Genomic DNA, 115,343 nt, shown 5'->3' on the forward strand with positions numbered 1-115,343 from the left:
TAGGCGGCGAGCGCGTCCTGTCGCGTGCCCAGCTCGGGGTTGACGAACGTGTCGTAGTACCGGCGGAGCCCGTCGACGCCTTCGACCGCCGTGTCACCGTTGACGACGAAGACGTCCGAGTCGGGCTCGTCGTGAGCCGCCGCCTTGAAGTCCTCGAAGGACATCCCCTGCCGCGACGCCTCGGAGGGATGCTCGGGCCCGGCTTCGGGCCTTCCGCACGCCGAGCCCAGCAGGGACACACCAACCAGCAACGCCATGGAGCGGATGTTGCGCATGGGCTTCCTTTATCACGGAACCCATGCCCAACCGGAAAGAATAGCCTAATCAGAAGAACTGGTCATGGTGTCACGGCGGCGGCGAACTTCCTCTTGCCGTCGTGGATGGTCAGGATGACCGCCGGCTTCACGGGGTTGCGGTTGGCGTCCATCGTCAGAGTGCCCGTGGCACCGGGGAAGTCCTTCGTCGCGGCGAGCGCGTCGCGGATGGCGGGCCCGGAGAGGGAGCCGGCCCGGGCAATGGCGGCGAGGGCCACGCGGGCGGCGTCATAGCCGAGCGCGGACGCGGCCTCGGGGGAGCGGCCGTAGCGGGCGCGGAACGCGGTGATGAAGCGCTGCAGCTCCGGCGCGGGGTTGTCCTCCGCGTAGTGCGACGAGTAGTACGCGCCCTCAAGCGCGCCGCCCGCCAGCTCGAAGATGCGGTCGGACTCCCAGCCGTCGCCGCCGAGCAGCGGCTGCGTCATGCCCAATTCGCGCGCCTGGCGGGCGATGACGCCCACCTCGCTGTAGAAGCCCGGCAGATAGAGCGCCTGGGGCTTCACCTTCTTCACGGACAGGAGCGGCGCGCGGTAGTCGGTGTCGCCCTTGGAGTAGGTCTCCACCGCGACCACCGTCCCGCCGAGCTTCTTGAAGGCCGCCTGGAAGGCCTCGCTGAGGCCGAGCGACGACGCATTCCTCGCGTCATGCAGCACGGCCACGCGGTCGAGCTTGAGGTTCTCCCGGGCGAAGCGCGCCATGGCGCCACCCTGGAACGGGTCGGTGAAGCAGGTGCGGAAGATGTAGTCGCCCTTCTTCGTCACGTCCGGATGGGTGGCGGAGGGCGTCACCATGGGCACCCGCGCGGCCTGCACCGCGTTCGCGATGGCGAGCGAGCCCGAGGACGTCACGTCTCCGAGGATGAGCACCACGCGGTCCTGCGTGAGGAGTCGCTGCGCGGCGGCCACGGACTCCTCGATGCGACCCTGGGTGTCATAGGAGCGCAGCTCCACCTTCCGGCCCATCACCCCGCCCGCGGCATTGGCCTCCTCCACCGCGAACTGGATGCCGTCGCGCACCACGGTGCCGAACGACGCCTCCGAGCCCGTGAGACTGCCCAGGGTGCCGATGACGATGGGCCCTGTCTCCGAGGCGGCCTGGGGCTTCGGCGCGGCCTCCGGAGCGGATGGCGCGGGTGGGGCCTTCCGCTCGCAGGCGAGGGTTCCCAGGACGAGGACTGCGAGGAGGGGGACGAGACGGGGCATGGGCTCTCCGGGCGCGCACTCTCGCACGAGCGGGGGCGGAGGTCAGAACACCTTGCCCGGGTTGAGGATGCCGAGCGGGTCCAGCGCGCTCTTGATGGCGTGGTGCAGGTGGAGCCCTCCCGCGCCGAGCTGTTCCCCGAGGAAGGGGCGCTTGAGCGCGCCGACGCCGTGCTCGCCGGTGATGGTGCCGCCCAGCTCCAGCGCCGCGCGGAGGATGTCATCGAACGCGGCGCGGGCCCGCGCCAGGGCTGCGGGGTCGTTCCGGTCGAAGACGACGGTGGGATGCATGTTGCCATCGCCGGCATGGCCGAAGGTGCCGATGAGCACGTCCCTCCGCGAGGCAATCCCCTCCACCGCCGCGAGCAGGTCCGTGATGCGCGACAGTGGAACGCCCACGTCGTCGAGCAGCGTGGCGCCCTGCTTCTCCAGCGCGGGATAGGCAAGCCGGCGGGCCTGCATCAGCAACTCGCCCTCGGCCTCATCGGCGGACTGCGCGACGAAGGTGGCCCCGGCGGCCTCGCAGGCCGCGGCCATGTGAGCGACTTCCGCGACGCCCTGCTCTCCTCCCGCGTCGGAGCGGGCCAGCAGGAGGGCCGCCGCGTTGACGTCCAGCCCCATGGGTCCGTGGGCCTCCACGGCGCGGACGGTGGCGCGGTCCATGAGCTCCAGGAGCGAGGGACGCGTGGACGCCATGATTTCCGTCACGGCCACGCCCGCTCCGACGAGCGTGGGGAACGAAGCCACGAGCGTGGTCGCCTTCGGCGGACGGGGCCGGAGCTTCAACGTGGCCTCGGTGATGACGCCGAGCGTGCCCTCGGAGCCGACGAACAGGCGGGTGAGGCCATAGCCCGCGGCGTTCTTCATCGTGCGCCCGCCGGTGCGGACGACGGAGCCATCCGCGAGGACGGCCTCCAGCCCGAGCACGGCATCCCCCGTCACTCCGTACTTCACGCAGCACAGGCCGCCCGCGTTGGTGGCGAGGTTGCCGCCAATGGAGGAGAACTCCCAGCTCGCGGGGTCGGGCGCATACCAGAGCCCCTGCTCCGCCGCGGCGGCCTTCACCGCGGCGTTGAGCGCTCCGGGTTGCACGACGGCGAACATGCCGCGCCGGTCGACCTCCAACACACGGTTCATGCGCGAGAGCGAGAGGACGATGCAGCCGTCCACCGCGTTCGCCCCACCCGACAGCCCAGAGCCTGCCCCCCGAGGCACCACGGGAACCCGGAGGGCGGAGGCCACTCGGAGCACGGCCTGCACCTCAGTGGTGGACGCGGGGCGGACGAGGACGCGAGGAGTCCCGGCGGGAGCCCACTCGGCCTGGTCGCGCCGGTGGGCTTCGAGCACGTCGGCGTCGGTGACGAGCGACTCCGGAGGCAGTACCGCCGCCAGCTCCCGCAACAGGTCCGCTGTCCCCTGGGTCGTCACCGTGCACCTCCGAGGCCGCACTGTGCTTCAACCCGGAGGCGCATCCCAGCCTTCCCGCTCAGAGTCGGTCGAGGAACCTGAGCAGGTCCTGCTTCTGCGCGGGGCTGAGTGACTCGGGGAGCCCGCCTGGATTCTCCGGCGGGTGGATGGCCGGCAGGTTCAGCGAAGTCGTAACGGGCAGGATGAACCGGCTGTAGGTATCCACGGCGTCCTTCAACGTCTGGTGGCTGTTGTCGTGGAAGTACGGTGCCGTCCCCGCGACGCCTCGAAGCGTAGGGATGTCGAAGAGCTCGAAGTCCAGCGGGTCGCCGGTGATGAGCGCGCGGCCCGCATCCGTGGTGAACCACTGCGGGGCGAAATTGGGGCCGACAATCGGGGCGCCGTTCTCGTCCAGCTTCGGATTGCCATCGTACGGGTCCCCGCTGGCCGTCACGGGAATGGGCGGGAGGTCCGTCACCTGCTGCTGGCGCGTGCCATCCGTGTAGAAGCGGAAACGATACCGGGGCAGCTCGACGGAGGCGTTGTAGGAGGGGAACTGTCCGAGCTGTCCCAGATAGGAGAAGAACCCGAACCCCACGTTGAGGAACGTGTCATCCGCGCGCGGCACCGCCACGGGAACGGGGCCCACCTCCGGGACGAGGGTGAACACGACATTGCCCTCGGGCTTCAGGAGAAATCCCTGTCGCGCGAGCTGATTCAGCTCCGGGTGCACGACGTCCGTCAGCGTGGCACCGCCGTGGCATCCCTCGCAGGCGGCCTGGAAGACCTTCCGGCCGCGCTTCTCCTGAGAGCTGAGCAGCATGAAGTCCTCGGGAATGGGGACCTGGGCGCGAGGAACTCCGGCGGCGAGCCACTGCGCGACGAGCCACGCGCGAGGTGACGAGAACACGCTCCGCTCGAAGTCCGCGAGCTTCCGCAGCTGCGCCAGCGGCACCGTGCCGCCCTGGCTGTGGCTGGTGATGGCGGACTGGGCCTGCGGCTCCAGGTGGGCCTCGCGGCCGTCGTACTGGAACGCACCGGTGATGGCGGTGTCCTGGATGCTCGGCACCGCGCGCCACACGGCGACCTTCCGGTCGGCGGGGGTGATGACCTGGCCGTCGACGTCGATGACATCCATGTTGGAGGGAAGCGGCAGCACCACGCGCACGAGCCCCTTCCGGAGGTGCTCGTACGTGGGGACGGCCGCGTCCGGGTCGTCCGCGTCGATTCGGTTGAAGAGCGGATCGTTCGGGTTGGCGGCCAGACGCGCCTCGACGTTCGAGGGAGGCAGGGCCGTGCTCTCATCGAGGACGTGACACGTGGCGCATGAGCGCCCGTTGGTATTCGCGAACGCCTCGGTGAAGAGCTTCTTGCCCGCGGACGTGCTGCCCAATTCGGAAGTGGCCTGGGCCTCCACCGTGGGCGCTGGAGCCCGCGCTTCGTCCTGAACTGAATCCGTGCAGCCGGAAGGTCCGCCGAGTGCGAGCGCACCGGTCAGACACGCGATGAAGCGCCTGCGAACCATGGGTTTGTCTCCGCGGTGAGTGGCGGGACGAAAACACCGGGGTCCGGAAGAACTGTCACCCCGCGGAGGTCCGTTGCCTCCGCATCTCTTCCAGGAAGGCGAGGTCCTCGGGGCCGGCCTTGAAAGGCTTCCCGACATCGAGCGCCGCGTGCGTTCGCACCATCAGTCGTAGGAAGTCGAGAACCGGCTGGACGTTTGGCGCCGCATCCATTGGCAGTGCAGGCAGCGACCGAACCATCTTCACGATCCGCTCCACCCACGGCTCCGCTTCCGAGTGGCGCCCCTCCTTGAGCAGCTTCTGCCCCTCCTCCATGCAACCCAGGATGAACATTGCCACGCAAGACCACCTGAGACCTTCAATCAACGGCTTCAACTCATCATCCGCGACACCCGCCACGACGGCGCCGCACTCGGCGAGCACTCCATATTCGCGGAGCGATTCCGGACGATGCCGCTCCGCATTCAACTCATTGAATCGCTGCCACGCGGCGAGCGCCCACAGTCGCTGCGCCTCCCAGGATGGCAAGGCCGCCAGCTCCGACCACGGCTTTGGCAACTCTTCGTCGGGGAGCAGCACCAGTTGCTGGAATTGCCATGCATCCTGCTCGGTCCATGGGAAGCCCTGCTCCTCGCAGAATCGCTGGAGGCGAGAGAGGTTCATCTGCGACGTGAACACCGGCCCGAGGAAACCTCCCCACTGTGAGGGAGGAGTTGCGATTGCGCCCCGCCAGGACTCATCCGGGGCCTGTGCCAGCATGGCCTGGCGAAGCAGGGGCGCCAGGGGGAACTCTCCGCCTGCCAGCATCAGCAGCGAGAGGGGCAGCTTTCGCGCCTCCTCGTCGATTCCCTCGAGATGTGTCTCCAGCGCGCCGCGACATACCGCCGTCAATCGGATGAGCCCGAGGACGAGCTGGCTGAGCGCCTCGGTACCCACGGCATCGACGAGGGGCAGGAGCGCCCGCGTCACCTCCCGCATGGCGCGAAGGCCCGTGCCGATTGCGTTCGGATTCAGGCTTTGCTTTTCAGAGACCACCTCCGCGATGTCATCGAGCAGCTCTGGCCGGATGAGGGCATCCGACTTCAGCCACTGATCCACCGCCTCCTTGGAAACGTCCAGCGCGTCCGCGAGGGCCTCGCGCGTGACACCGGCCTCCTTGAGAATCTTCCGCAAGACATGTGGCAGCAGGAGCTCACCGATATCCCTCTTCGGCGTTGTTACCGCTGGCAAGTCCAACGGAACCCCCTTCAGGAGCAGGAGGCTCCCGAGGCGCATGGCCATTTCCACGCTGACCAGCCGCAGGGCGGCCATGGTGGTGAAGACCGTCGGCTCCATGGGCAGTGCGGCCTTGAGCCGGGCGCAGATGTCGTCCCACCAGGTGACATGATCCATGACGAGCTGACTCAAGCCCTCAATCAACTGCGTGTAGTCCTGAATCTCACCAGCGGGATGCGTGCCGCCCGCCCCCTTATGGATGACCGCCGCGACCATCTCCTCGATGATTTCGCGGCGTGTCTGCTCATGGATGTGCTCGCCGCCGCAGAACTTGCGCCAGGTGCGCTCCTTGGCGCTTCGCTTCGGCTTCCAGTCGATGAGCCGCGCGATTCCTCCGAGGACCTCACCGCTCGTCGGAAGGAGCCCTGCCCATTTCCGCTGCCGGAGTTTGCGCTTCATGCCTTCTCTCCTCCGGGCCTCGAAAGCCGGCGCCCGGTGCTGATTGTCGCTCAGGACATGCTGGTGTGTCCCGAAGCCAGAGGCAGCGGAGTGACTTCGGCAAGCGCCAGCCCCCGGGTCAGAACGCACCGAAGTCGAGGAAGCGGTGCTCCCGACGGAGGACGCGCCGCACAGAGGTGAGCACGGTCCTGGACACTTCGGCGCCCGGGCAGGAGATGACCACCGTCAGCGCCGCCCCGGCGGGAGTGGTCCACTTCTGGTGGGAACCTCCGCGAGGAGCGGAGGGTTGGCACCCCAAGCGCCGGAGCGCCTGCAGGAGTTCACGAACCTTCGGACGATAGGACATGGAGCCTCCCGCAGCCGAGACAGGCGGCTGCAAGAAGCCTTCTGCTTGTTTCATGTCTGTGTTTCGACGGAGCGACTTCGGCACGCAGAGCCCCGCGCTTGCCGTTCCTACTCCGCTGACATGGAATGTCTGCCATTGTCTTTGCACGTCGCGGGCCCGGTTCCTGGCATCATCCGGAACCGAGGAGGACGCATGCACCCGGGCGTTACATTCACCGTCGATGACACCGAGGACTGGCACGTGCCCGTCGCGGGCCCGGGCCTGTTGCTGGACGTGCCTGCGCGGGGGCGCTGGCTGCAGCGCCCCGCCCTGCACCTGGAGGCCGCGCCGGGCTACCACCTACGACTGGTGAGCGGAGGCCAGCCGCTGCTCTGGGTGCGCATCGCGGATTACTGGGACCAGTGCATCCTGGTCCGCGGGACGGCGCACACGCCATGGCGCCTGCCGCCACTCTCGGCGCCCGAGCTGCGCACCGTGACGCACGCGCCCGGAACACCCGCGTGGTGGGAAGCCTGGGCGCGGAAGCTGGGACGCGCGCTCGTGGAGACGCCCGAGTCGGTGCTCCACACGGGCCGGTGGTGCCTGCGGCCCGTGCGGCCCCGCCCGGCGGAAAGCTCCTCACGCCATGCCGTCAGCACGATGGAATGGTCGTTTGGCCAACCGCCCGCACCGCCGCATTCACTGGACGCCGTGCTGCGCTTCCAGCCCGCCTGGGCGGAGCACTGGTGGGAGGACCTGCCCCGGCACAACCCCGGCGTCTTGCTGCCGTTGCGAGCACCGTCAGACGCGGAAGACGGCCGCATCAAGAGCTGGCGCAAGCACGCGAGGGACGGGACGCTGCCCCCGGCGCTGCTGCTCTACGTGGATATCCTCTCGAAGTGGCTGGTGCTGGACGGGCATGACCGCATCCACGCGGCGCTGCTCGAAGGCCAGGAGCCGCCGCTGCTGGGGCTCTGGCCCTACATCGAGACGCGGCGCCCCGAGAGCAGGGTCCGCGAGGAAGGCGCCCTGATTGGCGCCGAGCTTCAACTGCGCGCCGGGGCGACGCCGGAGGTCATCGACCGCGTCAATCGCCAGTTGCTGCGGAGCTTCAACTGGCCTGAGCGAGGCACCATCACCCGCGCGTGGCCCCTCGCGGGAGGCTTCGAGGCCTGGCGGGCCGAGGTGCTCGCGTGGCGGGGGCGGAACACGGTTCCCCTGGCGGAGAATGACTGGGATTGGTTCGTCTCCGCCAGGGACTGATGCCCGGCGGGGCTCAGCGAGGCGCGGGCGTCACCTCGACGGCCCCTTCCGCTCCGCCCTTGCTCACCGCCACGGACTGCGCGGGCGCTCGCGGAGTGCCATCGGCCTTCAGGATGTTCACCAGGGCCATCATCTGCGCCACCAGCGTGGTCACCCCCTGCCCGTCCTGCGCCCCTCCGCTCCCGCCGATGGACACCGAGCGCAGCTCTTGGGGCTTCGGCAGCTTCTGCGCGATGTCCGGCAGCAGCTCCACCAGCCGTGCCTGCACGTTGGCCGGGGTGAGCTCATTGAGAATCCGCTGCCGCGTCTCCAGCAGCTCCAGCTCGGTCTTCGCCTGACGGTTTCCCGCCGCGCGCTGCACGTCGGCGACCTCCGTCTGGGCGAGCACCTCGCGCTTGAGCTTCACGGCCTCGGCCTCCTGCTTCAGCCGCGTCAGCTCCGCCTCCACTGCCAGCCGCGCCTTCTCCAGGTCCGCGGACTGGAGCGCGGACTGCTGCCGCTCCAGCGCGAGCTTCCGCGCGTCCTCTTCCTCTCGCTGCTGCCGGCGCAGCCGCTCGGCCTGGGCCGTGTCATACGCCTGCGCGTCCTTGTGCGCCCGGAGCATCGCCAGCTCGCCGTCGCTCTCCAGCCGCGTGCGCTCCCGGGCCTGCTTCACCTCCAGCTCCCGGTGCGACAGCGCCTCTTCCGTCCCAAGGGAGGCCAGTCGGGCCACCCGCTCGCGCTCGGAGCGAAACGGCGTCTGGAGGCTCTCCCACAGGCGCGCGGAGCTGACCACGGCCTCCTTGATCTGCACCGTGACGATGCGCAGCCCCAGGCCCTTGTCGCCCCCGCCGCCGCCCTCGGCCACGTGCCGCAGGCGCGCCGTCAGCTCCTCGATGATGGGCTGCTTGTCGGACAGCACCGCGTCGATGCTCATCGTAGCGACCTTGTCCTTGATGGCCGCCTCCGCCTGCTCTCGCAGCTGCACATTCACGACGCGCATCGGGTCCTCCACGTCCGTGAAGTCCAGCTTCCGGTACGCGGTACCGAAGTCCTCGATGATCCACTGCACGTAGCCCTGCACGAGCAGCCCCTGCAGCTCGCGGCAGATGCAGTGCGCGTTGATGATGATGGTCTGCATCGCGCCGGGCGCGACGATGAACGAGTCCCGTGCCGGGTCGAACCGGAACGACACCCCGAGCCCGATGTGCAGCGGCTGTGGATGGCCCCGGCGCGTGTGCACGACGTAGGCATTCGGCGGGACGATGACGGTCTTCCACCGCCAGAAGCCGGTGACGCGCACGTCCACCGCGTTGCCCGTCCGCTCCACCACCGCTGGCCCCGCGGCGCGTCGCATGGGCAGGGCGTTCTGCTGCATCTGCGCGGGGGCCATCACCTTGCGCGCCTTCAGGTCCACCTCCAGGCGCTGCTGCTGCTCCCGCACCTGGTCCAGGTACTCGTTCCGCACCGGCTCTTTCGACGACATGGTCATGGCCCCCGTCTTCCAGAGCGGCGCCGCGCATTCGGCGCACGACCTCCGGACTCAATGGAACGGGAGTCTACCGGAACGCGTCGACGATGCCGACGGACGCAGACGGGTACTCGAGAATGGGGTCCCTGGCCTGGACTCGGTCGTGAGCCCCGTACCACCCACGTGAAGCCGCCGCCCTACTTCGAGCGCAGCAGCACGAACTCCACGCGGCGGTTCAGCTCACGCCCGCGCGGAATCAGGTTCGGCGCCTTGGGGCGCGTATCCCCCAGGCCCGCGGTTTCAATCCGCGACGCATCCAGCCCCGCCGCCACGAGCAATTCCGCCACGGCCTTCGCCCGGGACTCGGAGAGCCCCTGCCGCGACGGGCCCGGGCCCTCCTGGTTGTCCGTGTGGCCTTCCAGGCGCAGGCGCAGCGACTCGTCGCGCACCATCATGTCCACCAGCAGCGCCAGCCCGTTGGTGGAGCCCTTCTTCGGAGCCGACTGCTTCTCGACGAAGCGCGGCGCAGCCGGCAACTCCACGCGTTCGTTCTTCACGCTGGGCTGCTGCGTCTTCTTCGCCGGAGCCTTCGCCAGGGTGAAGGCCACCGTGGGCTCCGTCTCGCGCGACAGCTTCACCCTGCGCGTCTGCGCCAGGTAGCCCCGGGACAACACATCCACCGTGTACTCACCCGGCGGCAACATCACCTGCGTGGGCTTGCGCGCCTTCGCGTCCAGCAGCACCTGCTGCGGCGCACCCCTCCCGCGCACGTACACAGTGGCCGCCACCGGCTTCTTTCCCACCAGCACCTTCAGGAACAGCTTCGCGGGCGCCACCGGCCCTGCCTCGGGACGCTGCGACACGGGGATGACGGCAGGCACCGTGGCCGGCTGCGTCCCCGACACGGGCTGCACGGGCGTCGTGACGGGCGGCGCCACCGGCGTCTGCGCCACCTTCACGGGCGGGCCCGCGTCCGGCGCATCCGGAATCGCCACGTCGGCAAGCTGCGCCGTCATCTCCACCGAGACGTCATGCGACAGCTTCAGCTTCAGCCGAGGGTCCGGCGCGGTGGGGTTGATGCCCGGCATCACCTTCACCCGCACCCGCAGGCCCTTCTGCACCTGGAACGTGACGGATGCCGTCAACTTCCAGAGGAAGCCGCTCTCCTCGCTGAAGAGGTTCCACGCGTCGCTGGCGTACGTGACGCGCGAGACGAGCGTGAAGGTGCCCTCGTCCACCTTCACCACCGCCAGCCGGTGCTGTCCCGGGGCGTTGAGCTGCTCGGGCGCGGGAACCGCCAGCGGCTGGTTGTTCAGGGTGAAGTCCGCCTCCACCAGCTTGTAGCCGCGCGAGGTGCCGGCGCCGGGAAGGCCCTCGAAGGAGATGACCACCTCGGGCGGAGGTGTCTTCACCAGCGCCTGGAGCTGCCGGTCCAGGTCCTCGCGCGCCCGCTGCTCCACGGACGAAGGCTCGGCCGCGCGCGCGGTGGCGGCGAGCAGTCCCATGATGACAAGTAGCGGTGCCTGAATGGTGGAGGAAGCCACGGGGGGCTACAGCATCTCACAACCGGGCCACATCGCGAGTTGTCCGCCACCCCTGCTGACGACCAGCCGACCCTCCGGCCGCCTCCCCACCCTGCCCCCGCGTTATCATGGCGACATGCCCCGGCGTTTCGGCTGCCTCCCGTGTGGACACCTCTACGACCCGGCGGAGGGCGCCCCCACCTCCCACATCCCACCCGGCACCGCCTTCCAGCCCCTGTCCGACTGACCTCCCCCACCCTCGCTTTTGGCTCCCATCGGGAGAGATTCTCGGCCCCTCCCTCCGGGCCCTCCGGACGGCGCCTTCCGGCTACCCATCCCCGCGCCAACAGCGCTACGCCTATGACCATGAACGACTTCCAGTTCCAGGAAATGTTGCCGCTGGGCAAGGACGAGACGCCCTTCAAGCTCCTCACCAAGGACCACGTCTCCACGTTCGAGGCCGCCGGCCGCACCTTCGTCCAGGTCGAGCCCGAGGGACTCACCCTCCTCACCCGCGAGGCCATGCGCGACATCGCGCACCTGCTGCGCCCCGGCCACCTGGGCCAGCTCGCCCACATCCTCAAGGACCCGGAGGCGTCCGCGAATGACCGCTTCGTGGCGCTGGAGCTGCTGAAGAACGCCAACATCGCCGCCGGCGGCGTGCTGCCCTCCTGCCAGGACACGGGCACCGCCATCGTCATGGGCAAGAAGGGCCAGTACGTCCTCACCACTGGCAACGACGAGGAGGCGATTTCGCGCGGCGTGTTCGACACGTACCGCGCGTCCAACCTGCGCTACTCGCAGATGGCGGCGCTCGACATGTACAAGGAGGTCAACACCAACAACAACCTCCCCGCGCAGATCGAGCTCTACGCCACCGAGGGCGACGCCTACAAATTCCTCTTCATGGCCAAGGGCGGTGGCTCCGCGAACAAGAGCTACCTCTTCCAGGAGACCAAGGCGCTGCTCAACCCGCAGAGCCTGCTCGCGTTCCTCGACGCGAAGATCCGCTCGCTGGGCACCGCCGCGTGCCCGCCGTACCACCTGGCCATCGTCGTGGGCGGAACCTCGGCCGAGTACGCACTGAAGACCGCGAAGTACGCCTCCGCGCGCTATCTGGACACGCTGCCCCACGAGGGCAACGCGCAGGGCCGCGGCTTCCGCGACGTGGCGCTGGAGCAGGAGGTGCTCAAGCTCACCCAGCGCACCGGCATCGGCGCGCAGTTCGGCGGCAAGTACTTCTGCCACGACGTGCGCGTCATCCGCCTGCCCCGCCACGGCGCGTCCTGCCCGGTGGCCATCGCCGTGTCGTGCTCGGCGGACCGGCAGGTGCTGGGGAAGATTACGCGCGACGGCATCTTCCTGGAGCAGCTGGAGGCGGACCCGGCGAAGTACCTCCCCGAGACGACGGAGACGGACCTCGGGGGCGAGGTGGTGAAGATCGACCTCAACCGCCCCATGAGCGAGATTCGCGCCGAGCTGTCCCGCTACCCCATCAAGACGCGCCTGTCGCTCTCCGGTCCCATGGTGGTGGCGCGAGACATCGCCCACGCGAAGCTCAAGGAGCGCCTGGACGCCGGCCAGGGCATGCCGCAGTACCTGAAGGACTACATGGTTTACTACGCCGGCCCGGCGAAGACGCCGGAAGGCATGGCGTCCGGCTCGTTCGGCCCGACGACGGCGGGCCGCATGGACGCCTACGTGGACCAGTTCCAGGCCGAGGGCGGCAGCTTCGTGATGCTGGCCAAGGGCAACCGCTCGCCCGCCGTCACCGAGGCGTGCAAGAAGCACGGTGGCTTCTACCTCGGCTCCATCGGCGGCCCGGCGGCGCGGCTGGCCCAGGACTGCATCAAGAAGGTGGAGGTCCTCGAGTACCAGGAGCTGGGCATGGAGGCCGTGTGGAAGATCGACGTGGTCGACTTCCCCGCCTTCATCGTCGTGGACGACAAGGGCAACGACTTCTTCGCCAACATCAACAAGCCGACGGCGAAGAAGGCCTGAGCTCCGGCATGCATCCCGGGGTCGTCCCCCGGGATGCGCGCTTCAGCTCCCCAGTTGCGTCACGGGCACCGGGACGTGCCCGGACGCCTCCCCGTCCCGCCCCTCGCTCTCGGAGGACGCCACGCGCTGCCGGGCGATGAGCAGGTAGAGCGCCGGGACGAAATACAGGGTGAAGACCGTGCCAATGGCCATGCCCGTCACCAGCACGAGCCCGATGCTGTTGCGCGCCGCCGCGCCCGGACCTTCGACGAGACCAGCGGGAAGTGGCCCGCCACCGTCGCCACGGACGTCATCAGAATCGGACGCAGTCGCTCGGACGCGGCCTCCCTCACCGCCTCCAGTTTCGTCCTGCCCGCTTCCTGCAACCGGTTGGCGAAGTCCACGATGAGAATCCCGTTCTTCGCAATCAGCCCCACCAGTGTCACCAGCCCCACCTGGGAGTAGATGTTCAGGGTGGTGGTGAAGCCGTCGGTGAAGAAGGGCATCATCGGGTTGGGCATCTTCAGGAACGTGGTCAGCAGCGCGCCGAAGAGCGCCAGCGGCACCGAGCCGGCCAGGATGATGAGTGGGTCCCTGAAGCTGTTGAACTGCGCCGCGAGCACCAGGAAGATGAGCACCACCGCGAGCAGGAACGCGGGGAGGAACTTGTTCCCCTCCATCCGGAGCTGCCGGGACTCGCCCGTGTAGCCGACGCTGTAGCCCTTGGGGAGGAGCTTCGCCGCTTCCGTCTCGAGGTACGTGAGGGCCTCGTCCAGCGGCCGGATGGCCACGCCACTGAGCTTCACGGAATTCAACTGCTGGAAGCGGTTGAGCGAGCGCGGAGCCACCGTGTCGCGGAGGGTCGCGATGGAGGAGAGCGTCACGAGCTTGCCGTCGGGGCCCGTGACGTACACGTCGCTCAGCTGGTCGGGGTTGAGCCGTGACACGCGCTGCACCTGCGGGACGACCTTGTAGCTGCGCCCGGAGATGCTGAACCGGTTGACGAAGTTGCCGCCCATCGCCGCGCCCAGGTCCTGCCCCACCGTCCCGAGGTTCAGCCCCAGCTGAGCCACCTTCTCGCGGTCGACCACGACCTCCGACTGGGGTTGGTCGATCTTCACGTCGATGAGCGGCGGGAAGGCGAACAGCCCACTCTGCGCGGCCTTCGCCTGGAGCTGCTCGGCGAACGCCAGCAGCTCGCTCGCCTCCGCCGTGGAGGCGATGACGAACTCCACCGGGAAGTTGCCGCCACCGGGCAGCGCGGGCGGCAGGATGGGGAACGTCTGGATGCCGGGGATGACACCGACCCGCTGCTGGACCTCGGCGAGCACCTCCGCGGCGGAGCGGTCGCGCTGCTCCCACGGCTTCAAGCCCAGGCCCCAGAAGCCTCCGCCCGGGTTGGTGATCTGGAAGCTCAACTGCGACTCCGGCATCTCCATCAGCGTCTGGTTCACCTCACGGACGAACGGCGTGAGCTGCTCTATCGTGGAGTTGGACGGGGTGTTGACGATGCCGAAGATGAAGCCCTGGTCCTCGGTGGGGGCCAGCTCCTGCGGCGACTGCGAGAACATCAGGAACGCGAGCAGGCTCAGCACGACCCACATCGTGTAGACCACCGGCCGCGCGCCCAGGGCCCCGTCCAGCGAGCGCGAGTACGCGGCCCGCAGGCGCGCGAAGCTGCGGTTGATGAAGCCCGACAGCCCCTGGTCCTCGTGGCCGGCCCGCAGGAGGAAGGCGGACATCATCGGCGAGAGCGTCAGGGCCACCACGCCCGAGAGCGTGACGGCCCCCGCGAGCGTGAGCGCGAACTCGCGGAACAGCGAACCCGTCAGCCCGCCCTGGAAGGCGATGGGGGCGTAGACCGCGGCGAGGGTAATCGTCATCGCGATGATGGGCCCGACCAGCTCGCGGGCGCCCTTGAGGGCCGCGTCCAAGGGGCTCAGGCCCTCGCGCAGATGACGCTCCACGTTCTCCACGACGACGATGGCGTCGTCCACCACCAGTCCCACGGAGAGCACCACCGCGAGCAGGGTGAGCAGGTTCACCGTGAAGCCGAAGACCTGCATCAGGAACACCGTGCCGATGAGTGACACCGGGATGGCCACCACCGGAATCAGGATGGAGCGCACGGAGCCCAGGAAGAGGAAGATGACCACCACGACGATGAGGAGCGTCTCGAGGAGCGTGCCGACCACCTCGTCGATCGCGGTCTGGATGTACTCCGTGTCGTCGAAGGCCACCTCCGCCTTGAGCTGCTCGGGAACCTCGCGCTTCAGCGCCTCCATCTCCACCCGGACGCGCTTGATGACGTCCAGCGAGTTGGCGTTGGGGAGCGCCCAGACGCCGATGAACACCGCCGTCTGCCCCATGACGTTGACCTCGGTGTCGGAGTCCTCTGCGCCCAGCACCACGTCCGCGACGTCCGACAGCCGCACCACGGCCCCGCCGTCCTGCCGCACGATGAGCTGCCTGAACTCCTGCACCGAGCGCAGGTCCGTGTTCGCCGTGAGGTTCACCTGGACGAGCGAGCCCTTCGTCTGCCCCACCGCCGCCAGGTAGTTGTTGGCGGCGAGCGCCTGGCGTATTTGCGCCGGGCTGATGTTGAGCGCGGCCATCCGGTCCGGCTTGAGCCACACCCGCATGGCGAACGTCCGCGCGCCGAGGAGGTCCGCGCGCTGCACGCCCTCCACGGCCGTCAACCGCGGCTGCACCACCCGCACCAGGTAGTCGGTAATCTCGTTCTGCTTCAGGAACTCGGAGGAGAAGCTGAGGTAGGCGGACGCGAGCTGGCTGTCCGCCGACTCGATGTTGATGACCGGGACCTGGGCCTCGGGCGGCAGGTCGCCGCGCACCTGGTCGACCTTGGCGCTGATCTCGCTGAGGGCCCGGTTGGAGTCGTGGTTGAGCTTGAGCCGGGCACGGATGGTGGAGACGCCCTGCAGGCTCTGGGACTCGACGTAGTCGATGCCGTCCGCGGAGGCGATGGCCCGCTCCAGGGGCGTGGTGATGAAGCCGCGAACGAGCTCCGCGTTGGCGCCGACGTAGGCCGTCGTCACGGTGATGTCGGCGTTCTCGCTGCGCGGGTACTGCCGCACGTTCAGGGACTGGAGGGCCTGCAACCCCGCGATGACGATGAGGAGGTTGACGACCAGCGCCGCCACGGGCCGGCGGATGAAGAGCGAAGTGAAGTTCATGGGCGCGCCTTCCAGGCCTCTACCGGTCCACCGGCTGGGGAGCCACTTCGGGCTTCGGCGCCAGCGCGTCGTTGACGAGGACGGTCGCGCCGTTGCGCAGCTTGAAGGCGCCGTTGTTGGCGACGAGCTCGCCCGGCGTCAGGCCGGAGGTCACCTCGACGAAATCCCCTCGCCGCTCACCCAGCCGTACGAAGCGCTGCTGCGCCACGGGGCTCGGCTTGCCGGCCGCGTCCTTCCCGTCCACGATGACGAACACCGAGTCACCGTAGGGAGCGAAGAGCACGGCCGTCGTCGGCATGGCCACGACGCTCTTCTTGCCCTCCGCGAGCACCTCGACGTTGGCGAACATCCCCGGCAGCAGCCGCCCATCCGGATTCGGCACGGTGGCGCGCATGCGCACGTTCCGCGTGGAGACCTCCACCTCGGGGTTGATGGTCGTGAGCCCGCCCTCCCACGTGTCCTGGGGGAACACGTCCACGCGAACGCGGACCTTCTGCCCGGGCCGTGCATCCGACAGCGCCTGCTGCGGCAGGAGGAACTCCACGTAGACGGGGTCGACGGAGTGAAGCGAGGCAATGGGGTTGCCCGGGGAGACGACCTGGCCCAGCTCCACCTGCCGGATTCCGATGCGCCCGTCGAAGGGCGCACGGATGACCTTCTTCGCGATGATGGCGCGCAGGTTGGCCGCCGCGGCCTCCGCCTGGAGCGACCGTGCCCGGGCGGACTCGAGCTCCGACTGCGTGTTGGCGCCCTGGGCGTGGAGTCCCTGGACCCGGGCCAGCGTCAGCCGGGCCAGCTCCGCGTCCGCCTCGGCCCCGGTCAACTGTGCCGACTCGCTCGTGGTGTCGAGCCGGAGGAGCACCTGGCCCTTCTTCACCGTCGAGCCGTTCTCGAAGCCGATTTCACGCACGATGCCGGACAGCTCGGCCCCGAGCGTCACGCCCTGGATGGCAAGGACCGAGCCCACGGCATTCCGGGCCGCCTGCCACTCGACGGCCTCGACCTTCGCCGAGGTCACCGCCTCGGGAGGTGGGACGAAGGTGGCGCCCGCGTCAATCATCGCGCCAATCTGTGCGGCCTTGATGCCGACGAGCACCGCGACGACACCGAGCAGGAGCAGGACACCGACCACCCACCGCTTGCGGCTGCTGGTGGGGCGGGTGGAGGTGGGTGGAGCTACGTCGGAATGGGATGTGGCAGGCGCACGCATCTGGGGCACTCGACTGGGAGGAATTGCGCAGCCGTGTAGCCGATTCGTCGAGCACTTGCGCTCTTGAAATTCGACTTCATTTCCCTGCAAGAACGCTCATGGACTGAGCTCCACGCCGATGCCCGGCGCGACGGCCCACAGCCCCGGGTGTCCGGCCGTGGGCGGGTACCACTCCCCCACGACCTGCAGACGGAAGCGCTCGAGGAGCGTCATTCCGAGCAGCCCCTGCACCACGGGGCGAGAGCACGCGCTCACCCCATCGGAGTCACAGTCCCGGTCGCTCGCGCTCCCCCTCGTGCTGAACTGCCATCCGGCCCGCAGCGCGATGCGCCCCTGGGCGAGCGGCGCCTGCAGCGCGGGCGGGCGGAACTCGGGGCCTGCAACCACGGCGAGGGCGAAGGGCTCCCCGCCGCCCGAGGAGAACACCCGCTGCAGCCCGCGCAGGCCGAGCGCGCCGGCGAGCCGCAGCCCTCGGGGAATCGCTGGCGCGTCCGTGCCGAGGCTCACGCCCACCTCGGTGAGGGTGGGCCCTATCGCCAGGTGCACCGAGGTGCCCGGGGACTCGTACGACACGCTGTCGGCGACGAGCTTGCCCGCGAACTCCACGGCCCCGGCGCCGGACCCCGGCTGCGCCTTGGCGAGCCGATGCACCGCGCGTCCGAGCGCCTGCCGGATGTGCACGAGGGCGATGTCGTCACGCCCCGCGGGCGCCCCGAGGTCACGGAATTGGAAGCCGTAGGCCCCCAGCAGCCGCAGGGTGTGCGTGAGGTCCGTCTCGTGCCCTTCCTTCCGCCAGTCCGGCCAGCGCCTCGGCGAGAGGCCCGGCACCCGAGGGGGCGCCTCGCCCGCGGCCGCACGCTCGCACTGCGCGTTGCGCCAGTCGCGCGGGCCTGGCACGGCCCTGGCGGCGCTACACACCGCGTACAGCCGGTCGAGCGACACCTGCAGCAGCGCGCGGAAGTCCGCCAGCGCCTCCCCGCGGCAGGCCTCCTCGGCCCCCGGCAGCCCGTCGTACACCGCGCGCATGCACGCCAGGGGCGCCCACCCTGCACCTTCTTCCACAGGCAGTTCGAAGTACCCGGCTCCCGTAGCGTCCGCCTCCCGCAGCATGGCTCGTGCGTCGTACATGCCCAGGTAGAAGTCGAAGCTGCGGAAGGCCGTCTCGAAGAAGCCGAGAAACGCGACCAGGGGCGAGCTCGCCGCCGGAAAGTGCCGGCGCGGCAGGGCCAGACGCTCGGCAATCTCCGGCTCCTCTTCGAGCAGGAGTGCGAGCTCCTTGGACCGCGCGGTGTCCACGAAGGCCGACACCACGCCGCCGAGCATCCGTGTCAGTTGCGGAGTCTCGCGGGGGCCTTGCGGCGGGGGCGCGGACGGGTACTCGGTGGCGTCCGGGTCCACGAAGGTGAAGACGACGTCCTTGGGGGAGCGGCGTGCGCCGGGCTCGGGCGTGTCGCGCCAGCGCGAAGGTCCTCCATCCGGCGCGGGCTTGAGCCCGTCGCGCGCCAGGCCCACCGCCAACCGCAGGGGTGTGTTGTCGAAGATGCCGCCGTCGACGTAGTCGGCCTCGTGCGCCTCCGTGGCCAGGCACACACCGGGCCGCGCTGTCGCGCCCGCCGCGCAGGTGGCGAGCGCCTTGGGCGGGAAGGCCACCGGGAAGGCCATCGACGCAAGGACGAGGTCACGCACCTGTGCGAATGCCACCTCCCCTTGCGCGTCGGTGACGAGCAGAGGCTCGCGGCGAGCGCTGCCCGGGGCGGTGTAGTTGGTCACGCGCGGTGGCTGCCCCCATCCGCGGCCCTGGATGCGCAGGGCGAACTTCTCCTCCATGCGAGGCAGCGCCAGGCGCCCGCCAGCCACGTGCACGATGCGCGGCTCCACGCGCGTCGCCGACACGCCCAGCACCACGTCGCAGGAGGGAGCGAGGCCGCGGTTCCACGCCGCCTCGATGCTGCGCGCCTGAGCCTCCAGCCAGCCACGGGACAGGGCGCCCAGGGGCGTCACATCCTCGGGGACGAAGAGGCGGTCATAGCCGACGGGAATCCACGTCTCCCAGAAGAGGGACTCGGTGGGCCCGGGCGTCTGCTCGCCGCACGCGGCGAGGACCGTCAGCAGCACGTTGAGGCTGCCGGCCGAGGCGCCCGTCAGGAGCCGCACGCGCTCCATGCCGTGTGCACGGGAGGCGGTGGCTGCGTACGCGAGGAAGCCCCCCTCGTAGGCGCCCAGCGAAACCCCGCCGCTGACGGTGAGCGAGTGGGTGGCCGCGCGGGGGGCGTCCGCTCTCGCCACGCCCGCGACGAGCAGGAGCGCGGCGAGCGCGGCACGGCCGGGCCCCTCCCTCCCTGCCCCGCTCCTCCATGTGCCAGGACTCTTCACAGGCTGACTCCAGCGGCGACGCTGAGCGTCGCCTCGTACAGTCTAGAAGCCGAAGCCCACCGCGACGACGGGAACGAGGTCTCCCGATGGTAGGTGGACGCGCTCCTCACCTTGGAGCCAGGGAGTTGCCGGTGGGGTCGAAGAGGCCCGTCGCCCTCGCCAGGGCGAGGCGCGAGAGCTGCACGTTGAGCGCTTCGGCCACGGCGGACAGTTGGGCGCTCGCGAGCGTCGCATTGACATCCGTCACCTGGAGGTACGTCGTGGCCCCGGCGTCGAAGCTCTGCTTCGCCAGCCGCGCGCTTTCCCAGGCGAGCTTCACACGTTCCTCGGCGGTGCTGAGATTGGCCTCCGCGGTCTCCAGCTCGCCGCGGGCCTTGCGCACCTCGTCGCGAATCTTCTCCTCGGCGCCGCGCAGGTTGGCGTTCGCCTCGGCAATCTTCCCGGAGGACTCTCGCAGGTTGGCCTCGCGCAGCCCGCCGTCGAACAGCGTCCACGACAGGGCCAGTCCCACCGTCCAGGAGGACGACACCCCGGTGAGGCCGGCGGTGTTCGTCGTCGAGTAGTTGCCGGTGGCGTACAGGCTGGGAAGGTACTGGAAGAGGACCTGTCGGCGGCCGCCTTGCGCGAGGTCCACGTCGAGGCGCGCGGCCGCGGCGTCCGGACGCTTGTCGAGCGCCGTCTTCTCCGCGGTGGCCGCGTCACCGGCCTCGGCAGGCACCGCCACCGTCGCCTCCCGGGGAGGCGCCACCTCGAAGTCCACCGGCCGCCCGAGCAGCGCTGCGAGGGCGCTCTTCGCGGTGGCGTAGGCGTTGCGGCTTCGCACCACCTCCTGCTCGGCCTGCTTGCGGTCCAGCGTCGCGCGCAGGACGGCCAGCCGCTCCACGTCGCCGACGTCGAAGCGATTCTGGGCGTCGCGCTCGAAGCCGCGGCGGACCTCGAGGAGCTGCGCCTGCACCGCCATGGACTCCCGCAGGCTCGCGGCGCCCAGATAGGCCTGGGCCACCGCGAAGAGAATCTCCCGACGGGTGTTCTCCGCCGTCAGCGCCGCCGCCCGCTCACCCAGGTAGGCATTCTTGATGGCGGGCCACAACGTGGGCACGAGGACGGCCTGACGCGCGGAGAGCTGGCCGGAGAGCTGATCCTGCTTCTGCAGCGTGATGGGGGCCGGGTCACCGGGCAGGGAGAACGTCAGCTCCTCCGGGTTCCGGATGTACGAGCCGCTCGCGGTGATGCTGGGGAGGTAGCCGGACCAGGCCTTGTTGCCGAGCTCCCGGGACTGCTGGAGCCGGGCTCGGGCGGCGTCGAGGCCGGGGCTCTGCTTCTCCGCGAGGGCAATGGCCTCCTCGAAGGTGAGCAGCGGAAACGCAGTCGCGCTGGGAGCCGGCGCCTCGGTCCCAGAGGCGCTGGCTGCCGACCGGGGAGCGGACTCCCGCACCGGCGCGTCGGCGGAGGCGGGAGCCGCCTGGGATGTGGGAGCGCGTCCTGGAGTGCCAGGGACGCTGGGGGCCTGCGTCAGCAGGACGCTGGAGAGAAGAGCACGGATGAACATGGTGGAGACCGAGGTGGAAGCGTCAGGGAGAGAGAGGACACACGAGGAGCGTTCCGGTCCCCTGGGGGACCGGGGCGTTGACCCCGGGGTGGGTGGAAGGACGAGGCGGCGCGGGCTACTTCTTCAGCGGGAACCCTCTTCCAGGAGGTGGCCGCTCACCGCGCTGGGCGCCACCGCGACCTCCGCTGCATGCGGAGCGCGAGCGTCACTCTTGCGGCGCGTGAGGCGCGCGGAGAGCCCGTCCAGCAGCGAGTAGACGACGGGCACTACCACCAGCGTCAGCACCGTGGAGCTGATGAGGCCGCCGATGATGACGAGCGCCATGGGCACGCGCGTCTCGGCACCATCCCCCTTGGCGAGCGCCACCGGCACCATGCCAGCCACCATGGCGATGGTCGTCATGAGGATGGGGCGCAGGCGCACCGGGGCGGCCTCCAGCAGCGCCTCGCGTGCGCTCCTGCCCGCGTCGCGAAGCTGCTGGGTGAAGTCCACGAGGAGGATGCCGTTCTTCACCACCAGGCCCATCAGCATGATGATTCCGATGAGGGCAATCATCGACATGGCGTTGCCCGACAGCAGCAGCGCTCCAATGGCACCGATGAGCGCGAAGGGCAGCGAGACCATGATGGTGAACGGGTGGATGTAGCTCCCGAACTGCGCCGCCAGAATCATGTACAGCAGGATGATGCCCAGCCCCAGCGCGGTGGCGAAGGCCGCGGCCGTCCTGCCCATCTCCTTCGCGTTGCCGGCGAAGCTCCCCACCACTCCCTGGGGTAGCTCCTTCTGGGCTTGCGCCGTGAGGAAGCTCATGCCCTCGCCCAGGGTGTAGCCGGGCGCGAGGTTCGCGAGCAGGGTGATCTGCCGCTTCTGGTTCTGCCGGTCAATCTGCACCGGGCCCTCGGAAGGGATGATGCTCGCCACGTTGCGCAGCTCCACGAGCTGCCCGCCCGAGTTGCGCACGGTGAGCTGCCCCAGCGCCTCCTCGGAGGCGAGCGTGGAATCGGGCAGGCGAAGCTTCACGTCGTACGTCTCGCCGCCCTCGCGGTACGTCATGAACTCGTCGCGGCCCAGGTACGCGCGCAGGGCAACGCCCACCTGTGCGGCCGGCACGCCCAGCTTCGCGGCGCGCTCGCGGTCGATGCGCACGTCGTACTGCGGCTTGCCGCTGCGGAACGTCGTGTCGACGTCGGTGAGGCCCGGGTTGGACTTCATCGCGGCGAGCAGCTTCTCGCTGGAGGCGACGACCTGGGACCAGTCCGTGCCGCGCAGCACGTACTGGACCTGCTGATTGCGGCCGCCACCGCCGACGCCGGAGGCGTCCTGCACGGAGAGCATCACCCCAGGACGCTGCGGCAGCGCGTCGCGCAGGCGCACCTTGAAGGTCTCCTGGTCGAAGTCGCGCTCCTTGCGCGGCACCAGGTTCACCAGCACCTCGCCCTTGTGCACCTCCTCGAGCGCGCCGCCGCCGGCCGTGCTGAACGTCTCCTTCACGCCCTCCAGGGTGCGCACCTGCGCGGCCACGAGCCCGAGCTCACGCTCGGTGTCCTCCAGGGTGGAGCCCACCGGCAGCTCGAGCGTCACGCGCGCCACACCGTTGTCGGAGACCGGAATGAAGGTGAACTTGAGGAAGCGGGCCATCCCCAGCGTCAGCGCCAGCACGCCAACGGCCACGGCGATGGCAAGGCCCCGCCGCTCCAGCACGCGACCGAGGACGCGGCGGTACCAGCCCTCCACCCCCACGAGCGCGCGCTCGATGGCCGCGCTCACGCGGTTGGTGGGGCCACCATGGCCGTGGCTCTTGAGCAGGCGGCTGGAGAGCATGGGCGTGAGCGTCATCGACACCGCATAGGAGATGAGCACCGCCACGGCCACCGTGACGCCGAACTGGTAGAAGAACCGGCCAATCATTCCCTCCATGAAGGCCACGGGGATGAACACGGCCACGACGGCAAGCGTCACCGCGAGCACCGCGATGACAATCTGCTGGGTGCCCTCGAGCGCCGCCTGCATGGGCGTCTTCCCCTCTTCCAGGTGGCGGACGATGTTCTCGATGACCACGATGGCGTCGTCGATGAGCAGGCCGATGGAGAGCGTCAGCGCCAGCATGGTGATGATGTTGAACGTGAAGCCCAGGAGCGCCATCACCGCGAAGGTGCCGATGACGCTCACCGGCAGCGCGATGGCGGCCACGAGCGTGGAGCGCAGGTTGCGCAGGAAGACGAGCACGATGATGACGGAGAGGGCGCCGCCGAGCAGCATGTCCTCCTGCACCCCGTGGATGGAGGCGCGGATGCTCGTGGAGTTGTCGCTGATGGTGCTGACCGTCACGCCCTGGGGCAGCTCGGCGTTGAGCTCCGCGAGCGACTCCTTGACGCTCTCGGCGACCTGCACCGTGTTGGCGCCCGACTGCTTGCGCACCACGAGGGCGAGGGCGGCGCCCGTGTCCGAGCGGGCCAGGCCACGCGCCTCCTGCGCGCCGTCCACCACCGCCGCCACGTCACGCACACGCACCGGCGTGCCGTTGGGGCTGGCGAGGATGATGTTGCCAATCTCCCCCACACTGCGCGCCTCGGCCGTCAGGCGCACGATGCGCTCGCGGCCGCCCTGCGTGGCGCGTCCGCCGGGCAGGTCCACGCTCTGCGCCTTGAGGGCCTGGCTGACGTCGCCGATGGCCAGCCCGTAGCCGCGCAGCCGCTGCGGGTCGACCACCAGCTGAATCTCCCGCTTGCGGCCGCCCACGACGCTGATGCTGCCCACGCCGGCCTGACTCTGCAGCGAGGGCTTCACCACGTCCTCCGCCACGCGCGTCAGCTCCTCGATGGGCAGCGAGCCGGTGAGGGACAGCGTCAGGATGGGCGCCGCGCCGATGTCGAACTTCTCGACGACGGGGGTCTCGATGTCATCCGGCAGCGAGCGCAGCGTGGCCTGCACGCGGTCTCTCACGTCCTGGGCCGCCACGTCCACGTCGGTGCCCAGCTTGAAGCTGATGGTCACCTGACTGACGTTCTCCAGGTTGATGGAGTTGAGCTCGTCCACGCCGTTGACGGTGTTGAGCGCCTCTTCGAGCGGGGTGGAGACGTTCTTCTCGATGGACTCGGGGTCCGCGCCCGGCATCAGGGTGGTGACGGTGACGACGGGGATGTCGACGTTGGGGTACTGGTCCACGCCGATGCGCGGGAAGGCATAGAGGCCGAAGACGACGACCGCCGCCATCAGCATGACGGTGAAGACGGAGTGCTTGATGAAGGTCTGGAGCATGTGGGTGGCGTGTGGCGGCGAGAGGTTGGGAAAAGAGGAGGAGCCGGGCTACTGGACGACCTGGAGCGCGGTGCCGTCCTGGAGCGGCAGGCTCGCGTCGGCCACGACGCGCTCCTCGGGGCCGAGGCCCCGCGTCACGCGCACGAAGCCGGGCAGCACGCGCTCCACCTTGACGTCACGGCGCTGCGCCTTGCCGTCCCGCACCACCCAGACGAAGCCCTGCTGGCCCCTGGCATTGACGGCCTGCGCGGGAAGGAAGAGCCCCGCCTGTCCCGGCGCACCGTCGGAGGCCACCGCGGACGAGAAGTCGAGCTCCACGAGGGCGCCCGCGCGCAGCCGCACCCCTTCGTCCTTCACCGGCAGCACTTCCGCGAGCACCTCGACGGTGCGCGTCTGCTCGTCGATGGTCTCCCCGAGACTCGTCACCCGCGCCTCGAAGGGAGCGCCAGAGGGGTTGAGGGAGCCCTTGACGACGGTGCCCACCTTGACGCGGTCCACGAATGCCTCGGGCACCGGGGCGCGCACCTCGAGCGCCTGCGTGTTGACGAGGCCGAAGATGGCCGTGCCCGGCGACACGTAGTCACCCTCGTTGCGGGCGCGGCTGGTGATGACACCGTCGAAGGGCGCCGTGAGGGTGGCGTCGCGGAGGACCTCCTGCGCGTTGGCGAGGGCCGCGGCCGCCTGTGCGGCCTGGGCCTGCGCCTGGCGGTAGCCCACCTCTGCCTTGTCGAGAGTGGCGCGCGCGAGGCTGCCCGCCTGCGCGAGGGTCCGCGCCCGCTCCACCTCCGTCTTCGCGCCGTCGGAGGCCGCGTCGGCCGCCGCCCTGGCGGCGCGCGCCTGGTCAGCGGCAATGCGAGCGTTGGAGGTGTCCAACTGCGCCAGCGCCTGACCGCGCTTCACCCTGTCGCCCACATTCACGGTGACGCGCGTGAGGGTGCCGGACGCCTGTGCGCTCAGCGTCGCCGCCTGCTTGGAGCGCACGCTCCCGGTGGCCTGCAGGACGCTCGACTCGAGCTGTGTGGCCGGCGCGACAGCCCGCACGCCCACCGGCTTCTGGACGACCTGCGCGGCAGAGGGCGAAGGGACGTCGGGCTTGCCGCCGCCACCACACCCAGCCGCAACCACCGCCACTGCCACCGCTGCTGCTTTCAAGGACTTCTTCATCGCTGCGTTCCTCGTTGTGTGGGCCGGGCGCTTCCGCTGGAGTCCGGCACCGGATGACTGAAATGGTTTTCTGGTCAGTCCTGGGCATGCAAAACCCCACCGCGGGTGCGGAGGGGGCAGTGGCGTTTCAGCTCTTGGAATGCGGCCGCGGCCGTGGGGCAGCGAGGCCGCGGACAAAGACCTCGAAGAAGGAGTCCAACGCTGCCTTCAATGGGCGCTCAGGGCTGTGCGTCAGCAGCTTGACCGTGAGCCCCGAGAGCGTCTCGACAAGTCCGGTGGCCACATGGTCCGGGGAGGCGACGGCAAACGCCCCTTGCGTGGTGCCCTCGGCAAGGATGCGCGCGAGCAACGCAGCCTCCTTCTCCTGGAGCTCGGGCATGAGTCGCAGCGCCTCCTCGCCCAGCTCGAAGAGCGTCTCCACCTTCATGCGATGCTTTTCCCCGATGCGGGCGATCTGCTCCAGCTTGCAGTGGATGAAGGCCCGGACCTGGAGCTCCGGGGTCGTGGCGCGACGTACGGCCGCCTCGAGCTCGGCAACCGCCTGCGCATTCCCGAGCCGGACGCAGGCCTCGAACAGCGCCTCCTTGCTCTCGAAGTAGAGGTAGATGGTGCCCTTGCCGACGCCTGCGCGGCGGGCAATCTCCTCGACGGAGGCCTTCTTGAAGCCGAACCGGACGAAGATTTCGCCGGCAGCGTCGAGGATGGCGGTACGAGGGTCCGAACTCATGACCGGAATACTAATCTGGTCATCCAGTCAGCGCAAGCCCTCCTCACCTCAGGCCTGACTCCCGGTCCTCCGGACAGCCCTCGGCTCGTTCGGGCGTCTGCTCGGTTCCAGAGTGGAGTTTGAAGGGCTTGGGCCAGGACCGCGCGATTGCGCCGCGCGCTCGCACTGGAACGGCGAAACGGGTCTTCAGACCCGGGGTGACTCACCGCTCACGACAGTCGGAGCAGGCGCGGGCTTCTTCTTCGGGATGATGGAGCGGCGCGGCCCCTTGAGAGCCACACTCAGCAGCATGGCGCCGGGGAGCATCATGCCGATGCCCTGCGAGATGTTGTCGGGCGGGTGCACCACAGCCCCCAGCACCAGCGCGGAGAACAGCAGCCCACAGACCAGCCGGATGATGAGGGAGCTCACACGGGACCTCTATCAGGAGTGTCGCCCAGCCTAAGCAGCCGCGCGGCACTGTCCACCCGCCCCCTCGCTTTGCGGGCGGGCCCTACACAGGACGACCCGGTCTCACTCCGTGCCGGGTCGTCCGCTCGTCACGTCACCGCACGAGCATGCCGAGCTTCGGCGCCGGAGGCCCCGGCGGCGTCGCGGGCGGCTGCACCGGCACCGGCGCCGGCTGCGCCGGAGTCACCGTCACGTCCTGCGACAGCGACTCCACGTCATGGAAGCCCTTCGCGCTCACGTCGGTGCCAGAGAAGCGCGCCCACCCCTGCAGATTGCGCTGCCACGCGTGCGTCATCTGCCAGAGCTGGAGGCCGCTGTTGGCCACGTACAGGTACATGGCCCGCTTCGGGTTCCACGGGTTGGGCAGCGCCAGCGCCAGGCCGTCATCCGGGCTCCCGTACGTCTTCCCCTGCCAGCGGAAGTAGCGCCGGCCCAGCTCCACCGGGAGCTTCTTCTCCTCGGCCAGCCGCGCCAGCACCGCGTTGTCCTCCGCGCCGCCGAAGAGGACCAGGTCGCGCTCCGCCAGCTCCTTGTCCGACACCTCGCCGTCCGGCTTCACCGGCGGCAGCACCTCCGTGAAGAGGTCCGCCAGCACATCGCGGTAGCCCAACGCCAGCGTGCGCATGGACTCCGTCTGCCGTGCCGTGCCGTGCACCAGCAGCAGCTTGTCGAAGGCGTCCGTCTGGTTGCCCATCACCTGGAAGCGCTCGCGCGGCACGGGGATGTCGTTGGACGCGTTGAACACCACGCGCACCGGCGCCTCGGCCGTGCGGAAGGTGAACGTCTCGTTCGCGCTCTTCACCTCCACGCGCTCCAGCGTGGAGCCCTTCGCCGTCTTCACCTCCACCAGCGTGACGAAGTGCCACGGGCGCGAGCCCGGCTGCTCCACCTTCAGCGTCGTCTCGTAGCCGTCCTTCACCTGCGCGGCCGTGGCGCGGATGCGCGGCTGGGGCAGGCCCGTGCGGTCCAGCCACTGCGCGACGAAGGCGCCCACGTCCTTGTTGGTGGCCTCCAGCACGGTGCGCTTGAAGTCCGCCGTGGTGATGTCCTTGTTCGCGTAGCGCGCGTGCACCGCGCCCATCGCCTTGCTGAAGTCCTTGTTGCCCAGCAGCAGCCGGAGCTGGTGCAGCGCGAAGGTGCCCTTGATGCGCGGCACCAGGTACGTGCCATAGCGGCCGTAGTCCGTCTTCGCCGTCACCGGCACCACGTCCTGCTCACGCGACGTGACGAAGAGGTAGCGCGCGTTCAGCTCCGACAGCGCGTCCCGCTGCTGCTCGAAGGCCTTGTCCGAGCCCTCGGGCAGGTCCTTCAGCAGCTTCCAGTAGGCCGCCGTGCCGCTGGACAGCCAGTTGTCGCCGTCCGTGGACGGGAACACCGTGTTCGCCCACAGGAGCGACTTGTCGAAGCCGACGGCGTCCTTCACCTTGGCCAGGTCCCGCTTCGGCGCGGCGGGCTCCTCGGGCGCCTTCCAGGTCTTGTGCGCTTCCTTCAGCTTGTCCGCGACGAAGATGGGGCTGAACGTCGTGTAGCCCAGCGACAGGTGCGGGATGGCGCCCGGCAGGTCCGGCATGAAGCGGCTGCCAATCATCTTCTCGCGCAGCGTCGTCTTCCCGTAGTGGGCGAGGAACATCAGCTTCTCGGCCATCTCGGACGTGGTCACCTTGCCGTCACACGCGTGCGGCCGGTTGATGGGCGTGGAGGCCATCATCCGGGTGGCGCTGTCCAGGTCGAAGCCCTTGTTGCCGTACTTCGCGTAGTACTCCTGGAAGGCGATGTCCCGGTTCCACGTGTTGAAGGCCAGGTCCACCGGGGCGTTGTCCGGGTTGGGCACGTACTCCTTGCGCACCTCCGGGTCGCGCGTGTTGTTGTTCGCCCAGATGAAGTCCTTCAGGTTGCCCGGCGTGTCCGAGGCGTTGCCCTTGCTGCCCGTGCGCCACAGCCGCGTCTTCTTCGTGCCGAGCAGGAAGCAGGCGCCCTCGTCCGTCTTAGCGTCCGCCATCGTCCAGTCGTTGCTGTAGAGGCCGTTGTTCCCGTCCTTCAGGATGCGCGCCACGTCGTCGATGCTGGACGCGTACTGCGCCGCCTTGCGGATGCGGTTGCTCTGCGGCGAGCCATTCATGTCGAACGGCGTCTGCCCCACCGTCGTCTCGCCGATGACGATGCCCGCGGCGTTGACGTACCAGTCCGAGCCGCTGTGGATGCCGCCCGGGAAGGTCTGCATCACGAAGCGGTGACCCTTCGTCGGCTGCACGTCCAGCATCACGTCCCAGTGGACGCCGGTGTAGCCGCTCCACATGAAGATCTGCCCGATGATGGCGCGCCCGTCCTTCGTCGCGGACTTCGTGGCCACGAACGAGGAGCAGTGGTCGCCCTTGCCGGCGCGCTCGGCCTCGTCCTCCGCCTTCAGGTAGGTGCGGCCGGACAGCGGCGTCGCCGTGGCGCGGTTCGCCTCTTCCAACTGGCCCGCGTCCACCGCCGAGTTGAGGGTGACGATGTCCACCAGGTCCAGCTCGCGGTCCTTGAACTTCGCGCCGGCCTTGTTGGCACCGTCGGCGATGCCCTTCATCTCCTCCAGGTACTCAGCGTCGTACTTGCGCAGGAAGAGCGCGTCCGCGAGCAGCCGCGCGTGGTTCCACCCCTTCACCGCGTCCGTCTTGTCCTTCTGGATGCCGAGCTTCTCGATGTAGCTGACGATTTCCGCGCCCGTGAGCTCGCCGAGCTGCTGGCCGCGCTCATACGGCTCGCCCTCGATGTGGACGTAGATCCACCCACCTTCGTCGTAGCGGAAGCCCTTGCCGGCCCAGCGCACGGACTCCATGGGCACATAGGCGGTGATGTCGTCCACCTTCTCCAGGCGCACGTCGTCGAACCACGCGGTGCCGGTGGCCTTGCCGTTGCGGCCCAGGTGCAGCTGCACGCGGTCCGAGGACTGGGTGGCGAAGAAGAGCGCCGACACGCGGGTGCCGCCCTCCGTGGCCGGGGCGGGCGTACAGTTGGTGAAGGGGAAGCTCTTCATCGACACGCAGGCGCCGTGCGCCGTGGGATAGCGGGCCTGCGGGTCCGCCTGCACGCCGCGTGTGCGCACCCAGGCGCTGAGCCGGTAGAGCTGGCCCACCTGGAGCTTCATCGCCTCGGACTCGACGGTGGTCTCCGCGCCACCCTGTGGGCTTTCGATGGCCAGGCCCTTCGCGCCCTCCGCCTTCGTCTCGGACGAGGCGGACACCTTGCCCTGCCCCTTCGACGTCCAGAAGGCGGGCACCGCCGAGGCGCCTCCCGCCATCTCGAAGCCTCCGTTGGGCACGGGGATGGGAGTCGGAGGGGACGCGGGCGCCGCCAGGGCGGGTGCCGCTTGGAGCGTGCCCACGGAGAGCAGGAGCGCGCCGAGGAGCTTCGACGTCATGCGGTGGTCGGTCATGAGGAGGTCCCGCCGGGCATCGGCGTGGAAGGGCGTAGGGGGCGCATGACACTTCCCCCTCCCCCATGCGTCAACCCAGACCATCCAACCTGGCGCATGACGCGGAGCGGCTTGGCTTCCTGGCCGCCTGCCAGGGAGTCAGCGGAGCACGCGGGCACTCACGCGGAGTACGCCGCGCGCCGCCCGGCGGAGCACGTCCACCCGCCTCGCGGGGATGGCGGGTGGGTCCACCGGCGCGTCCCAGTCGAAGGTGCGCAGGCGGGACAGGAAGCCCTGTCGCACACAGCCCTCCAGGCTGAAGACATGAAGGTCGTGCGTCCACCGCACCGCGAGCCGCAAATCCCGGGACAGCTCGGCCCAGTCCAGCGGCTTCGAGAGGTGAGCGCCCGGCAGCTCCACCCCGCCCCCGGTGATGCCCACCGCGATGGAGGGCGCGCCCGGGCCGTAGCTCCACAGCATGGCCGCGCCGTGCGGACGCACGAAGCTGGTGTAGAGCATCAGCACCTCCCGGTCCGAGGGCAGGTCCAGCACGCCCGACACGCGCTGCAGCAGCGTGGAGCGGGACTGCCGCTCGTCCACGATGAAGGGGAACTGGTACGTGTCCACCCGGTGCCCACCCGCGCGGATGCGCTCCACCAGCGCGGTGTACGCGGCCCGCGCTTCCCGCACGCGCTCGCCCCGCCCCAGCCTGGGGAGCAATTCCGGCAGCCGCCGCCAACCGCCCTCCAGGACGCGCCGCAGCTCGCGGAGGTCCGGCTCGATGTCCAGGCCCACGCCGTCCCACTCCAGCCCGTGCTCGGCCGTCCACGCGCGGAAGGCGTCGTAGCGCGCCGTGGCCCGCGCGACATTTCCCGCGTGGAACCAGTAGCCCTGGTCCTCCGGCAGCAGCAGCCACGCCGTGACGGGGATGCCCTCGCGAGTCAGGCGGCGCACCACCTCCGCGCGCTCGGGGCCCAAATCCAGCAGGCCCAGGCTCACACCGGCGCGCAGCGCCACCAGGTCCTCGAGGACGCCCGGAGTGGCAACCAGTTCACGCAGCGGGCCGGCTTCCAGCTCACAGAAGAAGGTCAGCAGGCGGGGTTTCATGGCAGCTTCGCCATACCACCGAGGAGCAACCGCATGATGGAATTCCACACGGGCCGCCTGTTCGACCACGTCCACTTCCGCGTGAAGGACTTCGAGGCGAGCAAGCGCTTCTACCGCGCGGTGATGGCCGTGCTCGGCATCCCCGTTTCCGACGACAACGAGCGCGTCTTCTCTGTCGACGAGCTCTACATCTCCCCCCTGGAGGCGGGCACCCCGCCCTCAGGGCACGGCATCCACCTGGCCTTCCAGGCGAAGGACCGCGAGACGGTGCACCGCTTCCACGCGGCGGCGCTCGCGGCGGGCGGCCGCGACCACGGCGCCCCCGGCCTGCGCCACTACCACGCGAACTACTACGCCGCCTTCGTGCTGGACCCGGACGGCAACAACGTCGAGGCCGTGTTCCAGGGCCCGACGCGTCGCTCCGCGGACTCCGTGCTCATTTCCCCCGCTGACTGACGGCCCTGTTTCCCGCTGGCACTTCCACCCGTGAAGAGGTCGACGCTTCGGCGCGCCCGGCGTCCAGACCTGGACGTGTCGGGTGCGCGCTGACGCAGCGGTGACATGCAGTGACTACCCACAGGCCATGGCTGCGTCTCCGCGAGGCATCGAAGTGCTGGTGATGGAAGAGTCCGTGAAGCCCCGGCTGCGGGGCCTCTCGCACCTGCTCGCGGCAGGGGTGGCGCTCTACGGCTGCATCCGGCTGGCGCTGGCACCGGCGCAGGGGGCCCAGTACGCCGCCGCCCTGGTGTTCGGTATCAGCCTGGTCCTGATGTTCGGCGTCAGCGGCACGTACCACTGGCCCACCTGGAGCCCCGCCGCCTACGCGCGCCTGCGGCGGTGCGACCACGCATCCATCTACTTCCTCATCGCGGGCAGCTTCACCCCCATGGCCGCGCTGGAGACCCGGAGCGGCTGGAGCACGCCGCTGCTCTTCCTGATGTGGGGCTGCGCGCTCACCGGCGCGACGCTCGCGCTGCTGGGCATCTCCGCGTCACGGGGCCTGCGCTCCGCGCTCTACGTCGCGCTGGGCCTGCTGGCCGCCCCGGTGGTGGCGCAACTGCCGGCCGTCATCGGCCCGACACGCGTCGCGGGGCTCGTCCTCGGGGGCGTGCTCTATGCGCTGGGCGCGGTGGTCTACGCGAAGCGCTGGCCGGACCCGAAGCCCACCGTCTTCGGCTACCACGAGGTGTTCCACCTCATGGTCATCGCCGCGGCCGCCGTGCACTACGGCGTCCTCACCAGCTTCCTCTGGAGCCGCTGAGGCGAAGCCTACAGCGCGCGCACCATCACCGCGGGCAGGCCCGGCACCTTGAGGTACTCCACGCGCACGGAGCGCACGGCCACCTGCGGCCAGCCCGGCTGCGCGAGCGCCGCCAGCACCTCCGTCACCGGATACTGGAAGGACTCGACGTGGGTGGGGCCGGCCATGGGCTCCAGGCCCCACGCGAGGGAAATCCGCAGCCGCTCGCAGCGGGCCAAGTCCGCCAGGTACGGAGGCAGCGTCCCGCGCGGGGCCGCCTCCAGGTAGCGGCAGAAGGCGATGGCCTCCTCGCGGTTGAGCAATTCCGGGAGCGCCTCCTGGAGGAAGTCCCGCAGCACCGGCAGCAGGCCGGGCCGCACCGCGGGGTCCGCCCACGGCAGGTGCTCGTGCACGCGCGACAGGCGGTGGCCGTCCAACATCCGCCCCGCCCGCTCCACCACGATGGCGTCCGCGCCCGCCAGGGCCTCGCGCTCGCGCGGCGTCAGCGCGTACGGCGCCATGGCCGCCTGCGCGTCCTGCAACCAGGCCTGGCGGAAGCGCGCGTCCACATGCAGCCGCGCCAGCACCTCCAGCGTCTCGGGGTAGCCCATGATGTCGTCTCTTTCAGGCCGCGCTCGCCCCGCAGCGCTTCAGGATGGCGCGCGCGCGAGCGAGCTCCTCCACCAGCCGCGGGAAGGGCGGAAAGCCGCTGTCCATCTCGAAGTTCACCCCGCGCACCGGGCAGCGCGGCGCCACGTACTCCAACAGCCGCCACACCTCGTCCGGTGACACGTTGGAGTGGCTGTCCACGTAGACGCCCTCCATCGTCACCCCACCCGCCAGGTGAATCTGGACCACCCTGTCCAGCGGGAGCCGGTCCACGAAGGCGTACGGGTCGAACTTGTGATTCACCGCGTTGGCGTGGACGTTGTGCAGGTCCAGCAGCAGGCCGCAGTCCGACTCCTTCACCACGCGCGTGAGGAAGTCCGCCTCGTCCAGCGTGCTGAGCGGCGTGTCGAACAGCCAGGCGATGTTCTCGATGATGAAGGGCAGGCCCAGCTCCGCCTGGACGCGGCGGATGTTGCGCGTGCACGTCTCCAGCGCCTCCTCCGTGAAGGGCACCGGCGTGAGCGAGCGCACCGGCAGCTCGCCCGCGCGCGTGAAGCACAGATGGTCCCCGTGCCAGACGGAGCGCGTGGTACCGAGGAAGCGCTTCAGGCTTTCGCGGTAGCCCGGGCCGTCCACGCCATCCGAGCCCACGGACAGCTCCAGCCCATGGCCCGCCAGCGGGAAGCGCTTCGCCAGCACCTCCAGCCGCCGCACCGTGTCCTCCGTCAGCGGGAAGAAGTGCTCGGGCATCACCTCCAGCCAGTCCACACCCGGGTTGCCCCGGGCCAGGTGCGGCTGGAAGTCCCAGCGGTAGCTGAGCCCCACTCCGAGGAACGGAATCGACGACACGGCCCGCCTCCCTACTTCTTCCTGCGCGCCATCACCTGGAAGTGCTGGCCCTGGAGCGCGAAGCCCTCGTGCGCGAGCTTCTCCTGCATGGCGATGATTTCCTCGCGCGCCGCCCAGACGTCGAAGTCCGGCCCGCGCTCGGCCTGCATCGCCTCCAGCATCTCGAAGTACATGACGGGCTTGCCGAAGATTTCCTCCACGTCCGCGCCCGCGGCCTTCACGCCGTCCTGCAGTTCCTTGATGGTGAACAGGTGCACGGGCAGGCCATAGGGGCACTTGCCGCGCCCGGTGAGCAGCATCTTCAGCGCCTCGGCCTTCTTGCCGTGCTTCAGCTCGAACATGAAGTGCTCGTGCCGGTTGTCCACGCCCATGATGACGGGGCCGCCCGGCTTCACCACGCGCACCAGCTCGCTCATCGCCTTGGGGTACTGGTCCAGGCAGTAGGACACCGGGTCGCCCTCGCTGAAGACGAGGTCGAACTCCGCGTCCTTGAAGGGCAGGTCCGCCACCGTGCCCTCGATGAAGGAGCAGCGCTCCAGCAGCCCCTTCGATGCGAGGTACTCCTTCGCCTTGACCAGCATGCCCGCGGAGATGTCCAGCACGGTGACCTGGTGGCCGGCCTCCGCGAAGCGCGCGCTGAACTTTCCGCCGCCGCCGCCCGCGTCCAGCACCCGCCAGGACGTGCCGGCCGGGGGCAGCACCTTCGCCACGGCCGTCCAGGTGAGCTCGTCGTAGACCACCCAGAACAGCTTGTGCGCCGCCTTGGTGTACTTGCTGTCGTTGTACGTCGAAGACACCTGGTCGTAGCGGCTGGAGATGTCCTGCGGCTGGGGCTGCGAGGCGTTGGCGGTGCTCATGACGGGTTCACTCCGGCTCTTCAGTACGTGAAGGAGATCTTCGAGAGGATACGGCGCTCCTGCGAGCCGTTGAAGGGCTGGTCCGAGTAGACCAGGAACAAGTCGCTCCACTCGCGGTAGTGCCAGCCGAAGACGGCGTCCAGCAGCGTGCCCTTCACGTTGCTGTAGTCCGCCAGCTCGGACACCGCGCCCTGCTGGAACGTCACGCGGGTGTAGAGGTTCGGGTTGAACTGGTAGCGCAGCTGCGCGTAGCCGCTCCACGAGTGGCCGGTGCCGGAGGTGCCGAACAGCTCGCTGTTCTCCGGCACGTCCTTGCTCTCCGTGTAGAAGCCGCTGAACTTCGCCTGGAGCCGGTGCCCCATCTTCAGGTTGATCGCGGCGTTGATGCCACGCGTGGGGCCGCCCAGGAAGTTACCCGTGAAGGCCGTCAGCGTCAGGCTCTGCCAGTCGTTGGGGAAGAGGATGAAGCCGCCGGTGGCGATGCGGTCCTTGAAGCCCTCGTTGTCGTCGTAGACGTAGTCCGCGTAGAGGGCGAAGTTGTGGTTCAGGTACGGCGTCACGTTGACGCGGTTGCGCAGGCGGGTGCGCACGTGCTCGTGGTTGCGCCGCCAGAGGCTGTCCCAGGTGAGGTTGATCTGCGGCAGGAAGCGCAGCTTGGGGAACGGCGTCAGGTACAGGTGCGTGTTGTAGCCCTGCTTGTCGAGCACCGGCGTGTAGCCCAGCGGGTTGGCGTAGCGCGCGCCGATGTCCTCCAGGTGGATCCAGAACTCGGAGTTGGTGTCGAAGCGGTGGATGGCGAGCTTGTACGCCTCCGAGTTCTTGTGGCCCGCCACGTCGCTCCAGCTCTTGAGCACCTGGGCCTGGATGAAGAGCTCCTCCCAGATGTGGATGTTGGCGTCGAGGCCCGCGGTGCGGAACCAGCCGTACTTGTCGCCGTTGCGGCTCACCGCCACCAGGTTGATGGCGGAGCGCTTGCCGATGTCCTGCTGGAGGCGGAGCACGCCGGAGTTGAGGTTCTCCTTCTCGTTGCTGCCGTCACCCGGGTCGTCGCGGTGCTGCACGTCGAGCAGCGAGAAGCCCAGGCCGCCCACCTTGCCGGTGAACTGCGCGCCGCCGATCACCTGGTCATGCGGCTTCATGGCGATGCGGCGCGAGGTGAATATCTTGATGGGCGCCAGGAAGAGGTGCTCGCTCTCCACGAAGAAGGGACGGCGCTCGGGGAGCAGCGGCTCCTCGGTGTCCAGCAGCAGCCGGTCCTGGTCGGCCTCCACGTCGGAGAAGTCCGGGTTGACGGTCAGCTTCAGGGCCAGGTTCGACGTCGGGTCGATGCGCGCGTCGAAGCCGGCGTTGGGCTTGAACATCTTCCGGTCCGCGGTGGTCTTCAGCGCGAAGTCCGTGGCCACGTACGGGGTGATGCCCCAACTGCGGCGGCCCTCGATGCCCTTGAGGCCCTCCAGGTGCGGGAAGCGACTCACCTTGGCGCTGTTGACGCCGTCCGGCGTCCAGTTGCTCCACTCCTGGGTGCGGGCCTGCTCGCGGTCCAGCATCAGGCCGAACGTCACCTCCTCGCCCTCCGGGACGTCCGGGAACTGGAAGTTGGCGAAGGGGATGCGGACCTCGGAGTACCACCCGTCCTTGGTGACGGAGCCCATGGTCTCCCACTCGCCCGCCCAGGACGTGGTGAAGGCCTCGCCGTCCGCGACAATGCGGCCGTCGGTGCGCACACCCAGCGGGTTGGTCCAGAAGTAGTACGCGTTGCGGTGGTCCTTGTACGTGTCCAGCATCACCGTGACGTTGTCCTCCTGGTGCAGGAAGGACTCGTTCTGGACGCTGTAGGCGGTGATCTTCGAGGGGTCCTTGTCCAGGCAGTAGAACAGCACGTACAGGTTGTGCTTGTCGTAGAGGATGCGGACCTTGGTGTCGTCACGCGCGGGGTTGCCGTAGTCGATGCGCGTGAGGTGCCAGCCGGAGACCTCCGGGGCCGTGAGCCACACGGCCTCGTCCGGCTTTCCGTCAATGGTGATGGGCTCGCTGGTGAAGGTGGCCTTGTAATTGTAGTGCTGCTGGTCAGCGGGCGAATCGGCAAAGGCCAGAGCGGGCAGACACGCGACGAACAGCGCGGCGCCCCAGGCACAGGTAGACGGTTTCATCCGGGCTCCTGGGATGGGGTGAGGACGGGGGTGTGGGCGACAGCAGCCGGTGCGGAGCGCTCGGGAGCCCAGGCCATGCCGGCCAGGGACAAGAGCAGCGCACCGGAGGACAACAGGAAGGCACTGGACAGCCCGGCGTGCCGGGCGACGAAGCCGTAGGTGAGCGGGGCGAGGACCTGCGCGAGCGCCGCGCAGCCGCCGAGCGCTCCCATGAAGCGGCCGCGCTCCGAGGACGGGGCCACCTCCACCACCACCGCCTGCGCGGAGGGGCGGTGCAGGCCATCCGGCACCGCCAGCAGCGCCCAGGCCACCACCATGACAATCAGCCCGTACGGCGCCGGAATCCAGCCGGCGAGGCCGAGCACGGCGCTCATCAGCACCATGCCCGCCAGCCCCGCGAGGATGAGGCCGTTGCGCTTCGGCAGCGCGTCCGACAGCCGCCCGCCGAAGGGCTGGGCGAAGGCGTAGACGAGCCAGGAGACGGCGACCAGCGGCCCCACGGCCTCGGACGGCGCTCCCAGCTTCATGGCGTAGAGCGGGATGTAGATGGGGAACAGGTTGAGTGCGAAGGCGAAGAAGAACTGCCAGGCGAACAGGCCCGCCAGCCGCGGCGAGCCGCGCACGTAGTCCAGCGGGGCGCGCACGGCGTCCAGCGCCAGCTTCCACTCACCCCCGGAGGCGCGCGCCTTGGACGGCTCGCGCGCGGGCTCCTCCAGCCGCAGGAGCAGCAGGCTGCTGATGAGGAAGAGCCCGCCGGCCAGGAAGAAGGTGTACTGCGTGGACAGCCAGCGGACGACGAAGGCGGAGGCGCCCAGCGCCAGCACGAACATGAGGCTGGTGCTCGCGTCGAGGAGGGCGAAGATGGTGGCGCGCTTCTTCGCCGGCGCGAAGTCCGCCACCAGCGCGCCATTCACCGGCTGCGCGCTGCGCGCCAGCAGGAGCTTGAGCGACAGCGCGGCGGCCAGCGGCAGCGGGTGCGCGAAGAGCGCCATCACCGGCACCAGCAGCGACGTCACCAGCGACAGGCCCACCACGAAGCCCTTGCGGCTGTAGCGGTCCGACAGCGAGCCCATCACCGGCTGCAGGAAGATGGGCACCAGCGAGCCCACCGAGTACACGAGGCCGATGCCCTGCAGGTCCAGCCCGCGCGACTGGAGGTAGAGCGGCATCACCGGGTTGAGCAGCCCTCCGGCCACCGTCCCCACCAGCCCGGACACGAGCAGCACCCGCAGGTTGCCCAGTCCGCGCGTCAGCTCGTACATCTCGCGCACCGCGCGAATGCCCCGGGTCAACATGCCGCCACCCCTCCGGACTCCGAAGTGGCCGCTGAAGCGGCCACCGTGGTTGCCGCGGGCGCGGCCTGACGCAGCGGCAGCGCGCCGAGCACGGACTCGGCGGCCGCGGTGAGGCTCGCGACGGGGCGCACGTCCAGCGCCGTCAGGGGCGCGGCGTCCCACTGACTGCCGGCGGGGACCCACACCGGCACGCGCCCGGCGGCCGCGTGGACCTGGCGCACGTAGCCGTCCGCCACGGCCAGCTTGCCCTGGAGCTTCTCGAGCGGCGCGGACACCAGCGCCTCGCCAGCGTCGAGCGCCACCCCGGTGGCGAGGAAGGGCGCGGGCAGTTCACGCCCGGCGAGCAGCGCCACCCATGCGACGAACAGCGGCAGGGACGCACTGCGTCCGTCCAGCAGGACCTTGCGGCCGCGAACGGAGAAGAAGAGGTCCATCTCGTCCCAGGGCAGCGCGTAGCGCCCGCGGCCCACGGCCGCCAGGTGGCGCAGGTGCTGCTGCCAGGCCGGCGCGTAGCCGGTGTCACGCGACAGGTCCACCCAGAGCCGGCCTTCGCCCGGGCGCACCGCCACGTCGACGGACACGACGCGGAACAGCGGCGCGCCATGGAGGTCCGCCTGGGTGAGCAGCAGCAGTGACGTGGACGAGGAGGGCACGGTGGGGTGTGGAGCGAAAAAAGGGTTGTGGAAAAGACGGGCGGGACGCGGCCTCCGAAGAGGCCGCTGCCCGCCCGCGTGTTTCAACTACTCCGCGATGCGCACGGTCGCGGTCATGGTGCCGCCGCAGGAGCACTTGTCGGACGAAGCGGCAACGCGGACGATCTGGGCCTTGACGTACATGGTGAACCTCTTTCGGGTTATGGGGTGAAACCAGCCGCGGCCCGGAGAACCGGACCACGGCCGGGTGCTATCGGGGAGGACTACTCCGCGACCTGGGTGAGGACGGTCATCGTGCCGCCGCAGGAGCACTTGTCGGACGAAGCGGCAACGCGGACGATCTGGGCCTTGACGTACATGGTGAACCTCTTTCGGGTTGTTGGGTCAGGTGCTGCAAGACGGCGGGAGCGGGAAGGTCACCCTCCCCGCTCCCACCGGTGAGGACTACTCCGCGACGGTGGCCTGGCTGAGCACCTGCATGGTGCCGCCGCAGGAGCACTTGTCGGACGAAGCGGCAACGCGAACGATCTGGGCCTTGACGTACATGGTGACCTCTTGAGGTGTTGCGGGTGGACGGGCTTGCGCCCGACTACTGGATGACCGCGCTGCTGGTCTCGAGCGTCATGGTGCCGCCGCACGAGCACTTGTCAGACGACGCGGAAACGCGAACGATCTCGGACTTCACGTACATGGTCAGTCTCCTTCGAGTTGTGATGGAAACCGCGCCGGTACTACTCGGCGACGGTGGCCTGGCTCAGCACCTGCATGGTGCCGCCGCAGGAGCACTTGTCGGACGACGCGGAAACGCGGACGATCTCGGCCTTCACGTACATGGTGACCTCAGGGGTGTTGCGGGTTGAACCCGTCCCCGCTCCGGTGCAGCTGGCGCGCGGCCGGGGCACTGCGAACGACACGGGCGGGAAGGAAGCCCTCCCGTCCGCATCGTCACTACTACTCGAGCACCCTGACAGTGGTCATGGTGCCGCCGCAGGAGCACTTGTCGGACGACGCGGCAACGCGGACGATCTCAGCCTTGACGTACATGGTGGACCTCGTGGGGTGGTGGGGTGGTGCTTCCCGCCCACGCTCCGGCGAGCCGGTCGCGCGGACGGCACGGCAGAAACGAAAACGGGCGGGGAGGAACCCTCCCCGCCCGAGCCATCGAATTACTCGATGGACGTGCGCACGGTCATCGTGCCGCCACAGGAACACTTGTCGCTGACGGCGGTAACGCGGACGATCTCGGCCTTGACGTACATGGTGGACCTCTTTCGATGCGTTGATGAACCGTGGTGGAACTACTCGGCGACGGTGGCGTTGCTCAGCGTCATGGTGCCGCCGCAGGAGCACTTGTCGGAGGAAGCGGCGACGCGAACGATCTGGGCCTTGACGTACATGGTGAACCTCTTCGTGTTGGGGTTGGGCCTGTGCTGTGAAACACCGCGTTCCGCGTCACAGGCATCGTGTGCATTTTATTAAAAACCAAACACACACAGCTGGCGGCTCTTCATGCGCAAGGCGCGGCCATGGCCAGACAGACCAGGGAAGAACCTGATGAGTCATCTCAGAGGGGGTGAGACGTGTTTCGTCTCTCAGGAAGCCGAAGCGGGCTCGCAGAGCCCCAGCTCCTGGAACTGCGTTACAGTACTCCGCACGTCCTCAGCGATTTCATTCCGCGGCGCCGAAGCGCCCGTCCGCCAGCGAGGGCCTGCACCGCGTCGTCGAGCGTGCTTCCACTGCGGCACAGCTCGAAGATGCGGGCGGCGGTCTCATTCACCCGGAAGACCTCTCCGCCCTCGGTATCCATGAGGAAGAACGCATCCTGCTGCTGCTGGACGATGACACCGGCCGCTGCTCGTGGAAGGACCAAGGTGCGCTCTCCTGGTGACCACAGCTTTCTCAGAACCTGTTAAAAACCCCCTGAGATCCTGACAAGCTGTGCTTCGCTATTTCCGTGTTTCTAAATCCTTCCATTCACATAGTCAATACCTGACGGACCCAGAGGTGAAAAATGACCTCAACCGTGTGAAATCACAGGATGAAACACGAAGGCCCCCCGAGATGACTTGTCGCATGCATGCGACGCGTCACCTCGGAGGGCCTTATGCTGCGAGCCGCCAGTATCAGTAAGACCAGGGGAAGCGCTTGAAGTCGCGCTTGCGCTTCTGGACGAAGGCGTCGCGGCCCTCCTGGGCTTCGTCGGTTCCGTAGGCCAGGCGCGTGGCCTCACCGGCGAAGAGCTGCTGCCCCACCATGCCGTCATCGGGGAGGTTGAAGGCGTACTTCAGCATCTTGATGGCGGTAGGGCTCTTGGTGTTGATCTCCGCGGCCCAGTCGAGCGCGAAGTCCTCGAGCTGCGCGTGCGGCACCACCGCGTTCACCATGCCCATCTTGTGCGCCTCCTCCGCGGAGTAGTTGGCGCCGACGAAGAAGATTTCCCGCGCGCGCTTCTGCCCCACCTGCCGCGCCAGCAGCGCGGAGCCGTAGCCGCCGTCGAAGCTGGCCACGTCCGCGTCGGTCTGCTTGAAGACGGCGTGCTCCTTGCTCGCGATGGTCATGTCGCAGACCACGTGGAGGCTGTGCCCGCCGCCCACCGCCCAGCCCGGCACCACGGCGACGACGGCCTTCGGCAGGAAGCGGATCTGCCGCTGCACCTCGAGGATGTGCAGACGGCCCAGACGTGCCGGGTCGGACTCGCCCTCCTCGCCCTCGTACTTGTAGCCGTCCTTGCCGCGGATGCGCTGGTCTCCCCCGGAGCAGAACGCCCAGCCGCCGTCCTTGGGCGACGGGCCGTTGCCGGTGATGAGCACGCAGCCCACGTCCGTCATGAAGCGCGTGGCCTCCAGCGCGCGGGACAGTTCATCCACGGTGCGGGGGCGGAAGGCATTGCGCACCTCGGGCCGGTTGAAGGCGATGCGGACGGTGCCCTGGTCCACCGCGCGGTGGAAGGTGATGTCCTTGAACTTGAAGCCCTCGACGGGCTTCCAACGCGCCGGGTTGAAGATGGCCGAAACCATGGATTCGTCTCTTGGGGAGAGGGGTTGAACGGCCGCGGACGCTAGGCCCCGTGGCAGCATCCGTCCAGGGAAGCGAGTGCTGCCCCCGGGGCGGGAGATGCACACGCTGCACGGTGGCGAGACGACTCGCCGCGCAGGGGAGGCAGCGGATGAAGCGGACGACCCTGGGGTTGCTCGCCGGGCTCATGTTGGGCGCCCCGGCGCTGGCGCAGGCTCCCACTCCGGCCCGGGCGCCCGAGCCGGCGGAGACGGAGAGCGTGCAGGGCGAAGAGCGCGTGCTCTCCGGCCGGGTGGTCGGCGCGGGCACGGGCCTCCTTTATATAGAGAGCACCCAGGGCCCCGTCGTGCCCCTGCGCGTGACGCACCAGACGCGCGTCCAGGGCCAGCGCATCCCCCGGGAGCAAGCGGTCCAGGCGCACCTCCAGAAGACGCTCCCACCCGGCACATCGGTGCGCGTCACGTTCGACGTGCGCACCCACGAGGATGGGACGCCGGAGAACGTCGTGAGGACGGTGGACGTGCCGTAGCCGCCGTCGCGCGAGCGGAAAGCACGCGCACGGAATCCGACAACAGGGAGTGAGGCATCTGTCCTGCGCTCGCGCCCGGGCTCCGTCCCGGGGGCCTGTGGGCGTCGGTTGCCGTCCAAAGGCACGAAAGGCCGTCTTGGCTCGGGTTACCGGAGCCGCCGAGAGTCGCTGGATGGCGCGCGGGGGAAGGGAGGCCGGAGCCTCCCGGAGCGCGCCGCAAGCGAGGACGGAACATGGCTGTCGAATCCCGGTTCCTGTTGCACCGGCGCACCGTGCTGGCCGCGATGCTGGGGGGCGCGACGGCGTCCCTCCTGGGCTGCGGAAAGGACTCCGTCACCCACCCTCCTCCGGGCCCGCCGCCCGAGGGCGTCTACATTCCCGAGGTCCGCGCCGGAGAGGACGTGTTCGCCTACGTCCAGCGCCTCAAGGGCGGCTTCGACGAGACGCTCTACAAACAGGTGCTGGGCGCCGCCAACGCCTTCAAGGAAGGCGACGCGCTGGTGGGCGTGGCCGCCGCGGATGACTCGTCCCGGAAGAATGCGCGCCAGCTCCTGGAGAACACGCGCCTGGTGGACCTGGGGGCCCACCCGCTGCGCGAGGACCAGTTGCACGCGCTGCTCGTGGAGTCGGAGGACCGGGTGGCCGCGTCCGCCTCGCAGGACTGGACGCTGGGCCGGCTGAAGCAGTTCCTGCTGGAGAGCGGCGAGGCGGACATCCACGCCCTCGTCCCCGGCCTGGGCAGCGACGTCATCGCCTGCGTCGTCAAGCTGATGAGTGACGAGGAGCTCATCTCCATCGGGCGCAAGGTGTTCAACCCGCTGCCGGGCAGCCAGCTCGGCGCGCGGGGCTACCTGGGCGCGCGCATCCAACCCAACTCACCCACCGACAACGTGGACGACATCCGCTGGCAGGTATTCGACGGCTGGGCCTACGCGGTGGGCGACGTGGTGCTCGGCTGCAACCCGGTGTCGTCCTCGCCGGAGTCGGTGGCCGCCATCGAGTCCGCGCTGCACGAGCTGCTCGTGACGTTCGGCCTGGAGGCGGTGCTGCCCCACTGCGTGCTGGCCCACATCGACGTGCAGGCGGAGGTGGAGCGCCAGCACCCCGGCACCACCGGCATCTGGTTCCAGAGCATCGCCGGCAGCGACACGGCCAATGCGACGTTCGACATCTCGGTGGAGAAGATGCTCGGGTACGCGGCCGGACGCACCGGCCAGTACGGCCTCTACTTCGAGACGGGCCAGGGCGCGGACTTCACCAACGGCTCCGGCCACGGCTACGACATGGTCGTCCACGAGTCGCGCAAGTACGGCTTCGCGCGCGCGCTGACGCAGCAGGTGGCGAAGGCCCAGGAGGGCGCGGGACGCGCCGCCGCCCCGTGGGTCCACCTCAACGACGTGGCGGGCTTCATCGGCCCGGAGGTGTTCCGCACCCGGGAGCAGCTCGTGCGCTGCTGCCTGGAGGACATCGTCATGGGCAAGCTGCACGGGCTGACCATTGGCCTGGACGTCTGCTCCACGCTCCACATGGACGTGTCGCTGGACGACCTGGACTGGTGCCTGGAGCGCATCATGCCGGCGAACCCGGCGTACCTGATGGGCCTGCCCACCAAGAACGACCCGATGCTGGGCTACCTCACCACCGGCTTCCAGGACCACGTCCGCCTGCGCGAGAAGTTCGGTTACAAGGTAGAGGACCGGATGTGGGCCTTCTTCCAGCGCCTGGGCGTCATCGACGCGCAGGGCCGGCCCACCGAGCACTTCGGCGACCCCGTCTGGGTCTACCTCCAGTACCTGCGCGCGAAGGGAGACACGCGGCCCGAGCCTGAAATCCGCGCGGAGGCCGCGCAGCGCCTGGACGAGATTCGCGCCCGCGGCGTGCCCATGGCCGTGGGCCACGGGGCGAACGCGTGGGATTTGGAGCCCGCGCTGGAGCGGGAGATGCGCCGCGTCTACGCCGACGCCAAGACGAGCCTGTGGACCGAGCTGTCCGAGCCCTTCATCGCCGCCCTGCCGGACGCCGTGCGGCTGGTGACGAAGTCGAAGGACCGCAAGGAATACATCCTCCATCCGGAGACGGGCGAGCAGCTCGACCCCGCGTCCCTGGACGCGCTGCGCTCGCTGCGCGTTCGCCATGCGGGCCGGTACGACGTGCAGGTCCTCGTGTCCGACGGGCTCAACGCGCTGTCCATCATGGATGACGGCCAGCTTCGGCCGTACCTCGTCGCACTGAGAGATCTGCTCACCCAGGCCGGCTACACACCCGCGCCGGAGCACCTGCTGCTCACCTCGGGCCGCGTGCGTGCGGGCTACCGCGTGGGCGAGGCGCTCTTCGGAGGACTGGGCGACGCGACGAAGCACCGCGCCCTCATCCACCTCATCGGCGAGCGCCCCGGCACCGGCCACCACACCTTCTCCGCCTACATCACCGCGCCCCCGGCGGCGGTCTGGACTCAAGCCGGCCGCGTGGACCACAACATCACCCGCGTGGTCTCCGGCATCGCCCTCACGGCCCTGACACCGTCCCTGGCCGCCCCGGAGACGGTGCGCCTGCTCCAGCAGCTCACGACATAGGAGAGCGTGATGCGTCCGAGGACGTGACTCACGTCAGACTCGCCGGGTAGGTTTCATGGCAAGCCCACGCCATGACACCTGCCCAGAAAGTCTCCGTCGTCCTCGAGCGCCTCCATGAAACCCACCCGGATGCGCGCTACGAGCTCAACTGGTCCACGCCCTTCGAGCTGCTCGTCGCCACCATCCTCGCGGCGCAGTGCACGGACGAGCGCGTCAACCGCGTCACCGCCACCCTCTTCCCGAAGTACCCCGGCCCTCGCGCGCTCGCGGACGCGGACACCGCCGCGCTGGAGGAGGACCTGAAGCCCACCGGCTTCTACAAGCAGAAGACGAAGTCCGTGCAGGCCATGAGCCGCGCGCTGCTGGAGGACTTCGGCGGCGAGGTGCCGCGCACCGTGGACGAACTGGTGACGCTGCCCGGCGTGGCGCGCAAGACGGCGAACGTGGTCCTCAACACCGCGTTCGACCTGCCCTCGGGCATCATCGTCGACACGCACGTCGCCCGCGTCAGCCAGCGCATGGGGCTGACGAAGCACGACAAGCCCGACGTCATCGAAGAAGACCTGATGAAGCTGGTGCCCCGCGAGCAGTGGACCTTCTTCGGGCCCGCCACCGTGCTGCACGGCCGCTACACCTGCACCGCGAAGAAGCCGAAGTGCGAGGAGTGTGTCTTCAAGGACATCTGTCCGCGCATCGGCGTGTGACTGCGCACGTCGCGCTGTCCGGACGTGGGACGCGAGGGCCTCTCACCGTCCGACTCTGGGACGCGCGGAGCCTTCGCGTGTTCCGACGTCTCGGATGCGCGGACGCACGGAATACGGGCGGCCGGGCTCGGGTTCGGCCGCCTCTTGAAGGGACATGACCCCTGCCCCTTCCCACGTCGCGGCACCTGGCGCCGAGGCCCGCCCGATTGACTCCAGCGAGCGGCTGGCGCTCCTCGACACGCTGCGCGGCTTCGCGCTCTGCGGCGTGTTCATCTCCAACGTCTACATGTGGTTCAGCGGCAGGGCGTTCGTCCCGCGCGAGCAGATGATGGCGATGATGGCGAGCGCCTCGCTGCTGGACACCGTCACCACGCAGGCCTTCATGCTGCTGGTGTTCGGGAAGTTCATCACCATCTTCTCCTTCCTCTTCGGCCTGGGCTTCGCGGTGCAAATGGGCCGGGCCGAGGAGCGCGGCGCCTCCATCGCCCCGCTCTACTCGCGGCGCCTGGGGGTGATGCTGATGATGGGGCTCACCCACCTGTTCCTGCTCTGGTACGGCGACATCCTCAGCACGTACGCGGTGCTGGGCTTCGGGCTGCTGGTGTTCCGGCGGCGCTCGGACCGGACGCTGCTCATCGGCGCCGCGCTGCTGGCCTTCGTGTGGCCCGTCATCGGCACGCTCATCGTCAAGCTGCCGCAGCTGCTCGCCGCCACGCCGGAGGCCGGGGCCGCCATCGCGAAGGCGTCAGGAGAGCACTCCGCGGCCCTCAAGGCGCAGGCCCTGGCGGCCTTCTCGGGCGGGAGCTGGCTGGACGTGGTGCGGGATGGCGGCCGCTTCTACGTGCTCGACTTCCTGCCGATGATTCTCGCCACCATGCTCGCCACGTTCGGCCGCTTCCTCCTGGGCCTGCTGGCGGGGCGGCGCCGGCTCTTCCACGACGCGCCCCAGCACCTGGGCCTGTTCCGCCGGCTGCTCGGGTGGGGGCTGGTGGCCGGGGTGGTGGGCAGCGGCGCCGGGCTGGTGCTGCAGCAACTGATGCTCCGCAAGATTCTCACCCCGGAGTCGCTGCCCACGTGGGTGCCCTTCGCCATGGCGCCCCTGCGGCACCTGGGCGAGCTGGGCTTCGCGAGCGTCTACGTGTCGGGCATCACCCTGCTCTTCCAGCGCGCCGCATGGCAGCGGCTGCTCGGGGTGCTCGCGCCAGTGGGCCGCATGGCGCTGACCAACTACCTGTCGCAGACGGTGATGAGCGTACTGTTCTTCTACGGGTACGGCCTGGGGCAGATAACGAAGCCAGGCCCGGCCGCGTGCTTCGGGCTGTGCCTGGCCGTCTTCGCCGTCCAGGTGGTGTGGAGCCACCTCTGGCTGTCGCGCTTCCGCTTCGGCCCCGCGGAGTGGATGTGGCGCTCGCTCACGTACGGCAAGGCGCAGCCGATGCGCCGTGACGACGTCGCGGGCCGCCGCGCCACCGTGCCCGCGTAGCGAGGGGTACGGCGCTCCGCTCCACGTGGCGCACCCCGCCGCGTGGAGCGGGCCTTCGTCCGCTACTGCCCGTCGCTCACGCCGTCGGGCGCCCGCTCGGGCTCGGATTCATCCACGGGCTCGTCCGGGACGTAGCCGTCGCCACCGCCCTCACCGTCGCCGTCGCCGTCCGCTTCGGCGTCGTCCCGGGGCGAGTGGATTTCGGAGGGCTTGCGGAACTCCACCACGTTGCTCACGGCCGTCCGCGCGCTGCTGGCGCAGCCGTAGTTGGACGCATACGCCCTCAGCAGGACGGTGGAGTCCCAGTTCTTGTCGTCATCCAGCGTGAGCTCGGAAGAGACCGTCTTGGTGGCGCCCGGCGCGATGGTGAAGTTGCTGGAGCTGGCCTCGTCGATGTCGCCCGTGCTCTCCGCGCTGTCGTAGAGGCGCAGGCACACGCCCAAGGAGAGGCGGGCCGTGCCCGTGTTCGTCACGGTGAAGGTCGCCACGACGGAGTCCGACGGAGACTCCTGGCTCAGGCCCACGTCCTTCAGCTCGAAGACGGCGACGCCATCCTCGGGGTCCGTGAGCTTCAACCACTCGGGAGCCTCCGCGGGCGCAGGTCTGCCCGTCAGGTCCAGGTGGCTCACCGGGCTGAGGACGGTGTCCCCCGAGAGGCTGTAGCAGGCCGACCCGGCGTAGAGCCGGACGGTGCGGGCCTCGCCCCAGACGTCCTCGGCGATGTTCGTCACATCCTCGAAGCCGTCCGACTCCCCACCCCTCAGGCTGATGGGGCCCAGGCTGGTGTACGAGAGCTGATAGCCGTCCTTGTCATGCAGCGAGAGGCAGCTGCTCGCGCGCGCCCGCTTCGCGCCCAGGTTCTCCAGCGTGTACGCGAGCTTCACGCTCACCCCGGTCCGGGTAATCGTCACATCCTTGAAGCGGAACGGCCTGCGCGTGTCCGTCAGCAACACCGTGCCCGCGTCCTTCGCGGCCGGAGCCGCCGCCGCGACCTGCCCGGCATCCGGTGTGGCCGCTTCCGCGGGTGCGGGCTCCTGCTTCTTGCAGCCACCCAGTGCCACGACACCCAGCAACGCGACGGCCCAGCCCGGGCGCGTGCGAGAACCTTGTCTGCGCATGAGGAGTCCCCTCGTGAGGTGCCCACGCTCTTAGCGCGAGTGTCCCGCACCCGACAATGCCCCCGCCCTCCTTCCGGGCGTTCAGCCGGAGGCCCTCGCAGCGCCACTGCGCCGCGCCCGGCTTCGGGTTAGGTACGCCCGGTGTCGAACCTCGACCTGTTCGCCCCTCCCCCTCCCCCCACGGGCCCGGGTGCGCTGGACTCGCTGCTGAAGGTGTCCCGCATCTACCTGGAGCCGGGCGTGGAGGAGCACCTTCGCGGCAGGGAAATCCTCGCGCGCTTCCCGGACGCGGAGCGGGTGGAGGTGGCGTCGCACCAGAACATCCCCGGCCTGTTCGGCAACGAGGGCAACGCCGAGGCCTGGAACCGCATCAAGGGCAGCACCCTGGTGCTGGGCGTGAAGAAGACGATGTCCTTCACCCCCAACGGGCGCAGCTGCGACTTCATCCCGCCGTCCACCGCCAACGGCTGCGTCATGAGCTGCGCGTACTGCTACGTGCCGCGCCACAAGGGCTACGCCAACCCCGTCACCGTCTTCGTCAACATCGACCGGATCCTCGCCTCCATCCGCCGGCACGCACAGCGGCTGGGGCCGAAGACGGAAGGCAACAGCGTGGACCCGCGCTACTGGGCCTATGACATCGGCTGCAACAGCGACTGCGCCGCGGACGCGGCCCTGAGCAACAACGTGAGGGACCTGGTCCGCCTCTTCACCACGCTGCCCAACGCGATGGGCACCTTCGCCACCAAGCTCGTCAACCGCGAGCTGCTGGACTACGCGCCGAAGGGCAAGACGCGCATCCGCTTCAGCCTCATGCCACACGCGAAGGCGAAGCTGCTGGACGTGCGCACCAGCCCCATCTCCGAGCGCATCGCCGCCATCAACGACTTCGTGGCCGCTGGCTACGAGGTCCACCTCAACTTCTCCCCCGTCGTCGTCTACGACGGCTGGCAGACCGAGTACGACGCGCTCTTCCAGCAGGTGGACGACGTGCTCTCCCCCGAGGCGAAGGCCCAGCTCGCCGCCGAGGTCATCTTCCTCACCCACCACGCGGGCCTCCACGAGGTGAACCTGCGCTGGCACCCCAGGGCCGAGGCCTTGCTCTGGACGCCCGGGACGCAGGAGGCCAAGGTGTCCCAGGGCGGCGGCGCCAACGTGCGCTACCGCACCGGGCTGAAGGGACGCCTGGTGGCCGAGCTCGAGGAGCTGCTGGCCCGCCGCATGCCCTACTGCCGGGTGAGATACGCGTTCTGACCCGCACGCAGTGTCCGAGCCGTGACTACCGGGGCCCAGGCTGTGGCAGACTCGGTCGGACCATGTGGGATTGGGTCCGCCAACTGGCGGAGTGGTCTCGTGAAGATGCGCCCTTCGCCGTCGCGACGGTGACTGCGTGCCAGGGCAGTACCCCCGCCGAGCCCGGCGCGAAGCTGCTCGTGCGCGCGGACGGGACGTTCCACGGCACCGTGGGCGGCGGCCACCTGGAGCAACTGGTGCTCGCGGACGCGCGCGCCTGCCTGGAGAAGGGCGAGGCCCGCTCCTACCGCTACCCGCTGGGCGCGAAGCTGGGCCAGTGCTGCGGCGGCGTGGTGGACGTCTTCGTGGAGCTGGTGAATCACGGCCCGCGCCTCTACCTCTTCGGCGCCGGCCACGTGGGCCAGGCGCTGTGCCGCACGCTGGAGGGCACGCCCTTCCAGGTCCACCTCGTGGACGAGCGCCCCGAGTGGCTGCAAGGCGAGCGAATCCCCGCGTCGGTGGTGCGCCACGACGAGCCGTGGGACGCGTTCGCCGCCCGCGCCTCGTGGGACGCGCGCCGCACGTACGTGGCGGTGATGACGCACCGGCACGACCTGGACCAGGACATCATCGCCTTCGCGGTGGAGCGGCCGGCGCGCTACCTGGGACTCATCGGCAGCCGCACGAAGTGGGCCCGCTTCCGCCAGCGGCTGGAGGCCCGGGGCGTGCCCACGCGGAACATCGACCGGGTGCACTGCCCCATGGGCGTGGAGATTGGCGGCAAGTCGCCACAGGAAGTGGCGGTGAGCATCGCCGCCGGCCTGCTCCAGGTGCACCACGGCCTCAGCGTTGACACACGCTCCGAAGCATCGCTTCCGGAGCAGCCCCGCGTACGCGGGGTATCGTCTGGAGAATGAGCATCATGTTCGAGTTCCTGCTCAACGGAACGACGGTTCGCGTCGACGGCGTGTCCCCCAACACCACCCTGCTGGACTTCCTGCGCACGCGCGGCTCCACCGGGACGAAGCAGGGCTGCGCCGAGGGAGACTGCGGCGCGTGCACCGTGGCCATGGTGGACCGCGACGCCCAGGGCAACCGCTGCCTGCGCGCCTTCAACGCGTGCATCACCCTGCTCCCCATGGTCGCCGGCCGCGAGGTCGTCACGGTGGAGGGCGTGGGCCGCCGCGAGCAGCCCCACCCCGTGCAGCAGGCCATGGTGAAGCACTACGGCTCGCAGTGCGGCTTCTGCACGCCGGGCTTCATCGTCTCCATGGCGGAGGCGTACTCGCGCAAGGACGTCTGTACCCCCGAGGCCGTGGCGGACCAGCTCTGCGGCAACATCTGCCGCTGCACCGGCTACCGTCCCATCCGCGACGCGATGATGGAGGCGCTCGCCACGCGTGACGCCGGCACCGCGCGCGAAGCGCTCCCGGGGGTGGCCCTCGGCGGCCCCGCCGCGCCGCTGCCCGCGCTGCGCTACGAGGCGCGCGGACAGACGTTCCTCCGCCCCACCTCGTGGGAGGAATTGCTCGCGCTCAAGGCCGCCCACCCCGAGGCGCTCCTCGTGGCCGGTGCCACCGAGCTGGGCGTGGACATCACCAAGAAGGCCCGCCGCTTCCCGTTCCTCATCTCCACCGAGGGCGTGGAGTCGCTGCGCGCCATCCGCCGCGAGGCGGACGGGTGGTACGTGGGCGGCGCGTCGTCCCTCGTGGAGTTGGAGGACGCGCTCGGCAGCGAGCTGCCCGAGGTGACGAAGATGCTGAACGTCTTCGCCTCGCGGCAGATTCGCCAGCGCGCCACGCTGGCCGGCAACCTGGTGACGGCCTCGCCCATTGGCGACATGGCGCCCGTGCTGCTCGCGCTGGACGCGCGGCTCGTCCTCGCCTCCGTGCAGGCTGAGCGCGTCGTGCCGCTGGCCGACTTCTTCCTCGCGTACCGGAAGACGGCACTGCGGCCGGATGAAGTGGTGCGCCACATCGTCATCCCGCATGCGTCCACTCCCGCTGGCGGTCAGCGACTGTCGGACTCCTTCAAGGTGTCCAAGCGCCGCGAGCTGGACATCAGCATCGTCGCCGCGGGCTTCCGCGTGGAACTGGACGCGGACGGCGTGGTGCGGCTCGCGCGGCTGGCCTACGGCGGCGTGGCGGCAACCCCCGTGCGCGCACGCCGCGCGGAGGAAGTGCTCACCGGCCAGCCCTGGACGCGCGAGACGGTGGCGCGGGTGCTGCCCGTGCTGTCGGAGGAAATCACCCCCATCAGTGATTTGCGCGGCAGCGCGGAGTACCGGCGCGGGCTGGTGGTGGGCCTGTTCCAGAAGTTCTTCTCCGGCGAGCGCAGCCCCTCGCTGGACGCCGCCCCTCGCTTCACCCTGGGCGGGCCGGGGGCCAGCGCGGACGCGGGCCGCGAGCTGCGGCACGAGAGCGCGCTGGGCCACGTGACGGGCAGCGCGCAGTACGTGGACGACCTCGCGCAGCGGCAGCCCATGCTGGAGGTCTGGCCGGTGTGCGCGCCGCACGCGCATGCCCGCATCCTCCGCAGGGACCCCATCGCCGCGCGGAAGATGCCGGGCGTGGTGGCGGTGCTGATGGCCGAGGACATCCCCGGCATGAACGACACCGGCCCCATCCGCCACGACGAGCCGCTGCTCGCCGACCGGGAGGTGCTCTTCCACGGGCAGGTGGTGGCCCTGGTGGTGGGCGAGTCCGTCGACGCCTGCCGCGCCGCCGCGCGCGCCGTGGTGGTGGAGTACGAGCCGCTGCCCGCCGTCCTCACCGTGGAGGACGCCATCGTCCAGGGCAGCTACCACACCGAGCCGCACGTCATCCGCCGGGGTGACGTGGACGCCGCGCTGGCCGGCAGCCCCCACCGCCTCACCGGCACGCTGTCCATTGGCGGCCAGGAGCACTTCTACCTGGAGACGCATGCCGCCTTCGCCGAGCGCGGCGACGATGGCGACGTCACGGTGACGTCCTCCACCCAGCACCCCTCGGAGGTGCAGGCCGTCATCTCCCACGTGCTCGATTTGCCGCGCAGCCGCGTGGTGGTGCAGGCCCCGCGCATGGGCGGCGGCTTCGGCGGCAAGGAGACGCAGGGCAACTCCCCCGCGGCCCTGGTGGCCCTGGCCGCGTGGCACACGGGCCGGCCCGTGCGGTGGATGATGGACCGCGACGTGGACATGACCGTCACCGGCAAGCGCCACCCCTTCCACGCCACCTTCGAGGCCGGCTTCGACGGCCAGGGGAAGCTGCTCGCCCTGCGCGCGCAACTGGTGTCCAACGGCGGCTGGTCGCTGGATTTGTCCGAGTCCATCCTCGACCGCGCCCTCTTCCACCTGGACAACGCCTACTACGTGCCGGCCCTGGCGTACTCGGGCCGCGTGGCGAAGACGCACCTGGTGTCCAACACCGCCTTCCGTGGCTTCGGCGGCCCCCAGGGCATGCTCGTGTGTGAGGAGGTCCTCGCCCGCGTGGCTCGCGCCGTGGGCCTGCCTCCCGAGGAGGTGCGGGAGCGCAACCTCTACGCCGGCTCGGGCGAGACGAACACCACGCATTACGGGCAGGAGTTGGAGGACGAGCGCATGCCCCGGCTCTGGCGCGAGCTGAAGGAGTCCTCGGACTTCGCGCGGCGGCGGCAGGAGGTCGACGACTTCAACGCCCGCTCGCCCCGCATCAAGCGCGGCCTGGCGCTCACGCCGATGAAGTTCGGCATCTCCTTCACCGCCACGTTCCTCAACCAGGCCGGCGCGCTCGTCCACGTGTACCGCGACGGCTCGGTCATGGTGTCGCACGGCGGCACGGAGATGGGCCAGGGCCTGCACACCAAGGTGCAGGGCGTGGCCATGCGCGAACTGGGACTTCCCGCCAGCGCCGTGCGGATGGCGAAGACGGCCACCGACAAGGTGCCCAACACGTCCGCCACCGCTGCCTCCAGTGGCTCGGACCTGAACGGCGCGGCCGTGCGCAATGCGTGCGTCACCCTGCGCGAGCGGCTCGCCCCGGTGGCCGCGCGGCTGCTCGCCGAGAAGCACGGACGCAGCGTGGCTCCCGAGGCGCTGGTATTCCAGGACGGACGCGTGGGGCCCGCGGGCGAGCCCGAGGTGGCCCTGCCCTTCGCGGCGGTGGTGGAGGCCGCGTACCTGTCGCGCGTGGGGCTGTCGGTGACGGGCTACTACCAGACGCCGGGCATCGGCTACGACAAGGCGCGCGGCCGGGGCCGGCCCTTCCTCTACTTCGCCTATGGCGCCGCCGTGTGCGAGGTGGAGGTGGACGGCTACACCGGCATGAAGCGCGTGCTGCGCGTGGACCTGCTGGAGGACGTGGGCGACTCGCTCAACCCCGGCGTGGACCGCGGGCAGATTGAGGGCGGCTTCGTACAGGGGCTCGGGTGGCTCACCGGCGAAGACCTGAAGTGGGACGCCAATGGACGGCTGCTCACGCACTCGGCCAGTACGTACGCCGTGCCCGCGTTCAGCGACGCGCCCATCGACTTCCGCGTGCGGCTGATGGAGAAGGCTCGGCAGCACAACACCATTCATGGGAGCAAGGCCGTGGGTGAGCCGCCGCTGATGCTCGCCATGTCCGCTCGCGAGGCGCTGCGCGACGCGGTGGCCGCGTTCGGACAGGCCGGCGGCGAGGTGGAATTGGCCTCGCCCGCCACTCACGAGGCGCTGTTCCTCGCCATCCAGAAACGGCTGGCCGCCGGTGCGAAGGAGGACGGACGCGAGGCGGCGTAGGGCCGTCCGGAGGTCAGGACACGGGCGACCCAGGGCCGTCGCACGGGCCCGCCACGTCGGAGGGCCCCTCCAGCGGAAGCGTGACGGTGAAGGTCGCGCCCTGGCCCGGGGCGCTCTCGGCCCCCACGCAGCCGCCGTGGGCCTCCACAATCTGCCGGGTGATGTAGAGCCCCAGGCCCAGTCCCCCGTAGTGCCGCTCCGACACGGCGCGCTCGAAGCGCTGGAAGATGCGGTGGAGCGACTGCGGCTCGATGCCGATGCCCTCGTCCCGCACCACGAGCCGGGCCGTCTTCTCGCTGGCGGCCACCTGCACGTGCACGGGCTTCCCCGCGCCGTACTTGAGTGCGTTGGAGAGCAGGTTGGAGACCACCTGCTCCAGCCGGGAGCGGTCCCACCTCCCGAGGATGGAAGGGTCGGCCTCCAGGAAGATGCGTGACCAGGCACGCTGCGCCTGCGGCTCGTAGCGCGCCACCAACTCACGGACGAGCGCGGACAGGTCCACCGATTCCAGCTCGAGCTGGAGCCGGCCCGCGCGGATGCGTGACACGTCGAGGAGCCCGTCGACGAGCTCCGCCAGCCGGCGGACCTGCCGCTGCGCCAGCTCCAGGTCCCCGCGCATCCGCTCCGCCGCGTCCCCCAGGGACTCCACGGGAAGCGAGCGCTTCATGCCCTGCAGCTTGAGCGCCAGGGGCGTGAGCGGTGTCTTCAGCTCATGGCTGGCGACGGAGAGGAACTCGTCGCGCAGCCGGATGGCGCGCTGGGCCTGCGCGTAGAGGCGGGCATTGTCCACCGCCGCTGCCGCCGGTAGGCCAGCTCCTCCGCCATGACCCGGTCCTCATCTCCATACAGCCGGTCCGGGTCCCCCGACGCAAAGGCGATGACACCCAGCACATGCCCGCGCGAGGTGAGGGCCACCGCCACGACGGACACCGCCTCCATCGCCTCGAGCAGCGCGCGGTGCATGGGTCCGGGTGACTGCGTCTCGCGGAGGTCGACGAGCACGGCCCGCCCGGAGGTCGACAGCGCGTCGTAGAGCGCGGTCCAGACGGGCTTCGCGGCCTCTTGTAGCGCCTGTTGGACATGCGGGGCCCGGGCCGGCTCACGGTGCGCCACCTCCAGCCAAAGCGGCGTCCCCTCCGGCTGCGTCAGGCTCACCATGCAGCACGTAGCCACCGAGGACGCCGCCAGCTCGGCCACGCGCGTCAGCAGGGTCGTCTCGTCATCGAGGCTGCTGGCCAGCAGTCGGCTGGCCCGGGCGAGGAAGGTGAGACGCTCCTCGGAGAGCTTCCGCTCGGTGATGTCGCGGGAGATGCAACCCAGCCCTGTCGGCTGGCCGCTCTCCGAGTCCCGGACGAGGAAGTACTGGCTGAAGAGGGGGATGGCCTTCCCGGTGCGCTGGTTGAGGGCGCGGATGTCACCCACCCACCGGCCCTCCCGCTCGATGGCGGGGAGCGCCTCCTGCTCGATGATGTGGCGGTCGTCCGGGTGCACCTGGTCGAGCACCGAGAGCCCCTGGACCTCCGCCAGGCTCTCCAGGCCCAGCAGCGTGCGGCCCGCCTCGTTGATGTAGAGGGCCCGCCCGTCCACGTCGTGGATGCAGATGACGTCGGGCGAGCTCTCCACCACCGACACCAGGCGGCCGCGCTCCAGCTCCGCGTGCTTGCGCGCGGTGACGTCCTGGATGACCGACACCACGCGCAGCGGTCGCCCGGACTCGTCGCGGATGAGGGTGGCGGCAATCTCCACCCAGATGATGCCGCCATCCTTCCGGACCCAGCGGCGGGCGTTGATGGCGGGAACCTCGCCCCCTCTCACCAGCCGTGCGAGCCCCGCGGCGCCCTGGGGCCGCTCCTCGGGGTGGACGAGGTCGATGTAGGTCATCCCGCCCAGTTCCTGGGCGGTGTAGCCCGTCACCTCGCACAGCTTCGCATTCACGACCAGGAGCCGGCCGGTGAAGGGGTCCACCTGCGCCATGCCCGCGGCGGCGAGGTTGAAGAAGGCGCGGAACTGCTCCTCGCTCTTTCGGAGCGCCAGCTCCTGCTCCCGCGGCTCGGTGACGTCCACCAGCCAGCCCACCCACTCCCGCACGCGGCCGTCCGGCCCCAGCACCGGGACTCCGCGTGACAGCATCCGCCGCCAGCTCCCGTCATGGCGCAGCAGGCGGTACTCGGAGGAATACGGCGTGGGCCTGAACAGCGCCAGGGCCCAGTCCTTCCAGACGCCCTCGCGGTCCTCGGGGTGGATGAGGTTCATGTAGCCGTGGCCCCGGTACTCGGCGAAGGCCCTCCCGGTGAAGGCCTCCCACGAGACACTCGGCTCGACGGCGGAGCCTTCGGGCGTCAACGTCCACATCACGCTCGTGGTCGCCTCCAGCAGGGCATGCAGGCGCCGCTCGCTGCGCAGCAGCTCCTCCAGCCGGCCCTCCACGGCCGCCCGCGCTTCCCGCTCGATCCGGAGCTCCGCCCTCCATTCCGAGGCCAGCGTGGCTTCCGCGGCGTCATTCCGCTCCGGACCGCTCCCCAGGAGGGCGCGAAGGGTGCGGACCACCGCGTCCCGCGAGAGCGGCCGCACGGCGTACGCCAGGGTGCCCGGCAGCGCGTCCATGAGGAGCCGGCCCTCCGGGCGCTCGGAGGAGACGAGCAGCAGCAGCGCCATCCCTCCCTGCTCTCGCATGGCCCGCTGGAAGCTCCGGGTCCAGGCGTCCGGGTCTTCAGCGTCGGCATCGAGCACGAGCAATTCGAAGGACTCGTCCCGGAGCAGCACCGCGGCCTGCTCCGCCGCGTCCACTTCCACGGGCTCGCGGCCCAGGGCGGCGAGCGCGGAGCGCAGGCATGCACCCTCCTCCGCGCCCAGCCGAGGCAGGAGGACCTTCTCTCGCACCAGCGCAGCCGCGGCCCTTCGCGAGGGCCTCTCACCCGCCCGGTGAACACGGTGCATGAAGACAGTATGGAGACGCTCCCGTGCCGTGACAGGGGTGGCGCGGAAGGCCGGCCCTCGACGAGACAGGCGGCAGGCGGGAGTCCGTCAGGTCGGCCGCGCCGAAGCCGCCTCAGCTCGCGCTGCCCAGCTCCGCGACCTGATGGGGCACGGCAGCCATGGGCATCCCGTCCTCGCCGAAGTGCTCCCCCGCCCAGCGGGACAGGTGGCCGATGCACGCGTCGATGGCGCCGCCGGTGGTGAAGATGTGGTTGGTACCGCGCAGCCGCAGCCGCTCCAGCGTGGCCACCTTCAAGTCAGAGAACGCGGACCGGTGGATGCGGTCGAAGAAGACGTCGCGCAGCTTGCCCTCCGCGGTGATGACGAGCACCGGCACGCCCCGCTGCACCACGCGCTGCCACGCGCGCACCAGCGGCACGTTGGCCACCGCCGGCAGCGAGCCCCAGTCCATCAGCAGGTCCAGCAGCAGCTGGCGCGGAAAGGGCACGTAGCGGAACAGCCGCGCGTACTCGTTCTCCCGCGTCAGCATCCGCATCCAGCCCCAGTACGAGAAGACCTTCGACGTCACGCGCCGCAGCGGCAGCCGCGAGCGCCACGTCCCCTGCTCCGCGTCCTCGCGAGGCGCCTCGCCGTCCGCGTTGGCCGCCTCCTGCTCGGACAGGTAGAACTCGGGCTCGAAGAGGAACACGCCCGCGACGCCCTCCGCCACGCGGTCCGAGAGGTAGAGCGACGTCGTCGCGGCTCCGCACAACCCTCCCATCACCAGGCCCTTCAGCCCGTGGCGCTTCAGCAGCTCCGCGTGGATGGCCTCCGCCACCTCCACGAAGCCTCCGCCGCAGACGAACTGGTACAGCTCCGCCGTGGTGTCCGGCAGCGGGCCGTCCGAGTCGCCCAGGCCCGGCAGGTCCACGCGGAAGCACGGGAAGCCCTGGGCCGCGAGCCGGTCCGCGGCCCGCGCAGACAGCCCGCCATGGCCCGAGCGCGGCACGTGCCCCGGGTTGAGGAAGAGGAAGCCCACCCGCCCCGACTTCGACGTCGCCGCGGGGTGATACGTGCCCCAGAGCTGGTGGCCCTTCACGTCCAGTTGGAACAACTCCCTCATGACCGCGCCCCCTGGCTCACGCCCACCGCGCCGACTCCGGCCGCGAAGCTCGCGCCGTCGTCGAACAGCTCGCCCAGCTCCGGCAGCAGCCGGTTGCTCGTCGTCCAGAAGAAGGGACGCGGCGTGCGCACGGAGCGGCCATGGCCCGGCGCGAGGCAGCGCTCCGCCGGACGTCCATCCAGGTGCACCACCCGCCACGGCCGCCCGTCGTCCCGCGCCGGCAGCGCCAGGTCATACGCCTCGGCGCTCCGCCAGAAGTCGCGGGACCAGGGGAAGCCCTCCACCTCCATGAAGCCCCCCGCCTCCAATTCCGCCACGTAGTCCTCGCGCGAGCGCGCCACGCCGCCCGTCCCCTCCAGGTTGTCCGCCGCCACCTTGCGCCGCAGCACCTCCATCAGGTGCGCGCGACCGGACTCCGGCGGATCCCACAACAGCAGGCCCTCCGCCTTCTCCTCCTGGAACACGCGAGCTGCCAGCAGCGCCCCCAGACGCAGGCCGTGCAGCACCACCGGCACGCCGGGACGCTCACGGCGCAGGTACTCCAGCCCCGCGCGCAGGTCCGCCTCCCAGCACGGCAGCGTCATGTCCTCGAAGCGGCCCGTGCTCTCGCCGGAGCCCCGGTAGTCGAGCCGAAGCGCGTCCACGCCCCGGGCGGCCAGGTGCCGCGCCCACCGCGTCCAGACGATGTACGCGTGCGCGCGCTCCAGCCCCAGGGGCCCCGCCAGCAGCACCGCAGCCCGGCAGGGCCCGGGCGCCCGGTGGTGGACGAAATAGAGCGACTGCTCACCCTGGGGCAGATACCCGGGCGCTTCGGTGAGTGCCTGCATGAGGTGACTGTTCCCCCCGTGACGGAGCGGATGGTACGGACCCGCTCCATTCATAGTCAAACATTCACCATCACGTGATTGCCAATACACGCGGCGCCGCCCCTCGGGGAGGGGTCAACGCAACCTGGCGCAGCCGTGCGCGGGAGCTTCAGTCGGAGTGGCTCACGACGGCGGCTGGAGCCGCTCGCGCCGGAAGCTCTCCGGGCTGGTGCCCCACCAGCGCTTGAAGGCGCGGTGGAAGGCGGCGGGCTCCGCGTAGCCCAGGAGGAAGGACACCTCGGAGATGGACATGCGGCGGCGCAGGTAGGCCTCGGACAGCTCGCGGCGCAGCGCCTCGACGATGCCCGCGTACGTCTGGCCTTCCTCCGCCAGCCGCCGCTGCAGCGTGCGCGACGGCAGGCGCAGCATCCGGGCCACCGCGGCGAAGGAGAAGTCCCCGCCGGCAAGCGCGTGCCGCACCGCCTCGCGCACGCGCTCGGCGGTGGTGCTCACCTGGGGGAGCCGCTCCAGCACGCGCTGCGCCTGCCGCTCGAACATGGTGTTGAGCAGGGCGTCCGCGTGGACGAAGGGGCGCTGTGCGTCCTCGGGGGAGAACTCGATGTCGCTGGCGGGCGCGCCGAACTCCAGGGGACAGCCGAAAAGGGCCTGGTGCTCCGAGGTGTCCGCCGGGGCGGCATGGGCGAAGCGCACGCGCAGGGGCCGCACGTCCACGCCGGTGAAGAAGCGCACGCCGGTGGCGAACTGGACGAGCGCGGCCTCCGTGAGGTGGCGGTGCGCGGGACGCCACGTCCCCACGGGGGTGAAGCGCATGCGCACGCCGGCCGGTGTGTCCTCCATCCGGAAGCGCTCCCCGTCACCCCAGACGCGCTGGTACCTGCAACCGCGCTCCATGGCGTCGCGCAGGGTGGCGCTGGTGAGGATGACGAAGGTGGCTGGGTCATCCAGGTCCACCAGGTCCACCCGGGCGATGTGCAGGCCCAGGTTGGCGTCCCCGGACAGCGCCTCCATCCGCTCCAGCATGCCGTCCAGGAGTGCGTAGGGGATGCGCAGCTCGGGGTCTTCCAGGTCCTCCTGCCGGAGGCCGGCCTCGCGGCAGAGCGCCTCCACCGGCAGCCCGAGCCCTGCCGCCAGCCGGAGCGCCTGGCGCGCCATGCGGGAGGAGAGGGACGGCTCGGAGGTGGGGAACAGGGGCGCCTTCGCCACGCCGGCCACCGTAGCGGCGGGCTGGCGCGCGCGGCAAGCCGTTCTGGCGCCAGCGGTCAGTGCGTCGCGGCCCTCTGCCTGCGCACCCTTGCGTCATGAATGAGCGTCACCCCATGGCCCTGCCCCGCCTGCACCTCTTCGAGTTCACCGACCAGCCCTGGTGGCCCGCCGCCCTGAGAGACCTGGCGACCGACTACCTGCACACCGTCAGCACCCGCCTGGGCGTCTTCGATGCAGCTGCCGCCGTGCTGGCCCGGGGCCTGCGCGCCGCGGAGGGAAGCGAAGTGCTGGACCTGGCTTCGGGCGGCAGGGGTCCCCTGCCCCGACTGCGCCAGCTGCTGGCGGAGCGGCACGGCGTGGAGGCCCGCGTGGTGCTCAGTGACAAGTACCCCAACGCCCTCGCCGCCGAGCGGGCCCGCGCGGAGGGCGTCGACTACCTGGAGCGCCCCGTGGACGCCCTGCGCGTGCCGGCGGACCTGCGCGGTATGCGCACCCTCGTCAATGCCCTGCACCACTTCCGGCCCGAGGACGCCCGCGCGGTGCTCGCGGACGCGCAGGCCCGGGGCGTCCCCATCGCCATCCTCGAGTCGGCGCGGCGCACGCCAGCGGGCATCCTCTCCATGCTCCTGGTACCGCTGCTGGTCCTGCTGTTCACCCCGCTCGTGCGGCCCATGACGCCGCTGCGCCTGCTGCTCACCTACGTGGTGCCGGTGGCGCCGCTCGTCATCTTCTGGGACGGCGTGGTGTCCGCGCTGCGGGCGCACCGTCCGGAGGAGCTGCGAGCGATGACGGCCTCACTCGCGCGGGAGGGCTACACCTGGGAGGTGGGCGAGACGAACGAGCCGGGCAGGCCCGCCATCAGCTACGTGCTGGGCCTGCCCACGCGCTGACGTCAGTGCAGCGCCGCGAGCAGGACGAGGATGCCATTGATGCCCAGCCCCATGGACACGTAGGCGGGACTGGAGCGCGAGCTGCCCACCGCAACGTTCAGGTGACCGAGAGGACCGAGGCACAGCTTCGCCCCCAGCTCGCCCCCGACGTTGGGGCCCTGGCCGGGGATTGCATCGAGGGCGCCGCCCACCATCAGCCGCGCGTAAGTCAGTAGCCAGGACGACACGAAGTGCTGATACCCGAGGAAGCCGTTGAGCTCCGAGGCGCCCGAGCGGGCGAAGGCGAGGTTGCCGCCAAAGGTCAGCCGCCGCTCGAACAACCCCATGGGCTGGATGTTCAGGGTGATGTCGTTGCCCAGCCCGTTCGATGCATCCACCCGGTACGCGAAGACGAACTCGAAGTCGGGCTTGTCGAGCGCGGGCGCCTCCCGCCTCAGGCGCTCGGCGGACTCCACATCTCGCGGCTCCCCCCGGGCCTCGCGCAGGTCCGCCAGTGCCAGCGTGCCCTCCTCGTCGGCCTCCTGGTAGGCCTTGAGGAGAGGGGGCTCCGCGCCGGTGAGGTCCCCGCCCTCCATCCGCAGCCGCCCCTGGGCCAGGCAGGCCTGCATGTCTCCGGCGTCGCACCCCAGGCCGAAGGCCCTGTCCGCGCCGGCGACGTCGCCCTGCTGGAGCAGCTCGTCACCCCACAGGCCACACCCAGACGTCCTGCCCTGCTCGCAAGCCGACATGGGAGACATCCCCCGCGTGGTGGCACACGCTGCGCTTCCCAGGGACACCAGCGCCGCCATGAACCACACGCGTCTCATGGCGGCCATTCAACCATGGAGCCGGGTGACGCCGCCTCCCGCCCCGCGGTGCTACGAGCGGAACTTCAGGGCAGCCCGATGATTGCGAGCGCACACCAGCCCGGGGTGGGAAGCCGCGTGCCCCCCTGCCCGCCCTCCATCCGGGCGAGGCGGACCGGCCGGCCCTCAAAGGCCCGTGTGCCCCCTGGCCTCCGCGCGGATCAGCGCAGAAGTTGAGGCCACACAGGAGGACCGGTGGCTCAAGTCGCTATCCAGCACGACTGTTTCGTTCCTGCTCCGCATTCGCGGCTCCCCAGGGGGGAGCCTGTATGAAAGTGCCCGAGCTGCTGGAGCATCTTCCGGGAGTCGGCCCCCTGCTCGCCCGCATGCCGGGCGCGCATGAGGAGCACCTGCCACGCCGCGAGCCCTCGGTGACGTTCCCCGACTTCGAGGCCGTGCCCCGGCCGACGACGGAGCGTGAGCTGGGAGACGGCCGCACGTACATCGTCCGCAACACCTCGGTGCGTCCGACCCGGGGGCCCGGGCTGACGGTGATGAGCTACAACATCCTGCTCGGAGGCCAGCGCCGCGAGGCCCTGCTGGCGTACTTCGACGAGCTGGAGGCGCACGGCCGGATGCCGGACGTCATCGGGCTGCAGGAAGCCAACGTGCCCATCACCGTGCTCCTGGCGACGCGGTACGGGTTCCACATGGCCTACCAGGGCCATGACGGTATCGGCGGCGGGCGGCTCGTCAACGGCAAGGCCTTCCTCACCCGCCACCCGATGGTGGACGCGGCCCACTTCACCTACGTCATCCCCGACGCCGTGCGCGAGGAGGCCATCCGCCGACGCGGAGACCCGTGCGAGCTGCCGGAGGACCGGGGCGCGCTCTACGTGCGCCTGGAGGTGGAGGGCCACCCGATGGTCTTCTACAACGTGCACCACGCGCTGGGGGACTCGGGCATCAACGCGCGCAACCTGCGCCAGCTCAACGCGCTGTTGCACCACCGCGAGGTGGCCCACGCCGTGGTGCTGGGGGACTTCAACGCCAACACCGCCATCAAGCGCGGCGGCTCGTGGCTGATGGCCCACCTGATGACCTACGACGACACCGACACGATTGAGGAATACGCGGTGCGCTACGGCGACCCGCACGCGAGCGTGGGTGACAAGGGCGTGGGCAACATCGCCGACCCGCGCCTGCGGCATGAATTGCACGCGTTGGAGCTGGAGCTGCCGGAGACCATCGCCCACGCCACGCTCGCGCAGGTGCGCCTGCATGACGGCACGGTGATGACGCCGAAGCAGGCGTGCACGGAGCTGCGCGCCGGCAAGGTGCCGCGCGGGAGCGAGCACTGGCTGCGCTTGCAGGACATCGCCGACAGCGCCACCCTCACGTCGCTTCCGGACGAGCGCGGGGTGATACCCGCCACGGGCAAGCGCTTCGACAACCTCTACGCGTCGCCCGGGCTGGTGCCGGTCCTCTTCGAGGTGGACCGCAGCACCGAGTCCTCCGACCACCAGCCGGTGGTGGCGCACTACACCGTGCGCGGGCCGGGCACCCGCGAGGTCAAACCACCCTCCGGCAACAGCAAGCAATCCTGAGCGCGTGGCCTGTCAGAGCAGGACGAAGTCCATGTTCTCGAAGCCGCGCGTGCGGGCGCAGACCTCGTAGTTGCCTTCGATGGTTTGAAACGTCTCCTCGTCCACCTCGGTGACGATGCCGGTGTGGGACCAGTCGGTGGCCGTGCGGCGGCGCAGGAAGAGGCTGCCGGGGCAGATGCGGGTGCGGTCGGGCAGCGCGGTGAGCGTGCAGATGAGCCGCCCCTTCTCCCGGGCGAAGGCGCCCAGCGTGTCACACGACAGCGAGCGCCCCACCGGCATGGGCACGCCGAGCGCCCGCGCGGCCTGCTGGAGGCAGAAGGTGGCGAAGCCCGCGGACCAGGGCCAGGTGCTGCCATCGTGGCCGTCCATGTAGAGGCGCACCCAGGGGCCGCGATTCTCGCCACCAATCTCTCGCGGACGCTGGCGCAGGTGCTGCGCGGCGTAGGCCACCACCAGCGAGCCCAGGGTGCGGCCCTGCGCGGGAATCGGCGCGACGGCGGCCTTCAGGGGCGCCACCAGCCGGTCGAACGTCACCGCGTCACCGACGCCCGTCACCGTCAGCCCGGCCTTCGCCTGGAAGCGCTTCAGCGCCGCCTCGGTCGCGGCGCCGAAGTCACCGTCGATGGCGACCGCGAAGCCCTGGAGCGACAGCCACTCCTGGATGCGCCGCACGTCAGGGCCCCGCTCGCCTCGGCGGTAGACCCTGTCCAGCTCGAGCTCGTTCATGGAACCCCCCGCCGGCAACCGCGAGCGCCGGTCCGCGCGCCATCCTGGCACCCCGGGGAAGCACGCGCCAAGAGGGGGAGGCCGCGGCCCCTTCGCGTACGAAGGGGCTCGCGTCCGGGGTCAGCGGTCCTTCTGCTCCTCGAGCGGACCGCGTCCGTTCTCCAGTGGACCTTCGCCGTCGTTGATGACGCCGGGATTGTCACCGATGGGTGCCTTGCCAGAGCCACCCACGCCTTCCTTGAAGCCCTCGGAGGCCTCCTCGGCCGCGCCCTTGACCTGCTCGGCCGCCTTGTTCGCGCCGTGCTCCACGTCCTTCGCCGCCTCGCCTACTTCCCTGCCGACCTCACGGGCGTTCTCCCGCACGGCACCCTCCTGCCGCTCGTTGCAGCCCGCTGCCAGGCCGAGCACTCCGCACAGGCCCGCCATCGTCAGCCACTGCCATCCCTGTCGTGCCATCGCGTGCCTCCTCGCTCCTGCTGCGTCCATGTCCGGACGCAAAGGTAGGCACGCCCGCCGTCATCGGCTTCCAGGGCAATGGGTGAGTGCACGAATCCACGCGTCCACCAGCGCCGTCCCGGCGGTGTCCACCTCCCGCGTGGCGAGCGGCGGCATCTGGAAGGTGTCCCGCGCGTGCATGCGCAGCGACACGAGCGAGGACTCCGGGTGGCCCGGTGCCACCAGCTTCGCCCCGGGCACGCCCAGGTCGCCCACTTCCGGAGGCATGTCGCAGATGCCGGCCTGCTCCAGCGGCGTGGTGATGCGCAGGTCCGCAGTGCCCCGGCCGAGCCCGCTGGGGCGGTGGCACATGGCGCAGTTGGCGTGGAGGTACGCGCGGGCCCGCGCCTCCGGGGACGTCGCGCCGTCATAGGTGGGCAGCCGGGGCAGCATGTCCGGCACGCCCGGCAGCGTCAGCACGCCGATGTGCTCCAGCGTTGTGAGCTGGTTTGCCCGCCGGTCGCCCGGATAGACGAAGTCCCCATTGAGCTGCGCCACCTCCAGGCCCAGCACGTGGCTGGCGGTGGCGTTGTGGCACTGCATGCACTCAGCTCGGCTGGGGAAGGTCCACGTCCTGCCCGCCACCTGCTTCACCTTGCCCGCCTCCAGCAGCACCGCGTCCGTGCCCTCCGCGTTCCACTCGTAGCTGTAGCCGGCCCAGCTCCCGTCCGGATGGCGCATGAACAGGCGCGTCTCCACGCGCCGGCCCTCCAGGAGGAAGCTCTTCACCGTCACGCTTCCCGGCGGCGGCTCCAGCACTCCGTCCGAGCCCACCGTCACCGTCGTCCCGTCCGGCACCGCGAGGAAGCGCTCCTTGTCCGCGCTGTCCGACCAGAGCGGGGCATTCACCCCGTACGGGATGAGCCCGCCCGCGGGCTTCGTGGCGTCCTTCGGGTCCACGCACCCCGTCTCGGACAGGCGCGCGGGGAACGAGCCACCCGGCGCGGGCTTCTCGGGGACGAGCCGGTACAGCCCGCCTCCGCCGAAGTCCACCACCAGCAGCTCTCCGTCGTTCAGCTCCGCGAAGGAGGAGATGTTGAGCGACGTGGAGAGGACGCGCTTCGGCTTCGCCCCACCGCCGGGCATGGCGTCCCCGGGCAGCGTCCAGATGCGGCCCGTGCCGAAGTCTCCGAAGACGTACTGACCCGCGAGCGCCGGCACCGCGGTGCCGCGGTACACGTAGCCGCCGGTGACGGACACGCCCTCGTCACGGCCGTACGCGGCCACCGGAGGCGTCAGGCCCTGCGTGGCGCACGGAGTGCTGCGCACGCACGCGGTGCCCTCGAGGACGCTCCACCCGTAGTTGCCGCCGAGCACCACGCGGTTGACCTCCTCGAAGCGCTTCTCCCCCACGTCGGCCAGCCACAGCGCGCCGGTGCGTCGGTCGAAGCTCCAGCGCCACGGGTTGCGGAAGCCGAGCGCGTAGATTTCCTTCCGCCCGCCGCCCTTCGCGAACGGGTTCGTGGACGGAATGGCGTAGGGCCGGGCCGAGTCCACGTCCAGGCGCAGCATCTTCCCCAGCCACTGCTGCGGGTCCTGCGCGGTGCGGTTCGGGTCCATGCGGCCGCCACCGTCGCCGAAGCCGACGTACAGGTAGCCGTCCCGCCCGAAGGCGAGGTGCCCTCCGTTGTGGTACGAGTACGGCTGCGCGAGCTGCAGGACGAGCTCCCCGCTGCTCGGGTCCAACGTGGCGCCGCCGTCCTTGCTGCGGTAGCGGACGATGTACGAGTGGAGCTTCCCGTCGTCGTCATCGCCGATGAAGGAGAGGAACACCTCCCCGTTGGTGGCGAAGCGCGGGTGGAAGGCCATGCCCAGCAGCCCCGTCTCGTCGTGCGAGGCATTCACCCGTCCGGAGAGGTCGATGACCAGCGAGCTGTTCGCGGCGCCCTCCTCGTTGGCGAAGACGCGCACTTGGCCCTGCTTCTCCACCACGTAGACGCGGCGGCTGTCGCCGGGGGCCTGGAGCGCGAACAGCGGCTGGGTGAAGGACAGCCCCGGGTAGACGCGCTGGAGTGAGACGCCGGTGGCCTCGGCGGGACGCGCGGGCGCCACGCACGTGGGATTCGCCGGCCGCGTGTCGAGGCCGTACGGGACGACCGGAATGGGGACTCCGGAGTCCGGTGGGTCCTCCGGGCCGGCGTCGGGGTTGGACGCATCATGCGGACCCGCATCCTCATGTCCTGGCGGCTCCGTGTCGGGAGGATGCGCGTCGGGCGTATCCGGCCCATCCGGGGCCGCGCCCGGACAGGCCGCGGGAGAGAGGAGCAGAGCGGTGGCGAGGGCGAGGGTGCAGAGCAGGGCCAGCACCGGCGGGCGTCGGAGCATGGGGCCATGTGCCATCGCCTTTCAGGCTTGGGGATGGCCCGGACGAACGTCTGCCCGATGCTGGACGCTCGGGCGTCTGGGGCGCCCACTTCCGGAGTGGTCCGGTGGACAGAGGCGGCACCGTACGTCTCCGGAGTACAGTTCCCGTACATGGACCTCATCGTCGAGAACGGGCTGGTGTTCGATGGGCTGGGGACTGCGCCGCGCCAGGCACACGTGGGCATCCGCGAAGGCACCGTCGCCGCCATCTCCGAAGCCCCCCTTCCCCGAGCGCCGCACACGCGTGTCATCGACGCCACCGGCCACTGGGTGACGCCCGGCTTCATCGACTTCCACACGCACTACGACGCGGAGGTGGAGCTGGCCCCGTCCCTCTCCGAGTCCGTCCGTCACGGCGTCACCACCGTGGTGGTGGGAAGCTGCTCGCTCAGCCTCGCGGTGGGCACGCCGGAAGACCTGGCCGACATGTTCTGCCGCGTGGAGGCCATCCCCTACGCCACCGTCCGCACGCTGCTGGAGGAGCGCAAGCAGTGGGACACGCTGGGCGGCTACCTGGAGCACCTGGACGCGCTGCCGCTCGGGCCCAACGTCGCGTCCTTCCTCGGGCACTCCGCGCTGCGCGCGCACGTCATGGGCCTGCACCGCAGCCTGGACTCCGGCGTCCGTCCCGCCGAGGACGAGTTGCGCCGCATGGAGACCCTGGTCCGCGAGGGCCTGGACCTGGGCTACCTGGGCCTGTCCGTGCAGACGCTCAAGTGGGACAAGATGGGCGGCTCGCGGGACATCCGCAGCCGGCCCCTGCCCTCCACCTACGCGCGCTGGAGCGAGTACCGCCGCCTCACCCGCCTGCTGCGCGAGCGCGGCCGCGTCTTCCAGGGCGTGCCCAACATCAGCACCAAGGTGAACGTGCTGCTGTTCCTCCTGGAGAGCATGGGCCTGGGACGCAAGACGCTGAAGACGTCGGTCATCTCCATGATGGACCCCCGCGCCAGTCGCGGCATCCACCGCACCATCGGCGTCCTCTCGCGCGTGGCCAACCGGCTGCTGGGCGCGGACTTCCGCTGGCAGGCGCTGCCCGAGGTGTTCGATTTGTGGGCGGACGGCATCGACCTCGTCGTCTTCGAGGAGTTCGGCGCGGGAGCCGCGGCCCTGCACCTCCAGGACGCGGCGTCGCGCGCGGACCTGCTGAAGGACCCGGAGTACCGCGCCCGCTTCCGGCGCCAGTGGACCAACCGCTTCCTCCCGCGCGCCTTCCACCGCGACTTCAACGAGTCCCGCATCCTCCAGTGTCCGGACGCGAGCGTGGTGGGCAAGTCCTTCGCCCAGGTGGCGCACGAGCAGGGCCGGCACGCGGTGGACGTCTTCCTGGACCTGGTGGCCACCCATGGGGACGCGCTGCGCTGGTACACCGTCATGGCCAATGACAGGCGCGAGGAGTTGGAGCGCATCTGCCGGCACCCGGACATCCTGGTGGGCTTCTCCGACGCGGGCGCGCACCTGCGCAACATGGCCCACTACAACTTCCCGCTGCGACTCCTGCGCCTGGTGCGCGAGGCGGAAAAGCGCGGCGAGCCCTTCATGTCCACGGAGCGCGCCGTGCATCGGCTCACCGGAGAGATTGGGGAGTGGTTCGGGCTGGACGCGGGCGTGCTCGCCGAGGGGCGCCGCGCGGACCTGACCGTCATCAACCCCGAGGGCCTGGACGCGAAGCTGGACGAGGTCGCCGAGGCGCCGATGGAGAACTTCGGCGGCTTCGTGCGGCTGGTGCGCCGCAATGACGCCGCCGTGAAGGCCGTGCTCATCTCCGGCCGCGAGGCCGTCCAGGACGGCGGCCTGTCCCCGGCCCTGGGACGGGAGCGCGGCTTCGGACGCGTGCTGCGCGCCCGGGCCACCTGAGCCGGGCCGTCGCCACCCGACTGTCAAGTGTCCCACCGGACAGGGGAATGGCGGACCCGGTTTGTTCCCGCAGGTCGGGTTGCCCCAAGATGCGGTCCGGTGACGGCGCCTGGGCGCGAACACCCCGGAGGTCCAGCGCATGGCCGGTGAGCTGGGAGCACCAAGAGCCCCTGAAGCCCCCGGACGGCGCGGCCCGCCGCGCAAGCGTTTCTGGTACCCGCTTCCCCTGCTCGTCTTCTCCGCGTTCATCCTCTCCGGGGCCGACCCCACGGCGGACCGCGCCGCGCAGCGCGTCTGGCTCACCGCGTCCCCCACGCGCCCCATCGAGCCGCGCCTCAGCGTGGCCCAGGCGGATGGCTACCGTCCCTACGCCCCGGCCCGGACGCCGGAGGCCACCCCGGTGCCGCTGCGCGAACTGGCGCGACTGGAGGCGCTCGGGGACCGCGCGGGCATCGCGGCGTCGTACCTCGTCCACGGGGACCCGCAGCAGGCGCTGGCCCACCTCCACCATGCGCCCGCGTCGCCCAGCCGCGAGTGCGACCGCGCCGCCGCCGCATTCCTCCTCCAGCGCTACGATGAGGCGCTGACGCTGCTCGATGGCGCCCTGGACGTCCGGCCCCGCCACCCACAGGCACTCTGGAACCGCGCACTCGTGCTGCGCGAGCTGGGGCTGACGATGCTCGCGGCGTCGACCTTCGACGACGTGGCGGCGCTGGGCGAGCCGGGCTGGAGCACCGAGGCCCGGGAGCAGGCCCGCGTGCTGCGGGCGAGCGAGCAGGAGCGCGCCACGCAGTGGCGGAGCACACGGGACGCCGTCGATGCGCTCGCCAGCGACTCCGCCGCGCCGATTCCGCTGGACGCGGCGCGCCGCCTCCCCGGCACCGCGCGGGCCCACTTCTACGACGCCGTGCGCGCCGCCCCGACGGCCGCGCGGGTGCGGGCGCTGCTGCCGCTCGCGGAGGTGCTGGACCGCGCCTTCGGAGGCACCGCGCTGGCGGACTACACCCGGCGCGTGGCGGCCCGCGACTTCACGCGCCGCGCGCCGCTGGCCCTCGAGTACGTGCGGCTCGTCCGGCGCAACCACGCGGACCCGGCCGCCTTCATCCAGCGGCTGCGCGCGTCGGGCGAGGAGGACCTGCGCCTGGGCGCGCTGCTGCTCGTCCCCTCGGTGCCCCGCGACGCCGCGGAGGTGGAGGCGCTCGCCCGGCGGTGGGACGACCCGTGGGTGGGCGTGCTGGTCCAGGAGGAGCTGGCGCGGCTGGAGGACCTCGCGGGCCAGTCCTGGCAGGCCGGACAGCGCCTGCGGGACGCGCTGAGCATGTGCCGCGAGCGGGAGCTGGGCCTGCGGTGCCTGGACCTGCAGCGGAGGATGAGCTTCAACGCCACGTCGGCCAACCGGCTCGCGGAGGCGGAGGAACTGGCCCGCTCGGCCTGGCGCGAGGCGCGGCTGTTGGGAGAGTGGGGACAGGAGGGCTTCGCCATCCGGGCGCTCGGCCAGGCCGCGCGCTACCAGTTCCGCGTCGCGCCCGCGCGGGCCTACCTGGACGAGTTCCTCCAGCGCAGCCCGGGCGACTGCGACGCGCGCAACTACGTCCACCGCAACCTGGCCTCGCTGGAGCTGATGCGGCTGCGGCCCCAGGAGGCCCGGCACGCGCTGGACGAGGCCCAGGAGTGCAACCGCTCCGTGGGGCTGGTGGGCGCGTGGATTCTCGCGGACCTCGGCCGGATGGACCCGCGCCCCACGGACGAGGAGGCGGTGCGCCGCGAGCTGGCGCAGGTCAACCCCGTCCTGGACGCGCCCGGGCGCCGGGTGCTGGCCACGCTCATCGCCGGCCGCCTCGTGGTGGAGCGCAACCGCGAGGAGGGCCAGGCGCTGCTGCGGAAGACCATCGCCGAGGCCGAGCCGTGGATCGCCACCGACGCGGACGCGCGGGACGCCCGGGCCGTGGCGTACCAGTCGCTGGCCGTCAGCGCCGGCAAGGCGGGGGCCTTCGACGAAGTGCCGGCGCTGGTGGCGGAGCAGCTCGGCGTCACCGCCCCGGAGCGGTGCGTGCTGGCCGCCGCCCTGGAGGCCGAGCGCACGGTGGTGGTGGCGCGCGGGCCGTCCGGCGAGGTGCGCGGCTACCATGATGCCTCGCGCCGGGAGCCGCTCGGAGACGACCTCTCGGGCGTGGTGCCGCGTGAGCTGGTGGCGATGCTGCGCCGCTGCCCCCAGGTGGATGTGCTCGCCGCGCCCCCGCTGGACAGCCGCGCCGGACTGCTGCCCCCGGACCTGGCGTGGCGCTACCGCGTGGGGAGCGTGGCGCAGCATCGGCCCGCGGCGCCCCTGCCCCCGCTGCACGTGGTGGTGGCCAACGTGGAGACTCCGCAGTCGCTGCGGCTGGCGCGCCTGCCCTCGTGGGAGTCCCCGCTCGCGCCACGGGGCAAGTCCCTGGAACTGGTGGGAATGAATGCCACGCCGTCGCGCGTGTTGGAGGCCATGGAGCGGGCCACCGACATCGAGTTCCACGCGCACGGCATGGTGGACCGCAGCCTGTCGGGCGCCACGGTGATTGCGCTGGCACCGGAGTACGACGGCAGCTTCGCCCTCACCGCCGAGGCGATTCGCCGGGTGCGCCTGGAAGGCACGCCCATGGTGCTGCTCGGAGCGTGCAGCGCGGCGCGGCTGCCGCCCCTGCTCCACCAGACGTCCTCGCTGCCGCAGGCCTTCATCGGCTCGGGCGCGCGCGCGGTGTTCGCGGCGACGGTGGACATCCCCAACTCGGCGGGCCGCTTCTTCCAGGCCGTGCGCGAGCGCATCCAGGCCGGTGTCAGTCCGGCCAAGGCCCTGCGCGAGGAGCGCCAGCGCAAGCTGCGCGAGGACCCCTCCGCGCACTGGGTGAGCCGGGTACTCTTGTACGAGTAGGGCGCGCCGCTTTCTGCCCGGCGCGTGAGAGGGGGACGGTGGAATGCACACCGAGGAACCGCTGGCCGTCTACAGCCTGCACTTCGACCGCGGAGACGCGTCCAGCGGCGCGATTGCCCTGTGGGACCCCGTCACGGACACGCGGCTGGGAGCGCTGCCCGAGTGGATTCGCGGCCGGAGGGAGGAACCCATCGCCTACGTCCGGGGCTCGCGGCCGTCGGTGGGCGTGACGCTGCTGGCGCACCACTTCGTGCCCACGACGTTCGACCTCAGCGCCTTCGGGCCGGGGCTCGGCGAGGGCGGCACGGTGCGGTGGGTGGGGCCGCATCCGGTGACGCTGGAGCGGACCGCCGGGTGGAGCACGCTCGCGGAGCCGGTGGCCTTCAACCGGCCGCTGCCCAACCGCATCGGCGTGCACGCGCTGGAGCTCCAGTGGTTCGCGGAGTGGACGGACGGGCACGGCACCGCGCGCCGGCTGTTCCTCGGGGATACGCGGCATGAGCTCCACACCAGCGGCGCGCCCATGGAGCACGGGGTGCCCGGGGCTCCACCCGTCGGAGCGTATGCACCCCTCATGCGCTGGTCCTCGCGGTGGTGCTCGGGGCTGGAGGGACGCAAGGCCGTCTGCGACGCCATCCTCCAGGGACTGGCGGAGACGCGGCTGCGATACGGCCTGCCCGCGTGGTCCGTGCGGCACATGCTGCTGGCGGGCGGCGGCATGTGCGGCGGCTGGTACCAGTTGTTCCAGCAGCTCGCGAACTGCCAGGGCGTCGCGGTGGAGGGACGCACGCTGCACCTGGTGCCGCTGCATGACCCGAGCACGGACGAGGTGCGCTGGGAGGCGATGGTGGCGGCGGCGCCGGGGCTCAACCAGGTGGAGCCGGCACGGCAGACGCGCTTTCTCGGCTGGTTCAACGACTGCGCGCGCTATCCCTTCGCCCCGGACGAGCCCGTGGAGCTGCTCGGCCGGCAGGACTCGCGGTACTGCTTCTTCGCGGGTTGGGATGACGGACATTCGGTGAACTTCCTGGAGGACGGAGGCCGGCTCTACCTGTACGACCCGAGCTTCCGCACCCAGGCCGTCGCGCTCGACATGCCGATGCCCGAGCCCGACGGACAGCCGGTGGCGCTGGAGCAGGAGTCATCGCTCCGGAGGGAATACCTGAATCAGGCGATGCCCTGGGTCATGGGCACGCTGCGGGCGAATGGGCGACTCTGGGAGGTGGACGTGGCGCGGGGGGCGTTCGGCATCACCGTGAGAACGGAGCAGGTGCCGGAGCTCGGCATCCTGTGGACACGCTAGGAGGCGCCATGCCGTCGACACGCGAACAGCTCAGGCGGATGGTGGAGGAGCGCGAGGCTCCGTCGCGCGGCTTCGCCTGGGATGCACTGATGCAGGTGCTCGCCGAACTGGAGGCGGCGGCCGTCAGCGGCGCCCTTCCCCTGGAGGCGGAGGACGTCGGCGTGCTCGCGGACCTGGTGGCGCGGCGTGGGCGCGTGCCGCTGCATGGGGCCGTGGCCGTCCCCCACTGCATGCCCCCCGAGGAGGTCATCCTGTACCGGGCGCTGAAGGCCCTGGAGGCGGCGGAACGGCTGGACTGCGTGAGGGAGTTGCTGCCGCGCGTGGGACGGGAAGCGGACTCCCCTGCCCTGCGGGAGCTGGTGCGGCAGCTCCAGTCCGCCTGACGCGCTCGGCTTCAGCCGCGCTTCCTCCACGGAGGAGGTGTCGGCTCGGGAGGTGCCGGCTCCTGCTCCCACGTCACATTGGGCGCGGAGGCGGCGAAAGCCGAGAAGGACACCGAGGTGCTCGCCTCCAGCACCCGCCAGGCGAACCACCAGCCCACGGACACCAGCGCCAGGTCCCCGGGCCCCAGCTCCACCTCCAGGCGCGGCACGGCCGACTTCTCCTCGGGCTCGCCCGTCATCCGGCGCAACTCGAACGCGGGCACGAGCCGGAGCCGCCGCCTCCCGTGCACCTGGCAGAGCAGCACGTTCTCCCGGGCCGCCCCCTCTTCCGATTGGAACCCTTCCGCCTCCACCGACAGCACCGGCCTGCCCGCGCGCGCGTCCGCCACCACGTAGGCCACCGGGGGACGGAGGGACTCCAGCAGCGGGCGCAGGTCGGCGTGCTCCACCAACGACACGGCACGAGCCCCTGACGCCATGAGTCGCTCCGGCCGCCAGTCCTCCTCCGACGCCGGGTCCACCACCGAGCCCCGTATCACCACCGGCCGGTTCTGGAAGTAGTAGCGGTCGAAGAACTCCTCACCGGAGAGGGACTCATGGCGGTCCACGCGCTCATGTCCCTCCGCCTGTCGGTACAGCTCCCCATACATGTCCAGCAGCCCTTCGAGCTTCCGGTCCAGCGCGAGCGCCTTCCGCGTCCCCTCGAAGCACGGGTCCTTCAGCTCGGCCTCCACGGCCTCCCGGGCCAGGGCCGCGTCCACGCCCGCGCCCTCCAGCACCGCGACGAGGTCCGGAGCATCCGCACCACGCAGCAGGTTCTCCACCACCCAACGCCGCCACTCAGGAGCGAGCTGGGCTCCCTCACTGCCTTCCTTCATCGCTCCACCTTCTCCGGCTGAGGCCCAATCCAATAGTCCCGCCACTCCGCATTCCGCGCGGCCCGGTCGAAACAGACGAAGGTCACCGAGAGGCTCACGTCCAGCGCCTGCACCGCGTGCCACCAGCCCACGGGGATGAGCAGCGCATCCCCCGGCCCCACCTCGCAGGTGTGCACCGTGGCGCGGGCGAAGTCCGGGAAGCGCGTGACGTCCGGCGCGAGGATGTCCACCGCGCTGTAGAGCCCGCGGTCGTTGTAGAGCCAGGGCGTCTCGCAGGAGGGAATCAGCCAGAAGCGCTTGCGCCCGAACACCTGGCAGAAGAGGACGTTGAGGTGGTCGTGGTGCAGGTTGGACAGCGTACCCGCCGGGCCGAACCACAGGTGCACGCTGTCCGGCACGGTGAGGTCGGGCTGGATGTACCCGGCCGGAGCGCGGAGGTCCGCCAGCAACGGCCGGAAGGCCTCACGCAGCAACAGGCTGTTGCGCGCCACGAGGTACACGTCGTTCGTCTCACCGCCCTCGCGCATGCGGGCCACCAGCTCGCGCAGCGGCAGGGAGCGCCGCAGCCGCTCCGCGTTGAAGTCCGGGTCCGCGTCCGACTCGCGCCCCGCCATCACCTCCACGGGCTCGCCGCCGAAACGCTCCGCGAGCCACTCCGGCGACCAGCGCGTCAGGGCGGGCCAGTCCGCCATCAGCCCCTCGATGATGACGGGACGGTTGCGGTGGTAGTAGCGCGCGAAGAACTCCTCCGGCGACAGGCCCCACCTCCGCTCCACGCGAGGCGCTCCGTCCGCGGAGTGCTCCTGACGGTAGAGCGTGGCCCTCGCCTCCAGCAGCGCCTCCAGCTCGCGGTGCCGGGGGGGCCGTGCTCGCGCCTGGACGACGGCGGGATGCGCCGCGACGGACTCCACCTCCGCGAGGGCCTGCTCCGGCGCGAGTCCGGACTCGCATAGGCGCGTGACGAGGCGGCGCGGGGACACGCCGCGCGTCAGGTTCTCCGCGATCCACGCACGCCGCTGGTGCAAGGAGCTCTCATCCGGCCGCATCACACGCGGGGTGCGGTATACCATCGCGGCAACCCCCTCGGTCGCGCTGGAGACCCCGATGGCCCCCCCCGAGCCGCAAACGAAGATCGTGCCGAACCCGCCCCCCAACCCACCCACCATCCGCCGGGAGCCGATTGTCCCCAACCCGGCCAGCCACCCGAGTCCGGCCACCGAGCGAACCCGCCCGACGCCGCCGCCCACCACGCCGCCGCTGAAGAAGTGAGCGCCGCGCTTCGGCGCCTCACCGCAGCCTCCACCAGGTGTTGCCTCCGGGGACGTCGAACTCCTGGAAGGTGACGGACACGCTGACGTCGAGCGAGAGCACCTGGTGCCACCAGCCCGCGGGGATGAGCAACATCTCCCCGGGCCCCACCACCGCCTCCAGCACGTCCGCCTCCCGGTACGCGGGGAAGCGCGCCAGGTCCGGAGCATCCGCGTCCACCTGGCTCCACACGCTCCGGTGGCTGTACAGGTGGTGCGTCTGGAACGAGGGAATGAGCCGGAAGCGCTTGCGGCCGTGAATCTGCCCGAAGAAGACGGTGCCCAGGTCGTGGTGCAGCGCCGTCCGGGTGCCCTCCGGCCCCACCCAGAGCTTCACCGCCCCGACGAGCTCCGTCTGGCGCAGCACGCCCGGGGGGTAGCGCAAGTCCTCCATCAGCGCGCGCAATTCCTGACGCTCCAGCGCGAAGTTGCGCGCCGTGAGGTACAAATCATTGGAGGGGCCGCCCTCCAGCAGCCGGCGGATGAACTCCCCGAAGCGCATCACCGTGCGGCAGGCATCCGGCTCCAGGTCGTGGTCCGCGCGGGACTCGCGGCCCGCCATCACCTCCACCTCCACGTCACCGAAGCGCTGTGCCAGCACCTCGGGCCGCCAGCGCTCCAGGACGGGCCAGCCATCCATGAAGTCCTCCAGGATGACGGGCCGGTGCGCGAGGTAGTAGCGCTCCATCAATTCGCGCGAGGACACGCCGCGCCGACGCGCCAGGCGCTGGTGCCACCCTGACTGCCGGTGAAGCGCCACGCGCGCGTCGAGGAGCGCACGGAGCCTTCCGTGCCCTTCCGCGCGACGACGCCCCTGCTCCACCGCCGGGTGCTGGAGGACGGACGCCACCCCGGACCGCGCGCGCTCGGGGGCAATGCCAGCCTGGAGCAACGTGCGCTCCAGCGTCTCCGGCTCCACGCCCAGCACCAGGTTCTCCGCCAGCCAGGCCCGCCACTCGGGGGCCAGGTCCGATTCCACGTCGCCCATGCATCCTCCCCGCTCGCGCCAGCCGGGAACAGTGCGCGAACTCTACAACGCACCCGGGGGCGGGTCTGCGTCGAACGAGCCCGCGAAGCGGGCGGCCACCTGGATGTTGCTCCTGGAGTCCACGGCGACGCTGGGGATCTACTGGGACACACCTGCCATTGAAGTGCAACTGAACCCGGGGCCGCGTCCGATGCGCCGCGAAGCGGTCCCGAGCGCGGGGAGGCGGCCGGCCGGGCCCCGCGCTGGCCGGCCTGACTCGGACCGGGCCCGCACCGCTGCACCGGTTCGTTGGAGGACGGACACCTAGATTTGCGGCGGAGGCCTCCGAATGAAGACAGGCAGCGGTACGTCCCGGCTCTTCCGTCATGCGGCTGGCACGGCGGTGCTCGCCTTCCTCCTCGTGGCTGGCGCTCCGGGGAGTGCCCAGGCGCGCGAGCAGGCGCCGCAGCTCACCTGCTATCAGCTGGCGCTGGAGGAAGGGCTGACGGACGAGTACGCGGCCACCCAGCTCTGCCGGGGTGCCCGCTCGACTGCTCCCGCCAGGTGCTTCCTGCGGGTGCAGGACGAGGGCTCGCTGACGGAGGGACAGGCCTTGCAGCTCTGCCAGTTCGCCACCCCCGAGGACGACCCCGCCGGGTGCTACCTCGAGGCGCGGCGGAAGTCGTTCATCGACACCTCTCGCGGGGTGCAGCTCTGCCAACCCCCCGTGCAGGAAATGCTGCGCTACTGCCCCGTCTACGTGCACTGAGCGCGGCGTCTCACTTCACGCGCTTCAGCGGCACCTGGAGCTCCGAGGGCAGGTGCTTCGCGTCGGGGTTGCAGCCGCCTTCGGCCGGGCGGGCGCCGAAGAACAGCTCGTTGCCCACCACCTTCACGAGGTCCAGCTCCCACGGACACTGGTTGAACGAGAACACCGCCGAGCAGCTCACGTAGAACTTCTGCCCGTTGCCGCCGGGGCGGACCTCGCACTGCGTGGACTTCCACTGGCCGACGATGCTGGGCGGCTCGGCGGCGAGGGCTGCGGTGCGGATGGCGTTCATGGCGTCTCCGAGGTTGTGCGGCCTTCCGCGTCCAGGCCCTCTTCCGCGAGCGCTTCGTCTGCGTGGCCCGGCGAGGCCACCCGGTGACGGGCGGGCGGCTCACCCTGGCGCGCTACCTGGAACACGGCCACGTCAGCGTGGCACCGTGGGGCGGCACGGGCAGCATCGTGGACGAGACACTGGGCCGGATGGGCAAGTCGCGGCGGGTGGTGGTGGCCGTCCCGCACTTCCTCCTGGCTCCCTTCGTCGTGGCCTCCACGGACCTGCTCCTGATGGCGCCGGAGCGCGTGGCGCAGCGATTGGCGTCCGCTTTCGGATTGGAGCTGCTGCGCGCGCCGATGGGGGTCGCGGGCTTCACGGTGAGCCAGCTGTGGCACGAGCGCGTGCAGCACGATGCCGCCCACCCGTGGCTGCGGCGGGTGATTACCGAGGCGGCGGGCTCCAACGCACCTGGCCTGCGCAAGCGCGGGGGACGAGCTAGAGTTGCGGAATGAAGGACCTTCCGACGGCCCGTGATCTGGAGCTGAGCGCGGCGGAAGCGCCGCCCCCTCCCCGGCAGCTGCTGGCTCCGGGGAGTGAAGCGCTCGCCATGCTGGTGCGCCGGGGCTTCCAGCCCACGGTGGCCCCGCTGGACCTCCCCTTCCCCACGGATTTGGAGCCGGAGCGCATGGAGCGACTGGTCGAGCGGCTCGGCCACTACGCGTTCCGCCTCTTCCTGCGCGGCGCCATCCTGCGGCGTGGCCCGTTCCAGCCCGCCGAGGCGACGAAGTACCTGGAGGAGCCCCAGGCGGCCGCGTTCGCCGAGGACCTGGTGTCGCTCGGGCTCGCGGCGCGGGAGGACGCGGGGCGCTACAGCCTGACCTGGCCCGCCGCCAGCTTCGGCGGCACGCTGGAGTGGTACGTGGCGCGCGAGCTGCGCGTGCGGCTCGGCTTCGACGTGGCCGTGGGCGTGAAGTTCCACGCACCCGACGTGGGTGGAGACCTGGACGTGGTGGCGGCAGCGGAGGGGCGGCTGTTGTACCTGGAGATGAAGTCCTCGCCGCCCAAGCACCTGGCGCCCGACGAGGTGGGCGCCTTCTTCCGGCGCGTGCGGGCGCTGCGCCCGCACCTGGCCATCTTCGTCATGGACACCGCGCTGCGGCTCTCCGACAAGGTGCTGCCGCTGCTCCAGGCCGAGCTGAGCACCCAGCCGCCTCCCCCGCCCCGGCGCGTGCTGCGCGAGGTCTGGGCACTCACGCCACACCTGTATGTGGTCAACGCGCGGCAGGATTTGCTGACCAACATTGGCATCGCCATCGCGGAGGGCTTCCGCGCTCTCGCGCCTCCGCCGCCGTGAGCGTGGAGAGTGACGCCCCCGCGCGCCTCGATTGGGAATCAGAAAGGTCCGCGACGCATCGTCGCAGGATTGCCGATGTCGAAACTGCCGGATTTCGAAGGGCTGGCGATGTTCGCCAAGGTGGCCGAGGAGCGCTCGTTCGCGGGGGCCGCGCGAGCCATGGGCGTGTCCGTAGCGACCGTATCGCGTGGCGTCAGCCGGCTGGAGAAACGGCTTGGCGCGCGGCTCTTCAACCGCACCTCGCGGCAACTGGCGCTGACGGCGTTCGGGCGGACGTTGGCGGAGAGCGCCAGCCGCCTCTATCTCGATGCGGAGGCCATGGAACACGCGGCGCGGGAGCAGTCTGCTCAGCCGCGCGGTCTCATCCGCCTGGCGGTGCCCATGTCCTTCGGGCTGCGCTGGGTGGCGCCGCTGATGCCGAAGTTCCTCCGTGCCTATCCGGAGGTGTCGGTGGATCTCCACCTCTCGGACGCGGTCGTGGAGCTGGTGGGACAGGGCTTCGACGCGGCGCTGCGGATATCCGCGCAGCTGGACCCGTCGCTGGTCGCGCGGCGACTCTGTCCCGTCTCACGCTTCATCGTCGCGGCGCCGCGCTACCTGGAGCGGCACGGCCGGCCGAAGCACCCTCGCGACCTGATGGACCGGGATTGCCTTGGCTACGTCTACCGTGCGCGGAGCGAAGCCTGGCGGTTCGTCAATGCCGCGGGCAGGGAGGAGACCCTCACCCCTGCCGGCCGGCTCAGCGTCACCAACGCGGATGCCCTGGTGCCCACCGTGCTCGCGGGTCTCGCCATTGCCGAGCTGCCCGACTTCATCGCGAGTGAGTACCTCCACGACGGGAGGATGGAGGTGCTCCTGAAGGACTGGCCGCTGCCCACCGGCGGCCTCTATTTCGTCACGCCCGCCGCGGGTGTGCGCCCGGCCAAGGTCGAAGCGCTCGCCACCTTCTTCGCGGAGCACCTCTCCAAGCCCACGTGGCGCTGGCCGCGCTGACCCGAACTCCGCGGCCTTTGCATTCCTGCAATGATGGCTTGCAGTCATTGACGTTTCGGAGGCCTGCGCACCCCGGTTACATGAGTCTCCACACCTCAGGAGATTCACATGTCACGCAAGCTCGAAGGAAAAGTGGCCGTCATCACCGGCGCGAACAGCGGCATCGGCCTCGCAGCCGCCCGGCGGTTCATCGCCGAGGGCGCGCACGTGTACATCACCGGCCGCCGCCAGGCGGAGCTCGACGCGGCCGTCGCGTCACTCGGCAAGAGCGCCACGGGCGTGCGCGCCGATGCAGCGAGCCTTCCGGACCTCGACCGGCTGTTCGCCCGGGTGCGCGAGGAGAAGGGCCGCATCGACGTGCTCTTCGCCAACGCGGTGGCGGCTCGATGCTGCCGCTCGGCGCCATCACCGAGGAGCAGTTCGACGATACGTTCGGCCGCAACGTGAAGGGCGTGCTCTTCACGGTCCAGAAGGCGCTGCCGCTGCTGGCCAAGGGGGCCTCGGTCATCCTGACCGGCTCGACCGCGGCCACCGTGGGAACCCCGGCCTTCAGCGTCTATGCCGCGACCAAGGCGGCGGTCCGCAGCTTCGCGCGCAACTGGATTCTGGACCTCGAGGACCGGAGCATCCGCATCAACGTGCTGAGCCCTGGCTCGACGCGCACGCCAGGCCTGGTCAACCTCGCCGGGCCGGACGCCGCGCAGCAGCAGGGCCTGCTCGACATGCTTGCCTCCCAGGTTCCGATGGGCCGGGTGGGTGAGGCCGATGAAATCGCCAAGGCGGCGGTCTTCCTGGCCTCCGACGACTCGAGCTTCGTCAACGGCTCCGAGCTCTTCGCCGATGGCGGCCAGGCCCAGGTCTGAACGTCACTGGCTTGACCTTGTAGCGCAAATGCCGAGCCGCTCAGAGCGGTGCGCCAACTTCAGCGCACCGCGAGCTGGCCGCGAGTGCTCTCAGGAACGGCGTGACACGGTGATTCTCGTGACGCCCCCCAGGGTGACCTTCTCTCCAACGCGGTGCTTCTCCACGTCGGCGCGGATGTCCGCCTCCCACGCTCGCTGCAGGTGCTCGGGCATTTCGTCGACGAGCTTCACCAGGGGCCCGCCCAGCTCTCGAATCCAGGCCACGATGCCGTGTCCATCGCTGGCTTCCACGACGGGAATGTCCAGTTCCTCCACCGCCTCCGTGGAGAAGCCATTGCGTTGCAAGACCGCGTCCAGGCTGGCGCGGTCCGCGTGACGAAACACCCCTGGACCGTCGGAGCCTGAGATGGGCAGCGGGACGTCTCGATAGCGCTCGAGCATCCGGCGGGCGAGCGAAGCCCAGGGAACGCGAGCGGGCTCGGCCCACGAGGCGATGACGAGCACGCCACCGGGCTTCAGCGCGTGGTGGATGGACTGGAGGGCCCGCTCTGGCTCGCGCATGTACATCAAGCCCCAGCGCAACGTCGCCACATCGAAGGACTGCTCGCCGACCTCGAGCGCTTCAGCATCAACCACCTGGAACCCGACGTTCTTCAGGCCCTCACGACTCGCCCTTTCGCGGGCGATTTGCAGCACCCCCTCCCCCAGGTCGGTCGCGAGCACCCAGCCATGCGGGCCCACCCGGTGGGCAGCAGGCAGGGCCGGTTCGCCTCGGCCCGAGGCGATGTCCAGGACGCGCATTCCCGTCGAGACGCGCCCGAGGTCGAGCATGCGCTCACTCACCGGGCGGGAGAGTCGCGCTTCCATCTCATCGTGACGGCGCCAGAACTCGACCGCCCGCGCCCGGGCCGCCTCCTGCTGCCTGCGCTCGACGTCATCCATGCCTGCGCCCCTCTCTCCCAGGTTGGGGGCGAGGATACAGGCCGGGTTCCCATCCTCACACTGCCCATGCACTCACGCCTGGGCCGTCACGCCTGCCGCTCGCGGATTCCCGTTGCGTGCGTGCTGCCCCGGAGCTTCCGTCCGCACCTGCACCAGCGAGCCATGTGCAGCGGACTGTGCCGTCGCCGGCCGACGGGCGAGCCGCGCGCCATTCCGGCGACGGTTGTGCATCCACCAGAGCGTCACGGCGGCGATGGCCACCAGCGCACCCAGGCGCGTCAGCGAGGGAACCAGCGGCAATGGAGCGCGACCGACCATGAGGGCCTCCTGAGCGGGACACGCCCCGGTCTGCACTTGGGATGCCATTCGCCGGCCCTCGTGAGGCCGGGCGGTTGCGAGCCGTCAGCAGGCTCGGGTGCCCCAGACTGGCGCACCGGATTGGCGCAATCGCACCATCCTGGAGCCCCCGTCACACATCCGCACTGCTCCACAGGCGCTTCTCCAGGAACCGACGTTCCGTCTCGTTCCTCGCGAGGCTCAGCGCTGTCCGGAAATGCTTCCGCGCGGCCTCCCGATGACCGCGACGCAGCTCCAGCTCCCCCAGCGCGGCGGGATGGAACGGATAGCTCGCCAGCCTTTCGGAATCCGCGATGGCGTGCAGCGCCTCCAGCCCACGCTCGGCGCCGTCACGCTCTCCGATGGCAATCGCACGGTTGAGCGCAACGACGGGCGACGGAGCCAGCGCCATCAGCCTGTCGTACAGCGACACGATGGCCCGCCAGTCCGTTTCCTCCAGGCTGCGAGCGCTCGCGTGCGTCACGGCAATCGCCGCCTCGAGGTGATACGGCGTCACCACCTCCCCCGACGCCGAGCGCTCGAAGAGCGCGAGCCCTTCCTCCATCCGTCGAGCGTCCCAGTGGGTCCGGTCCTGGTCCACGAGCGCACTCAGCTCCCCGGCCGGGTCAATCCGCGCTGGGAGCCGTGCCGCATGGACCCACATGAGCGCGGCGAGCGCATACGTGGTGGGCGTCGCGGCCGGAGGGTGTTCAAGCAGCAACGCCGTCAGGCGCATGGCCTCATCACACAGCTCGACCCGCACCGCGGCCTTCGCGGAGGCGCCGTGGTACCCCTCGTTGAACAACAGGTACAGCGCCCGCCTGACGGTCGACAGGCGCGACTCGAACCCGGCATCCGTCAGGTCGAACAGCGTTCGCGCGCCCGCCAGCACCTTCTTCCCTCGAGAGATGCGCTTCTCGATGGCCGCGTGCCCCGTCAGCAGCGCGCTCGAAATCTCACTCGCGCCGAAGCCGCACAGGATGTTGAGGATGAGCGCGAGCTGCGCTTCCTCGGGCAGTCGCGGATGGCAGCACGAGAACATCATCCGGAGCTGCTCGTCGCGAATCGTGTTCGCGGCGAAGGCCTCGTCAATCAGGGGCGCGAGCGTCCACTCCGTTTCGAGCAGCCGGCCCAGCTCGGGCGCGAAGGTGCGCGCCGTGCGCTCTCGCCGGACGATGTCGAGCGCACGGTTCTTCGCCGCCGCCATGAGCCACGCGGACGGATTCTCCGGAACGCCGCGAGCCCTCCACGCCTCCATCGCCCGGCAGAAGGCGTCCTGCACGACGTCCTCCGCCAGCGACAGGTTGTGCACGCCGAAGATGCGCGTCAGGGCGGCGACCATCCGCCCCGACTCGCGCCGGAAGAAGTGCTCGTTGAGCTCCAGCAGCGTCGCCACGGGTCAACCCGCGCGCGCGTAGCGGAGCGTGACGTTGCCCGCCGGATGCCGCTTCACCTCCAGCAGCTCCAGCCGCGTGCGCTTCGACACACCGCTGATCATCGGCAGGCCGCTTCCGAGGAGGATGGGGTTGACGATGAAGTGATACTCGTCAATCAACCCGTGCTCCGTGAGCTGAGACACGATGGAGCCGCTCCCGAAGATGAGGATGTCCTTGCCGGGCTGCCGCTTCAGGGCCTCGACCTCTCGTGGGTCGAGCTCCCGGACGAGGCGCGAGTTCTTCCACGTCACCTCCTTCCGGCTCCGGGAGAAGACCACCTTCGCCACGTCGTTCAACCAGACCGCCAGCGAGTGGAACTCCGGTGAGCTCCGTCCAGGACTGTGCGGGTCTGGCGCGGTGGGGCCTTCGGTGAGGACACGCGGCCAGAAGCCCTCGAAGTTCTCGTACGTCCGCCGCCCGAACAGGAGGGTGTCGAAGCCCGGCATGGCCTCCACGGCGCCCTTGTCGATCTCCGCGTCCGGCACGGCCCAGTCCAGGCCCCCATCGGCTCCAGCGAAGTACCCGTCCGCCGACACGCGGTTGAACACCACGATGCGTCGCGTGCTCATGACAGCGGTCCCTCTATCACCGGGCGCACTTCCACGGAGCCGGCGCCCTCCAACATGGGGCAGCCCTTCGACAGCTCCACGGCCTGCTCCAGGTTCTTCGCCTCGACGACGATGAAGCCCAGGACCAGGTCCTTGGACTCGGCGTAGGGCCCGTCGGTGACCACCTTCTTCTTCCCACGGACCACCGCGCCCGAGCGCTCGAGCGGCTGCCCGGGGTCTTTCAGGTGCCCCTTGGCTTCCAGCTCGCGTATCCACGCCAGCCATGCCTGCATGCTCCGCTGCGCGCGCTCGGGCGTTCCCATGGCCTCGCGCTGGTCCGCCTCGGTGGTCCGGAATAGATAGATGAACCCACTCATGGAATGACCTCCTGTGTCGCACCCACTGTCGGGTGCTTTCAGGCCCTCAACGTGTGAGCGGACAGCCTCCGGACATCTATTTTCAGCCACTCAGGTCGCCGAGAGCACCTCGCGCAGCCGGACGATGTCCACGGGCTTCACCACGTGCTCGTCGAAGCCGGCCTGGATGGCGCGAGCCCGGTCCTCCTTCAGGCCGTAGCCCGTCAGGGCAATGAGCCGCGGCCCGTGCCCGGTCTCGGCGGACGCACGCAGCGCCCGGGCCACCGAGTAGCCGTCCAGCCCCGGCAGGCCGATGTCCAGGAGGACGACGTCGGGCCGCAGCTCGCGCGCCTTCTCCAGTCCAGACGGGCCGTCCTCCGCCTCGTGGACCGTGTGGCCATCCGCCTCCAGCAGCTCGCGCACCAACTGTCGGCTGTCGGCGTGGTCCTCCACCAGCAGGATGCGGCGCGCAACACCGGGGCCCGCCGCACCGGCCCTCGGCTGCGGCGCCTCCGCCACCCCGCCCCGCGGCAGGCGCACCGTGAAGGTGCTCCCGCTCGAGGCGCCCTCGCTGCGCGCCTCCACGGTGCCGCCGTGCAGCTCCACCAGGCGCTTCACCAGAGTGAGCCCCACGCCCAGTCCACCCTGTGAGCGGTCCAGGGTGCGGTCCGCCTGGAAGAACAAATCGAAGACGCGCGGCAGCACCTCCGGCGGCAGGCCCACGCCGGAGTCGGAGACCTCCAGCACCACGTGCTCCGCCTCCACGTGCGTGCGCACGGTGACGCGGCCTCCGTCCGGCGTGTACTTGAGGGCGTTGGACACCAGGTTGGTGACCACCTGGACGAGGCGGTTCTCATCGCCTTCCATCACCGCCGGCCCGGCCTTCACGTCGAGCTGGTGTGACTGCGTCCTCCCGGAGGACTCGAGCGCGGCGACGGCGCGGTGCACGCACTCGCCCAGGTCCATGGTGCCCTTCTGAAGGGTGATGCGGCCGCTGCTGACGCGGGCCACGTCGAGCAGGTCATCCACCAGCCGGGCCAGGTGGAAGGCCTGCCGCTCCACCAGCGCCCGGGTCCGCTCGCGGCGCGCGTCGTCGCGGGCGATGGAGAGCACCTTCACGCCGCTGGTGATGGCGGACAGGGGGTTGCGCAGCTCGTGCCCCAACATGGCCAGGAACTGGTCCTTGGCGCGGTTGGTGGCCTCGGCCTCGGCGCGCGCGGCCTCGGCCTCGCGCATCTTCGCGCGCAGGGCCTCCTCCCGCTCGGCCACCAGCGCAGTGGTGCGCGCGAGCGCCACCCTCACCTCCTCCAATTCGGAGATGCCGGTGGTGGGCATGCGCGTGAAGGCAGCGGGGGTCGCCGCGCTGTCCGTCGCCGCGCGGGCCAGGGCTCGAAGTGGGTGGGTGATGCGACGCCCCATCAGCGTTGCCCAGCCCGCGGCGACGGCACAGCACACCAGCCCTGCCACCAGCAGCGCGAGGAACGAGCGCTCCATGGGAGCCGAGAAGATGGCCCGCGGCGCGGAGAAGACCATGGTCCAGGGCACCACCTGCGAGCGCGCCACCGCCGAGTAGGCCTTCATGCCGTCCGCCGTCACCGAGGGGAAGAAGCCCTCACTCCCGGCCGCGTGCATGCTCTCGATGAACGCCGCGGGCGCCGTCGTACCGACGAAGCGGTCCGCGGCGCGGCTGCGCGAGAGGATGACGCCCTCTTCGTCCACCAGCGTGCCGACCCAATCCGTGGGGATGCGCTGCTCGGTCCAGAGCTTGTCGAAGTGCCGCATCGAGTAGTGCGCCAGCAGGACGGCGGCGATGCGCTCCCCGCTGAGCACCGGCATCGCCACCACCACCGTGGGCGGCCCCTGCATGCGCTTGAAGGGATAGTCCGCGATGACCGGGCGTCCCGTCTCCAGCACCCTTCGCAGATAGGGACGGTCGACCGGCCTGGAGACGCTCTCTCCGAATGGCTGGTCCGTGCTGAAGTGCGTCCGTCCGTCCACGTCCACCAGCGCCAGCGACGTCCAGGGCTGGCTCGAGTGCACGACGGCCCTGCACGTCGCGTAGAAGGTCTTCAGGTCGCCGCGCGACAGGGGTTCAGAGTGGGAGAGGACCTCCAGCGCGCGGATGGACTGCCCCAATTCGCGGTCCACCGCCAGCGCCAGGGCCCGGGCCGTCTCGCGCATGCCCTGCTCACGGGCCGCGCGCTGCGAGGCGGCGAAGCGGTCCAGGACTGCCGCCGTGAAGACGACCAGGGGGATGAGCAGCCCGAGCGCGAGCCAGGCCAGGTGGAACCGTAACGGACGCGCCTTCATCGACCTGCTTCCAGAAGTGACTCGAGCATGAGGGAGGTCGGCGCCACCGTGCGGCGGCGCCCCGCGCATCCTGCCCGGCTTCGGAGCCTCCACCTACCCTCCCGAGCGAGACTGGCACGGGTTGAACAGTCCGCCGCGAGCCGGCCCCCAGCAGGCGCACGTCCATCCGCGATATCCTGAGGCCCATCCCGCCCGAGCGGGAAGAAGGGGTCGCCGTGAGACACGCACCATGGATGCTGAGTGCCGCACTCACGGTGCTGGCCGGCTGCGCGCCCACCACGTTGAGCCCCATGGGCATCCGGATGGTGCCCGGCAGCCTGGACCACGTGACGGCGCGCGCCGGCCTGCGCACCGGGCCCCGGTTGACGGTGCCCCTCCAGGCCCCCGAGGACTTCGAGGGCAACCGCGCGCCCTTCTCCTCGCCCCAGTGGAGCGTGGCATACGACGCGGACCTCCTCATTCCGGTGAGCGCCAACACCCGCGTGCACGTCGGCTTCCAGGGCGAGGTGGGCTGCGACGAAATCGAGGCCACCTGCCCCGTCCCCGTGCCCGGCTACGGCCTGTCCATGGGCCTGTCCCACTACTTCCAGCTCGGCGACGTGAGCATCGCTCCCGCGGTGATACTGCGCGGGGCCACGGACTTCGGCCTGGGCACGGTGGGAGGCCCCGGCAGCATGATGGGCGTGGAGGGCTCCCTATCGCTCGCGGTGCACCAGGACGACACGGTGCTGGGGGTGGTGCCCTTCCTCGGCGTGCACCGGCTCATCATCTCGGACCGCACGGCGTCGGCCACCTACGGCGGACTGGCGTTCGCGGGCCACTTCGAATTGGGCGACGGAGAGTTCATCGAGCTCACCGCCGGCGCCGGCCGCGTGGACATGCGCGGAGTGGAACCCTGGTGGGCGCCCATCTTCGGCATCCGTGGCGGCCCCTGAGTCCGAGGACAACGTCGACTGCCGCATGGTTGCCGGGCCGGCGCGTTGACGCTCTCGCGAACGGGGGCGCACAGTCAGCCACGCCATGAGCATGAATACCCCTTCGTATCAGGCGTGGCTGGAGTCCTTCGCCGCCGAGCACGGCGCCTCCGCGGGCACCATCCACGTGCAGCGCGGAGCGGACCTGGAGTTGGTGGCGGCCCTCAACATCCCACCGCCCGTGCTGAATGCCGTCCGCCACGTGCCGCACGGCAAGGGCATGGCCGGGCTGGCACAGGTGCGCAGGGCGCCGGTGCAGACGTGCAACCTGAAGGAGGACGACACCGGCCGCATCAAGCCGGGCGCGAAGGCCGTGGATGCGCGCGCGGCGGTGGCGCTGCCCGTGCTGGACGACACGGGACAGGTGCGCGCGGTGGTGGGCATCGCCTTCATGGCGGAGGGAGAGCTTCCCGCCGAGCGCGAGCAGTCGTTGATGTCCGCAGCGGCCCGGCTCCCCCTCGGGGATGCATGAGCCCGCACGGCGGCTGACGCCCCCGGAGACACAGCGAGCACGCGCCGTGGCGGGCTGGGTGGCCTTCTGCGCGCTGCTGCTGGCACTCGTGCTGGTGCCCTTCGCCCTCTTCGGCGCCGACGTGGACGCGGTGGCCGAGCGGTTCCTCTCCGCGCGCCCTCCGGCGTGGCAGGTGTCACTGGTGCTGGGGGGCCTCCTGGCCGGAGACATCCTCCTGCCCGTTCCCTCCAGCCTCGTGAGCACCGCGGCCGGAGGACTGCTGGGCTTCTGGGGCGGACTGGCCACCAACTGGTTGGGGATGATGGTGGCCTGCGTGCTGGGCTACGGACTGGGCGCGCGAGCCGGGCGGTCGGCGCTGCGGCGCATGGCGGGCGACGCGGAGGTGGAGCGGCTGGCACGCGCCTCCGAGCGACTGGGCCCCTGGTTCCTGCTGGTGTTCCGCGCGGTACCGGTGCTGGCGGAGGCCTCCGTCGTCTTCGCGGGCACCAGCCACATGTCCCGGCGGAGCTTCTTCACGGTGTGCGCATTGTCCAACCTGGGCGTGTCCGCCACGTACGCGGCCCTCGGCGCCGCGGCGGCACGGCTGGAGTCCTTCCTCGTCCTCTTCGCGGGCATGGTGCTGGTGCCCGGCCTGGCGCTCGCGTGGGTGCGCCGCCGGAGCCGTGTGCCCGCGACTTCACGCTGAGTCCGAAGCGCCCGCACGGGTGAGCTTGCGGGGCGCAGGCCGAGCAATCGGCACTACGTTCGGCCGTCCTGAAGGCACAGCCCGGAGACCCCCTGCACGATGTTGTTCCCGACCCTCGTCATTGGACTTTCGCTCACCGCCACCAACCCCTGGGCGCAGATGGCGGAGCAGGACCTGAAGGCCATGCGCCAGGCCATCCTGGAGAACCACCCGGGGCCGGTGGACCCGCTCAACCCGTCCTTCAAGCAGTGGCTGGACGGAGGCTATCGGCAGGCGCTCACCCGCGCCCGGCAGGCCCGCTCCTTCGGTGGCTATGACTTCGCCATCCGCTACTACGCCGCGGGCTTCCGGGACGGCCACCTGCGTGCGGGCGCCTATGTCGCGCCTCTCCGCGCGTCCTGGCCCGGGTTCATCCTCTCGCTGCGACAGGGCCGGTATGTCGTCGCCAGCGTGGACGACAAGGACCCGGCGCAGGACACGCTGCCCGCCGTGGGCAGCGAGCTGCTCGACTGCGACGGCCGGGCCGCGCAGAAGATGCTGGAGCAGGACGTGCTGCCCTTCGCCGCTGGCGCGGACATCGAGTCGCTGCGGATGAAGATCACCCCCAGCCTGCTGCAGGACGTGGGCAACCCCGAGGTGAAGCCGCCGTCACAGTGCCGCGTGAAGACGGGCACCGAGGTGCGCACGGTGGCGCTGCGCTACCGGCCCATTCCCACGGAGGAGCACGAGAAGAAGCTGCAGGCCGCGGCGTTCGGCCCGACGCCTTCCTTCGGCACGCACACGTTTGGCAAGGCAGGCGTCTGGGTCTCCATCCCCACCTTCGGTCCGCGCGAGGGCTCCGCCGACTTCGAGGCCATGCGCTCGCTGGCGGAGCAGGCCGGCTCCTGGCGGAGCGCGGAGGTGCTGGTGTTCGACGTGCGCGGCAACACCGGCGGCAACTCGGCGTGGGGCAAGCAGCTGGCGCAGGGGCTCTTCGGGGAGGAGCTGGTCAAGGCGCGCTCCGAGGACGACCCGAAGGCCCGCGCCGTCTACGTGGACTGGCGGGCCTCGGCGGACAACGTGCGCTACCTCGGGGAGATGACCGCGCAGCTCGGGCGTCAGTTCGGCAAGGACAGCCGCGAGGAGAAGTGGGCAGGCGCTGTCACCCAGGGCCTCACCGAGGCGCGCCGCCGGGGTCAGCCCCTCTGGAGTGAGAAGGAAGAAGCCTCCTCCACCCCGCCCGCCACGGAGCCCGCCAATCCCGTGCGCACGCGCGTGTATCTGCTCACGGACGGCCGCTGCGGCAGCGCGTGCCTGGACTTCGCCGACCTGATGTTGAGCCTGCCCGGCGTCACGCATGTGGGCCTGCCCACCTCCGCGGACTCCGTCTACATGGAGGTCCGCGTGGTGGACCTTCCGTCGGGCACGACGCGAATCATCGTCCCCATCAAGGTCTACCGGAATCGTCCGCGCGGCCACAACGAGCCGTATGTCCCGGCGCGCCGCTTCGACGGCGACATCGGTGACACGGCCGCCGTGGAGCACTGGCTGCTGGAGCAGGACGCCGCGCGGGCCTCCGCGAACTGATTCAGGGCGAGGGAAGACGCTGCACTCTCCCTCCGCGTGGCGGACTCGCGGAATGAACCTTCCTTCCACCACTGTCGGCCGCCAGTGCCCCCCAACAGGGTGTGCAGGAGTGGCTCACTCTTCCCGCAGCGTGAAGCTCCATGCACCGGTCCGGAACGAGCCGTCCGTGGACATGAACACGGTATAGGTGCCTGTCACCGGAGCGGTGAACCGGTACCGCAGCGACGTGTGGTCCGGCGCGTAGGCCACCGCCGAGGCGAGCGCGCGGAGGGAGCGACCGTCCGGCTCTGCGAGCGATGGGGGCTCATCGTCCGTCCTGCCACCCTCGGGACGCCCGGTCCGATTTGCTTGACCTCAAGAATCTTGATGTTAAGACATCTGCCATGAAGAGCGCCACGCCGAAGAAGGGAGCCGCTGACGTCTCGGGCACGCACCTGTGGCTCGTGATGATGAAGGCGCATCGGACGCTCGAGCGCCTGGCCATCCACAGCATCGAGTCGTCCGAGGTGGGGCTCTCCGACTTCGCGGTCCTGGAGATGCTCCTCCACAAGGGAGCCCAGCCCGTCAACGAGATCGGCCGGCGGGTCGGACTCACCAGCGGGGCGATCACCACGGCCGTGGACCGGCTGGCGGCTCGCGGCCTGGTCGCGCGCGAGGCCCACCCGAGCGACAGGCGGGCGCGCATCGTCCGGCTGACAGCAGCGGGCGAAGCGCAGGCGGCCGAGGTCTTCTCCGCTCACAAGGCCGCGATGGACCTGGCCGCGAGCGGGCTCTCGAAGACCGAGCGCGCGACGCTCATCCAGTTGCTCAAGAAGCTCGGCATCTCCGCCGGAAACCCAGCACCCCGGCATTCGGAGGCAGACCATGTTGGCACGTCCGCTTCAGCACCCCGTCCGTGAGATCCTCTACCGCACGAGCGGGCACCCACACGGCCCCATCACCCGGCTGATGAGCCCCGGTGACCTCGGCGAGCTCATCAAGCCCTTCGTCTTCCTCGACCTCTTCGGCTTCGACGGCCGGTATGCGCCCACGCCCATGGACTTCGGGTGGCACCCGCACTCGGGCATCGCCACGGTGACGGTGATGCTCGAAGGCAGCGTCCGCTACGCCGAGACCACCGGGAAGCAAGGCATCATGCCGGCCGGAAGCGTCGAATGGATGCGCGCGGGCGGCGGAGTCTGGCACACCGGCGCTCCCGAGCTGGGGCGCGTCAGGGGGTTCCAGCTCTGGGTCGCCCTGCCGCCAGAGCTCGAGAACGCAGCCAACGCCAGTCACTACGTGATGCCGGAGGACGTGCCCACCGAGGGTCCGGCCCGCGTCATTCTCGGAGCGTATGGCGGACTGCAGAGCCCCATCGCCGCGCCCCCGATGAACTACCTGTCGGTCAGCCTGAAGGCAGGCGAGCGTTGGACCTACCACCCTCCCCAGGGACACACGGTGGCCTGGGTTGCCGTGCACGAAGGCGTGCTGCGTGCCCCCTCGCCCATCCCGAGCGGCGAGCTCGCAATCTTCGAGCCCTCGGAGAGGTCCATCGACTTCGTCGCCGAGGGCGCCACGGTCTTCGTGCTCGGCTCCGCGGCGAAGCATCCGCACGACCTCGTCCTCGGGAACTACTCGGTGCACACCAGCGCCGACGCCCTGCGCCAGGGGGAGGCGGAGATTCGCCGCATCGGCCATCAGCTCCGGGCGAACGGAACACTGAGGCGCTGACCCCAGGGCCGCGAGAGCCCCGCGCACCGAGATTCTTCCACGCGGAGGAAGAGTCTCTGCCGCCGCTCCTCGCTCACGGCGAATCCTCCGCCTCTTCAGGAGGGCGCTCGGAGGTCACCTTCCACAGCTGCCCCGAGTCATTGCAGCCTGTCTTGGCGAGGATGGGGATGTTGTTGGCCTTGCTGTCATTGACGATGTCCAGTGACAGCGCATCGCCCTGCGCCTGGGTCGTCAGCCGGTAGATGCCGTTGGGCTCCGGAATCAGCTTCCATCGCTGCTCCGGAACAGCCGCCGATTTGACGAGGAGGGGGCGATTGCCGGCGGTGTTGGCCAGCGACAGGCTGGTCCCACGCCACTGGGTCGTCAGTCGGTAGAAGCCGTTGGCCTCCGGAGTCAGCTTCCACATCTGCCCCGTGTACTTGCCCGTCCTGGCGAGGATGGGCACGTTGTTGGCCTTGCTGTCATAGAGAATGTCCAGCGACATGCCCTCGCCCTGCCACAGGGTCGTCAACCGGTAGTAGCAGCGGGCATCGAAGGCGGCGGACACCGGCGGCGGGATGGGTGTCGTGGGCGGGGTGGGTGTCGTGGGCGTGGGCAGCTGCCACACCTGCTGGAGCAGCGCGAGCATGCCCGGGTCGTGCTTGCCCAGGTCTTCACGTGTGAAGGGATAGAAGTCGTTGCGGCCGAAGAGCGCCTCCGAGGTCTCCGCGAAGAACTCCCAATCGTCGAGCATGGCATAGGCACGCTCGAACGTGGCGGGCTGGTCGGGCCCACGCCTGCGCTCAACGCAGTCATAGCTTCTGTTTGCAATCGCGCGCGCATAGGCAGCCGTGATGCCGGCGTGCTCGCCGAGCACATGGTCGTGATAGGCGTGGGCGAGCTCATGGAGCACGAACACGGGCATCCGCCTGGTTTCCTTCTCGAAGATGAGGACGTTCGAGAACTCGATGCTCTTCAGCATCGCCGGGTTGCGCCCCCCCTGGCGCAGCAAGGTTTCGCCAGCATGGTACTGAGCCACCTCCGGCGCGTCGGGATAGGGCGGCGACAGCCACAGCGTCACCTTGCGCAGCTGAGCCACGGGGCCCGCGGGGACGATCCGGACGACCTCCTTGAGCTGCGCCGCCAGGAGCACCAGGGCCTTGTCCGTCAGGGGCTTGTTCGCCGCTGCCAGCAGGCGGTCATCGATGCGAACCGTCCAGCCCTCGAGGGTCTGGGTCTGGTAGGTGGGAACGGGGCTGGCCGCGGAGGCGGCGCAAGCGAATGCCAGGGCGGCCAGGAGGAGCCATCTTGGAGAGTGCATGCCTCATCCTACTCCTCGCGTGGCAGGCCGCTCTCAGGCCGCTTCGACGCGGTCGCAGTAGGCGTCGAACGTCTTCTTCCAGGCCGGGCGCGCGATGCAGCGCTTCTGGAAGGCGAGCACGTTTGGATGGTCCTTGACGACACTCTCGTCGGTGCCGGCGCCCAGCACATGCGTCATCAAGATGTCCGCGACGGTGAACTCTTCGGTCGCGACGAACTCTCTGCCCGCGAGCCAGCCGTCGAGCTGCTTCAGGCGCATGTCCCCCCACTGGTGAAGCGCATCGCTTCCCTTGGTGCCCTTGCCGCCGTACAGGTCGACGAACCACGCGGTCAGGATCGGGACTTCGATCGTGTTCAGCGCCGCGACGCACCAGCGCAGCACCTGCGCTTCGCCGGCGAGGTCGCGCGGCATCAGCTTGCCGCTCTTGCGAGCGAGGTAGAGCAGGATCGCGCCCGACTCGGTGACGACCACGCCGTCGTCGTCGATCACCGGAATCTGTCCGAACGGATTGAGCGCGCGATACGCGGGCGTATCGAGGTCGTGCCGCGGATGATCCATCCCCACGATCTCGTACGGCAGCCCCATCTCCTCCAGCGCCCACAGCACGCGCAGGTCGCGGGTCTTGCCGCGGGCCATCTTGTTCACTCGGGAGAAGCCGTAGACCTTGAGCATGCGCGCATCCTACTTCGCGCGCAGCTGGAGCGTGCCGGTTTCGTTGGGCTCGGTCTCTGACGAATGTTCTTCAGAGTTCAAGGCGCGGGAGAGCGACTCAGGGCGTGTCGCCGAAGCTCCTTCAGCGAAGCCCCATCCGGCACGAGCAGTTGAACCTGCGCCATGACGTCCACCGGGCGCACCCACGAGGCGCGCCCGGTTCCCGTCACGCGACTCAGGCCCGCGCGGTGCGGGCGTCGCGGCCCCGGGCGCGGGCGGCCTTGGAGAGCGCGTCGGCGCCCTTCTCGTCGCCGCGCATCCACTCCTTCATGGCGGGCACCACCTGCTTGCTCCAGCCCTTGCCCGCGCGGATGGCGAGGAAGTCCTTCACCAGCGCGTCGACCATGGCCGCCAGCTGCTCGGTGAGGAAGAGGCGCTCGGAGATCTGGTCGTCCTCCTCCTCGCTCATCAGCGCCGGGAGCTTCGCGGCGCGGACGTCGAGGAACTCGGAGTCCAGCGTGACTTCGTACTCCTTCTCGCCGTTGGTGAGCCGCAGCCGCGCCTGGGCCACCAGCAGGCCCCGGTCCAGCGAGTGCTTCACCTGCTCGGAGTACGGCGCCAGCGTGCCCTTGGCGCTCATCTCGGTGACGTCGCCCGCCACGCCGCGCAGCACCACCCGGCCCATGAAGAGCACGGTGACGCCCTCGCCCTCGTGCTCGATGAGCGTGTCGCCCGACTCCGAGCGCCACAAGAGCCACGTGAGGAACTCGCGGCCCAGGTAGGCCCGGCCGCGCAGCAGCGCTTCGCGGGCCTTGCCCTTCTCGACTTCCGCCTCGTCCTGCTTCTCCTCGGTGGCGGCGCCGTCCACGCCGGTGTCGCCCCGCATGAAGGCCGCTTCGGCCCGAGCCTGCTCACGCCCCGCCATGGGACACCTCCTCCACCGCCGTCGCCGGCAGGTCCATGCCAATCAGCTCCGCCGTGGGCCCCAGCGACGCCTCGTCGAGCCCCTCGGTCCGCGCGTGGTCCGCCGGCGTCATGCCGGTGAACTTCACGCTCAGCGCGCTCTCCAGCGCCACCATGATTTCGTCCACCGTCTTGCGCGACGCGGCCCAGATCTGCACCTGCTGCGTCTTCAGGTTCCAGCTCACGTCCAGCACGGCGGTGCGCGGCGTGGCGCGGTTGCGCAGCATCTGCCGGATTTCGCCCTTGAACTGCGTCTTCTCGCCACGGCTGGGCGGACGGTCGTTCTCCTTCTCGAAGGCGGCGGCCCACTTCGTCAGCTCGGCCTTCATGGCCGCGGCGGGCACCTTGATGGAGTCGATGCGGAAGGCGAACAGCGCGTACTCGCCATAGAAGAGGCGGCTGGTGGGGAAGTCGATGGAGTCGGCGTTCTCCAGCTCCACGAAGCCGGCCGCGCGCTCCTCTTCGGACTTGCGGTCGATGGGCTCGAACGCGTGCGCCTTGAGGCCGCGCGTGAGCCAGCGCTTGATATCAGAGGGCGCTTCCTTCGCCGGTTCAGCCCGGAAGCGCGAGAAGGTGACGGCACCACGAAGGACAGGCATGGGGCGCGGCAGGATGGGGGGCTCGTGCCGCGCCGTCAAGGCACTCTCTGTCGCTGGACGCCCCCTGCTCTCCGCGTGCGTTTTCGCGGTAGCGTTTCCCCATGCCCCGCCTCCTCGCCGTCCTTTTCGTGTGTGCGCTCCTGCCCCGCCAGGCGCTCGCTCAGGACACTGCCTCCCCCGCGCCCGCGGATGACGTGGTGGTGGCGCCGCCGCTCGTGCCCGCGCCGGAGCAGGTGGAGCCGGAGTCCTTCCCCCCGACGTCCGTGCAGCCCGAACCCATGAAGGCCGACGAGGGCATCCCGGCCGCGCCCCGCATCGTCCTGGAGACGCTGTCGGGTGGCGCGGGAATGTTGGTGGGAGGCCTGGCGGGGCTCGTGGCCGGCGTGGTGACGACGGAGTGCTCCCTCTTCGAGACGGACTGCACCACGGCGGCGCTCTTCGGACTGTCCGGCATGGCGCTCGGCGCCACGTTCTCGACGTGGGGCGTGGGCAAGGCGATGCGAGGCAGGGGCGGCTTCCTGGGCACCCTCGTCGGCGCCCTCCTCGGCACGGGCGCGGGGTTGTTTGCGCTGTCCGTGGACGACGACACGCTGGGGCCCATCGGACTGCTGTCCCTGCCCGCCCTTGGAGCGGTGGTGGGCTTCGAGCTGTCCGGGAGCATGGACCCGGGCCCCGCGTCGCACTTCTCGCTGACGGGAGGCCGCGTCCCCGTGACGCCCGCCTTCGGCACCACGCCGCACGGCGGCTTCATGGGCGGCGTCGTCGGCCGGTTCTGACCTTCCCATCCGGATTCAAGAGCTCGCCAATCCCGATGAGCAGTTGATTCTCCGTGGGACTGTCATTGGGGTAGACAACAATGTGTCGCTCATGGGCCCGGACATCCGCCAGGCCCCTTGAATCCCTGACATCAATCAGGCGGATTATCGCCCCTCAGGGGCAAATCCATCTTTGATTCGAACAGACGCAGTTGGCGGTCGCGCAGGTGCTTCCGGAAACCCAGGAACACGTCTTCGTGCCGGTGCCCTTGCCACAGAACGTCCAGTTCAGGGCGTCGCAATCCGGAGCGACACAGTTACAGGTCCCATCGGCGCACAGCGCGGCCTCGTCGGTGCCCACGGACTCGTCTCCCTGCACGGAGTCCGGGTTGGACACACCACCACATGCCACCAGCAACAGCCCGCCCAGCAGTGGCAGCAGAGAGAAAGTCTTCCGCTTGTATGAATTCACGAGATTCTCCAAGGAATGGGTTTGCGCCGGAGCGCGCCAAATCCATATCACGGGAGGCCCTGGAATCTCAGTGTATTCAAATGCTGCAGTACGCGCCATTCCACCGCACGAAGTACGGCGAGCGGCTACCGAAGACCTGCGAACCCGACGAGTTGCAAGTGCAGACGATGTTCCCCACATAGGTGAGGAGCTCGGGCTCCGCGTAGTAGGTGATCTCGTATTCCCGGCCGCCACAGTCCGGGAGCGCGTCCTCCCGCGACTCCAGCTCGGCCCCGGTCGCGGCCTCCGCGTCCAGCTCCGGCCCCCCGCAACCCGCCGACAGCAGTCCCACGCAGAGCAACGCTCCCACAATCGTGATGTTCGTCTTCATGTGCCCTCCCAACGATGGTTTCCTGCCAGTACGGCACTTCCAGGATATCATTGACTTGTGAGAGGGACGCGGCGGCTGTTCACGGCCCGACGATCGCGACGGTTCGAGCGCCCGGTCCCCCGCTCCGTCTCGAATCAGCCAGCTACGCCCGGCCGGCACGAGGCAGTCTACGCGGCCAGATAGCGCAACCTGCCTCCGCACCCGACCCGCCCCGTGAAACCCCTCACATCCCCCTCTGAACCCCCTGCCCCTGGCGGCGAGCTGGGCGCCCTGCTCCGCTCTCACGACTGGAGCAGCACGACGCTCGGCCCCGTCGAGTCCTGGCCCCGGAGCCTGAGGACCTACGTCGCCATGATCCTGGAGATGCCGGCCCCGGCCATCATCTTCTGGGGTGACGAGCTGGTGCAGCTCTACAACGACGGCTACGCGGTCATCATGGGCCCGCGTCACCCGCGCTTCCTGGGCTCCCCCTACCGCGAGTGCTGGCCGGACACCTATCCGGTCATCCACCCCTGGATGCGCAGGGTCCTGGAGAAGGGGGAGGTCATCCAGGTGGAGAAGACCTTCTTCCTCCTCACCCGGCATGGCTTCAACGAGGAGGCCTACTTCACCTTCGACTTCAGCCCGCTGCGCGACGACCAGGGGGCCATCGCGGGAATCCTCCAGCCCGTCTTCGAAGTCACGGACGTCGTGCTGGGCGAGCGGCGCCTGGAAACGCTCCGCGCGTGCGCGCCCAGGGGCGACGCATCGGAAGGCGCGGCGATGGATGCCAGGCGCGCCCTCGCCGGCAACGCGAAGGACATTCCCCTCGCGCTCATCTTCCACTGGAACAAGGACGCACAACGGCTGGAGCTCGCGACGACCACGGGCCTCGACGGGCTCCTGGAGCACGACACGGCGGGCCTCGCCCGAATCACGGAGGTCGCCCGCCAGGCCGCGGAGTCGGGCGCGCCGGTGATGATCGACTCGGTGGAGACGCTCCTCGGGGCCCGCCATTTCGGCCCCTGGCCGGAGCCCACCGAGCGCGCGCTCGCCCTGCCCATGCGGCGCGCGGGCACGGAGGACCTCCGGGGCGTGGTCGTCCTCGGCATCAGCCCCCGGCTGCGGTTCGACGACCCCTACCATCGGTTCTTCGAGGACCTGGCCCGCGAGCTGGCCACGCAGCTGTCCTTGGAACAGGAGAAGCGCGCCGAGCGCGAGATGTTCGCGCGCGAGCAGGCCGCTCGCGCCCAGGCAGAGGCGGAGGTGGCCCGGCGCGCCCAGGCGGAGTCCGCCCTCCGGGCGAGCGAGGAGCGGCTGCGGATGGCACTCGAGGCCGGGCAGCTCGGCGTCGTCGAGCTTCAGTACGCGCGAGGCGTGCTCGAGTGGGACGACCGGGCGCTCCAGCTCGTTGGCCTGCCACCGGGCCGGATGCCCACGGGCCCGGAGGCCATCGCCCGCGTCCATCCCGGGGATGTGGACAAGGCGCGGGCCATCATCGAGCAGGCGCTGCGCCCGGGCGCGGGGGCGGCACGACTGGAGTGCCGGGTGCGGGGCTGGGACGACGTCGAGCGCTCCATCCTGGCCATGGTGAAGACGCATTTCGACTCGCGGGGGCAGCCGGACCGCGTCGTCGGCACCGTGCAGGACGTGACGGAGCAGCGGAAGGCGGAGCTGGAGCGTGAGCGCCTGGCGACCATCGTCGAGCAGTCCACCGACTTCATCGGCGTGGGCGACACGGAAGGCCGGGTGCAGTGGGTGAACGAGGCGGGGCGGCGGCTGCTGGGCCTGGAGCGCCATGAGGACGTGACCCGGTACCAGCTGCGCGACTTCTTCCTGCCAGAGGACCGGCCGTTCGTCGCGAGCCACATCGCGCCCACGCTCCTCAATGGCGGCCGGTGGGAGAGCGAGTTCCGCTTCCGGCACTTCCAGACGGGAGAGGCCATTCTCGCGCATTACAACACCTTCGCGCTCATGGAGCAGGGCACGCAGCGCCAGACGGGCATCGCCACCGTCAGCCGGGACATCCGCGAGCAGAAGCGGATGGAGGCGGAGCGGGAGGGACTGCTCGCGCGCGAGCGCGCGGCGCGAGAGGAGGCGGAGGACGCCAACCGGCTCAAGGACGAGTTCCTCGCCACCGTCTCACACGAGCTGCGCACCCCGCTGACCGCGGTGCTGGGCTGGGTGCAGCTGCTGCGGACGGGAACGCTCCCGCAGGACAAGCGGGAGCGGGCGCTCGCCACCGTGGAGCGCAACGCGCGCTCCCAGGGGCAGCTCATCGAGGACCTGCTCGACGTGAGCCGCATCATGACGGGCAAGCTGAGGCTGGAGGTGTCGTCCGTCGACGTGAGTCACGTGGTCGAGGCCGCGCTCGAGTCGCTGCGGCCCGCCGCCGAGGCGAAGGGCATCCGCATCCAGGCCGCGCTCGACTCCGCCGGAACCATCATGGGCGACGCGAGCCGGCTGCAGCAGGTGGTGTGGAACCTGCTCTCCAACGCCGTGAAGTTCACCCCCAAGGGAGGCCGCGTCCAGGTGCTGGTGGAGCGGCGCGATTCGTCGGTGGAGGTCTCCGTCGCGGACACGGGTCAGGGCATCTCCGCGCAGTTCCTGCCGCACGTCTTCGAGCGCTTCCGCCAGGCCGACGGCAGCACCACGCGCAAGGCGGGTGGGCTCGGGCTGGGGCTGGCCATCGTCCGGCACCTCGTGGAGCTGCACGGGGGCACCGTGTCCGCCGCGAGCGCGGGCGAGGGCCAGGGCGCCACCTTCGTCGTCATCCTTCCCCAGGCCGTGGCCATGCGGCGGGAGATGCTGGTGCCGCCCGCCCTGCGCGGCCCGCTGCATGCGCAGCAGAGCCCCTGCCCTCCGCAGCTCGCCGGGCTCCGGCTGCTCATCGTCGACGACGAGGAGGACACGCGGGAGCTGCTGCGCAGCCTCCTGGAGACCTGCGGAGGCCTCGTCACCACGGCGAGCTCGTCGGAGGAGGCCCTGTCCGTGCTGCGGCGGGGAGCGTTCGACGTGCTCGTCTCCGACATCGGCATGCCCGAGGAGGACGGCTATCGCTTCATCGCGAGGGTGCGCGCCCTACCGGCCGCACAGGGCGGTGACATCTCCGCGGTCGCCCTCACGGCCTACACCCGCATGGAGGACAGGACGCGCGCGCTGCTGGCCGGGTTCAACACCCACGTGCCCAAACCCATCGAGCCCGTGGAGCTGCTGGCCGTCATCGCGTCACTGGCGACCCGGAGGGGGTCCACCCGCGCCTGACGCGGAGCCAGGGTGTCCGGGGCGAAGGGAATGGCCCCTCCGCGTTCGAGAGGAATGAAAAGACCATTTCCTCCTTCCGCCGCGCTGCTGGCAGGGCTGCTCGCGCTCGGTCTGACCGGGCGCGCGGAGGCCCACAACACCGGGGTCCACCGGAAGCTGACGGACCATGCCTACGAGGTCATGTTGATGGTCCAGAAGGAGGGGCCGTCGCAGACGCGGCTCCCGGGGTTGCCGCTGCCGGCCTCGGAGAAGGCGCTCTCCTCGGCGGACTCCGAGTTCCCGGCGCTGCGCCCATGGCGGGCGGTGAACAAGTCCGTCTCCGACGCGGAGCTCAAGGCCCGGTGGACGGCCTACATGGGAGAGGTCCGCGCCGCCCTGCCGCGACTGCGCGGACTCAAGGGCGGGTTGCCGAAGCCGGGCAAGCCCGAGTGCCAGGTCGACACGGTGGGCTGGGGCCAGCCGATGAACAGCTTCGAGACGATGACGCTCGGCGCCACGAAGAAGCCCATCGCGGGCGACTACCTCAGTGACGACGTCGACGGGTGTGGCATCCAGGATGGCTGGGAGCCGGGGGGCATCTTCAACGACGTGAACAAGGGCCCGCAGCGGGACTTCAGTGGGACGGTGCTGGGCGTGTGGTCCCGCCACCCGGACGACGAGATTGACGACGTCCACATGTGGATTCGCCCGACGAACGCGGGCGGGATGAGCGAAATCAAGAAGTTCCTCGCGGGCATCGCGGGCGCGGGGGCCGGCGTCGCGTACATCTCCTACAAATGCGTGCTCACCTGCCTCAAGTCGTTCTTCGGCGGCGAGTGCAAGAAGTGCGTCACCGACGAGTGGAACAAGGGCCAGCAGCAGGGAAGCAGCGCCGTCGCATGGGTCGACGGGATGGTTCCGGGCTTCGGTGACCACACGAGCGAGCAATACGTCGGCCTGTGGCACCACATCGTCGCCCTGCCGCCTCCTCCCGGCGGGAGCGCGACCTACGACACCCTGCCCGGCTTCCACCTGGAGCAGGCCGGCGTCGTCGGCATCCCGGACGGCATCGAGATCGGGACGCGTGCGCTCGCCGATGCCGTCGGACTCACCGTGCACTACGAGACCAGCCAGGGCTGCCACCGCTACCAGGTGTCTGGCGCCAATGACGGGCACGCGGACAGCGTCATGCGCGGAGAGGACGAGTGGCAGTTCCTCAGCATGGCGCACACGCCCTTCTCCCCCGTGGACAACCTGGCCTGGGCCGGCTGGAAGGAGTTCCGGGACGCGGGCGAGGCGCGGGTGGCGCGCTCGCTGGCGGGGCCGCTGCATGCCATTGGCGATGCCACGGTGCCCATGCACGTGACTGGCACTTTCGGGTGGGGGCACCGCCCCTTCGAGGACGCCATCGACTGGCGCTACGAGGAGCTCATGTTCCACGGCGACAAGCTGGCCTCCTTCCACCATGCCCGCGCCATCCTGGAGACGTCGTTCATCTGGCGCGAGTTCATCCGAGACTGGAGGCAGAAGCACGGCAACACGAAGGACGTGCCCGTGAGGGACCTGGTCACCACGGTGGCGCAGCTGACGGCGGTCTACGTGCAGCAGAACGGGAAGGCGGACTGGCCGTTCCACCCGACGATGTCGACGCAGTACTTCCTCGCCAAGGACTCCGCCGTCGCCTACTACATGGACTACGCCAACTCGGACGACCTGGTACGGCCGCTGCTGGTGAATGCCGTCGCGGCGGAGCTGGCCTTCCTGACTGCCGCCGCGGAGGTGATGCCATGAGCCGCCCACTGCTGGCGGGCGTCGTGGCGCTCTGGGCCTTCGCGGCCGGCGCACAGCCCCGGCCTTCGCGTTCGGACACCGTCACCTCCCCACACTCGCTGCCGGCGAAGCCCGTGGAGCTCGGCCCGCTGAACCGGCGGGGCTCCGACATCCGGCGCGTGGACGACCGCGCACGCTGCATTGCCATCGCGCAGCGCCAGACCAAGCGGCCGCAGGCGGGGCGCAGGACACCGGCGCAGGTGGAGCTGGCCTTCCAGACGGCGCTCGCCTCCTGCGCCGGCCCTGACGTCCCGCCCGAGCGCGCCGCCGTGGTGGGCGCGGCCAACGTCGAGTTCCGGGAGCTGGCACTGAAGTTCCTCGATGGCGAGCTGAGCGGCCCGGCGTACCTCGCGGCGGTGGGGGACCGGAACCGCAAGGTCGACCGCGCCCGCACGGACGTGGCCTGGCGGTCCGCGCTCGCCAGCGGAGACGCGGATCGGGACTTCGTCCCGGACACGCTCGACACGTGTCCGGGCACGCCCGCGCACCAGGTGACGGATGACGCCGGCTGCCCGAAACGGGTGGCCCTGCCCAGGCAGGACCCGGCCGTCGCCTACCGCCGGGTGCTGGAGCAGCAGCACCTCATGATCGCCCCCGCGTGCACGGGGGCGCCCACGCCCGCCTCTCCCGCGCCCAGGCGCTACAGCCGCGCGCCCCCCGACTCCGGCATGACCAACGGGGGCTACAAGGTGGCCGTCACCCGCGTGGGAAACCAGCCCGCGAACTGCCCCGTGTTCTACGAGCTGGCCTTCCGGATGAGCGGCCCCATCCGGCAGGACCTGTCGAGGGACCGGCTCATCACCGTGACCTACCGCGACACCGAGGCGCATGCGGCCACCAACCCTGGCGAGGTTCTCTTCCTGCTCCCCGCGGGCTCGCAGGGCGAGCGCGGCGAGCTCTTCGAGCAGCTCGGCCTGTACCAGCGCACCCAGATTCAGGCACGCGCCGTCAACGGCGATGGCCAGCCCTCCACATGGAGCGAGGTCCGCGAGGTGAAGATCTCCTCTTCACCCATCCAGTGAGCAGGTGCGTCCTCCTGGGCTTCGCACCGCGCTCCGTGCGAAGAAGCGGAGGACGTGCCGCGCCGGACTCACGGGGTGGCCCGGCGTCGCTGGACGGAGGAGTGCGATGGAGCGCAGCTACCGCGGCTACACCTTGAGACGCGCCCTCGGTGGGGAGCTACCGGCGCTACCGGACGTCGAACACCTCGCGGCACAACAGTTCCGCCACTCGTCGCAGCCGTATGCGGCGGGACTCCCGGTGCAGTCGCTCGAGCAACTCCAGGAGCACCAGCAACAGGGTGGCGTCTGGGTGGCCGTGACGAAGGAGGGAACCGTCGCGGCCTTCGCCATCTGCAAGCCGGTGGACGGCGCCCTCTTCATCGTCGAGGCGGACGTGCACCCGGCCCATGCGCGGCAGGGGCTGGGCGCCGCCCTCTTCGGACTCCTGGGAGAGTGGGCCCGGGCAGAAGCCTGGCCGGCGCTGCTTCTCACCACCTTCCGGGACGTCCCATGGAATGCCCCCTACTACGAGCGTCTCGGCTTCCGCGTGCTCCAGGAGGACGAGCAGGGTCCTGGGCTGCGCACCATCCGCGCCCAGGAAACGCAGTTCGGCCTTCCCCCCGAGAGCCGCGTCTGCATGAGGCTTGAGCTCGACGCGCCACCTGCGCCGCCGGGCGGGTGAAGCGTGGGCTGCCGCTTCAGGACAGCCAGCTGACCGCGTCATGGACGGATTCGCGCACCCAATGACATACGCTGTGTGCATGACCACCAGCGTCTCCCGCTTCGACATGGACGCCCCCGACCTCGAAGGGGCTTCGCGGTACTTCGAGCGTCGCGCCGTGCAGGGACTCATGGACGGCTACACGTGGACGGGCGTCGTCACGCCCCTCACCGACGAGCGCGGCGCAACGTGGGGCGCGCGCACGACCACCCATGACGCAGAGGGGACACTCCGCCAGTCCGTCTACGTGCTGGCCTCCCACCGCGGTCAGGGGCACCTGTCCCGCTATGTCGCGGCAACCGAGCTCCCCTTCGTCACGGCCCCCGACTGCGACCTGGAGGCGTACTTCACGAAGCGAGGCGTGCCCTACGTCGTCTCGGGACGCTTCACGACGACGCGGGAGTACCGCGCCATCGAGCGCCACTACGGCTCCCGTAAGGCGGCGCGCAGCGGCGTCGACTACATGAGCCACATCGATGAGGGGCTCGGCGTGCTGCGGCACTTCAATGCCAGTGACGCCGCGAAGCGCGCGTGGTGCCTCCACCCACTCGTGCAGGGCGACACCGACCTCGCGGAGAGCTTCCCCTACCTCCAGGAAGTCACCGACTCGCCCCAGGTGCTCGCGCTCGCCATGGAGTACCGCAACATCGCCAATGCCTATCTGTCCCACCGCGAGGTGGCTTCGACCGAAGAGATTGCCCTCGGACCGCTGCCGGACGTGGCCGACATGCTGCGCGCGGACAAGGTGCAGAACTACAAGGACTTCCTGCTGCACCACGGGCAGACACACCCCCGGCGCGAGTCGCTCGACCGGTACTTCCGACTCTGGCTCGAGCGACTGAATGTCTCCCGCGAGACCTTCGTCACGCTCTTCGAGCGGCTCCAGGTGCGGCCGGAGAAGGTCCGCCTCGGCGGGTGAGCTTCCACACGCGCACCAGGTTGCCGCGATACGGCCCACGGTCCGAGACACTCGTCAGGTTGCAGGCAGAAGCCAGACACGAAGCCTCCACCTCGCTTCGCCGTGCGCCTGCAAAGCTAGACTGGCTTCATGGCCACAAGGCACCGCGTCTACCTTGTCCCCGGCTTCTTCGGCTTCACCCAGATGGGTGACGCGGAAGCGGAGCGAATCGCCTACTTCCAGCACGTCCCCGCGTTGCTCCAGCGGCGGTTCAAGGCTCGCAATCTCGACGCGGAGGTCCATGCCCTGGCCTCGTCCCCCACCTCCGGGCTCGAAGCGCGTGCCCGCGCCGTGCTCCAGGAGATGGCGAAGACGGAGACGGAGGACGGCGCGCAAATCCACCTCGTGGGGCACTCCACGGGCGGGCTGGATGCGAGAGGTGTCGTCTCACTCCGCATGGCCCCGGAGGCGCCCGCCTTCGTGAAGCGAGTGCGCACGGTGCTGACGATTTCCACCCCGCATCACGGCACACCGTTGGCGAGCTTCTTCCACCAGGGCGACGTGGGAAAGACGCTGCTGCGCTACCTGTGGCTCTTCACCTTCCTCGCCCTGCACCGCAAGGCCATGCCCCTCAGGACCGCCGTGCTCCAGGCGCTGTACCGGCTCGTCCGGATGGGCGAGCAGGCCGGCATCCCCCCGAACCTCTTCAATGAGATTGCCAGACTGCTGGCGGACCTCTCCGAGAACGAGCGCGAAGGGCTCCTGCGGTACTTCGACCAGATTGGAGAGAACCAGGAACTGATCCACGACCTCACGCCGGCCAGGGTGCGGATATTCAACCAGGACACGCCAGACAGGGAGGGCGTTCGCTACGGCTCCATCATCACGGGGGCACCGCCGCCCAGCCTGTTGCGCCGGCTGTCTCCCCGCCTGTTGTTCCCTCCCGACTCGCTCATCTACGGCATCTTCTCCTTCCTGTATCGAATGAGCGCCCCGCTCTCTCCAGAGCTCGAGATTCCCGAGCGCACGGAGGAGCAGACCCGGGCGCTCCGCGAGGCGTTCGGCAGGAAGTTCGAGGCCTGGAGCGACGGCATCGTCCCGAGCCGCTCGCAGGTCTGGGGCCAGCTCCTCCACGTCGTGGCCTCCGACCATCTCGACGTGATGGGCCACTTCGACCAGCCCGAGCAGTACATCAGCTGGCTCAAGTCCGGCTCCCACTTCCAGGAGCCGCAGTTCCACGAAGTGTGGGAGCGGGTGCTCGACTTCACGGTGGGCGCGACACGCGTCTGAGGCCGGGGCTCACGAGGTACCGCGAGGCAGGTGGACACGGAACGTCGTGCCCGACCCTTCCGTGGACACCACCTCCACGCTGCCTCCGTGGGCGCGGACAATCTGGTCCACGATGTAGAGCCCCAGGCCGATACTGCGGCGTTCGCCGCCCTCCCGGGTGCCACGGGTCATCGGCTCGAACAGGCCCGGCAGGACGTGCGGGGGGATGGGCGGGCCCTCGTTGCACACGGAGAGGACGACCTTGTCGCCCTGCCCTTCCGTCTTCACCCGGATGGGTGTCCCGGATGGGCTGTACTGCAAGGCATTGCTGAGCAGGTTCGTGAGGACCTGGGCGATGCGGTCCGGGTCCCACATGCCGCGTGCGTCACCCGCTCCCTCCACGTCCAACCGGCGTCCGGGCGTGGCCAGCCCCACCTCGTCCACCACCTGCTGCGTGAGGACATGGAGGTCCACGCACTGGGGTTTCACGGGAAGCGCCTTGCCCATGCGGGCCTGGGTGAAGTCGAGCAGGTCCCGGATGAGCCGGTTGGCCCGGTCCGCGGAATCCAGGATGCGACTGAGGCCGCGGCGGGCCCGGTCATCCAGGTCCGTGCGGCGTATCAGCGTGCCGGCCGAGAGGGTGATGGCATTGAGTGGGTTGCGCAGGTCATGGCTCACGATGCCGATGAGCTGCTCACGAAGCTGCGCGGCCTCGCGCGCGCCGAGGAGCTGGGCATCCCTCCGCCCCAGCTCGTCCTCCTGGTCGAGCTGATGGCCGACCAGGTCTCCGAGGTGGCGGAAGACCTCCAGCTTGTCCTCGGCCAGGTTGGCCGGGAGCGGGTCCAGCGCGCACAGCACGCCGAAGAACGAACCGTCCTTCCGGTGCAGCGGCACGGCGATGTAGCTCTCGACACCGTAGAGCTTCGGCGCTGGATGGGTCGCGAACCGGGGGTCCGTGCTCGCCTTCCTGATGAGGAGCGGCGCGACCGCGCCGCGAACGGTGCTTCAAAATGTCGTGGCGACTTCCAGCGTGTCACCGGGGTGCAGTCCGAAGTTCACCTCGTCCAGCACCGCGCAGCAGGTCCAGGAGTCGGCCGTGACACGCGCCAACACCCCCAGCCGGAGCCCCGTGGTCTCCAGGAGCAGCCGAAGCACTGTCTTCACCGCGTCGATGCGGCCTATCGCGGCGACGTCCGCCGCGATGGAGGTGTCAAGCGAAGGGCTGCTCGGAGAGGTGGGCTTCCGCGAGTCGGACATGACAGCCTGGACTCTAACGGCCGCCCGCGCGTCGCCAGGGGGAAGCCGCACGGAACCCATGCCGGTGGGTCGCATACCGAACGACCGACCCCCGACGGCACCGCGTCCGGCGCGCGCGGGTTGCATGACACCGTGAGGCCACGGCGATAGCGTGGCCGACTCATGCGCCGCGCCTTTCTCGTCCCGCTGCTGCTGGCCTCCCTCTCGCTCGCCGGGTGCTTCCGCGCGAAGCGTCCGGAGGGGGCCACCTTCCCTTCGCTCGCGCAGTCCCTCTTCGGCACCCTGGAGGACGAGGGTGCGCTGGCAAGTGCCTATGTGGTGGACGCGCAGACGGGCGAGCCGCTCTTCCACCATCGCGAGCACATGCGCCTGTTGCCCGCGTCCACCATGAAGGTGGTCTCCACCGCGTCCGTGCTCTCCGCCCTGGGACCCGACTTCCGCTACCAGACGCCCGTGTCGCTGGAGGGCAGCCAGGTGGACGGCCTCTTCCTGGGAGACGTCGTGGTGGAGGCGTCGGGAGACCCGTCGCTGGGCTCGTGGCGCTTCCCGGAGACGGCGCTCGCGTGTGAGCAGGTGGCGGACGCCATGCAGGCACGCGGCATCCGCCAGTGGCGCGGGCAGGTGCGCGTGCGCGGCACCGACGACGCGGACCTCCCCTTCGGCCCGGGCTGGGCGTGGGACGACGCCGCGTACGCGTACAGCGCCGCGCCCACCGCCTTCGTGTTCCGGGAGAACGTGGTGGACCTGTCGCTGTCCCGCGCGGACGGCACGGACTGCGCGCAGCCGCCCACCGTGCAGCTCACGCCCGCCTTCGCGTCGCTGCCCGCCGTGGTCAGCGTGGACATGAACGCCGAGCGCGCCAACCTCTCCTGCGTGCGCCAGCGCGGCGGCCCGGGCGTGCGCTGCGTGTGGCGCTCCCCCGCCAACCAGTGCCCGCGCGCCGCCACCGTGAAGCTCGCGGTGGACGAGCCGCAGGTCCTCTTCTCCGCCTGCGTGGAGGAGGCCCTGCTCCAGCGCGGCGTGCCGCGGCTGCCGATGACGCTGGAGGCCCCCGCTCCGCTGCGCCCGCCCGTGCCCGAGCCGCTCGTCACCCTCGTGAGCCCGCCTTTGTCGGAGCTGGTGAAGGCCACCAACAAGGAGTCCCTCAACCTCTACGCGGAGCGGCTGGGCCTGCGCTTCACCCGCGAGCGCACCGGCGCGGAGTCCTACACCGCGCTGCGCTCCGCCATGGCCGACGAGCTCACCCGCCGCGGCATCCCCCTGCGTGACTTGCGGCCGGTGGATGGCAGCGGGCTGTCCCGCTACAACATGGCCACCGCGCGGGGCATGGTGCGCGTCCTCTTCACCAGCCTGCGCGAGCCCTACGGCAGTGCGCTGGTGGACAGCCTGCCCGTGGCCGGCCAGGACGGCACGCTCGCCACCCGTCCCGTCACGCCACGCACCGCCGGCCACATCCGCGCGAAGACGGGCACCCTCTCCGGGCAGCGCTGCTTCGTGGGCGTGGTGGACCGCCCCGGTGACACCCAGCACCCGCGCGTCGTCTTCGCGCTGATGCTGGGCAACATGGACGAGGGCACCGCGCTGCCCTCCAGCGAGGCCTTCGACCGCTTCGCGGCTGCGCTCGTGGAGCTGCCCCTCCGCTGAGTCACCCGGGTTCACCACGGGTGACGCGCTGCATTCCCGTCGCCTGGGCGCCTGGAGCGCGCCCGAACATCCGAGCGGCGGCGACATTCCCATGATGGGGAAGGTGCGCCAGGGCGCGGAGGACGTGGCAGGCTCTCGCGCGACTTCCCCACCCACGAGGTGAACCGTGAAACTGAAGAGCGCACTGACGGCGGCGGCGCTGATGCTGCCGCTGGCCGTCTCCGCCGCCCCCAAGGGCGCCGCGAAGGCCCCCGCGACGGCGAAGCAGGAGAAGGTGGACACCTACCACGGCACGGAGGTGAAGGACGCCTACCAGTGGCTGGAGGCCTCGTCCGAGGCGAGCGTGAAGCAGTGGACCGACGCGCAGAACGCGTACACGCGCGGCATGCTGGACAAGCTCCCCGGGCGCGAGGGCCTGCGCCAGCGCGTCACCGAGCTGCTCTCCTGGAAGTCCCCGGGCTACGGCGGGCTCCAGGAGGAGGGCGGCACCCTCTTCGCCTTCAAGTCGCAGCCGCCCAAGCAGCAGAGCTTCCTGGTGGTGCTGGGCTCGGTGGATGACACGTCCAAGGAGCGCGTGCTCGTGGACCCCATGGTGGTGGACCCGTCCGGCCACACCACCATCGACTGGTTCGTCCCCACGCGGGACGGCAAGAAGGTGGCCGTCTCCATGTCGAAGGGCGGCACGGAGAGCGGCGACGTCACCATCTACGACGTGGCCACCGGCAAGGCGCTGCCCAACGAGCTGGTGCCGCACGTGAATGGCGGCACCGCGGGCGGCGGCCTCGCGTGGAACGCGGACGGCACGGGCTACTTCTACACGCGCTACCCGCGCGGCGAGGAGCGCCCCGCGGCGGACCGCGACTTCTTCCAGCAGGTCTACTTCCACCAGCTCGGCACGCCGACGGAGAAGGACACCTACGCGCTGGGCAAGGACTTCCCGCGCATCGCGATGACGGAGCTGGAGACGTCCGAGGACGGCAAGCACACCGTCGCGGTGGTCGCCAACGGCGACGGTGGCGAGTTCATGGTGTACCTGCGCGGCCCGTCCGGGCAGTGGGCGCAGGTGTCGAAGTTCGAGGACAAGGTCATCCGCGCCGTCTTCGGCCATGACGACGCGCTATACCTCGTCAGCCGCAAGGACGCGCCGCGCGGCAAGGTACTGCGGCTGCCGCTGGCCACGCCCACGCTGGACAAGGCGACGGTGCTCGTCCCCGAGGGCGAGGCCAGCATCCAGGGCATCTTCCCGACGAAGTCCCGGCTGTATGTGAATGAGCAGCTCGGCGGCCCCTCGCAGGTGCGCATGGTGGACCTGAAGGGCCAGTCGCTGGGCCTGGTGCCCACGCTGCCGGTGTCGTCGGTGGGCGGGCTGGTGGCCGCGGGCGACGGGGACGACGTGCTGTTCGTCAACGTCAGCTTCGTGCAGCCCATGGCCTGGTACCGGTACTCGGCCAAGGACAACAAGGTGACGAAGACGGCGCTGGCGCGCACCTCGCCCATGGACCTGAGCGACGTGGAGGTGGTGCGCACCGAGGCCACGTCCAAGGACGGCACCAAGGTGCCGCTCACCATCCTGAAGAAGAAGGGCACGAAGCTGACCGGGAAGAACCCGGCGCTGCTCACGGGCTACGGCGGCTTCAACATCTCCATCAGCCCGGGCTACAGCGTGCTGACGGGCCTGTGGCTGGAGCAGGGCGGCGTGTTTGCGATTGCGAACCTGCGCGGCGGCTCGGAGTTCGGCGAGAAGTGGCACGCGGAAGGCTCGCTGACGCACAAGCAGAACGTCTTCGACGACTTCTACGCCTGCGCGAAGCTGCTGGTGGACCAGAAGTACACGCAGCCGAAGAAGCTGGCCATCCAGGGCGGCAGCAACGGCGGCCTGCTGATGGGCGCGGCCGTCACCCAGCACCCGGAGATGTACGGCGCCGTCGTGGCCCGCGTGGGCATCTACGACATGCTGCGGGTGGAGCTCACGCCCAATGGCCAGTTCAACATCACCGAGTACGGCACGGTGAAGGACCCGGAGCAGTTCAAGGCGCTGCGCGCGTACTCGCCGCTGCACAACGTGAAGGATGGGACGAAGTACCCGTCGGTCATCTTCACCTCCGGCGCCAATGACCCGCGCGTGGACCCGTTCCACTCGCGGAAGATGGTGGCCCGGATGCAGGAGGCCAACGGCGCCAGGACGCCCATCCTCCTGCGCGCCAACGCGGAGACGGGCCACGGCTCCGGCACCCCGCTCAACGCCCGCATCGAGGAGGAGGTGGACGTCTACTCCTTCGTCTTCAACGAGCTGGGCATGAAGTACCAGCCGCCCGCGAAGAAGGTGTCCGCCCCCGCGCCGCAGTGACGCGCGTGTGACGTGACGCGGGCCCAGGCCCGCCGTGGACACGGAGCCCTCCGTGTTCGCGGCGGGCCTTTTCATTGAACGGACCTCGCCGCTCCAGGTCGCAGGGGCCCGCGAAAATCGTTGCCCGGCGAGGTGTATCTTCGAACCCGTTACAACACGGTTTCATATATGTATGCCCATCGGGCTATCGTGCCGCCCCGGCGGAAGCCGTGAGCAATCAGGGCCGGCCGGCACCGCCAGGTGAGCAGCCCGACAATGAAGTCTGGAACGAAGTGGCTGAAGTGGGGCCTCGTGGCCCTCTCGGTGTCGCCCTCCGCCTGGGCGAAGAATCCGTACAAGGAAGAGGCCTCCACCCCCGCCGGGCCGGTGTCCCTCGCCCGCCGGGGCGAGTCGGACGACGTGCCCCACGCGCAGGGTGAGCGGCAGCGGCAGCTGCGGGCAGAGGCCCTCAAGGACAAGGTGGAGGGCCGTGCGAAGGGCCGCGTCCACGAGGTGTCGAAGGGCCGCTACGTGGAGCTGGAGTTGGAGCGCACGGACCGCATCTTCGTCGTCCTCGCCGAGTTCGGCGACCAGGTCCACCCCGTCTACGGCAACCCCCAGACGAACCCCGGCGGCGACGTTCCGGGGCCGCTCCACAACCAGTTGGTGCAGCCGGACCGCGCCGTCGACAACACCACCATCTGGCAGGCGGACTACGACCGCGCGCACTACGAGCAGCTCTACTTCGCCACGGGCCCGGGCGTGGACTCGGTGGCCACCTACTACCGGACCCAGTCTTCTGGCCGGTACACCGTGAATGGCACCGTGCACGACTAGGTGCGCGTCCCGTACAACAGCGCGCGCTACGGCCACAACCTGTGCGGTCGCAACATCTGCACCAGCACCGGCGTCTGGTACCTCGTCAGTGACGCCGTCAACGCCTGGACGGACAGCCAGCTCGCCGCGGGGAAGACGCCGGAGCAGATCAAGGCGTACCTGGACACCTTCGACACGTGGGACCGGTACGACTACGACCACGACGGCAACTTCGACGAGCCGGACGGCTACATCGACCACTTCCAGATCGTCCACGCCGGCGAGGGTGAGGAGACGGGCGGCGGCGCGCAGCGGCAGAACGCGGTCTGGAGCCACCGCGCCTTCGCATTCTCCACGAGCAGCGGCGGCCCCGCCTACAACCCCAACGGCGGCACGCGCTTCGGCCCCGTGGACAAGTGGGTGGGCGACTACACGATGCAGCCGGAGAACGGCGGGCTGGGAGTGTTCGCCCATGAGTTCGGCCATGACCTCGGGCTGCCGGACCTCTACGACACCGCCTCGGGCTCCGGGACGGATGCGGCCTTCTGGAGCCTCATGGCCCACGGCGGGTATCTGGGGAGGGGGACGGTGGACACCGGCACGCGCCCCGGCGACTTGTTTGCCTGGGACAAGCTGCAGCTCGGCTGGCTGAATTACGACGACGCCAAGGCCGGCGAGCGCTCCAGCCACAAGCTGGGCCCCGCGGAGTTCAACACCAAGGACGCGCAGGCGCTGCTCGTCACCCTGCCTCCCCAGGCGGTGGACCACCCGACGACGCCGCCGTACGCGGGCCTGCACACCTGGTACAGCGGCGACGGTGACAACCTGGACCGCTCCATGGTGCGCACGGTGCGCCTGCCGTCCGCCCGCGCCGTCTCGCTCCAGTTCCAGACGTGGTTCGACATCGAGCCGGACTGGGACTACGCCTATGTCTCCGTCTCCACGGACGGCCAGTTCTTCGAGAACCTCCCCAGCACCATCACCACCACCACCGACCCCAACGGCCAGAATTATGGCAACGGCATCACCGGCGCGTCCGGCGGCTGGATTCCCGTCACCTTCGACCTGACGCCGTACGCGGGGCGCACCATCCAACTGCGCCTGCGCTACTGGACGGACGGCGCCGAAATCCGCCCCGGCTTCCAGGTGGATGCGCTGACCATCAAAGCGGACGGACGCACCGTGTTCTCCGACGGTGCCGAGAAGACGCCCAACGGCTGGACGTTCTCCGGTTTCCAGCAGCATGACGGCCAGCACATCTACTTCGACCACTACTACCTGGCCGAGTACCGGCAGTACCGCCTCTACGACGAAGGCCTGGAGACGGGCCCCTACCAGTACCCGTACGGGGACCTCGAGCTCTACTACTACGTCGAGCACTACCCCTACGAGCCGGGCCTGCTCATCACCTACTGGAACACCCTGTTCAACAACAACCAGACCAGCGTGCACCCGGGCCAGGGCCGCATCCTGCCGGTGGACGCGCGTCCGGTGCCGCGGGTGGACGGTAACGGCTGGTACTGGGACACCTTCGTCCAGGTGCGCGACGCGACGTTCGGCCTGAGCCCCACGCAGTCCCTGTCGCTCAAGACGCCGTGGGGCCCGCGCGTGGACGTGCCGTCGCTTCCGGCCGAGCCCGTCTTCAATGACCTGAACCCGTACTGGTTCCCGGACACGTACTGGCTGGGCGTGCAGGTTCCGCCCACGGGCACCATCATCGAGGTCGTCAAGGAGAAGGAAGACGGCCGCTACATGCGCGTGAAGGTCCGCCCGGCGCGCTGACGCCGTGGAGGCCGTGCGAGGTGGCGGGCAGTCCGTGCCGCCACCTCGCCGTGCGGAGCTACAGCTCCACCTGGGCGCCCAGCTCCACCACGCGGTTGGGCGGAATGCGGAAGAAGGCGGTGGCCGAGCGGGCGTTGCGGCTCATCCAGACGAAGACTGCCTCGCGCCAGCGCGCCATGCCCGGGTTCCTGCTGACGATGAGCGTCTCGCGGCCGAGGAAGAAGCTGGTGCTCATGACGTTGAAGGGCAGGCCCGCCTCGCGGCAGCGCTTGAGGATGTCCGGAATCGACGGGTCATCCATGAAGCCGTAGCGCGCGATGATGCGGCGAAAGCCCAGGGGCAGGCTCTCCACCGTCACCCGCTCGGCGGACGGGACGTGAGGCACGTCCTCGGTGGCGATGGTGAGCAGCAGCGTCTGCTCGTGCAGCACCTTGTTGTGCTTCAGGTTGTGCAGCATCGCGCTGGGGGCAATCTCGGGGTTGCCCGTCATGAAGATGGCCGTGCCCGGCACCCGGTGGGGCGCGTTGTCGCCGAAGCTCTCCAGCAGGTCCTTGAGCCCGAGCGACGACGCGCGCAGCTTCTGCCCCAGCAGCTCGCGGCCGCGCTTCCACGTCGTCATCAGGGAGAAGAGGACCACGCCCATCGTCAGCGGCAGCCAGCCACCGTGGGCCACCTTCACGAAGTTGGCGCCGAAGAAGGCCAGGTCGACGGCGAGGAAGAGTCCCGCCAGCGGCACCAGCACGGAGCGCCGCATGCCCCAGCGCTCACGCGCCACGACGTAGGCGAGACACGTGGTGATGGCCATGGTGGCCGTCACGGCGATGCCGTACGCGGCCGTGAGGGCGGTGGAGGAGCGGAAGCCCAGCACCACCAGCACCACGCCCAGGAGCAGCGCGATATTCACGCCCGGGAGGTAGATCTGCCCCTGCTCCTCGGCCGAGGTGTGCACCACCTCGAGCCGCGGCCAGTAGCCGAGCTGGATGGCCTGCCGCGTGAGGCTGAACACTCCGGAGATGAGCGCCTGGGACGCGATGACGGTAGCGGTCGTGGCCAGCGCCACCAGCGGATAGAGGGCCCAGTCCGGGGCCAGGTGGAAGAAGGGGTTGGTCGCGGCGGACGGCTCCCTCAGCAGCAGCGCGCCCTGTCCGAAATAATTGAGCAGCAGCGCCGGCAGCACCAGCGCGAACCATGCCAGGCGGATGGGCCGGTAGCCGAAGTG

General features: G+C 70.1%; 96 protein-coding genes and 1 pseudogene (2 of these 97 running past the window's edge). 42 read left to right on the forward strand and 55 right to left on the reverse strand.

Going from position 1 to position 115,343, the window contains the following annotated elements; translation table 11 throughout:
* From OV427_RS02185 to OV427_RS02205, 5 genes are all read right to left on the reverse strand, one after another.
* Window positions 1-275 carry the 5' end (the start) of a M57 family metalloprotease gene (locus OV427_RS02185; RefSeq protein ID WP_267854453.1) on the reverse strand. 553 nt of this gene lie to the left of the window's left edge, so 275 of the gene's 828 nt are visible here — the first part of the coding sequence; its start codon is at window positions 273-275; the stop codon falls past the left edge of the window.
* Window positions 276-337: 62 nt separating this feature from the next.
* The gene (locus tag OV427_RS02190; RefSeq protein WP_267854454.1) at window positions 338-1,516 is read right to left on the reverse strand and encodes an ABC transporter substrate-binding protein; all 1,179 of its coding nucleotides are present in this window, start codon (window positions 1,514-1,516) and stop codon (window positions 338-340) included.
* 42 nt (window positions 1,517-1,558) lie between these two features.
* Entirely contained in the window at window positions 1,559-2,941 is a 1,383-nt protein-coding gene (locus OV427_RS02195; protein WP_267854455.1) for an FAD-binding oxidoreductase, read from the reverse strand.
* 58 nt (window positions 2,942-2,999) lie between these two features.
* Window positions 3,000-4,445 carry a cytochrome c peroxidase gene (locus tag OV427_RS02200; RefSeq protein ID WP_267854456.1) on the reverse strand — a complete coding sequence of 482 codons (1,446 nt, stop codon included), beginning with the start codon at window positions 4,443-4,445 and terminating at the stop codon, window positions 3,000-3,002.
* A 55-nt stretch (window positions 4,446-4,500) separates the two neighbouring features.
* Entirely contained in the window at window positions 4,501-6,117 is a 1,617-nt protein-coding gene (locus OV427_RS02205) for a helix-turn-helix domain-containing protein (RefSeq protein ID WP_267854457.1), read from the reverse strand.
* A gap of 538 nt (window positions 6,118-6,655) precedes the next feature.
* Here OV427_RS02205 and OV427_RS02210 point away from each other — a divergent pair.
* Window positions 6,656-7,705 (forward strand): hypothetical protein, encoded by a 1,050-nt coding sequence (locus OV427_RS02210; protein WP_267854458.1) that lies wholly within the window; start codon window positions 6,656-6,658, stop codon window positions 7,703-7,705.
* A gap of 13 nt (window positions 7,706-7,718) precedes the next feature.
* On the opposite strand, the gene OV427_RS02215 is transcribed toward OV427_RS02210, so the two are convergent.
* Window positions 7,719-9,176, reverse strand: a complete 1,458-nt coding sequence (locus tag OV427_RS02215; protein WP_267854459.1) for an SPFH domain-containing protein — start codon at window positions 9,174-9,176, stop codon at window positions 7,719-7,721.
* Window positions 9,177-9,352: 176 nt separating this feature from the next.
* Entirely contained in the window at window positions 9,353-10,699 is a 1,347-nt protein-coding gene (locus tag OV427_RS02220) for an OmpA family protein (protein ID WP_267854460.1), read from the reverse strand.
* Window positions 10,700-10,814: 115 nt separating this feature from the next.
* Here OV427_RS02220 and OV427_RS02225 point away from each other — a divergent pair, with 115 nt between their 5' ends.
* A complete protein-coding gene (locus tag OV427_RS02225) occupies window positions 10,815-10,925 on the forward strand; it encodes a rubredoxin (RefSeq protein ID WP_267854461.1) in 111 nt (36 codons plus the stop codon).
* 119 nt (window positions 10,926-11,044) lie between these two features.
* Window positions 11,045-12,679 (forward strand): fumarate hydratase, encoded by a 1,635-nt coding sequence (locus OV427_RS02230; protein WP_324290049.1) that lies wholly within the window; start codon window positions 11,045-11,047, stop codon window positions 12,677-12,679.
* Window positions 12,680-12,721: 42 nt separating this feature from the next.
* Here OV427_RS02230 and OV427_RS02235 read toward each other — a convergent pair whose 3' ends face one another.
* The 11 genes from OV427_RS02235 to OV427_RS02285 all read right to left on the reverse strand — a co-directional run bounded on the left by OV427_RS02235 (window position 12,722) and on the right by OV427_RS02285 (window position 31,084).
* Window positions 12,722-12,871 carry a hypothetical protein gene (locus tag OV427_RS02235; RefSeq protein WP_267854463.1) on the reverse strand — a complete coding sequence of 50 codons (150 nt, stop codon included), beginning with the start codon at window positions 12,869-12,871 and terminating at the stop codon, window positions 12,722-12,724.
* A 5-nt stretch (window positions 12,872-12,876) separates the two neighbouring features.
* Window positions 12,877-15,852 (reverse strand): efflux RND transporter permease subunit, encoded by a 2,976-nt coding sequence (locus OV427_RS02240; RefSeq protein WP_267854464.1) that lies wholly within the window; start codon window positions 15,850-15,852, stop codon window positions 12,877-12,879.
* 19 nt (window positions 15,853-15,871) lie between these two features.
* Window positions 15,872-17,062, reverse strand: coding sequence for an efflux RND transporter periplasmic adaptor subunit (locus OV427_RS02245; RefSeq protein WP_267854465.1), 1,191 nt, complete (start codon window positions 17,060-17,062; stop codon window positions 15,872-15,874).
* A gap of 96 nt (window positions 17,063-17,158) precedes the next feature.
* Window positions 17,159-19,435, reverse strand: coding sequence for a patatin-like phospholipase family protein (locus tag OV427_RS02250; protein WP_267854466.1), 2,277 nt, complete (start codon window positions 19,433-19,435; stop codon window positions 17,159-17,161).
* Window positions 19,436-19,541: 106 nt separating this feature from the next.
* On the reverse strand, window positions 19,542-20,984 hold the full coding sequence (locus tag OV427_RS02255) for a TolC family protein (RefSeq protein ID WP_267854467.1): 1,443 nt from the start codon (window positions 20,982-20,984) through the stop codon (window positions 19,542-19,544).
* A 123-nt stretch (window positions 20,985-21,107) separates the two neighbouring features.
* Complete coding sequence (locus OV427_RS02260; protein ID WP_267854468.1) at window positions 21,108-24,242, reverse strand: efflux RND transporter permease subunit; 3,135 nt, start codon at window positions 24,240-24,242, stop codon at window positions 21,108-21,110.
* 48 nt (window positions 24,243-24,290) lie between these two features.
* Entirely contained in the window at window positions 24,291-25,406 is a 1,116-nt protein-coding gene (locus OV427_RS02265; RefSeq protein WP_267854469.1) for an efflux RND transporter periplasmic adaptor subunit, read from the reverse strand.
* Window positions 25,407-25,533: 127 nt separating this feature from the next.
* Entirely contained in the window at window positions 25,534-26,133 is a 600-nt protein-coding gene (locus tag OV427_RS02270; RefSeq protein WP_267854470.1) for a TetR/AcrR family transcriptional regulator, read from the reverse strand.
* A gap of 186 nt (window positions 26,134-26,319) precedes the next feature.
* Window positions 26,320-26,544: a hypothetical protein gene (locus OV427_RS02275; RefSeq protein WP_267854471.1), complete on the reverse strand. Its 225-nt coding sequence runs from the start codon at window positions 26,542-26,544 to the stop codon at window positions 26,320-26,322.
* 133 nt (window positions 26,545-26,677) lie between these two features.
* Window positions 26,678-29,998 (reverse strand): C45 family autoproteolytic acyltransferase/hydolase, encoded by a 3,321-nt coding sequence (locus OV427_RS02280; protein ID WP_324289917.1) that lies wholly within the window; start codon window positions 29,996-29,998, stop codon window positions 26,678-26,680.
* 138 nt (window positions 29,999-30,136) lie between these two features.
* Window positions 30,137-31,084: a hypothetical protein gene (locus OV427_RS02285; RefSeq protein WP_267854473.1), complete on the reverse strand. Its 948-nt coding sequence runs from the start codon at window positions 31,082-31,084 to the stop codon at window positions 30,137-30,139.
* A 33-nt stretch (window positions 31,085-31,117) separates the two neighbouring features.
* On the opposite strand from OV427_RS02285, the gene OV427_RS02290 reads away from it, so the two are divergent.
* Together OV427_RS02290 and trhA are read left to right on the forward strand one after the other, a co-directional pair.
* The gene (locus tag OV427_RS02290; protein ID WP_324289918.1) at window positions 31,118-31,540 is read left to right on the forward strand and encodes a VOC family protein; all 423 of its coding nucleotides are present in this window, start codon (window positions 31,118-31,120) and stop codon (window positions 31,538-31,540) included.
* Window positions 31,541-31,667: 127 nt separating this feature from the next.
* Window positions 31,668-32,345: a PAQR family membrane homeostasis protein TrhA gene (gene trhA / locus OV427_RS02295; RefSeq protein ID WP_267854474.1), complete on the forward strand. Its 678-nt coding sequence runs from the start codon at window positions 31,668-31,670 to the stop codon at window positions 32,343-32,345.
* 8 nt (window positions 32,346-32,353) lie between these two features.
* Here trhA and OV427_RS02300 read toward each other — a convergent pair whose 3' ends face one another.
* From OV427_RS02300 to OV427_RS02335, 8 genes are all read right to left on the reverse strand, one after another.
* Window positions 32,354-32,935 carry a hypothetical protein gene (locus tag OV427_RS02300; RefSeq protein ID WP_267854475.1) on the reverse strand — a complete coding sequence of 194 codons (582 nt, stop codon included), beginning with the start codon at window positions 32,933-32,935 and terminating at the stop codon, window positions 32,354-32,356.
* Between the two features lie 13 nt (window positions 32,936-32,948).
* The gene (locus OV427_RS02305) at window positions 32,949-33,782 is read right to left on the reverse strand and encodes a DUF692 domain-containing protein (RefSeq protein ID WP_267854476.1); all 834 of its coding nucleotides are present in this window, start codon (window positions 33,780-33,782) and stop codon (window positions 32,949-32,951) included.
* A gap of 11 nt (window positions 33,783-33,793) precedes the next feature.
* Complete coding sequence (locus OV427_RS02310) at window positions 33,794-34,639, reverse strand: class I SAM-dependent methyltransferase (RefSeq protein WP_267854477.1); 846 nt, start codon at window positions 34,637-34,639, stop codon at window positions 33,794-33,796.
* Between the two features lie 20 nt (window positions 34,640-34,659).
* Window positions 34,660-36,789 carry a carbohydrate binding family 9 domain-containing protein gene (locus tag OV427_RS02315; protein ID WP_267854478.1) on the reverse strand — a complete coding sequence of 710 codons (2,130 nt, stop codon included), beginning with the start codon at window positions 36,787-36,789 and terminating at the stop codon, window positions 34,660-34,662.
* Window positions 36,786-38,084, reverse strand: coding sequence for an MFS transporter (locus OV427_RS02320; protein ID WP_267854479.1), 1,299 nt, complete (start codon window positions 38,082-38,084; stop codon window positions 36,786-36,788). Before OV427_RS02320 ends, OV427_RS02315 begins: the two co-directional genes overlap by 4 nt.
* Entirely contained in the window at window positions 38,078-38,737 is a 660-nt protein-coding gene (locus OV427_RS02325) for a hypothetical protein (RefSeq protein WP_267854480.1), read from the reverse strand. Before OV427_RS02325 ends, OV427_RS02320 begins: the two co-directional genes overlap by 7 nt.
* Before the next feature lie 1,639 nt (window positions 38,738-40,376).
* Window positions 40,377-40,607, reverse strand: a complete 231-nt coding sequence (locus OV427_RS02330) for a PqqD family protein (protein ID WP_267854481.1) — start codon at window positions 40,605-40,607, stop codon at window positions 40,377-40,379.
* A gap of 253 nt (window positions 40,608-40,860) precedes the next feature.
* Window positions 40,861-41,754, reverse strand: coding sequence for a 1,4-dihydroxy-2-naphthoyl-CoA synthase (locus tag OV427_RS02335; RefSeq protein WP_267854482.1), 894 nt, complete (start codon window positions 41,752-41,754; stop codon window positions 40,861-40,863).
* 149 nt (window positions 41,755-41,903) lie between these two features.
* On the opposite strand from OV427_RS02335, the gene OV427_RS02340 reads away from it, so the two are divergent.
* From OV427_RS02340 to OV427_RS02355, 4 genes are all read left to right on the forward strand, one after another.
* A complete protein-coding gene (locus OV427_RS02340) occupies window positions 41,904-42,281 on the forward strand; it encodes a hypothetical protein (RefSeq protein WP_267854483.1) in 378 nt (125 codons plus the stop codon).
* Between the two features lie 233 nt (window positions 42,282-42,514).
* A complete protein-coding gene (gene eutB / locus OV427_RS02345) occupies window positions 42,515-44,854 on the forward strand; it encodes an ethanolamine ammonia-lyase subunit EutB (protein ID WP_267854484.1) in 2,340 nt (779 codons plus the stop codon).
* 71 nt (window positions 44,855-44,925) lie between these two features.
* Window positions 44,926-45,558, forward strand: a complete 633-nt coding sequence (nth, locus tag OV427_RS02350) for an endonuclease III (protein ID WP_267854485.1) — start codon at window positions 44,926-44,928, stop codon at window positions 45,556-45,558.
* A gap of 154 nt (window positions 45,559-45,712) precedes the next feature.
* Window positions 45,713-47,041 (forward strand): DUF418 domain-containing protein, encoded by a 1,329-nt coding sequence (locus OV427_RS02355; RefSeq protein ID WP_267854486.1) that lies wholly within the window; start codon window positions 45,713-45,715, stop codon window positions 47,039-47,041.
* Window positions 47,042-47,103: 62 nt separating this feature from the next.
* Here the strand turns inward: OV427_RS02355 and OV427_RS02360 are convergent, their stop codons facing one another.
* Complete coding sequence (locus tag OV427_RS02360) at window positions 47,104-48,159, reverse strand: hypothetical protein (protein ID WP_267854487.1); 1,056 nt, start codon at window positions 48,157-48,159, stop codon at window positions 47,104-47,106.
* Window positions 48,160-48,300: 141 nt separating this feature from the next.
* On the opposite strand from OV427_RS02360, the gene OV427_RS02365 reads away from it, so the two are divergent.
* The 3 genes from OV427_RS02365 (at window position 48,301) to xdhB (ending at window position 54,124) form a co-directional block, all read left to right on the forward strand.
* Complete coding sequence (locus OV427_RS02365; RefSeq protein ID WP_267854488.1) at window positions 48,301-49,413, forward strand: spore photoproduct lyase family protein; 1,113 nt, start codon at window positions 48,301-48,303, stop codon at window positions 49,411-49,413.
* Window positions 49,414-49,475: 62 nt separating this feature from the next.
* Window positions 49,476-50,309 carry a xanthine dehydrogenase accessory protein XdhC gene (xdhC, locus tag OV427_RS02370; RefSeq protein WP_267854489.1) on the forward strand — a complete coding sequence of 278 codons (834 nt, stop codon included), beginning with the start codon at window positions 49,476-49,478 and terminating at the stop codon, window positions 50,307-50,309.
* A gap of 5 nt (window positions 50,310-50,314) precedes the next feature.
* Window positions 50,315-54,124, forward strand: a complete 3,810-nt coding sequence (gene xdhB / locus OV427_RS02375; RefSeq protein WP_267854490.1) for a xanthine dehydrogenase molybdopterin binding subunit — start codon at window positions 50,315-50,317, stop codon at window positions 54,122-54,124.
* Between the two features lie 13 nt (window positions 54,125-54,137).
* Here the strand turns inward: xdhB and OV427_RS02380 are convergent, their stop codons facing one another.
* From OV427_RS02380 to OV427_RS02400, 5 genes are all read right to left on the reverse strand, one after another.
* Window positions 54,138-54,914, reverse strand: a complete 777-nt coding sequence (locus OV427_RS02380; protein ID WP_267854491.1) for a sensor histidine kinase — start codon at window positions 54,912-54,914, stop codon at window positions 54,138-54,140.
* Window positions 54,830-57,004, reverse strand: coding sequence for a PAS domain S-box protein (locus tag OV427_RS02385; RefSeq protein ID WP_267854492.1), 2,175 nt, complete (start codon window positions 57,002-57,004; stop codon window positions 54,830-54,832). The genes OV427_RS02380 and OV427_RS02385 overlap by 85 nt, the downstream gene beginning before the upstream one ends.
* Before the next feature lie 169 nt (window positions 57,005-57,173).
* A complete protein-coding gene (locus OV427_RS02390; RefSeq protein WP_267854493.1) occupies window positions 57,174-58,163 on the reverse strand; it encodes an alpha/beta fold hydrolase in 990 nt (329 codons plus the stop codon).
* A complete protein-coding gene (locus tag OV427_RS02395) occupies window positions 58,160-58,990 on the reverse strand; it encodes a serine aminopeptidase domain-containing protein (RefSeq protein ID WP_267854494.1) in 831 nt (276 codons plus the stop codon). The genes OV427_RS02390 and OV427_RS02395 overlap by 4 nt, the downstream gene beginning before the upstream one ends.
* Window positions 58,991-59,152: 162 nt before the next feature.
* A complete protein-coding gene (locus OV427_RS02400) occupies window positions 59,153-60,193 on the reverse strand; it encodes an AraC family transcriptional regulator (RefSeq protein WP_267854495.1) in 1,041 nt (346 codons plus the stop codon).
* A 113-nt stretch (window positions 60,194-60,306) separates the two neighbouring features.
* On the opposite strand from OV427_RS02400, the gene OV427_RS02405 reads away from it, so the two are divergent.
* Complete coding sequence (locus tag OV427_RS02405; protein WP_267854496.1) at window positions 60,307-61,083, forward strand: hypothetical protein; 777 nt, start codon at window positions 60,307-60,309, stop codon at window positions 61,081-61,083.
* 2 nt (window positions 61,084-61,085) lie between these two features.
* Here the strand turns inward: OV427_RS02405 and OV427_RS02410 are convergent, their stop codons facing one another.
* Window positions 61,086-61,889 (reverse strand): hypothetical protein, encoded by an 804-nt coding sequence (locus tag OV427_RS02410; protein WP_267854497.1) that lies wholly within the window; start codon window positions 61,887-61,889, stop codon window positions 61,086-61,088.
* Between the two features lie 308 nt (window positions 61,890-62,197).
* Between OV427_RS02410 and OV427_RS02415 the strand changes: the two genes are divergently transcribed.
* Window positions 62,198-63,475, forward strand: a complete 1,278-nt coding sequence (locus tag OV427_RS02415) for an endonuclease/exonuclease/phosphatase family protein (protein ID WP_267854498.1) — start codon at window positions 62,198-62,200, stop codon at window positions 63,473-63,475.
* Window positions 63,476-63,487: 12 nt separating this feature from the next.
* Here OV427_RS02415 and OV427_RS02420 read toward each other — a convergent pair whose 3' ends face one another.
* From OV427_RS02420 to OV427_RS02430, 3 genes are all read right to left on the reverse strand, one after another.
* Window positions 63,488-64,201 (reverse strand): peptidoglycan-binding protein, encoded by a 714-nt coding sequence (locus tag OV427_RS02420; RefSeq protein ID WP_267854499.1) that lies wholly within the window; start codon window positions 64,199-64,201, stop codon window positions 63,488-63,490.
* 120 nt (window positions 64,202-64,321) lie between these two features.
* The gene (locus OV427_RS02425; RefSeq protein WP_267854500.1) at window positions 64,322-64,657 is read right to left on the reverse strand and encodes a hypothetical protein; all 336 of its coding nucleotides are present in this window, start codon (window positions 64,655-64,657) and stop codon (window positions 64,322-64,324) included.
* A 60-nt stretch (window positions 64,658-64,717) separates the two neighbouring features.
* Window positions 64,718-67,021 (reverse strand): PQQ-dependent sugar dehydrogenase, encoded by a 2,304-nt coding sequence (locus tag OV427_RS02430; protein WP_267854501.1) that lies wholly within the window; start codon window positions 67,019-67,021, stop codon window positions 64,718-64,720.
* A gap of 150 nt (window positions 67,022-67,171) precedes the next feature.
* On the opposite strand from OV427_RS02430, the gene OV427_RS02435 reads away from it, so the two are divergent.
* The 4 genes from OV427_RS02435 to OV427_RS02450 all read left to right on the forward strand — a co-directional run bounded on the left by OV427_RS02435 (window position 67,172) and on the right by OV427_RS02450 (window position 73,508).
* Complete coding sequence (locus tag OV427_RS02435; protein WP_267854502.1) at window positions 67,172-68,917, forward strand: N-acyl-D-amino-acid deacylase family protein; 1,746 nt, start codon at window positions 67,172-67,174, stop codon at window positions 68,915-68,917.
* Window positions 68,918-69,056: 139 nt separating this feature from the next.
* On the forward strand, window positions 69,057-71,822 hold the full coding sequence (locus tag OV427_RS02440; RefSeq protein ID WP_267854503.1) for a CHAT domain-containing protein: 2,766 nt from the start codon (window positions 69,057-69,059) through the stop codon (window positions 71,820-71,822).
* 43 nt (window positions 71,823-71,865) lie between these two features.
* Window positions 71,866-73,125, forward strand: a complete 1,260-nt coding sequence (locus OV427_RS02445) for a hypothetical protein (RefSeq protein WP_267854504.1) — start codon at window positions 71,866-71,868, stop codon at window positions 73,123-73,125.
* A gap of 8 nt (window positions 73,126-73,133) precedes the next feature.
* Window positions 73,134-73,508 carry a hypothetical protein gene (locus OV427_RS02450; RefSeq protein WP_267854505.1) on the forward strand — a complete coding sequence of 125 codons (375 nt, stop codon included), beginning with the start codon at window positions 73,134-73,136 and terminating at the stop codon, window positions 73,506-73,508.
* Window positions 73,509-73,519: 11 nt separating this feature from the next.
* Here OV427_RS02450 and OV427_RS02455 read toward each other — a convergent pair whose 3' ends face one another.
* Complete coding sequence (locus OV427_RS02455) at window positions 73,520-74,386, reverse strand: hypothetical protein (protein WP_267854506.1); 867 nt, start codon at window positions 74,384-74,386, stop codon at window positions 73,520-73,522.
* On the reverse strand, window positions 74,383-75,411 hold the full coding sequence (locus tag OV427_RS02460; protein WP_267854507.1) for a cupin-like domain-containing protein: 1,029 nt from the start codon (window positions 75,409-75,411) through the stop codon (window positions 74,383-74,385). Before OV427_RS02460 ends, OV427_RS02455 begins: the two co-directional genes overlap by 4 nt.
* A 79-nt stretch (window positions 75,412-75,490) precedes the next feature.
* Here OV427_RS02460 and OV427_RS02465 point away from each other — a divergent pair, with 79 nt between their 5' ends.
* On the forward strand, window positions 75,491-75,655 hold the full coding sequence (locus tag OV427_RS02465; protein ID WP_267854508.1) for a hypothetical protein: 165 nt from the start codon (window positions 75,491-75,493) through the stop codon (window positions 75,653-75,655).
* 18 nt (window positions 75,656-75,673) lie between these two features.
* Here the strand turns inward: OV427_RS02465 and OV427_RS02470 are convergent, their stop codons facing one another.
* A complete protein-coding gene (locus tag OV427_RS02470; protein WP_267854509.1) occupies window positions 75,674-76,681 on the reverse strand; it encodes a cupin-like domain-containing protein in 1,008 nt (335 codons plus the stop codon).
* Window positions 76,682-77,009: 328 nt separating this feature from the next.
* Between OV427_RS02470 and OV427_RS02475 the strand changes: the two genes are divergently transcribed.
* A complete protein-coding gene (locus OV427_RS02475; RefSeq protein ID WP_267854510.1) occupies window positions 77,010-77,429 on the forward strand; it encodes a hypothetical protein in 420 nt (139 codons plus the stop codon).
* 10 nt (window positions 77,430-77,439) lie between these two features.
* Here OV427_RS02475 and OV427_RS02480 read toward each other — a convergent pair whose 3' ends face one another.
* On the reverse strand, window positions 77,440-77,721 hold the full coding sequence (locus tag OV427_RS02480; protein ID WP_267854511.1) for a hypothetical protein: 282 nt from the start codon (window positions 77,719-77,721) through the stop codon (window positions 77,440-77,442).
* On the opposite strand from OV427_RS02480, the gene OV427_RS02485 reads away from it, so the two are divergent.
* From OV427_RS02485 to OV427_RS02505, 5 genes are all read left to right on the forward strand, one after another.
* Window positions 77,700-78,215 carry a LysR substrate-binding domain-containing protein gene (locus OV427_RS02485; RefSeq protein WP_267863344.1) on the forward strand — a complete coding sequence of 172 codons (516 nt, stop codon included), beginning with the start codon at window positions 77,700-77,702 and terminating at the stop codon, window positions 78,213-78,215. The genes OV427_RS02480 and OV427_RS02485 overlap by 22 nt on opposite strands.
* Complete coding sequence (locus OV427_RS02490; protein ID WP_267854512.1) at window positions 78,212-79,057, forward strand: hypothetical protein; 846 nt, start codon at window positions 78,212-78,214, stop codon at window positions 79,055-79,057. The genes OV427_RS02485 and OV427_RS02490 overlap by 4 nt, the downstream gene beginning before the upstream one ends.
* A 75-nt stretch (window positions 79,058-79,132) precedes the next feature.
* Entirely contained in the window at window positions 79,133-80,050 is a 918-nt protein-coding gene (locus tag OV427_RS02495; protein ID WP_267854513.1) for a LysR family transcriptional regulator, read from the forward strand.
* 108 nt (window positions 80,051-80,158) lie between these two features.
* The gene (locus OV427_RS02500) at window positions 80,159-80,497 is read left to right on the forward strand and encodes an SDR family NAD(P)-dependent oxidoreductase (RefSeq protein ID WP_267854514.1); all 339 of its coding nucleotides are present in this window, start codon (window positions 80,159-80,161) and stop codon (window positions 80,495-80,497) included.
* On the forward strand, window positions 80,437-80,913 hold the full coding sequence (locus OV427_RS02505; RefSeq protein WP_267854515.1) for an SDR family oxidoreductase: 477 nt from the start codon (window positions 80,437-80,439) through the stop codon (window positions 80,911-80,913). Before OV427_RS02500 ends, OV427_RS02505 begins: the two co-directional genes overlap by 61 nt.
* 90 nt (window positions 80,914-81,003) lie before the next feature.
* On the opposite strand, the gene OV427_RS02510 is transcribed toward OV427_RS02505, so the two are convergent.
* From OV427_RS02510 to OV427_RS02535, 6 genes are all read right to left on the reverse strand, one after another.
* Entirely contained in the window at window positions 81,004-81,855 is an 852-nt protein-coding gene (locus OV427_RS02510) for a class I SAM-dependent methyltransferase (RefSeq protein WP_267854516.1), read from the reverse strand.
* A 72-nt stretch (window positions 81,856-81,927) separates the two neighbouring features.
* A complete protein-coding gene (locus OV427_RS02515; protein ID WP_267854517.1) occupies window positions 81,928-82,173 on the reverse strand; it encodes a hypothetical protein in 246 nt (81 codons plus the stop codon).
* A 151-nt stretch (window positions 82,174-82,324) separates the two neighbouring features.
* Window positions 82,325-83,587: an RNA polymerase sigma factor gene (locus OV427_RS02520; protein ID WP_267854518.1), complete on the reverse strand. Its 1,263-nt coding sequence runs from the start codon at window positions 83,585-83,587 to the stop codon at window positions 82,325-82,327.
* Between the two features lie 3 nt (window positions 83,588-83,590).
* The gene (locus tag OV427_RS02525) at window positions 83,591-84,196 is read right to left on the reverse strand and encodes a dihydrofolate reductase family protein (RefSeq protein WP_267854519.1); all 606 of its coding nucleotides are present in this window, start codon (window positions 84,194-84,196) and stop codon (window positions 83,591-83,593) included.
* The gene (locus tag OV427_RS02530; protein ID WP_267854520.1) at window positions 84,193-84,552 is read right to left on the reverse strand and encodes a YciI family protein; all 360 of its coding nucleotides are present in this window, start codon (window positions 84,550-84,552) and stop codon (window positions 84,193-84,195) included. The genes OV427_RS02525 and OV427_RS02530 overlap by 4 nt, the downstream gene beginning before the upstream one ends.
* Window positions 84,553-84,642: 90 nt before the next feature.
* Window positions 84,643-86,841 (reverse strand): ATP-binding protein, encoded by a 2,199-nt coding sequence (locus OV427_RS02535; RefSeq protein WP_267854521.1) that lies wholly within the window; start codon window positions 86,839-86,841, stop codon window positions 84,643-84,645.
* 215 nt (window positions 86,842-87,056) lie between these two features.
* On the opposite strand from OV427_RS02535, the gene OV427_RS02540 reads away from it, so the two are divergent.
* From OV427_RS02540 to OV427_RS02565, 6 genes are all read left to right on the forward strand, one after another.
* Window positions 87,057-87,776 carry a hypothetical protein gene (locus tag OV427_RS02540; RefSeq protein ID WP_267854522.1) on the forward strand — a complete coding sequence of 240 codons (720 nt, stop codon included), beginning with the start codon at window positions 87,057-87,059 and terminating at the stop codon, window positions 87,774-87,776.
* A gap of 85 nt (window positions 87,777-87,861) precedes the next feature.
* Window positions 87,862-88,287 (forward strand): GAF domain-containing protein, encoded by a 426-nt coding sequence (locus OV427_RS02545; protein WP_267854523.1) that lies wholly within the window; start codon window positions 87,862-87,864, stop codon window positions 88,285-88,287.
* Window positions 88,280-88,972, forward strand: coding sequence for a VTT domain-containing protein (locus OV427_RS02550; protein WP_267854524.1), 693 nt, complete (start codon window positions 88,280-88,282; stop codon window positions 88,970-88,972). Before OV427_RS02545 ends, OV427_RS02550 begins: the two co-directional genes overlap by 8 nt.
* 99 nt (window positions 88,973-89,071) lie before the next feature.
* Window positions 89,072-90,538: a S41 family peptidase gene (locus tag OV427_RS02555; RefSeq protein WP_267854525.1), complete on the forward strand. Its 1,467-nt coding sequence runs from the start codon at window positions 89,072-89,074 to the stop codon at window positions 90,536-90,538.
* A 383-nt stretch (window positions 90,539-90,921) separates the two neighbouring features.
* Entirely contained in the window at window positions 90,922-91,437 is a 516-nt protein-coding gene (locus OV427_RS02560) for a MarR family winged helix-turn-helix transcriptional regulator (protein ID WP_267854526.1), read from the forward strand.
* Window positions 91,403-92,248: a pirin family protein gene (locus OV427_RS02565; protein ID WP_267854527.1), complete on the forward strand. Its 846-nt coding sequence runs from the start codon at window positions 91,403-91,405 to the stop codon at window positions 92,246-92,248. Before OV427_RS02560 ends, OV427_RS02565 begins: the two co-directional genes overlap by 35 nt.
* 73 nt (window positions 92,249-92,321) lie before the next feature.
* Here OV427_RS02565 and OV427_RS02570 read toward each other — a convergent pair whose 3' ends face one another.
* The 4 genes from OV427_RS02570 to rdgC all read right to left on the reverse strand — a co-directional run bounded on the left by OV427_RS02570 (window position 92,322) and on the right by rdgC (window position 95,761).
* On the reverse strand, window positions 92,322-93,548 hold the full coding sequence (locus tag OV427_RS02570; protein WP_267854528.1) for an RICIN domain-containing protein: 1,227 nt from the start codon (window positions 93,546-93,548) through the stop codon (window positions 92,322-92,324).
* A gap of 33 nt (window positions 93,549-93,581) precedes the next feature.
* On the reverse strand, window positions 93,582-94,220 hold the full coding sequence (locus OV427_RS02575; RefSeq protein WP_267854529.1) for a glutathione S-transferase family protein: 639 nt from the start codon (window positions 94,218-94,220) through the stop codon (window positions 93,582-93,584).
* 214 nt (window positions 94,221-94,434) lie between these two features.
* A complete protein-coding gene (locus tag OV427_RS02580) occupies window positions 94,435-95,124 on the reverse strand; it encodes a hypothetical protein (RefSeq protein ID WP_267854530.1) in 690 nt (229 codons plus the stop codon).
* Window positions 95,111-95,761, reverse strand: coding sequence for a recombination-associated protein RdgC (gene rdgC, locus OV427_RS02585; RefSeq protein WP_267854531.1), 651 nt, complete (start codon window positions 95,759-95,761; stop codon window positions 95,111-95,113). The genes OV427_RS02580 and rdgC overlap by 14 nt, the downstream gene beginning before the upstream one ends.
* A 101-nt stretch (window positions 95,762-95,862) precedes the next feature.
* On the opposite strand from rdgC, the gene OV427_RS02590 reads away from it, so the two are divergent.
* Window positions 95,863-96,537, forward strand: coding sequence for a hypothetical protein (locus OV427_RS02590; protein ID WP_267854532.1), 675 nt, complete (start codon window positions 95,863-95,865; stop codon window positions 96,535-96,537).
* Window positions 96,538-96,691: 154 nt separating this feature from the next.
* Here OV427_RS02590 and OV427_RS02595 read toward each other — a convergent pair whose 3' ends face one another.
* Window positions 96,692-96,988, reverse strand: coding sequence for a hypothetical protein (locus tag OV427_RS02595; RefSeq protein WP_267854533.1), 297 nt, complete (start codon window positions 96,986-96,988; stop codon window positions 96,692-96,694).
* A gap of 76 nt (window positions 96,989-97,064) precedes the next feature.
* Entirely contained in the window at window positions 97,065-97,358 is a 294-nt protein-coding gene (locus OV427_RS02600) for a hypothetical protein (protein WP_267854534.1), read from the reverse strand.
* 351 nt (window positions 97,359-97,709) lie between these two features.
* Between OV427_RS02600 and OV427_RS02605 the strand changes: the two genes are divergently transcribed.
* The 6 genes from OV427_RS02605 (at window position 97,710) to OV427_RS02630 (ending at window position 106,320) form a co-directional block, all read left to right on the forward strand.
* On the forward strand, window positions 97,710-100,601 hold the full coding sequence (locus OV427_RS02605) for an ATP-binding protein (RefSeq protein WP_267854535.1): 2,892 nt from the start codon (window positions 97,710-97,712) through the stop codon (window positions 100,599-100,601).
* A 54-nt stretch (window positions 100,602-100,655) separates the two neighbouring features.
* Complete coding sequence (locus OV427_RS02610; protein WP_267854536.1) at window positions 100,656-102,371, forward strand: hypothetical protein; 1,716 nt, start codon at window positions 100,656-100,658, stop codon at window positions 102,369-102,371.
* Window positions 102,368-103,432, forward strand: a complete 1,065-nt coding sequence (locus tag OV427_RS02615; RefSeq protein WP_267854537.1) for a hypothetical protein — start codon at window positions 102,368-102,370, stop codon at window positions 103,430-103,432. Before OV427_RS02610 ends, OV427_RS02615 begins: the two co-directional genes overlap by 4 nt.
* Window positions 103,433-103,538: 106 nt before the next feature.
* The gene (locus tag OV427_RS02620) at window positions 103,539-104,093 is read left to right on the forward strand and encodes a GNAT family N-acetyltransferase (RefSeq protein ID WP_267854538.1); all 555 of its coding nucleotides are present in this window, start codon (window positions 103,539-103,541) and stop codon (window positions 104,091-104,093) included.
* 79 nt (window positions 104,094-104,172) lie between these two features.
* Window positions 104,173-105,051 carry a hypothetical protein gene (locus OV427_RS02625; RefSeq protein WP_267854539.1) on the forward strand — a complete coding sequence of 293 codons (879 nt, stop codon included), beginning with the start codon at window positions 104,173-104,175 and terminating at the stop codon, window positions 105,049-105,051.
* A gap of 129 nt (window positions 105,052-105,180) precedes the next feature.
* Entirely contained in the window at window positions 105,181-106,320 is a 1,140-nt protein-coding gene (locus OV427_RS02630; RefSeq protein WP_267854540.1) for an esterase/lipase family protein, read from the forward strand.
* Window positions 106,321-106,329: 9 nt separating this feature from the next.
* Here OV427_RS02630 and OV427_RS02635 read toward each other — a convergent pair whose 3' ends face one another.
* Together OV427_RS02635 and OV427_RS02640 are read right to left on the reverse strand one after the other, a co-directional pair.
* Window positions 106,330-107,271, reverse strand: a complete 942-nt coding sequence (locus tag OV427_RS02635) for a GAF domain-containing sensor histidine kinase (RefSeq protein ID WP_267863345.1) — start codon at window positions 107,269-107,271, stop codon at window positions 106,330-106,332.
* Window positions 107,272-107,304: 33 nt separating this feature from the next.
* Entirely contained in the window at window positions 107,305-107,556 is a 252-nt protein-coding gene (locus OV427_RS02640) for a hypothetical protein (protein ID WP_267854541.1), read from the reverse strand.
* Between the two features lie 162 nt (window positions 107,557-107,718).
* On the opposite strand from OV427_RS02640, the gene dacB reads away from it, so the two are divergent.
* From dacB to OV427_RS50550, 4 genes and pseudogenes are all read left to right on the forward strand, one after another.
* Window positions 107,719-109,200, forward strand: a complete 1,482-nt coding sequence (dacB, locus tag OV427_RS02645) for a D-alanyl-D-alanine carboxypeptidase/D-alanyl-D-alanine-endopeptidase (RefSeq protein WP_267854542.1) — start codon at window positions 107,719-107,721, stop codon at window positions 109,198-109,200.
* A gap of 166 nt (window positions 109,201-109,366) precedes the next feature.
* Entirely contained in the window at window positions 109,367-111,547 is a 2,181-nt protein-coding gene (locus OV427_RS02650; RefSeq protein WP_267854543.1) for a prolyl oligopeptidase family serine peptidase, read from the forward strand.
* A gap of 255 nt (window positions 111,548-111,802) precedes the next feature.
* Window positions 111,803-113,581 (forward strand): annotated as a pseudogene (locus OV427_RS02655) (immune inhibitor A domain-containing protein); the annotation flags it as partial.
* Window positions 113,582-113,620: 39 nt separating this feature from the next.
* A complete protein-coding gene (locus tag OV427_RS50550; protein WP_324290050.1) occupies window positions 113,621-114,124 on the forward strand; it encodes a hypothetical protein in 504 nt (167 codons plus the stop codon).
* Between the two features lie 58 nt (window positions 114,125-114,182).
* Here OV427_RS50550 and OV427_RS02660 read toward each other — a convergent pair whose 3' ends face one another.
* Window positions 114,183-115,343, reverse strand: partial view of a potassium transporter Kup gene (locus tag OV427_RS02660; protein WP_267854544.1) — the 3' portion only. It continues 822 nt past the right edge of the window; only the last 1,161 of its 1,983 coding nucleotides appear in the window; its start codon lies off the right edge, out of view; the stop codon is at window positions 114,183-114,185.

Origin of the sequence: Pyxidicoccus sp. MSG2 (genome assembly GCF_026626705.1) — a bacterium.
In the GTDB taxonomy this organism is placed as follows: domain Bacteria; phylum Myxococcota; class Myxococcia; order Myxococcales; family Myxococcaceae; genus Myxococcus.

Coding starts and splice junctions, on each gene's coding strand:
- OV427_RS02190 (WP_267854454.1), bottom strand. CDS start 1,516: ATGCCCCGTCTCGTCCCCCTCCTCGCAGTCCTCGTCCTGGGAACCCTC.
- OV427_RS02200 (WP_267854456.1), bottom strand. CDS start 4,445: ATGGTTCGCAGGCGCTTCATCGCGTGTCTGACCGGTGCGCTCGCACTC.
- OV427_RS02205 (WP_267854457.1), bottom strand. CDS start 6,117: ATGAAGCGCAAACTCCGGCAGCGGAAATGGGCAGGGCTCCTTCCGACG.
- OV427_RS02210 (WP_267854458.1), top strand. CDS start 6,656: ATGCACCCGGGCGTTACATTCACCGTCGATGACACCGAGGACTGGCAC.
- OV427_RS02215 (WP_267854459.1), bottom strand. CDS start 9,176: ATGACCATGTCGTCGAAAGAGCCGGTGCGGAACGAGTACCTGGACCAG.
- OV427_RS02225 (WP_267854461.1), top strand. CDS start 10,815: ATGCCCCGGCGTTTCGGCTGCCTCCCGTGTGGACACCTCTACGACCCG.
- OV427_RS02230 (WP_324290049.1), top strand. CDS start 11,045: ATGAACGACTTCCAGTTCCAGGAAATGTTGCCGCTGGGCAAGGACGAG.
- OV427_RS02235 (WP_267854463.1), bottom strand. CDS start 12,871: ATGGCCATTGGCACGGTCTTCACCCTGTATTTCGTCCCGGCGCTCTAC.
- OV427_RS02240 (WP_267854464.1), bottom strand. CDS start 15,852: ATGAACTTCACTTCGCTCTTCATCCGCCGGCCCGTGGCGGCGCTGGTC.
- OV427_RS02245 (WP_267854465.1), bottom strand. CDS start 17,062: ATGCGTGCGCCTGCCACATCCCATTCCGACGTAGCTCCACCCACCTCC.
- OV427_RS02255 (WP_267854467.1), bottom strand. CDS start 20,984: ATGTTCATCCGTGCTCTTCTCTCCAGCGTCCTGCTGACGCAGGCCCCC.
- OV427_RS02260 (WP_267854468.1), bottom strand. CDS start 24,242: ATGCTCCAGACCTTCATCAAGCACTCCGTCTTCACCGTCATGCTGATG.
- OV427_RS02265 (WP_267854469.1), bottom strand. CDS start 25,406: ATGAAGAAGTCCTTGAAAGCAGCAGCGGTGGCAGTGGCGGTGGTTGCG.
- OV427_RS02270 (WP_267854470.1), bottom strand. CDS start 26,133: ATGAGTTCGGACCCTCGTACCGCCATCCTCGACGCTGCCGGCGAAATC.
- OV427_RS02280 (WP_324289917.1), bottom strand. CDS start 29,998: ATGACCGACCACCGCATGACGTCGAAGCTCCTCGGCGCGCTCCTGCTC.
- OV427_RS02285 (WP_267854473.1), bottom strand. CDS start 31,084: ATGAAACCCCGCCTGCTGACCTTCTTCTGTGAGCTGGAAGCCGGCCCG.
- OV427_RS02290 (WP_324289918.1), top strand. CDS start 31,118: ATGATGGAATTCCACACGGGCCGCCTGTTCGACCACGTCCACTTCCGC.
- trhA (WP_267854474.1), top strand. CDS start 31,668: ATGGCTGCGTCTCCGCGAGGCATCGAAGTGCTGGTGATGGAAGAGTCC.
- OV427_RS02300 (WP_267854475.1), bottom strand. CDS start 32,935: ATGGGCTACCCCGAGACGCTGGAGGTGCTGGCGCGGCTGCATGTGGAC.
- OV427_RS02310 (WP_267854477.1), bottom strand. CDS start 34,639: ATGAGCACCGCCAACGCCTCGCAGCCCCAGCCGCAGGACATCTCCAGC.
- OV427_RS02315 (WP_267854478.1), bottom strand. CDS start 36,789: ATGAAACCGTCTACCTGTGCCTGGGGCGCCGCGCTGTTCGTCGCGTGT.
- OV427_RS02320 (WP_267854479.1), bottom strand. CDS start 38,084: ATGTTGACCCGGGGCATTCGCGCGGTGCGCGAGATGTACGAGCTGACG.
- OV427_RS02335 (WP_267854482.1), bottom strand. CDS start 41,754: ATGGTTTCGGCCATCTTCAACCCGGCGCGTTGGAAGCCCGTCGAGGGC.
- OV427_RS02340 (WP_267854483.1), top strand. CDS start 41,904: ATGAAGCGGACGACCCTGGGGTTGCTCGCCGGGCTCATGTTGGGCGCC.
- eutB (WP_267854484.1), top strand. CDS start 42,515: ATGGCTGTCGAATCCCGGTTCCTGTTGCACCGGCGCACCGTGCTGGCC.
- nth (WP_267854485.1), top strand. CDS start 44,926: ATGACACCTGCCCAGAAAGTCTCCGTCGTCCTCGAGCGCCTCCATGAA.
- OV427_RS02355 (WP_267854486.1), top strand. CDS start 45,713: ATGACCCCTGCCCCTTCCCACGTCGCGGCACCTGGCGCCGAGGCCCGC.
- OV427_RS02360 (WP_267854487.1), bottom strand. CDS start 48,159: ATGCGCAGACAAGGTTCTCGCACGCGCCCGGGCTGGGCCGTCGCGTTG.
- xdhC (WP_267854489.1), top strand. CDS start 49,476: ATGTGGGATTGGGTCCGCCAACTGGCGGAGTGGTCTCGTGAAGATGCG.
- xdhB (WP_267854490.1), top strand. CDS start 50,315: ATGTTCGAGTTCCTGCTCAACGGAACGACGGTTCGCGTCGACGGCGTG.
- OV427_RS02390 (WP_267854493.1), bottom strand. CDS start 58,163: ATGAGGGAGTTGTTCCAACTGGACGTGAAGGGCCACCAGCTCTGGGGC.
- OV427_RS02395 (WP_267854494.1), bottom strand. CDS start 58,990: ATGCAGGCACTCACCGAAGCGCCCGGGTATCTGCCCCAGGGTGAGCAG.
- OV427_RS02405 (WP_267854496.1), top strand. CDS start 60,307: ATGGCCCTGCCCCGCCTGCACCTCTTCGAGTTCACCGACCAGCCCTGG.
- OV427_RS02410 (WP_267854497.1), bottom strand. CDS start 61,889: ATGAGACGCGTGTGGTTCATGGCGGCGCTGGTGTCCCTGGGAAGCGCA.
- OV427_RS02415 (WP_267854498.1), top strand. CDS start 62,198: ATGAAAGTGCCCGAGCTGCTGGAGCATCTTCCGGGAGTCGGCCCCCTG.
- OV427_RS02420 (WP_267854499.1), bottom strand. CDS start 64,201: ATGAACGAGCTCGAGCTGGACAGGGTCTACCGCCGAGGCGAGCGGGGC.
- OV427_RS02425 (WP_267854500.1), bottom strand. CDS start 64,657: ATGGCACGACAGGGATGGCAGTGGCTGACGATGGCGGGCCTGTGCGGA.
- OV427_RS02430 (WP_267854501.1), bottom strand. CDS start 67,021: ATGCTCCGACGCCCGCCGGTGCTGGCCCTGCTCTGCACCCTCGCCCTC.
- OV427_RS02435 (WP_267854502.1), top strand. CDS start 67,172: ATGGACCTCATCGTCGAGAACGGGCTGGTGTTCGATGGGCTGGGGACT.
- OV427_RS02440 (WP_267854503.1), top strand. CDS start 69,057: ATGGCCGGTGAGCTGGGAGCACCAAGAGCCCCTGAAGCCCCCGGACGG.
- OV427_RS02445 (WP_267854504.1), top strand. CDS start 71,866: ATGCACACCGAGGAACCGCTGGCCGTCTACAGCCTGCACTTCGACCGC.
- OV427_RS02450 (WP_267854505.1), top strand. CDS start 73,134: ATGCCGTCGACACGCGAACAGCTCAGGCGGATGGTGGAGGAGCGCGAG.
- OV427_RS02455 (WP_267854506.1), bottom strand. CDS start 74,386: ATGAAGGAAGGCAGTGAGGGAGCCCAGCTCGCTCCTGAGTGGCGGCGT.
- OV427_RS02465 (WP_267854508.1), top strand. CDS start 75,491: ATGGCCCCCCCCGAGCCGCAAACGAAGATCGTGCCGAACCCGCCCCCC.
- OV427_RS02470 (WP_267854509.1), bottom strand. CDS start 76,681: ATGGGCGACGTGGAATCGGACCTGGCCCCCGAGTGGCGGGCCTGGCTG.
- OV427_RS02475 (WP_267854510.1), top strand. CDS start 77,010: ATGAAGACAGGCAGCGGTACGTCCCGGCTCTTCCGTCATGCGGCTGGC.
- OV427_RS02480 (WP_267854511.1), bottom strand. CDS start 77,721: ATGAACGCCATCCGCACCGCAGCCCTCGCCGCCGAGCCGCCCAGCATC.
- OV427_RS02490 (WP_267854512.1), top strand. CDS start 78,212: ATGAAGGACCTTCCGACGGCCCGTGATCTGGAGCTGAGCGCGGCGGAA.
- OV427_RS02495 (WP_267854513.1), top strand. CDS start 79,133: ATGTCGAAACTGCCGGATTTCGAAGGGCTGGCGATGTTCGCCAAGGTG.
- OV427_RS02500 (WP_267854514.1), top strand. CDS start 80,159: ATGTCACGCAAGCTCGAAGGAAAAGTGGCCGTCATCACCGGCGCGAAC.
- OV427_RS02505 (WP_267854515.1), top strand. CDS start 80,437: ATGCTGCCGCTCGGCGCCATCACCGAGGAGCAGTTCGACGATACGTTC.
- OV427_RS02510 (WP_267854516.1), bottom strand. CDS start 81,855: ATGGATGACGTCGAGCGCAGGCAGCAGGAGGCGGCCCGGGCGCGGGCG.
- OV427_RS02515 (WP_267854517.1), bottom strand. CDS start 82,173: ATGGTCGGTCGCGCTCCATTGCCGCTGGTTCCCTCGCTGACGCGCCTG.
- OV427_RS02525 (WP_267854519.1), bottom strand. CDS start 84,196: ATGAGCACGCGACGCATCGTGGTGTTCAACCGCGTGTCGGCGGACGGG.
- OV427_RS02530 (WP_267854520.1), bottom strand. CDS start 84,552: ATGAGTGGGTTCATCTATCTATTCCGGACCACCGAGGCGGACCAGCGC.
- OV427_RS02535 (WP_267854521.1), bottom strand. CDS start 86,841: ATGAAGGCGCGTCCGTTACGGTTCCACCTGGCCTGGCTCGCGCTCGGG.
- OV427_RS02545 (WP_267854523.1), top strand. CDS start 87,862: ATGAGCATGAATACCCCTTCGTATCAGGCGTGGCTGGAGTCCTTCGCC.
- OV427_RS02550 (WP_267854524.1), top strand. CDS start 88,280: ATGCATGAGCCCGCACGGCGGCTGACGCCCCCGGAGACACAGCGAGCA.
- OV427_RS02555 (WP_267854525.1), top strand. CDS start 89,072: ATGTTGTTCCCGACCCTCGTCATTGGACTTTCGCTCACCGCCACCAAC.
- OV427_RS02560 (WP_267854526.1), top strand. CDS start 90,922: ATGAAGAGCGCCACGCCGAAGAAGGGAGCCGCTGACGTCTCGGGCACG.
- OV427_RS02565 (WP_267854527.1), top strand. CDS start 91,403: ATGTTGGCACGTCCGCTTCAGCACCCCGTCCGTGAGATCCTCTACCGC.
- OV427_RS02570 (WP_267854528.1), bottom strand. CDS start 93,548: ATGCACTCTCCAAGATGGCTCCTCCTGGCCGCCCTGGCATTCGCTTGC.
- OV427_RS02575 (WP_267854529.1), bottom strand. CDS start 94,220: ATGCTCAAGGTCTACGGCTTCTCCCGAGTGAACAAGATGGCCCGCGGC.
- OV427_RS02580 (WP_267854530.1), bottom strand. CDS start 95,124: ATGGCGGGGCGTGAGCAGGCTCGGGCCGAAGCGGCCTTCATGCGGGGC.
- rdgC (WP_267854531.1), bottom strand. CDS start 95,761: ATGCCTGTCCTTCGTGGTGCCGTCACCTTCTCGCGCTTCCGGGCTGAA.
- OV427_RS02590 (WP_267854532.1), top strand. CDS start 95,863: ATGCCCCGCCTCCTCGCCGTCCTTTTCGTGTGTGCGCTCCTGCCCCGC.
- OV427_RS02600 (WP_267854534.1), bottom strand. CDS start 97,358: ATGAAGACGAACATCACGATTGTGGGAGCGTTGCTCTGCGTGGGACTG.
- OV427_RS02605 (WP_267854535.1), top strand. CDS start 97,710: ATGATCCTGGAGATGCCGGCCCCGGCCATCATCTTCTGGGGTGACGAG.
- OV427_RS02610 (WP_267854536.1), top strand. CDS start 100,656: ATGAAAAGACCATTTCCTCCTTCCGCCGCGCTGCTGGCAGGGCTGCTC.
- OV427_RS02615 (WP_267854537.1), top strand. CDS start 102,368: ATGAGCCGCCCACTGCTGGCGGGCGTCGTGGCGCTCTGGGCCTTCGCG.
- OV427_RS02620 (WP_267854538.1), top strand. CDS start 103,539: ATGGAGCGCAGCTACCGCGGCTACACCTTGAGACGCGCCCTCGGTGGG.
- OV427_RS02625 (WP_267854539.1), top strand. CDS start 104,173: ATGACCACCAGCGTCTCCCGCTTCGACATGGACGCCCCCGACCTCGAA.
- OV427_RS02630 (WP_267854540.1), top strand. CDS start 105,181: ATGGCCACAAGGCACCGCGTCTACCTTGTCCCCGGCTTCTTCGGCTTC.
- OV427_RS02640 (WP_267854541.1), bottom strand. CDS start 107,556: ATGTCCGACTCGCGGAAGCCCACCTCTCCGAGCAGCCCTTCGCTTGAC.
- dacB (WP_267854542.1), top strand. CDS start 107,719: ATGCGCCGCGCCTTTCTCGTCCCGCTGCTGCTGGCCTCCCTCTCGCTC.